Origin of the sequence: Rahnella sp. PD4 (genome assembly GCF_049199325.1) — a bacterium.
In the GTDB taxonomy this organism is placed as follows: Bacteria; Pseudomonadota; Gammaproteobacteria; order Enterobacterales; family Enterobacteriaceae; genus Rahnella; species Rahnella perminowiae.
Window position 1 is genome coordinate 57672 of the sequence record NZ_JBLZQF010000008.1, and the last position, 115343, is coordinate 173014.

Sequence of the window (115343 nt, forward strand, 5' to 3'; positions counted from 1 at the left end):
TACCCGATTTTCGATGGCAGCGTTAGCCGCAACGGTTTCCAGACAGCCGAAATTACCGCAATGACAACGTTCGCCCAGCGGGTCGATCTGTATATGGCCAATTTCACCGACGTTGCCGTTACTGCCGAGAAAAATCTGGCCGTTAACGATGATTCCGGCACCGGTACCGCGATGTAAACGAACCAAAATAGAGTCCTGGCAGTCGCGGGTAGCACCAAAGTAATGTTCGGCAAGTGCCAGACTGCGGATATCGTGGCCAACAAAGCTGGTAACTTTAAACCGGGCCTCCAGCGCATCGACTAATTTCCACGCGCCCACGCTGATATGTGGCATATAGCGCACGATGCCTTTATTCGGATCGACCAGCCCCGGAAGGATGACGGAAATGGCAATCAGTTCGCGAATTTTGCGCTGATTAAATTCGATGAATTGCGCAATCGCCTCGAACAGGGCATTTTCGAGGGTTTCCTGAGTCCGTTCGGGCAGGGCGTAATGTTGTTCGGCCAGAGATTTGGCGCTGAGATCATAGAGTGTAATCGTCGCATCATGACGACCAAGACGCACTGCGACGGTATGGAAAGGGCGGGTTTCGGTGATGATAGAAATCGCGCGCCGACCCCCGGTGGAAGCCTGCTGGTCAACTTCTTTAATCAGCCCGCGCTCAAGTAATTGTCGGGTGATTTTGGTGACACTGGCGGGCGCTAACTGACTCATGTCAGCAATCTGAATGCGCGAAATGGGACCTTGTTGGTCAATCAGGCGGTAAACCGCCGCGCCGTTTAACTGCTTCACCAGATCAACGTTGCCGATTTGTGCCTGCTGTCCGCCAGTTGTCATCAATGCTTTTATCCGCTCAATTAAACTTCGTCACCATTAACGATAGTTTTTGTGATTTTAAAATCATGAGTGAACGCGGTGAGGTTGGCGACTTTACCTGCTTCGATGCTGCCCAGTTGATCGGCAACACCAATAGCGCGTGCCGGATAAAGCGTTGCCATACGCAGCGTTTCATCCAGAGCAATCCCGACATGTTCGACGCTGTTTTGCACCGCTTCAATCATTGTCAGGGCCGAGCCGCTCAGTGTTCCGTTTTCGTCCACACAGAGTCCGTCACGGTAGTATATTGTTTTACCGGCAAAAATGAACTCATCAATATTCGCGCCAGCAGGGGCAGTTGCGTCGGTGACCAGCACCAGCTTCTCACCTTTGAGCTTTTTCGCGTTGCGGATATTCGCCCAGTCGACATGCAGACCGTCAGCGATCACGCCGGTATACACTTCCGGCGTATCAAAAATTGCACCAATAAGACCAGGCTGACGACCTGTGATAGCAGGCATTGCATTATAAAGGTGCGTAGCAAAGCTGATACCTGCGGCAAAACCGGCACGTGCTTCAGCATAGGTTGAATTTGAATGACCTGCGGAAATGACGATTCCTGCTTCATGCAGCTGGCGGATATATTTTGCATCAACCTGTTCAGGTGCGAGCGTCAGTTGGGTAATTACATCCGCATTGGCGCACAGGAAATCAATCATTGCGCTGTCTGGCAGCCGGATAAAGGCCGGATTATGCGTGCCTTTTTTCAGCGGGCTGAGGTACGGTCCTTCCAGATGCAGGCCCAATGCCTGATTTGGATACTTTTCCAGATAGGTGCGCATGACGCTAATGCCGTGTTTCATGTAGTCATCGCTACAGGTGATGAGCGTCGGCAAGAAACTGGTACATCCGGATTTTTCATTGGCTTTCTGCATGATTTCTAACGTTTCTACTGAAATCGCTTCCAGTGAATCGTTGAACTGCACACCGCCACAACCATTAAGTTGCAGATCGATAAATCCGGGGGCAAGAATGGCACCATCCAGACTGCGGGTTTCCACATTCGCCGGCAATTCACTCACCGGGCAGACACGTTCGATTTTGCCATCGGCAATCACTACCGCGTGGTTATCCAGAACGTCATGACCGGTATAGACCCGGCCCTCAATCAATGCGTACATCATGCCCCCATTCCCCTAAATCCTTTGAGCCGCAGCGGCGTTGGCTGCCTTCACTCACTCCGGTCACTTACTTGAGTAAGCTCCCGGAGATTCGTTCAGTTGCCGTCTTGCTGCAACTCCAATGCTTTCGGGGACTCAATTAATTAAAGGTTTTTCATATTTTCCGCTTCTAACTCGCGGAAATATTTAACAGTTTTGACTTTCAGTTCCATGGTGGAAGGTTCATCACACACCATAACGGCTTTTGCGTGCAATTGCAGGCAACTGATGGTCCACATGTGGTTGATATTACCTTCAACAGCCGCTTCCAGTGCCTGCGCTTTAGCATGACCAGTGACCAGAATCATCACTTCTTCCGCATCCAGCAGTGTGCCAACACCCACGGTCAGGGCGTATTTTGGCACCTGAGAGACATCATTGTCGAAGAAACGTGAGTTCGCGATACGGGTTTCATGCGTCAGGGTTTTGATACGGGTACGGGAAGCCAGAGAAGAAGCCGGTTCGTTGAATGCGATATGCCCGTCGTTGCCCACGCCACCCATAAACAGGTTAATTTTGCCGTAAGACTTAATTTTCGCTTCGTACTGGCGGCATTCTTCGTTGACGTCGGGTGCGTTACCATTCAGAAGATTGATGTTTTCGCGTGGAATATCAACGTGGTCAAAGAAGTTTTTGTACATAAACGTATGGTAGCTCTCAGGGTGTTCCTGCGGCAGGCCGACATATTCGTCCATGTTGAAAGTCACTACATGCTTAAAGCTAACCTGGCCTGCTTTATGCATAGCGATTAAATGCTTGTAAGCTTCGAGCGGGGTACCCCCGGTTGGTAAGCCTAATACAAAAGGACGGTCTGCAGTGGGTTTAAACGCGTTGATGCGTTCAACGATATGACGTGCAGCCCATTTGCCAACTTCAGTGGGGGTGTTTAACGGAATAAGTCTCATCAGATACCTCGAGTTTCAGAATATTGAATATACTGTTGATATCCTTTGTCCTTGGCGTAGCAGGGGGTATTGACTGCTCTCTGTCTGCAACGTCAATGACTCGGATATAGGTAGTCAAAGCAAAAACTAAGTTCGTCGGTTCAAAGGCGGTTTTGTTAAGCGTAAACCACCGCAACGGTTTATGAGTGGCACAATGCCGTCTGGATTTTTTTAATGATAAAATAAGTTTGGTGTCTTGACCAGTAAAATGGCATGTTATCACCTCTTTTTGGTGACGATTCTCACAAAAAGAGAGGTTTTAATTTGCGATACGAAATAATCTTTTTACACTCGCATTGCTGTTAGTTATAAGTGCAGTTGGTTAAATCGGAACGGTAAATGTAAAGGTAGTAACCATACTAATTAAACTACTTAGGTGATTCGCCTGACGGCGGATAGGGGGAAATGTGAATATTCTTGGATTCTTTCAGCGTTTAGGCAGAGCGCTACAGCTGCCGATAGCCGTACTGCCAGTCGCTGCTTTATTGCTGCGTTTCGGTCAGCCTGATCTTCTTAATATGCCTTTCATCGCGCAAGCCGGTGGCGGGATTTTCGATAACCTCGCATTAATTTTTGCTATTGGTGTGGCATCCAGCTGGTCTAAAGACAATGCCGGGGCAGCAGCATTAGCAGGTGGTATTGGTTACTTCATCCTGACTAAAGCGATGATCACCATCAACCCTGCGGTAAACATGGGCGTGCTGGCCGGTATTATCACCGGTCTGGTGGGCGGTATGGTTTACAACCGCTGGTCTGATATCAAACTGCCTGACTTCCTGAGTTTCTTCGGTGGGAAACGCTTCGTTCCTATCGCAACCGGCTTCTTCTGTCTGATTCTGGCCGCTATCTTCGGTTACGTCTGGCCTCCGGTGCAGGATGCAATCCGTGCGGGTGGGGAGTGGATCGTAGGTGCTGGTGCATTCGGTGCAGGTATCTTTGGTTTCGTAAACCGTTTGCTGATCCCAACCGGTCTGCATCAGGTTCTGAACACCATCGCATGGTTCCAGATTGGTGACTTCACTAACGCTGCGGGTACTGTATTCCACGGTGACATCAACCGCTTCTACGCGGGTGACGGCACTGCAGGGATGTTCATGTCCGGCTTCTTCCCAATCATGATGTTCGGTCTGCCAGGCGCAGCATGTGCCATGTACTTCGCTGCACCGAAAGAGCGTCGTTCGTTGGTTGGCGGTATGCTGGTTTCAGTCGCGGTGACCGCATTCCTGACCGGTGTGACCGAGCCATTAGAATTCCTGTTCATGTTCCTGGCTCCGCTACTGTATTTAGTCCACGCTATCCTTACCGGGGTCAGCCTGTACATTGCGACAGCGTTGGGTATCCACGCCGGCTTCTCCTTCTCCGCAGGTGCCATCGACTATGCGTTGATGTACAACCTGCCAGCAGCCAGCAAAAACGTCTGGATGTTGCTGGTGATGGGCGTCGTGTTCTTCGTCATCTACTTTGTTCTGTTTAGCGTAATTATCCGCATGTTCAACCTGAAAACGCCGGGTCGTGAAGACGACGTTGAGCATATCGGTGAGCCGGAAGCGAACAGCAATACAGAAGAAGGTCTGAACCAGCTGGCGCTGAGTTACATCGGTGCGCTGGGCGGTTCTGACAACTTCAAAGGTATTGACGCCTGTATTACCCGTCTGCGTCTGAATGTAAAAGATGCGGGCACCGTTGATGATGCTGCCTGTAAACGTCTGGGTGCGTCAGGAATTGTTCGTCTGAATAAACAAAGCATTCAGGTTATTGTGGGTGCAAAAGCTGAATCTCTGGCTGATGCAATGAAAAAAGTGATGGCTCGCGGGCCAGTCGCCGCAGGTGTTGCAACGGCTGAGCCGGTTGCTGCTGTCAAAACTGCACCTCAGGCCGTGCCAAACAGCGTGAAAACGGTAGTGGAAACTTTAGTATCTCCGGTAACGGGTGATATCTTCGCGCTGGATCAGGTGCCTGATGAAGCCTTTGCCAGCAAAGCCGTAGGTGATGGTGTCGCTATTCGTCCTACCGATAAAATTGTGGTATCGCCAGCCGCGGGCACCGTCGTGAAAATCTTCAATACCAATCATGCTTTCTGCCTGGAAACCACTTCCGGTGCTGAGATCGTGGTGCATATGGGGATTGATACTGTGGCGCTGAACGGACAGGGCTTTACCCGACTGGTCGAGGAAGGCGCAACAGTCACCGCCGGTCAGCCTGTGCTCGAACTGGATCTGGATTATCTGAACGCCAATGCCCGTTCAATGATAAGCCCGGTCGTCGTCAGTAATATTGATGATTATACCGGTGTGGTCTCACTGGCCAGTGGTTCCGTGGTCGCGGGACAGACCAAGCTGTTCGACATCCAGAGCAAATAATTCGCCAGATGGCGTAACAGGTTGACGGAGTGACAGCGGGAAGAGAGCGATCTCTTCCCGCTTTTTTATTGCCTGAGAACAGACGCAGCAGAGATAACCACGATTTTATGCAACTAACGGTTGTTTCCCGACGTGGCTTGTTGGAACATAAGCGGTTATCCGTAGAGTCAATGTTGCGTAGAGGAATTGCACAATGAGTGAGGCTGAAGCCCGCCCAACAAATTTTATCCGTCAGATTATTGATGAAGATCTGGCGACCGGGAAACATAATACCGTTCGCACCCGTTTCCCGCCTGAGCCTAATGGTTATCTGCATATCGGTCATGCGAAATCTATCTGCCTGAATTTCGGCATTGCACAAGACTATCAGGGGCAGTGCAATCTGCGTTTTGACGATACCAATCCGGCAAAAGAAGATATCGAATTCGTTGAGTCGATCAAACACGACGTTCAGTGGTTAGGTTTCGACTGGAGCGGCGATATTCATTACTCCTCGGACTATTTTGATCAACTGCATGCTTACGCGCTGGAACTGATCAACAAAGGTCTGGCGTATGTGGATGAACTGTCTCCTGAGCAGATCCGTGAATACCGCGGTTCACTGACGTCGCCGGGTAAAAACAGCCCGTATCGCGATCGTAGCGTAGAAGAGAATATTGCGCTGTTTGAAAAAATGCGTAACGGTGAGTTCGCTGAAGGCGCTGCCTGTCTGCGTGCTAAAATCGACATGGCCTCGCCATTCTTTGTCATGCGTGATCCGGTTCTGTACCGTATTAAGTTCGCAGAACACCACCAGACCGGTAAAAAATGGTGCATCTATCCGATGTACGATTTTACCCACTGCATTTCCGATGCGCTGGAAGGGATCACCCATTCGCTGTGTACGCTGGAATTCCAGGATAACCGTCGTCTCTACGACTGGGTTCTGGATAATATTTCTATTCCCTGCCACCCGCGTCAGTACGAATTCTCCCGTCTGAATCTAGAATATTCCATCATGTCCAAGCGTAAGCTGAACCTGTTGGTAACGGAGAAGATTGTTGAAGGCTGGGACGATCCGCGTATGCCGACGGTGTCGGGCCTGCGTCGCCGGGGTTACACCGCTGCTTCAATCCGTGAATTCTGCCGTCGTATCGGTGTGACCAAGCAGGATAACAACGTTGAAATGATGGCGCTGGAATCCTGTATCCGTGACGATCTGAACGAGAATGCACCGCGCGCTATGGCAGTGATCAATCCGGTTAAAGTGATCATTGAAAACTTTACGGGTGATGCTGTGCAGTGGGTGAAGATGCCGAACCATCCGAACAAACCGGAAATGGGCAGCCGCGAAGTACCGTTTACCCGTGAGATTTACATCGATCAGGCCGATTTCCGTGAAGAAGCCAATAAACAGTACAAGCGTCTGGTGTTGGGCAAAGAAGTGCGTCTGCGTAATGCCTATGTGATCAAAGCAGAACGTATCGAGAAAGACGCAGAAGGGAATATCACCACGATTTTCTGCTCTTACGATATCGACACCCTCAGTAAAGATCCTGCCGATGGCCGCAAGGTGAAAGGTGTGATCCACTGGGTTTCGGCTTCAGAAGGTAAACCGGCTGAGTTCCGCTTGTATGACCGTCTGTTCAATGTTGCCAACCCGGGGCAGGCAGAAGATTTCCTGACCACAATCAACCCGGAGTCTCTGGTGATTGCGCACGGTTTTGTTGAACCGTCGCTGGTGTCTGCTCAGGCTGAAATCAGCCTGCAGTTCGAGCGTGAAGGTTATTTCTGCGCTGACAGTCGCTACTCCGGCGCGGAACATCTGGTATTTAACCGTACCGTGGGCCTGCGTGATACATGGGAAAGTAAACCGGTCGCATAAAAGTCATCGCGATAAGGGTTTAAAAACGCAGCTCAGGCTGCGTTTTTTTATGTCCGGGTTTTATTTTGCTACTGCAAAAAATTGGTTTTCGTCGCGAATTAATGTGTTCCCGATGTATGATTTTTAAACGCTCATTTCCAGTGCTTTCCGTGGCTGAAACGTTTTAACCTTTCCTCAGTAAAACTTAGTGACTTGTTTATTCTCTCTTTTTAAATAATCTGTCGGTCTGATCCTGCCTTAAGACATATAGTTACATTTTTTCATTTTTATGTGCACTTTGTCATACTTCGATGATCAATGATTAATTACCCATTGATAATTCGCGTCGCGAAAAATACTCTTAATGTTGATTTAACCGGTTACGTCTCTGACGGCCGATTTTGATACCCGTTTGGGTTTTTGCACGAAATTTTTAGTCAAAATGAGGAATCTCTATGCACAAGCACCTTAACAGGGGCAGGGGATCGGCTTACCTGAAACCTGCCATGTATTCTCTCGCCGGCACTTTACTGAGTGGCGGAATGATGTTTTCACACGAGGCCAGCGCGGCCGGTTTTATCGATGATTCCACACTGACCGGTGGCGTGTATTACTGGCAGCGTGAACGTGACCGCAAAGATTTGAACAAAACCAAAGAAGAAACCCGTCCGGATGGCTCAAAAGTCACCGTCAATAATTCCGACTACAACAAATACGCGACTAACCTTTCACACTCCACTGCTAACCTGAATCTCGATTTTTCCTCTGGTTATGCCTGGGACATGTTTGGTATCGACGTTGCGGCCTTCACCGCCATTGAATTAGCCGAAGCCAGTGACAGCACTCATCCAAACGAAATTGCATTCTCTTCTAAAAACCACGCTTATGACGAGGATTACTCAGGTGATAAAGGCGGGGTCAGTCTCTACAAAGCGGCCGGTAAATTTAAATATGGCGGATTCTGGGGACATGCGGGCTATATTCAGCCCACAGGGCAGACGTTGATCGCACCGCACTGGAGCTTCATGCCGGGGACTTATCGCGGTGCGGAAGCCGGGTATAAACATGATTTCGGTGATGCGGGTGAACTGAGTTTCTCCTATATGTGGGCCGACGAATATAAATCGCCCTGGCATCTGGAAATGGATGATTTCCGCCAGAATGATAAGAAAACCGGCGTTTCTTATATTCACTCCCTCGGTGCGAAATATGACTTTAAAAATGACTTCGTGCTGGAAGGCGCGTTTGGTCAGGCTGAAAGTTATGTCGATCAGTACTTTGGCAAAGCCTCGTACAAAATAGATTTGCTGGGCAATCCGCTGACTACCAGCTATCAGTTCTATGGGGCAGAAGATCGTATCAGTGACAAAAATGATCCAAACAGTTTGTATGATGGTCTGGCCTGGTTGCAGGCGTTAACTTTCGGCTATACCACGGGTCAGTTCAACTGGCGTCTGGAAGGGACGATGGTGAAAGCGGAAGGGAACCAGGGTTACTTCCTGCAACGTATGACGCCGACGTATTCCTCTTCAAACGGCCGTCTTGATGTGTGGTGGGACAACCGTTCGGACTTCAACGCTAACGGTGAAAAAGCAGTATATGCAGGCGTGTTGTATGACCTGGCAAAATGGGATTTACCGGGCTTAGCCGTCGGTGGCTCCTATGTTTATGCATGGGATGCCAGGCCGAGCACTAACGCGGCTTACGACCAGAGTCAGCGCCTGAAAGAAAGCGCCTGGAGTCTGGATGCGCTGTACACCATTCAGGAAGGCCGTGCGAAAGGGACATTGTTCAAACTGCATTACACCCAGTATGACAATCATTCGGATATTCCAAGCTGGGGCGGCGGATACGGCAATATTTTCCAGGATGAAAAAGACGTGAAATTCATCGTTATCGCTCCATTCACTATTTTCTGAGGTCGCTATGTCGATGAATAAATTATTGATGACCGTGGTATCCGCTGTTCTGCTGGCGGGTTGTGCGCCGACAGCCGGTCAGGCTGAAATATCCAAAACGCGTGAGGCTTACAGCGCCTGTATTAATACGGCGGAAGGCAATCCGGATAAACTGGCATCCTGTCAGGCGGTGCTGAATGTACTGAAACAGGAAAAAGCCCACCAAAAATTTGCGGAACAGGAAACGGTTCGCGTGGTGGATTACCAGCAGTGTCTTACGGCACGCAAAACCGGTAATGGTCAGGCGTATGCCGCAGATTGCGGAAAGATATGGCAGGAAATCCGGGCCAATAACGCTCCGAAACCGTAAAACGAATCGCAGAAATCAAACCCCGGCGTGCCGGGGTTTTTTTAGGGTTGCTGAAATCCAGACATAAAAAAACCGCTTTTCAGCGGTTAATGAATTCACAGCCTGTCGGCAACGGGGTTGCCACATGCCATATTAGTGCGCAGGTTTATCGTTGTGCAAAGACTCATCTTCGCGGCAATCACCTGCTTCACAATGACCATAGAGATACAGACTATGGTTGGTCAGTTTGATGCCGTGTTTCTTAGCAATCTCACGCTGACGGCCTTCAATATACTCATCACGAAATTCGATTACACGTCCGCAATCCAGGCAGATGAGGTGATCGTGGTGATGCTGCTGAGTCAGTTCGAATACGGACTTGCCGCCTTCGAAATTATGACGGGTAACGATACCGGCGTCGTCGAACTGGTTCAGAACGCGGTAAACCGTTGCCAGGCCAATTTCTTCACCCATATCAATTAATTGCTTGTAAAGATCTTCCGCACTAACGTGATGACCTTCCGGCGCTTGCAGCACTTCCAGGATTTTGAGGCGCGGAAGCGTGACTTTTAAGCCAGCTTTCTTCAGTGCGGTGTTGTTGTCAGTCATGCGGATTCAGTCCTGTTACTATGTGCTAATCAAGTTGAGGCATGCAGCCTGTGGCATCGGCGGCACAAATTATTCGTTTAGTCTCTTCGTTTACGCAAGTGTGCCAATTGTCGTCAACGATAGCCTGTTAATAAAGATCACAATTTGCCGGTCACATTGGTAATGCAACGACTTGATCGATAGAAAAAACAGAGGAACTCAGTGTACCTTGATACGACCGAAAGTTACAATTTTGTAGCAGTTAAATTGTTAATTTCAGTAATAGTTTGGCCCTTCAATTGTAGAATAAATCCTCAGGGCCAACAGGGTTTTTAGCCAATAATTTCAGAAAGGCTGAGTTCTTCTGTGATCTGTTTCACCCAGGCATCAACACGTTCACTGGTCAGTTCCGGCTGGCGATCTTCGTCAATTGCCAGTCCTATGAAATGCTTATCATCAGCCAGGCCTTTAGAGGCTTCAAAGTGATACCCTTCGGTAGGCCAGTGTCCGACAATCACTGCGCCGCGTGGCTCAATGATATCGCGCACGGTGCCCAGTGCATCGCAAAAATATTCGGCATAGTCTTCCTGGTCACCACAGCCAAACAGTGCAACCAGCTTACCTTCGAAATCTATCTCTTCCAGCGTTGGGAAAAAGTCGTCCCAGTCACACTGCGCTTCACCGTAATACCAGGTTGGAATACCGATAAGCAAAATATCGAATTTTTCCAGATCCTCTTTGCTGCTCTTCGCAATGTCATGCACCTCTGCAACATCTTTACCCAACTGTTTCTGGATCATTTTTGCGATGTTTTCGGTGTTACCTGTATCGGATCCAAAGAAGATACCTACAACGGCCATAAGATTACCTAACCTCTTGTTCTCAATGAAGTGCTCTGCAACGCAGGCAATAATAATGCAGATGATAGCAAACTCGTGCGGCGGAGAATATGCTTCTGCTCGCCTTCTTAGCTGGGGAATAAGTTTATCGGGCAATATTTTTAAGTGTTATCGCCTTTGTGTGCTTTCACGCAGGGTGCGTTAACCTCAGGCTGAATAAGGTCAAACGCAAATTGAAGAAATAAGTCGTCACAATACTAAATTTCGAGAATATTCCGCCGATAGATGATGCGAGAGCAATCTCAACATAATAAAGAAATCGATGCCCGGAGAGGTGTTCAAACATGTCCTGGGGCACTTGCCTGCTGGTTACCTGTCTTGATTCTCCGCATCCCCCTCAATCCTCAGGCCAGAAACAGTCATGTTTCGAGAGAGGCATATCGTGCAGTTTTTAAAAAATATTACCATCAGGGCCGCTTTGTTAACAATTCTTGGCATTTTTTGTGTCATGTGGGCGGGTGTTTCCCTATACACCGTTACCTCCCTTGACACACTGACCCAAAATACCAAAAACAGTACCGAGCTGGTCAATAATATGGCGCTGATCAATAAAGGAAATGATCAGTATTTCCGTACCGTAACTCGCCTTACGCGTGCCGTCGCACAGCTTCAGGCCGATCCGTCAAAAGGTCCGGAAATTTTTGATACCGCCAAACAATCCCTCACCGGGCTGACCCAGGCACTGGCTAATTTTAAAACGGCGCCGCATCCGGGGCTGGAAGATGTTGCCGTGCAGGAACTGATCACCAATTGGGAAAATCTGATTACCCAGGGCGTCACGCCAATGTTCGACGCAGCCTTCAGTAAGAACACGGAGTTATATAACCAGTTAGCCAACACTACCGTACCTGCACTGAGCCGCAGTTTTGGTGTCTCGATGGACAAAGTCGGCGGTCAGATCGCGGTAGATTTTGATGCATCGCAACGGCAGTCTGCCCATCTGACCTCATTCAGCAAAGTGATTCTGCTGACGGCCTTTGGTATCGGGCTGGTGATCTTATTACTGACTGACCGTTATCTGGTCATGGCGCTGGTGAAACCCTTGGATAAAATCCGTGATCACTTCGCGGTGATAGCAAGCGGCGATCTGACACTTTATCTGGATGAGTTCGGTAAAAACTGCGCCGGTAAGCTGATTCCGTTACTGAACCTGATGCAGTCTAGCCTGGTGAATACCGTTCAGACCATCCGCAACTGCACCAATCACATCTATCAGGGCGCGTCAGAAATTTCAGCCGGAAACAACGATTTATCTTCCCGTACGGAAGAGCAGGCATCTGCACTGGAAGAAACCGCTGCCAGCATGGAAGAACTGACTGCGACGGTTAAGCACAATGCTGATAACGCTCATCATGCCAGCCAGCTGGTTATGGAAGCTTCTACCACTGCGCAGAAAGGTGGCAACATCGTGGCGGATGTGGTCAGCACCATGAAAGATATCTCCGGCAGTTCGAAGAAAATTGCTGAAATCACTTCCGTGATTAACAGCATCGCTTTCCAGACCAACATTCTGGCGCTGAATGCCGCAGTAGAAGCAGCACGTGCAGGCGAGCAGGGGCGTGGTTTTGCAGTGGTTGCCAGCGAGGTGCGCAGCCTGGCACAACGCAGTGCGCAGGCTGCAAAAGAAATCGAACAGCTCATCAGCGAATCGGTTTCCCGCGTCGACAGCGGCTCGAAACTTGTTGAAAACGCCGGTCAGACGATGAATGAAGTGGTGCGCTCAATTACGCATGTCACCGACATCATGGCGGAAATTGCGTCTGCGTCTGACGAACAAAGTAAAGGAATCAGCCAGGTAGCGGTAGCGGTCACAGAAATGGACAGCGTTACACAACAGAACGCCGCACTGGTAGAACAGGCGTCACAGGCCGCAGTATCGCTGGAAGAACAGGCTTCGTTGCTCAACAACGCCGTCGCAACGTTCAAGCTGAAAGACAGCGTCACGAATGTGGGTTCACGTCCGGCGAAGTCGATTTCAGCACCCTTGTTGCGTCCTGATACCGGCAGGCTTTCGGCAAAAAGTGCTGAAAACTGGGAAACGTTCTGAGTGGGAAGACGTAAATTAGCGTGGAATAATTAAGAAAAACAAACGGGTAGCCTTATCGGGTTACCCGCTTTTCAATCAACCTTCATGACCGTTAAGATGCGACAGCAGCATCTCTTCAATCAATTCGCTACGACTGATATTGCGTTCTTCTGCCAGCTTATTGAGCATGTCAACAGCATCGGCATTCATTTTCAGCTCCACACGACGCAGGCCGCTCGCTTTATCGCGGCGTAACTGGTTGCGCTTATTGATCCTGAGCTGTTCATCACGGGATAGCGGATTTGTTTTTGGACGCCCCGGACGACGGTCATCTGCGAACAGATCAATCGTCGTGCGATCCAGTTGTTCTTTTGCCATAGGTAGAGGTACAACCAGGGAAGTTTTTACATCGGGAAACGGCAAGCCGTTCCTGACGAGCGTTTCACACATTTCGGGCTAAGAAACCCTGACCCAATTCACCCCCCGCGACTCACTGTGAGTAAAACGGGGCGGCAAAATTATAGCGCGCAATCATACACTGGCGCCCCAGGGGTTCACAACGCCTGATTGCCCTGATTTCATGATAACTTCTTAAGTTGTGCAGACTTTTTGCACAATTTATCCCCAGGATGTTAAACCTCAGGCCACATCGATGAAACGGTGCACAGCGCGCAGTACCGCATCGGGTCTTTCCGCATGCACCCAGTGACCGGCTCCCGCCACCACATGCGCTTTGGCCTGTGGAAACTGGCGGGCAATCGCGTCGCGATATTCATCCTGCACATACGGCGATAAGCTCCCGCGGATAAACAGCGCCGGATGATCCCATGCTGGCACATCTTCCCAGCCGGTAATGGTTTCGTATTCACTGAGCAGCACGGGCACGTTGAAGCACCATTCGCCCTGGCGGAAGGATTTAAGCAAAAACTGGATCACGCCGTCTTCCTTTATATACTGGCGCATACAGTCGCTGGCAGACGTGCGGTCACGGAGTCTTGCGTCGGTCACAGCGTTAATGGCCGCGAAAATCTCATCATGACGACGGACGTGATAATCCACGGGGGCGACATCAATGGCGATCAACTTTTCGATACGATCGGGGATCCGTGCCGTCAGCGCCATCGCGGCTTTGCCGCCCATCGAATGGCCGATAACGATGATTTTTTGGAAACCAACAGCATCCAGCGTTTCTTCTAAATCTTGTGCCATGGCGGCGTAAGACATTTCATCAGAACGTCCGGACTGGCCATGATTACGCAAATCCACCTGTAACACGTTATGCTGTTGTCTCAGGTCACGGGCCAGAATACCCAGATTATCCAGGGTGCCGAACAATCCGTGGATAAGCAAAACCGGCAGTGCAGTGCTGCCAGTCACTTCAGATTCCTGCAGGCGATAATGTAATTTCATAGAGAAGTTCATACAGATAAACAATCTCATTAGGTTATCATGACTTGCGGATAATTTTTTAAAACAGAAAGTGTCTGCCAGATGCCTGAGCGGGATTTGACTACCAGGAACAGAACGGGCCGGAGCCTGCATGCAGCAAAATCGGGAAGTTGTCTGGATTTTACTTTGCAGCGCAATTCCCCTGTTTGTTACTGCGTAGAAATTTGTATAATCCTTTTGAATGAATTAAGTAGAAGAACAGTACTGGATAAAGATGAAAACTATTGAGGTTGACGAAGAACTCTACCGCTACATTGCCAGCCACACGCAGGCAATCGGTGAAAGTGCGTCTGATATTTTACGCCGTATGTTGAAGTTTACTGCCGGTCAGACCGCTCCTGACGCGCCAGCGACGACTTCTGTTATTGCCGGAACTGTTGCGCAGGAAAAACCTGCTGTCGCAGCGGCACCGACGTCGCGTGATAAAGTCCGCGCCGTCCGTGAACTGCTGTTGTCCGACGAATACGCAGAACAGACTAAAGCGGTTAATCGTTTTATGCTGATCCTCTCGACCTTGTATACCCTGAACCCTAAAGAATTTGCGACAGCGACCGACTCTCTGACCGGGCGCACGCGGACTTATTTTGCCGGTGACCAGCAAACCTTGCTGCAAAACGGCATACATACCAAACCTAAACACGTTCCCGGAACGCCGTATTGGGTTATTACGAATACCAACACAGGTCGCAAACGCAGCATGATCGAACACATCATGCAGCTCATGCAGTTCCCGGCGGAACTGACTGATAAAGTATGCGGCACCCTCTAATTTCAGCGTAAGGGAGAAGCGCCAGTGGCTAATCACCCCCGTGCAGGGCAACCTGCTCAGCAAAGCGATTTGATCAATGTGGCGCAGTTAACGTCACAGTATTACGTTCTGCAACCGGATCCGGCAAACACAGCACATGCTGTGAAATTTGGTACGTCCGGCCATCGCGGTAGTGCGTTGCGTCACAGCTTTAATGAAGCGCACATCCTGGCAATTGCTCAGGCGATTGCCGAAGTGCGTAAAGAGCAGGGTACCACCGGCCCGTGCTACGTGGGTAAAGACACCCATGCGTTGTCCGAACCGGCGTTTATCTCTGTGCTGGAAGTGCTGACCGCCAATGGCGTGGATGTCATTGTTCAGGAAGATAACGGGTTCACGCCGACCCCAGCGGTGTCGCACGCCATTCTGACGCATAACCGTCACGGCGGCGCGCTGGCGGATGGCATCGTCATCACGCCTTCGCACAACCCACCGGAAGATGGCGGCATCAAATATAACCCGACCAACGGGGGGCCGGCAGATACTAATCTGACTTCCGTGATTGAGAAACGTGCTAACGCATTGCTGGCCGCAAAACTGGCAGGCGTGAAACGTCAGTCTCTGGATCTGGCGTGGAAAAGTGGCCATCTGCAAGCGAAAGATCTGGTTCAGCCGTTTATCGAAGGGCTGACCGATATCGTTGATATGGCTGCGATTCAGAAAGCGGGTCTGAAACTGGGTGTCGATCCGCTTGGCGGTTCCGGTATCGAATACTGGAAGCGTATCGCGGAACATTACCAACTGGATCTGACGCTGGTTAACGATGAAGTCGATCAGACTTTCCGTTTTATGCATCTCGACCATGACGGCGTGATCCGTATGGACTGCTCGTCTGAATCTGCAATGGCCGGTCTGCTGGCGCTGCGTGATAAATTCGATCTGGCCTTTGCCAATGACCCGGATTATGACCGCCACGGTATTGTGACGCCTGCCGGTCTGATGAACCCGAACCATTATCTGGCGGTGGCGATTCAGTATCTGTTCCAGCATCGTCCGCAATGGGGCAAAGAGGTTGCCGTCGGTAAAACGCTGGTATCGAGTGCGATGATCGACCGCGTGGTAGAAGATTTGGGCCGTAAACTGGTGGAAGTGCCGGTTGGGTTCAAATGGTTTGTTGATGGTCTGTTTGACGGCAGCTTCGGATTTGGTGGCGAAGAAAGTGCCGGGGCTTCTTTCCTGCGTTTCGACGGCACACCCTGGTCGACCGACAAAGATGGGATCATCATGTGCCTGCTGGCCGCAGAAATTACTGCTGTTACCGGCAAGAACCCGCAGGAACATTACAACGAACTGGCTGCGCGCTTTGGTGCACCAAGCTACAACCGTATTCAGGCACCTGCGACGCACGCGCAGAAAGCCGCACTGTCTAAACTCTCTCCTGAACAGGTGAAAGCTGACACACTGGCCGGTGACCCGATCACTGCCCGTCTGACCAACGCACCGGGTAACGGCGCGTCTATCGGTGGTCTGAAAGTGATGACCAAAAATGGCTGGTTCGCGGCGCGTCCGTCCGGTACGGAAGAAGCTTACAAGATCTATTGTGAAAGCTTCCTCGGTGCTGAACATCGTGAGCAAATCGAGAAAGAAGCGGTAGAAATCGTCAGTAAAGTGCTTGCTGACGCGAAATAAGCCGTTTTCTTTATCTCATCAAAGGCGCTGATTATTCAGCGCTTTTTTTTTGCCCGTTTTTTGCCGGAAGTTCAGACATAAAAAGATATATCTAAATTCGCTTCCCGGTCTTGCCAGTTTCTGAAAACCGATCTAGTTTAGATATATCGAAATGATTCGATATATCTAAATAGGACATGCACTATGTTTAGTAAAATGTTTGAGGGTCGCCATCGCGGCCACGGTAGTCGTGAAGAAGGGCATCGCGGCCATTGCCGTCATGAATCAGAATACAGCGATCACAGCGAGCGTCACATGTTACGTCGTGACGGTCGCCATCGTGGTGAAGAAGGGCGTGAACATCGCGGGCGTGGTGAAGGCCGCCGTGGTGAACGCGGTGCACACCGTCTGTTTGAACATGGCGATTTACGCCGCGTACTGCTGGCGCTGGTGGCGAAGAAACCGAGCCACGGTTACGAACTGATCAAAGCGATTGAAGAAGCCTCTTCCGGTCTTTACGTGCCAAGCCCGGGCGTGATTTACCCGACGCTGACACTGCTGGAAGAGCAGGACTTCCTTGAGCCTGTCGCCACGGGCAACGGCCGGAAAAGCTACCAGATAACGGAAGCCGGTAAAGCGGAACTGGCACAGCATCAGGCGACGGTTGATATGATTTTTGCCCGTCTGGCGGGGGCGCAGCGTCCGCGTGAAAACAACCTGGCAGAAGGCATTCATGAATCGATGCACCGCCTGCGTCACGCGCTGCGTTCTAACATGATGCGGGCGGATTTAACGCCGGAACAGGTGGTGCGTGTGAGTGCGATTTTGCAGCAAGCCGCTGAAAGTCTGGAAGCCGAATTTGGTGAGGCCAAACCGGAGACTGACCAGCCTAAGGCATGAAGCGATAGCCCACGCCGGTTTCGGTCAGTAAATGACGTGGCCGGGTGGCATCGGCCTCCAGTTTCTGCCGCAAATGTCCCATGTAGATGCGCAGATAATGGCTGTGTTCAACATAATTCGGGCCCCAGACGTGGCTCAGTAACTGACGCTGAGTGATGACTTTACCGCTGTTGGCCAGCAGTTCGGCCAGCAGGCGAAACTCAATCGGTGTCAGATGACAATCTTCACCGTTACGCTGTACGCGCCGGTTGATCAAATCCACCGTCACATCTGCAAACGTCACCAGCGGACTTTCCTGTGCGCTGCCGGTATGGCGGCGCAGGGCCACACGAACCCGCGCCAGCAGTTCACCTACGCCAAACGGCTTGGTAAGAAAATCATCGGCACCGGCATCCAGCGCCGCTATCTTGTCTTCCTCGCGGGTGCGCGCCGACAAGACGATAATCGGGATAGCGCTCCAGTGGCGCAAATCGCGAATATACGTCAGGCCGTCACCGTCCGGTAAACCGAGATCGAGAATAATCAGATCCGGTTTACGGGTTCCGGCTTCAATCAGCCCGCGTTGCAGCGTTTCACTCTCAAACACCCGCAAGCCTTCCGCCTCCAGTGCTGTACGCACAAAGCGGCGGATCTCTTTTTCGTCTTCAACAATTAAAATATTTACCGGGGATGCGCTCACGATACCTCGTCGATGTCTTTTTCCATGTCACCTTCCATCTCCGGCAACGCCTCGAGCGGCAGCCTGAAACGAAAACGCGCACCGCCGTTCGGGCCATTTTCCGCCCAGATCCGTCCGTCGTGCACCTCAATAATGGCACGACAAATCGCTAATCCCAACCCCACGCCCGGAATAGCGGATTCTTTATTACCGCGGGCGAATTTTTCAAAAATAGTGTGCTCAGCGCCAGCCGGAATACCGGGACCGTTATCCCAGACTTCCATCTCCAGCCACTCCTCCAGCGGCGTGGCTTTAATGCCAATTGTCGCACCGGTTCCGGCATATTTATGGGCGTTTTCGAGCAGATTGATCAGCACCCGTTCGATCAGGCTGGCGTCGCAGTTAACCAGGACCATTTCCTGGGGTAAATCGATTTTAATATTGTCGTGCGCCAGCACCGGTTCGAGCATCCGCAATGCGCTGCCGGTGATTTCTTCCACCGACTGCCATTCTTTACGCAGATTAAATCCACCGGACTGAATACGCGCCATATCCAGCAGGTTGTTGACCAGCCGGGTAGTGCTTAGCACCTGCTGACGGATCTGGCTGGCCTGCGGTGCATGCTTTGAGCCTTCTGCGGCAAGATCCAGCGTGAGGATTTCCGCCTGGCCGAAAAGCACCGTCAGCGGTGTACGTAAATCGTGTGAAAGCGCAGAAAGCAATGAGTTACGCAGTTGTTCGCGTTCGGTTTCCAGCCGCGCCGTTTCTGCGCTGGCGGCCAGATGCAGACGTTCCAGTGCATTGGCGATCAGCACGGTAAAGGTCTGTAACAGACGCTGTTGTTCCGGTACTAACAGTTGACGGATATTCGGCGGTTCGACCGCCAGCAGGCCACGCGATTCACCGGATGCAACCAGCGGCAGAAGCTGGTAGGGCACGCCGGGCAGGGTATCCGTGCCCGCACCGGCTGGCAGTTTCTTGTCGAAACTCCAGCGGGCGATAGCATCATCTACCACAATCGAAGTCATTTCGCCGGCCGGCTGCGTCAGTTCGCCGTTCTCCTGTGGCAGCAAAATGGCGGTTTTGGCGTTCAGACTGGAAGAAATAAAGTGGCGGCTGGTCTGCGCGATGGCTTCCGGCGTCAGCGACTGACTGAGTCCTTTGGACATTTCATACAAATGCTGCGCACGTTTTTCACGGTGACGCGCGATACGTGCCTGATAACGGACGCCTGCGGTCAGATTCCCGATCAGAATGCCGACAATCAGCATTACGCCGAAGGTCACCAGGTATTGCGCGTCAGTCACCGCCAGCGAGCCGCGCGGTTGTACGAAAAACAGATCAAAGCTGACGACATTGATTACCGCCGCCAGCACCGACGGCCAGCGGCCATAAAACAGGGCAACAATCACCACGCCGAGCAGATACACCATCACCAGATTGGCCTGATCGAAAGTCGGCACCAGCCATTGCGACATCATGGTGATCACCGCGCACAGCGCCACGGCAAGAGCGCAGCCCCATAACTGGCGGCTGAAGCGATCGGCGAAAGTGCGTAAGTCCTGCTCTTTACGCAGAGGTGTTACCGGCGCGTCTTCCAGGCCGACGACGATTAAATCAAGATCGGGGGCGATTTCCGCCAGCTTGTCGGCAAAGCTGGCGCTAAATTTCCAGCGCTTTTCCCGCCGCCGGCCGGTCATGATTTTGCCCAGACGATGTTCACGGGCGTAACGCAAAATCGCCTGTTCTTCCTGCGGATCGGAGAGCGTGGCAGTTTCTGCCCCCAGTTCCTGCGCCAGTTTCAGGGAATGCAGAATGGCGCGGCGCTGGCCTTCAGGTAAACGGTGCAGGCGCGGGGTTTCAACATATACGGCGTGCCAGACACAGCCGAGGCGCGCTGCGAGGCGCGAGGCGACGCGGATTAATTTCTCATTCCCCCCGCTGTGACCGATACACAGCAACAGTGCATCACGGGTATGCCAGACACGACTGACACCCTGATCATCGCGGTATTCGCGCATCTGGTCGTCAACCCGGTCAGCAGTACGACGCAGGGAAAGCTCCCGCAGGGCAATCAGATTGCCTTTACGAAAAAAGTGTTCTATGGCGCGTTCGGCCTGACCGGGGATATAAACTTTACCTTCTTTGAGACGCTGACGCAGGGAGTCAGGCGGTAAATCTACCAGCACCACTTCGCTGGCATCATCAAACAAACGGTCGGGAACCGTTTCACGAATAATGATACCGGTGACGCCGCTGACCACATCGTTCAGGCTTTCCAGATGCTGAACGTTCACGGTGGTAAACACATCGATACCGGCATCAAGCAACTCTTCGACATCCTGCCAGCGTTTCGGATGGCGCGATCCGGCGGCGTTACTGTGCGCCAGTTCGTCCATCAGGATCAGGGCAGGGCGGCGGGCCAGGGCGGCATCAAGGTCAAACTCCTGAACCTGACGTCCGCGATGATGAATACGTTTCGGCGGTAACAGAGAAAGCCCCGGCAGCAGCGCCTGCGTTTCCTGCCGTCCGTGAGTTTCCACTACGCCAACCAGCACGTCGAGGCCGGTGGCGCGCAGGCGCTGCGCTTCCTGCAACATGGCAAAAGTTTTCCCGACGCCCGCACAGGCGCCGAAAAAGACTTTCAGTTGCCCGCGTGGCTTCTCATTGGCGAGCGCCAGCAGGCTGTCGGGATCGGGTCTTTCGTCTGTCATATCATCCTGTCAGGTTGGTTGATAAGTTAGTTTGCTTTCAGTTCATCCAGCGCTAAGTTCAGTCCGAGCACGTTCACGACGTCCGGGCCGAGGTAACCAATCAGTGGTGAGGAGGTATTATCATCAATCAATTTATTCACTTGCGCCAGTGGCAGCCCGCGCGCGGTGGCAATCCGCGGAGCCTGCCACTGTGCCGCTTCCACCGAAATCTGCGGATCCAGCCCGCTGGCGCTGGCGGTGACCAGATCCACCGGCACGGCCGCCGGACTTTGCGGATTGGCTTTTCGCAGCATCGCCACGCGGTCTTTCACTGCCTGATCCAGCGCCGGGTTACTGGCAGCCAGATTGCTCCCTCCCGACGCCATCGGGTTATACGGTGAATCAGAGGTAACTGACGGGCGGCCCCAAAAGTAATCATTGCGGGTAAAATTTTGCCCGATGAGTTCTGAGCCAATCACTTTATTGCCGCCGTCTTTTATCAGCGAACCCGTTGCCTGCTGGCGGAATACCAGCTCTGAAACGCCGGTGGTCAGCAGCGGATACGCCACGCCGGTTATCAGCGTCAGCAGAACCGTCATCACCAGAGCCGGGCGTACATAGTTCATTCTTCTTACGGACATAATGGTCTTCCTCAAAAATCAGCTCAGATGTAAAACGGTCAGGATCACGTCGATCAGCTTGATACCGGCGAACGGCACCAGCAGACCCCCGGCACCATAAATCCACAGGTTACGGCGCAGCAGCGCGGCGGCACTCATGGCTTTATAGCTCACACCTTTCAGCGCCAGTGGTATCAGAAACACAATCACCAGCGCGTTGAAAATAACCGCCGACATAATGGCTGAAGACGGTGATGTCAGGTGCATGACGTTCAGCGCGTTCAGTTGCGGATAAGTGGCTGCAAACGCTGCCGGGATAATGGCGAAATATTTCGCCACGTCGTTGGCGATACTAAAGGTAGTCAGTGAGCCGCGCGTCATCAGCATCTGTTTACCGATATGCACCACTTCAATCAGCTTGGTCGGGTTGGAATCGAGATCGACCATGTTCCCGGCTTCTTTCGCTGCCTGCGTCCCTGAGTTCATCGCCACTGCGACATCGGCCTGCGCCAGCGCGGGCGCATCGTTGGTGCCGTCGCCGGTCATCGCCACCAAACGGCCTTCTGACTGATACTGACGGATCAATGCGAGTTTGGCTTCCGGCGTCGCTTCTGCCAGAAAATCATCCACACCCGCTTCGGCGGCGATGGCCGCAGCAGTCAGGCGGTTATCCCCGGTGATCATCACCGTTTTGATGCCCATTTTGCGCAGCTCGGCAAAGCGCTCCTTGATGCCGCCTTTAACGATATCTTTCAGCTCAACCACGCCCAGCACTTTTGCGCCTTCGGCGACCACCAGCGGCGTGCCGCCTTTACGCGCCACATTCTCCACCAGACCATCGACGGCTTTCGGGAAGGTACCGCCATTAGATTGCACATGACGACGGATCGCATCCACCGCGCCTTTACGGATGCTGCGTTCACCCACGTTGACGCCGCTCATGCGGGTTTGCGCGGAGAAGGGCACGAAGGTCGCATTCAGTGAATGAATATCGCGTTCGCGCAGGTTAAAGCGTTGCTTCGCCAGCACCACGATGCTGCGACCTTCCGGCGTTTCATCGGCCAGAGAGGATAACTGCGCGGCATCGGCCAGTTCCTGTTCCGTTACCTGCGGCGCGGGCAGAAACTGCGATGCCTGACGGTTACCGAGCGTGATGGTGCCGGTTTTATCCAGCAGCAACACATCTACGTCACCGGCGGCTTCCACCGCACGGCCGCTGGTCGCGATAACGTTAGCTTCCAGCATGCGGCTCATGCCCGCCACGCCGATAGCCGACAGCAACCCCCCGATAGTGGTCGGGATCAGACACACCAGCAGCGCGACCAGCACGGTCACGGTGACCGGGATACCTGCATGGCTTACGCTGACGCTAAACAGCGAGAACGGATAGAGTGTCGCGGTAGCCAGCACGAACACCAGCGTCAGTGCCACCAGCAAAATGGTCAGCGCCACTTCGTTTGGCGTCTTGCGGCGTTTCGCCCCTTCGACCATTGCAATCATCCGGTCAAGGAAAGTATCTCCGGGGTTAGCCGAACATTCGACCACCAGCCAGTCTGACAAAACGCGCGTCCCGCCGGTCACTGAGGAGAAGTCCCCGCCGGATTCGCGGATCACCGGCGCAGATTCGCCGGTAATGGCACTCTCATCCACTGACGCACCGCCGATCAGCACTTCCCCGTCGCACGGCACGGTATCGCCTGCTTCGATCAACACATAATCGCCTTTGCGCAGGGTATCGGCGGCAACCTTAATTACCGGTGATTCAGGACGCGGTTCGTAGATTTTTTTCGCCCAGCTGGTTTTCTGCACGCCTTTCAGACTCTGCGCCTGCGCCTTGCTGCGGCCTTCAGCCAATGCTTCGGCGAAGTTGGCAAACAGCACGGTGAACCACAACCACAGGGATACGCTGCCGGTAAAAGCCGCACTGCCGTCGGTGCGGTGCATCAGAATCGCCAGCCAGATAAGCGTGGTCAGAATGCTGCCCAGATACACCACGAACATCACCGGATTACGCCACTGAACGCGGGGATCGAGCTTTTTCACCGAATCCAGCAGGGCAGTACGGATCAGACGGGGTTCAAATAACGCACGTTGTTTACGACTCATCTTTTTAGTCTCTATATTCATCAGTTCAACGAGTTACGCAGCATTACTGTGCTGACCAGACTTGCAAATGTTCTGCCACCGGTCCCAGCGCCAGCGCCGGAATAAAGGTCAGTGCGCCGACTAACAACACGGTGCCGACCAGCAGACCGATAAACAGCGGGCCAGACGTTGGCAGGGTGCCATTGCCGGCCTGCTGGCGTTTTTTCATCACCAGCGAACCGGCAATCGCCAGCACCGGAATGATGACGCCGAAGCGGCCAAAGAACATGCAGAAAGCCAGCAACAGGTTGTAGAACGGTGTATTGACGCTCAGCCCGGCAAACGCACTACCGTTGTTATTGGCGGCGGAAGACACCGCATACAGCACTTCGCTGAAACCATGCGCGCCGGGGTTTAAAATCCCGGCGCGGCCGGCGTCGGTGACCAGCGCCAGTGCGGTGCCGAGCAGCACCAGCGTGGGTGTCACCAGGATCGCCAGTGCGGTCATCTTCATGTCGTAAACGTCGATCTTCTTACCGAGATATTCCGGTGTACGGCCAATCATCAGTCCCGCAATAAACACCGTCAGCAGCACAAACAGCAGCATGCCGTACAGACCGGAACCCACGCCGCCGAACACCACTTCACCAATCTGCATCAGCCACATCGGTACCATGCCACCGAGTGCGGTAAAGGAATCGTGCATGGCGTTAACCGCACCGCACGAGGCCGCCGTGGTGACGACGGCGTACAGCGCGGAGGCCAGAATGCCGAAGCGGCTTTCCTTTCCTTCCATATTAAAATTGCTGCCTGCACCCAATGCAGTGAAATGCGGATTGCCTTTGAGTTCGGCGTACATCACCACCACTACCGACACCACAAAGATCACCGACATCGCCCAGACCAGTGCGTGGCCCTGACGGTTGTCGCCAACCACGCGGCCAAAAGCGAAGCACAATGCACAAGGGATAATGAAAATCGCCAGCATCTGCACCATATTGGTCAGTGCGGTCGGGTTCTCAAACGGATGGGCTGAGTTGGCACCGAAGAAGCCGCCGCCGTTGGTGCCGAGCATTTTGATCGCTTCCTGAGACGCCACCGGGCCCATCGGTAAGGTCTGTTGCAGGCCTTCCAGCGTGGTGATGTGCTGATACGCTTCGAAGTTTTGCAGTACCCCCTGACTGACGAAAAACAGTGCCAGCAGGAAAGCCACTGGCAGCAACAGATACAGCGTGATGCGCCATAAATCCGTCCACGCATTACCAATGGTCTGTGCTGAAGGGCGTGCAAAAGCACGGATCAGCGCAAATGCCACGGCGATACCGGTCGCTGCGGAGAGGAAGTTTTGCACCGTCAGCCCGACCATCTGGCTGAGATAGCTCAGTGTGCTTTCGCCGCTGTAAGCCTGCCAGTTGGTGTTGGTCACGAAACTCACTGCGGTGTTAAAGGCCAGATCCCATGACAGCCCGCCAAAATGCTGTGGGTTCATCGGCAATACACCCTGTGCCATCAGCATCGTCATCAGCACAACAATGCCCAGGATGTTAAATACCATGATCGCCAGTGCGTACTGCCACCAGTTCATTTCAGCATTACTGCTGCCAGACGTGCGTAAAACACCGTTTTCTATGCGCTGAATAAATGCGCCGGGCTGTCCTTCAATCAGTTGAGCAATAAAGTTACCCAGTGGTTTTGCCAGCAGCAAAAGCACCAGCATAAAACTGGCAATCAGTAAGAATCCGGTTGCGGCCATTTAAAAATCCTCCGCATTCAGCAGGGCATAAACCAGATAGCCGAGCAGCAGAAGAACCAGTAATGCGCCGCAGATTACGCCAACAGTCACAATCCACCTCCACAGGTGTGTTTTTATGTTGTGGCGAGAATAAGGAAAGGCGGGAAAAGATCCTGAAAAGAAAGAGCTGAACAGTGTAAAAAAAGTATAAAAATGCGCAAAAATGAAACCTAAAAGAAACTTGAGTTGCGTATTTATTTAACCATTCTGTAACTAAATTACGGTGATAGGGTAAAATTGGCGAAAATTTACACGTAAAAGTGGTCAGATGAGTAGTAAAATTTCATCAATTGCGGTATATTTTTCGCAACTTACAGTGTTCGAAAACTTCCACATTTCACAGGAGCAACGCGATGAATGATTACACGCCATACACGATGACCCGCATACTGGCCCGCCGCGCTTTTGTTATTGCCGCCGGAGTTCTGGCCCTGCCGGTCATGCTGTTCCGCGCTGACCGCGCCCGTTTTTACAGCTATTTACACCGCGTCTGGATGAAAACCAGCGATAAGCCGGTGTGGCTGAGTCATGCCGAGATGGCGACACAAGACTTTTATTAATTTAGCTCCCTCCCCTGCGAAGGGGAGGTGCCAAAAGAAACCCCGTTCCTCCAGCGGGGTTTTTTATTGCCCGCCGATAAACCTGTACAAGATTATTTTTATGTATAAGTTGTGCTAAGATTATACGTAAGGGTGATGAATCAATGCCGCCTCTCTTTTCTTCTTTCAATGCAAGGTGCCGACAATGACGAAAACAATTCCGATTGGTATCAGTGCATGCCTGCTGGGTGAAAATGTCCGCTTTGATGGCGGGCATAAACGTCTGGCGTTTGCCGTAGAGCAACTGGCGCCTTATGTGCGCTTCGAACCTATCTGCCCGGAAATGGCGATCGGCCTGCCAACGCCCCGCCCGGCGTTGCGTCTGGTTAAAATGGACGACAGCATCGTGATGCGTTTCAGTAACGACGAGACCGTTGACGTCACCGAAAAAATGCAGCATTACGCCGAAAAACGTGTGGCACCGCTGACCGGCTTGTGCGGTTATATCGTCTGCGCGAAATCCCCGAGCTGCGGGATGGAGCGGGTCCGGGTATACAGCGCCAACGGTAAAGATGCCAAAAAATGCGGCGTCGGGCTGTATACCGCCGAGCTGATGAAACAGCATCCGTGGCTGCCGGTGGAAGAAGACGGCCGGTTAAACGATCCCGTACTGCGGGAGAATTTTGTTGAGCGCGTTTTTGCGCTGTTTGAACTGAATCAGCTTCGCGAAGGTGGCCTGACACGCGGCAAACTGATGGCCTTCCACAGTCGTTATAAACTCATTTTACTGGCCCATTCTCAGCCCGAATATCGTGAGCTGGGGCGCTTTGTGGCTGCGATGGCTGAATGGGATTCCCTTGAGGACTATTTCACCGAATACCGGCTACGGCTGATGAATCTGATGAGCCACAAAGCTACGCGCCGTAATCACACCAATGTGCTGATGCACGTACAGGGATATTTCCGTAAACAGCTGAGTCCGGCACAACGACAAGAACTTGCCGGGCTTATTGATCGTTACCGTCAGGGAATGCAGCCGTTGCTGGCGCCGATTACCTTGCTGAAACATTATATGTCTGAATACCCGGATGCCTACCTGGCTGACCAGCGTTATTTCGAGCCTTATCCGGAAGCCTTAAAGCTTCGATATGGACATTAAAAGGAAAATTATGACCACGCATTTAGTCTGGTTTCGTAATGATTTGCGGGTAACCGACAATCGCGCGTTGCATGCCGCCTGTGAAGATCCGCAGGCGCGTATTATTGCCGTATTTATAGCCACACCGGAGCAGTGGAAACGACATGAAATGGCGCCGCGACAGGCAATGTTTATTTATCAGCACCTTCAGGTGTTACAACATGCGCTGGCTGAACGTGGTATTCCCCTGCATTACCACCAGTGTGACGATTTTGCCGACAGCGTGGCGTGGCTGAAAGATTTCTGCAAAGCCGAAAAGGTGGAATCGCTGTTTTATAATAAACAGTATGAAATCAATGAGCGCCAGCGGGATGTCGCGCTGGAGAAGGCGGTCTGCGGGTCGGTAGTGTGCCAGGCCTTCGATGACAGCCTGCTGTTGCCACCCGGCTCCGTGACCACCGGAAACGGGGAGATGTATAAGGTTTACACGCCGTTTCGTCGGGCGTTTTTATCCCGTCTCACTGAATCTGACAGCCGTTCGCTGCCTGCGCCGCAAATCCGTGAGCATACCGGAAAAGTGGTCATCCATCCGCTGATGCCGTTCGATTATCCGCTGGAAGATATCGGCGATGATTTTGCTGTCGGCGAAGAAGCAGCGCGCAACCAGTTGCGCCGTTTTTGCCGGGAGCAGGTGCAGGATTATCTCAGTCAGCGCGATCTGCCGGCCGCCGCTGGCACCAGTTCGTTGTCGCCGTATCTGGCGATTGGTGTGCTGTCGCCGCGCCAGTGCCTGAACCGTCTGCGAACGGAATGTCCGCAGGTGCTGGAGAAAACCGACAGCGGCGCATTTGGCTGGCTGAATGAACTGGTGTGGCGCGAGTTTTATCGTCATCTGATCGTCGCCTGGCCGAAACTTTGCAAACATCAGCCCTTCCTTGAATGGACGGATAACGTGCGGTGGCGTCACGCCCCGGATGATTTACAGGCGTGGAAAGAAGGAAAAACCGGTTATCCCATTGTGGATGCGGCCATGCGGCAACTGAATACGACGGGCTGGATGCATAACCGTCTGCGGATGATTGTCGCCAGTTTTCTGGTGAAGGATTTACTGATCAACTGGCGCGAAGGCGAGCGCTATTTCATGTCGCAACTGCTGGATGGCGATCTGGCGGCTAACAACGGCGGCTGGCAATGGGGCGCTTCTACCGGCACAGATGCTGCGCCGTATTTCCGTATTTTCAATCCGACAACTCAGGGCGAACGTTTTGACAAAGCCGGACGCTTTATCAAAGCCTGGGTGCCGGAACTGTCGGATGTGCCGGAAAGAGACATTCATCAACCGCATCGCTGGGCGGAAAAATACCGGCGCGTGTTAGACTATCCGCTGCCGGTTATTGATCACGCGCAGGCGAGAAAAGACACGCTTGCAGCCTTTGAGGCGGCAAAAAACCGGTCAGACTGACTTTACTCTCTCACCACGACAAGGAGCGATGTGATGAAAAAATACCTGCTGGCGCTGATGCTGGCATGCTGGACGGGTCAGGCGAGTGCGGGGTTTGATGTCGTGGCGCTGGGTGTGAATGGCGGCGTCGAAGAAGGCAATCTCACCTCGTACCTGATCCGCAGTGATGATCAAAAACTCTATCTCGGTCTGGATGCCGGCTCTGTTTTGCCCGGCATTCGCAAGGCGCTGGAGAAAGGCAGTTTTCCACAGGTGACGGCTGAAAATGCTGCACCGCTGACCCCGCAGGGCGCGGTTTTCCGCAACCTGATTGGCGGATACTTTATCAGTCACGGCCATCTCGACCACCTGGCGGGGTTGATCATCAGTTCCCCGGAAGACAGCAAAAAACCGATTTACGGCACAGCGGATACCATTGGCACGCTGCGTCAGCATTACTTCAACGGCCGCGTCTGGCCTAACTTCACCGACTCCGGCAGTGGTTTACGCATCGGCACCTATCGCCTGAACCAGCAGCGCCCGGCGCAACGGTTCTCCCTTGGCCTGACCGGCCTGGACGGCAATATTTACCCACTCAGCCACGGCGGCACACCCTCGGCCATGATTCTGGTGAGCCGTAATAAAGAGTCGTTTGCCTTCTTCGGCGATACCGGCCCGGATGAAGTCGAAAAATCGAAAAATCTCGATACCGTGTGGCGCGTGCTGGGCGATGAGGTGAAAGCTAAACGGCTGAAAGGCATCATCATCGAAACGTCTTATCCGGATGGTGTGCCTGACAGCAAACTGTTCGGACATTTGACGCCGGACTGGTTGCTCAAAGAGCTTGGGCGGTGGCAGGAATATGCCGGAGGCGAAGGGGCGCTGAACGGCATCACGGTGATTATCAGTCACGTCAAACCCAGCCTGAAAGCCGGTGCTGATCCTGAAAAAGAGATCATGGCGCAGCTGGAAAAAGGGAATAATCTGGGCGTGAAGTTTGTGCGGATGGCGCAGGGTGATAAATTAGAGATCAAATAGACCATCCATTAATAACGAGAAACGTCATGAACAACCTCCAGCTTGAAAAGCTGATTAATCAGAAACTGGATATCAGCAATTACAAAGATTACGCACCGAACGGATTGCAGGTCGAAGGACGGCGTGAAGTGCAGCGTGTGGTGACCGGCGTAACGGCGTCGCAGGATCTGCTGGATGCCGCGATTGCTGTCGAAGCCGATGCGGTTCTGGTGCATCACGGTTATTTCTGGAAAGACGAACCGACTGAAATCCGTGGCATGAAACGTAACCGTCTTAAAACATTGCTGGCAACGGATACCAATATGTACGCCTACCATCTGCCGCTGGATGGTCATCCGGAACTGGGGAATAACGCGCAGCTGGCGAAATTGTTCGGTATTAACGTACAGGGCGAAATTGCGGTGCTGTTGCCCTGGGGAGAACTGGAAAAACCGCTGACCGGTGAAGAGTTCCGCCAGCGCATTGAAGTCACGCTGGATCGCAACGTGTTGCACAGTTCACAGAATGCACCGGCCGAAATCCGCCGTGTCGCATGGTGCTCCGGTGGTGGTCAGGGTTACATTCAGAAAGCGGCAGAATATGGCGTCGATGCCTTTATCAGCGGCGAAGTGTCCGAGCAGACCATTCACATTGCCCGCGAAATGGGGCTGCATTTCTACGCCGCAGGCCATCACGCCACCGAACGTTATGGCGTGAAAGCACTGGGCGAATGGTTAGCTGCTGAGCATAATCTTGATGTCATGTTTATCGACATCGATAACCCGGCCTAATTTTTCTTTTCGCTAGTCTCTTCAGAAACGCTGTCTTCCAGCAGGGTAAATGCCCGCTGTAATCCGGTATCCACTTCAGGGTCTGCGCCCTGGGGTGGGTACTTGCTTTCCCCTTCTTCCTCTGTGGCTTCGCTTTCGTCAACCACGGGTTCCACCACATTTTCCGGCGCGGGCATCGTTTCCTGAATCATCTGTTCGTCAAACGCCGGGTTCAGGGCAGGCGAGAGCGGGGAACTGCTCAGACTGTCAGGTATGGCGATGTGCGGAACCGGCGCATCGGTGGCCATTTGCATGGCTTCTTCTTTTCTGGAAGTGCGGCTCAGCGCCACAATACCTACACCACACAGCGCGAAAAAGGCGTAAAGAATGTTGCCGCCCAATGGCTGGATCAGCGCACCGACCGCCAGCGGGCCGATACAGGCACCGACGCCAAAAGCCATCAGCAGACAGGCTGAAAGCGAGACACGACGCTCCGGTTCGATCATGTCATTGGCAAGTGCGACAATCAGCGGGTACAGGGTGAACTGCATCAGGCTGACGACAAAACCAATGGCGAGCAACAGCGGGAATGAAATGTGGCTGAACAACGCCAGCGGCAGGGCGGTAATGGCCAGCAGGATGGCGTTTATGCGCATCAGCATGTTGCGGTTATAGCGGTCGGAAAGCCAGCTGAGCGGGAACTGTGCCAGCAGACCGGCGAAAATCGCCAGCGCCATAAACAGACCGGTTTGTTGAGTGGTCAGCGCTTGCTGACTGGTGTAAATCGGTGCCATCCCGTAAAACGAGCCGACGACCATGCCGATAACCAGTGTAATCGCCAGCACCTTGGGGATCGTGCCGATAAAGAATTTAAGCTCCATCGGTGCCGGAGACATATGGCCGACGTTAGTGCGCGTGGTCAGCGCAATCGGCACAAGGCACAGGGCGAAACACAGGGCAATAACGATAAGCGTACTCACGCCTAAATCGCTGTTGAGCATCAGTACGACCTGACCGAGCGCCATCCCGAGATAAGAGGCCACCATATAAAAGCCGAATACCACACCGCGCTGGTTGGCTTCAGCCTGATCGTTGAGCCAGCTTTCCAGCACCATATATTGCACCATCATGCATAAGCCGATGATCAGACGCAGTACCACCCAGACCGGGATGATGTCAGTCAGGCCATGCCCCAGCACGGCGGCGGTGATGATACCGGAGCAGGAAACGTAGGCACGAATATGACCTACGCGGGCGATCAGGATATGGCCAACCTTGCCGCCGATCACCAGTCCGATGTAGTTAGCCGCGATGATCGCCCCGATCATCGCACCACTGACATGAATGGCGGAAAGACGCAGGGAAATGTAAGTCGTCAGCAGGCCGGAGCCCAATAACATCAGTAATGTCGTGGTATAAAGCGGAAAAAAGAGTGCTAATGGTTTTCTCACAGGCCATCCCTATTGTGTAACGAAGGCGTTATCCAAACGCTAAAAAACAGCAACGTTTCTGAGAGTAGCAGGTGAAGGCGGCGGGCGAAACCTCAGTGTCCCGCACAACGGGGAGATGAGTTGACATCAGTACTCTGTTTCACGCATAACTGATAACAAATCTCACGCTATTGATTCGATGAATAACCCGATGATCCACAACCCTTCTTTAAGGAGTATCTGAGTGCAACGAGCACGATGTTACCTGCTGGGCGAACGCGCGGTAGTGCTGGAACTTGACCCCCCGGTGTCGCTGGCAAGCCAGCAGCGGATCTGGGGACTGACGCAACGTTTACAGGATCGCGCCGTGTATCCGGGCGTGCGTGAAGTCATTCCCGGTATGAATAATCTGACGGTATTACTCACCGAGGCGCAAAGTTCGGCGCTGGATGCAATTGAGCGACTGCAAAACTGGTGGGAAGAAAGCGAAGCCATCGAGCCGGAATCGCGGCTGGTTGAAATTCCTGTGATTTACGGCGGTCTGCAGGGGCCGGATTTAGACAACGTGGCACGCCATACCGGTATGACGCCGGGTCAGGTGGTTGAATGCCATGCGGGTGTTGACTACACCGTTTATTTTCTCGGCTTCCAGCCCGGTTTTCCTTATCTGGGCGGCATGCCATCGAAACTTGCCACGCCACGTCACGGCGAACCGCGTCTGTCGGTGCCTGCGGGCTCGGTTGGCATTGGTGGCAGTCAGACCGGCATTTATCCTCTCTCGACGCCGGGCGGCTGGCAACTGATCGGTCAGACGCCAGTCGCGATGTTTGATCCCCTGCGTGCATCACCGACATTACTGCTGCCGGGTGACAGCGTACGCTTCGTGCCACAGAAGGAGGGCGTATGCTGAAGGTTTTACGCGCCGGGATGTTGACCACGGTGCAGGACTTGGGTCGCAACGGTTACCGCCAGCAGGGCGTGAGTCAGTCAGGTGCGCTGGATGCCCCGGCACTGCGGTCTGCCAATCTGCTGGCCGGCAATGACGAAAATGCGGCGGCGCTGGAAATTACACTCGGCCAGTTCAGTGCTGAATTTTACCGTGAAGGCTGGATAGCGCTGACCGGGGCCGGTTGTCATGCACAGCTTGATGGGAAAGAGGTATGGACCGGCTGGTGTTACAAAGTGAAGCCGGGCCAGATACTGACCCTGAAAATGCCCACCCGTGGCATGCGCAGCTATCTGGCGATTTCCGGCGGCATTGATGTGCCTGAAGTCATGGGATCGCGCAGTACCGATCTGAAAGCCAAATTTGGTGGCTTTCACGGGCGGGCATTGCAAGACGGTGACAGGTTGCCCACCGGCGATTCGTTTGGGCAGCCGAAAAAATCCTGTGGCATTAAACAGCTACTGTTTGGTAACCGTATTCGTGCATTGCCGGGGCCGGAGTATCAGGAGTTCAGCGAGACGTCGCGCGGGGAGTTCTGGCGCGCCGCCTGGCAGCTGAGCCCGCAAAGTAACCGTATGGGATACCGGCTGCACGGTCACACACTGAAACGCGAAACTGACCGTGAAATTCTGTCGCACGGCTTATTGCCGGGCGTAGTTCAGGTGCCGCAGGGCGGCCAGCCGATTGTGCTAATGGCTGATGCGCAGACCACCGGCGGCTATCCGCGTATTGCCTGTGTCATTGAGGCGGATTTGTATAATCTGGCGCAAATCCGGCTGGGCGAACCGGTGCATTTCGTCAAATGCACACCGGAAGAGGCGCAGAAAGCCTTACGTGAGCAATCGCTCTTTATCGAACAGATTAAACGGGGGCTGCATGGTCATTGATCTTAATGCCGATCTAGGCGAAGGCTGTGCACATGATGAGGCACTGTTACAACTCGTCAGTTCGGCCAATATTGCCTGCGGATTTCATGCCGGAGATGCGCAGACCATGCGTCAATCCGTACGCCATGCGCTGAAATACGGTGTGGCAATTGGTGCGCACCCGGGTTTTGCGGATCGCGAAAATTTTGGCCGCACTGCCATGAACGTGCCTGCCGAAATCCTGTATGCCCAGGTGGTGTATCAGTTGGGTGCACTGGCTGCCATCACCCGTGCCGAAGGCGGACATATGGTGCATGTGAAGCCGCACGGCATGTTGTACAACCAGGCAGCAACCGACCCCGTACTCGCGGATGTTATCGCCCGGGCGGTGCATGCGGTAGATCCGGCATTGCGTCTGGTCGGGCTGGCGGGTAGCGAATTAATTCATGCCGGTGAACGCCTGGGATTGCAAACCCGTCAGGAAGTATTCGCTGACCGGCGTTATCAGAGCAACGGTACGCTGGTGCCACGCAGTCAGCCGGATGCAATGATCGAAAGCGATGAACTGGCGCTGGACCAGACGCTGTCGATGGTACAGCAACAGAAAGTGCTCAGCCGTGAAGGCGTCTGGGTGCCGGTTAAAGCTGACACTGTTTGTCTGCATGGTGATGGTGAACATGCACTGACGTTTGCCCGGCGGCTGAGGAATGCGTTTGTTGAACAGGATATTCAGATCAGCGCAGGCTGATTTTGGCAGAATCTGAGGAGCATCTATGCGTAAAGTTTTAGTCACCGGTTTCGAGCCCTTTGGCGGCGAGCGCGTTAATCCGTCATGGGAAGTGGTCAGGCAACTGGGCGACCTGGAATTGTCGGGTGCGCAGATTGTGGTGCGTCAGTTGCCGTGCGTGTTCGGCAAAGCCATTGATGCACTCAATGCGGCCATTGATGAAGTGCTGCCTGAAATGGTGATCTGCGTCGGGCAGGCCGGTGGCCGGAGTGATTTCAGTATCGAACGCGTAGCGATCAATGTCGATGATGCGCGTATTGCCGATAACGAGGGTAACCAGCCGGTGGATGAAACCATCGTCAGCGCGGGCCCGGCAGCGTATTTTTCTACCCTGCCGATCAAGACGATTGTCAACGGATTGCGCGAGTCAGGGATCCCGGCATCGGTGTCGCAAACCGCCGGTACTTACGTCTGCAATCATGTGATGTACGGCCTGTTACATCGTCTGGCGCAGCCTGCCTGCAAAGTGGTGAAGGGCGGTTTTATCCATATTCCTTATCTGCCGGAACAGGCCGCACATCATCCGGGTACGCCAAGTATGTCAGTACATACTGTTCTGAACGCCCTTGAGCTGACTATCGCCATTGCGCTGCATACGGAGCAGGATTTGAAAATTGCCGGGGGTGCAACTCACTGATGCCTGAAGGTCCTGAAATCCGCCGCGCAGCTGATGTGCTGGCTGCTGCGGTAGTGAATAAGCCCCTGACCGATGTCTGGTTTGCGTTTCCGGCACTCAAACCCTACCAGTCAGCGCTCAGGGGCACGAAAATCACGTCAATTGAAACACGCGGAAAAGCACTGCTGACGCACTTTTCCAACGGTCTGACTCTTTATAGTCACAATCAGCTTTACGGGGTCTGGCGGGTAGTGAAGGCCGGCGAAGTCGCCAGGGAAACCAAACGCTCGCTGCGGGTCATGCTGGAAACCACGGAGGCGGCGATCCTGCTGTACAGTGCATCCGAAATCAGTATTTACGATACGGCGGAGATCGAAAATCATCCGTTCCTGCAACGTATCGGCCCGGATGTGCTGGATGAGCGTCTGACTGTCGAGCAGGTACGTGAGCGGTTATTGTCCCCTAAATTTTGCAACCGTCAGTTAGGCGGAATGTTGCTGGATCAGGCCTTTCTGGCGGGATTGGGCAATTATCTGCGGGCGGAAATTCTCTGGCTGGCGAAACTGCTGCCGGATCATAAACCCAAAGAGCTGAACGAAACGGAACTGCAGGCGCTGGCCGATGCCTGTTTATCTGTTGCGCGTTTATCGTATGCCACGCGCGGCACGATGGATGAAAATGTGCATCACGGTGCGCTGTTTCGTTTCAAGGTGTTTGGCCGGACAGGCTTACCCTGCGAACGTTGCGGCGATCCGATTATGAAAACCAGCGTGTCATCGCGACCGTTCTTCTGGTGTCCGGTGTGTCAGGTCTGACAGATAAAAAAGAAAAGGGCACCGGAGTGCCCTTAGGATGGGTATCAGGGTCAGAAATTCACTTTAATACCCAGATTGCCGCTGTAGCCTTTCAGGTCAGAATCAAAACCTTTCTGGTAGCGAACATCGGTGTAAATCGTGGTGTTTTCATTGAGTTTGCCCGCAACACCTGCACCTGTCTGCCACCAGCTGTCACTGAATTCCGCTTTAAGTCGCTTATCCGCGATTTGTACATCCGGTTCATCGCCGATAGTGGTGACGACATCCAGCGTCAGATAAGGCGTCCAGGTCGGATTATCCAGCAACAACCGCACACCGCCTCGTGCTTGTGCATTGCTGGTTGATACGCCAGAGACGTTGCTGACGCCATCACTGAAATCTTCAAGGTTCAGATACTGATAAATAACCTGCGCCTGTGGTTCAATTTTCAGATTTTCATGCAAGACAAAGGGCTTGCCAGCTTCTATTGATAATGCGATGCCATAACCGTCCTGATCGGCATCATGCGTGCTGTCGTAACTGTTTTTATACCAACTGCCCATGCCTACTGTATCAATGTATCCGCCATCCTGCGCTTTCAGTGTGTAGTAACCGCCCAGGCTGTAGATGTCGCTGTCAAGACTGCCGGTTTGCACGGAAAGCATTGAGTTGTTGCTGCGCAGGCTGTCTTCTGCATCAGTATTTTGGCGTCCGAGTGTCACGAGAATACCGGCGCTGCGTTCGGTGTTTTCTTGGTCTTTGTCCCACATCAGATCCATACCCAACTGCGCGTACGAGGTATCGGTGTCATAGCTATAGCGGCCTGCGTCATTCTCGGTATGAGTACCGACAATCCGGCCCCATGCGCCGTCTTTATGCAGTACATCACCGCCGGTACGCTGGTGATAAGTCCCAATGACATCAAAACCGTACTGCATATTCAGTACTGGTGCCGCAATATACCCGGGGACTTCCTCGCGCCATGGCAGGATGTCATCGGATGGTGTCGGGGTTGGGGCCACATCCGGATTATCATTAGTGTTATCATCTGGCGTCGGATCTGGAATAGGATCAGGGTCTGGGATTGGCGTTGAACAATCATAACTAGCGCAGTTACTCAGGTACCAATTTTCCCCTTCTCCGGTGTTGATATCACCTTTACGCAGGCCATAGTTGAACGCACCGGCTGACACAGAATTCCCCAGTGCAAAGGCATCTGTTCCTTGTGTGTTAGTTCCGTGCACGGTAATTACTTCAATCCCATTGTCTGGTGTGTTATTCCCGCCACCGCCGGTGTTCGTGACATAAAGGATATTTTTTCCTGTAATATCGCCTGTGACGTGGATCTGGTCGGTTAGTGAATTGCTGTCATCAAGGTAAGTATTAATGCGATAAACTCCGTCACCGGTCATATCGCCGTTCACTGTAAGTTCAGAATAATCATCACCGTTGTGAGTGAAGGACGTAGTACCGTGGGAATTCATTTGCGAAATTTCGGAGTCACCGGTCACGGTCCATATGCTGCTTGCATCAATATTGACATTGTTGGCGCTGGCGGTTGTGCCTTGCCAGTTAGAGCCGCTGTTAAGATATACATCCACAACACTGCCGGTATCGGCAATGATTTCGCCTTCCAGGTGAGAGTTACTGGCAGATAGATTCACCTGGCTTTGCGCGGTAACGCCCGTATTAGTATCGATGAAACTTCGTGCTCTCAACAAAACACCGTTTCCGCTTTGCACGGTTGAGTTGTTATTCACATTAATCTGAGTATTGGCCCCTTCTGCAAGTATGCCCTCGCGGGTAGCGCTGCTGACAAGGCTGTTATCCAGTGTCACAATGGCCTGATGATCTGCATCAAAACCCTGTGTATAAATGCCATTTGCTAATGCACCCGTAGCCGATAACACGCTGTTACTGATGGTAATCTGGCTGTTGGCATAGGAACGGACAGCGGAAGCACTGTTGCCGGTCGAAATTCCCTTAACCTTATTTGCATCCAGGGTAGAGTCTTTCATGGCAACCAGCTGATTACTCTGTGCCCCGGTAGTTGTTATCTCAGCGGTATCAAGGTTCATTATCCCCGCGTGGTCAGCGACGGCAGCGGCTGAACTGCTACCTTCTGTGTTAATCACCACATTTTTAGCGGTCAGTGTGGCCGGGGATAATCCTGCATTTGTCGCTTCATTGGCGGCGACATACAGGGCATACGACTTATCTCCGAGCGTAGTGATGCTGACATTATTTAATTCTGCTTCGCCGCGAGCATCGACCGCATAGGAATGCATGCCATTGGTCGTGAGTGAAAGATCATTGGCCGTTAGCTTTGCGCTCTGACTTGCGGCAAAAAAACCAGTGTTATTACTGCCAGTCGTCGCGTAGGTCCCGCCGGTCAACGTCACATCGCTATATGTGTTGGTATTCACCATGATGTCATCATTACCGGTCATTCGAACGTTACCGTTTATGATGTCAACAGTAGCTCTTATGTCATCGCTGGAGCCTGATGCATAAATCACATTTTGGGAACCAGCAGAGGTTTGCTCAACCGTGAGGTTTTCAATGACGAGTGAGGAGTCAGACACGGTGAGCGCATGTTTCGCGTTAGTTAATTCTATGTTTATATTACTCAGGCTCGCCGATGCGCCCGACTGGATATTAATCCCCCGTGCCTGAGCAGCATCGCTGGTGAGACGTATATTATCACCTGTTAATATTGAACCTTTATCGGAGGCATAAATAACACTGCTGTCATCTTTACCGGAACTGATGTCGGCATTATTAATTTCGGCAGAGGCGCCGGTTGTGATGTTAAATGTTTTACTGGAATCTGTTGTGCTGACGTCAGCGTAATTAAGTATTAACTTACTTTCATCAATAATATTAAATGCATAAGCTTCGCTGCCAGTAGTGGAGACTACGGATTGAACGGGAATGGGTGTCGGTATCCCAGGAGCCGTGATTTCCCCATCAACAATGACTTCTGTACCGGCTCCGGTGATGGTGTAAGCATGATCTTCCGCGCCCGTTGTAGCGAAACTCAAGGCGTCAGCAGGCGTTATGCCAGTGGAATATGTTGTTGTTGCAAATGCAACAGATGACGGTAATAAAAGGCTGAAAATGGCACTCGATAATAATGTTCTTTTAAAAGAACGCGATCCGTTCATATATTCGTCCATGTGAAAATATCCTTTATTTAGTAATGGCGCGCTTGTCCAACATGTTTTATTAATTAAACGAGTTAAATATCGAATGCAATACATATTGGGGGTGTGGATTATGGTTATTATTGCCCGATAGATTTTTCCGAATGGTATAGCAACAACTCTGGAGCGTCAAATATTAGTGTTAATAATTAGAAATATTTATTTAGGCTTAATATATAATTAAGTTATCTGGGGGTAAGTAATTAAATAAATAAGTCACCTGATTAACCGGTGGCTTTGACACGGCCCTCTAAAAGAAGGTCAAAGCTTTAACCTTCCAGCCCCGCTGAAACTGTTGCTCTGCTTCTTCTTTTACAATTTATGCCCTTTGATTTGCTGGTGACAAACCGGGGCAGTATTTAGCATGGGAACTGTATGGGCAAAGCTCCCCAGGTACGATCACCCCTCCAAAGGAGAGAGTGATTAAGGATGACGTAAAAAAGCCGATGAGTTATTCATCGGCTTTATATATTGAGGGGGATTATTATATATTTACTTTTTCAGCTGAGAATGGAAATCGCGTTTGTCATAGCCGGTATAAAGCTGGCGCGGACGGGCGATTTTGACGCCTTCCTGATGCATTTCGCTCCAGTGAGCAATCCAGCCGACAGTACGTGCCATCGCGAAGATCACGGTGAACATGGAAGACGGAATACCCATCGCTTTCAGGATGATGCCGGAGTAGAAATCGACGTTCGGGTACAGTTTCTTCTCGATGAAGTAAGGGTCGTTCAGCGCGATATGCTCAAGCTCCATCGCCACTTCCAGCAGGTTGTCTTTTAGATCCAGCTCTTTCAGGACTTCATGACAGGTTTCACGCATCACGGTCGCGCGCGGGTCATAGTTTTTATAAACACGGTGACCAAAGCCCATCAGGCGGAAGGAATCATTTTTATCTTTCGCGCGTTTCACGAATTCAGGAATGTGATCAACGCTGCTGATTTCTTCCAGCATTTTCAGTGCAGCTTCATTCGCGCCGCCGTGGGCCGGTCCCCACAGGGATGCGATACCCGCAGCAATACAGGCAAACGGGTTAGCGCCAGAAGAACCGGCGGTACGCACGGTGGAGGTCGAAGCATTTTGCTCGTGGTCAGCGTGCAGGATCAGGATACGATCCATGGCGCGTTCCAGAATCGGGTTCACTTTGTATTCTTCACACGGGGTGGAGAACATCATGTGCAGGAAGTTACCGGCATAAGACAGGTCGTTGCGCGGATACACAAACGGCTGGCCGATAGAATATTTGTAACACATGGCGGCAACGGTCGGCATTTTGGACAGCAGACGGTAAGCAGCGATTTCACGGTGACGTTCGTTTTCTACATCGATCGAGTCGTGATAAAACGCTGCCAGTGCGCCGGTGACACCACACAGAACAGCCATCGGGTGAGAGTCACGACGGAAGCCGTGGAACAGACGGGTGATTTGCTCATGCACCATCGTGTGACGGGTAACATTGGTTTTGAATTCATCATACTGTTTCTGAGTCGGCACTTCGCCGTTCAGCAGCAGGTAGCTCACTTCAAGGAAAGTGGACTCTTGTGCCAGCTGGTCAATCGGGAAACCACGGTGCAGCAGAACGCCTTCGTCACCATCGATATAGGTGATTTTGGACTCGCAGGATGCAGTAGAGGTGAAGCCGGGGTCATAAGTGAAAAGACCTTTGGAACCGAGGGTGCGGATATCCACTTCATCCTGGCCCAGTGTGCCGGACAGCACATTAAGTTCAATCGGGTCGTGACCTTGTAGGGTAAGTGTCGCTTTCTTATCAGCCATTTACAGTCTCCTTAGCGCCTTATTTTTAAAAATCAGTAACAACAGAAATGCCTGGAAGCGACGCCTTGTAAGGTCATTATTATTGTCAGCCTTAGCTCTGCGATCGAATGGGAAGGGAACGTAGAGCTGAGTCGAAGTGCAGTCTCAGACTGCTCTGTGACAAACAAGCGGCGTTTCATCGTTGTTAACGATTCGGTAAATCATTACTGTTCTGTCACTCAGTACCGGTGAAGAGTATGAGGATTTACACAATCACCACTTTTGCATAACTTGAGCCATCAGGGAAGACCCCGACTTGCGATTGTGTGATCCGCTGATTCTTCAGAAACTTTCACTATTTTGGTGCGTGAAGGCGAAGCCGGTATGTGCTCAGAATCACAGTCCTATTGGAATAGTTCTTTTGTAATAGAAATGTTGATCAAATGTCAAACCAGATAATTTATTTTGTGTCTTTTATGAAAAGTGAGAGATAACTCACTGTTTCGCAGAAATGTGAATAAAGCATTTGTAGGGCAATTGTAATAAGAATGTGATCAACCTATACTCCTACAAGGTCTCCGGACAATCCGAAGTAGGAGCACCCAGCATCATTTTCTTCGCCCTTCACGTTACGGCTACGAAAATACTTTATCGCGCCTTTTAAGCACACTGGATGTCGTCCTTTGAGCGCGAAAAATGATGAGCTTTTAGCTCAGCTTTCCAAAGTTATTGGTGTTGTGGGAAGGCGGCAAGCAAGCGAATCCTTATGAGCTGACACAGGTTAGTGATTAGGATGAGCGCGCAGCCAACGCACCCACAGCGACAAGAACAAAGGAAAGGGTGCTGTCTGACATACTGCTCCGGACCGGAGGGAAAATAATAAGAGCTGTGTGGGCAAAACCGTGAAAAAACAAAGACCTGTCAATCTGGATCTGCAAACGATCCGATTTCCTGTTACTGCGATAGCGTCCATCTTACACCGAGTCTCTGGCGTAATTACCTTCGTCGCCGTCGGTATCCTCCTCTGGCTGTTAGGCCTGTCTCTCTCTTCTCCTGAAGGGTTTGCACATGCTGCCGCCATCATGAATAGCTTGTTCGTAAAATTCATCTTTTGGGGAATACTCACTGCGCTGGCCTATCACGTTTGCGGTGGCGTCCGCCATTTGCTGATGGATTTTGGCTATATCGAAGAGAGTTTGGCTGCCGGTACCCGTTCTGCCCAGGTGGCAATCGGTCTGACCGTCGTGCTGTCAATTCTGGCTGGAGTCCTCGTATGGTAAGCAACGTTTCTGCGTTAGGGCGTAATGGTGTGCACGACTGGCTGTTACTGCGTGCTTCCGCAATTATCCTCACCTTGTACATCCTCTATATTCTGGGCTTTGTGGTTCTGGCTCAGGAACTGACATTTGATGTCTGGCATGGCTTCTTCTCTTCCTCCATCACCAAAGTATTCACACTGCTGGCGCTGCTCTCAATTCTGATACACGCGTGGATCGGCATGTGGCAGGTGTTAACGGACTATGTGAAATCGCTGGCTGTCCGACTGGTGCTGCAACTGGCTATTGTCGTGGTGTTAGTGGTTTACCTACTTTACGGAACAATTGTTGTTTGGGGAGCGTAGTAAATGAATCTGCCAGTCAGAGAGTTTGATGCTGTCGTTATCGGTGCGGGTGGCGCTGGTATGCGTGCGGCGTTACAAATTTCGCAAATGGGGCTGTCTTGTGCCCTGATTTCAAAAGTCTTCCCGACCCGCTCCCATACGGTGTCAGCGCAGGGCGGTATTACCGTTGCGCTGGGTAACACCCATGAGGATGACTGGGAATGGCATATGTATGACACCGTAAAAGGTTCCGACTATATCGGTGACCAGGACGCCATTGAATATATGTGTAAAACCGGGCCGGAAGCGATTCTGGAACTCGAACACATGGGGCTGCCTTTCTCCCGTCTGGACGATGGCCGTATTTATCAGCGTCCGTTTGGCGGGCAGTCGAAGAACTTCGGCGGCGAACAGGCGGCACGTACCGCCGCCGCAGCCGACCGTACCGGTCACGCCTTGTTGCATACGCTGTATCAGCAAAACCTGAAAAATGGCACCACAATTTTCTCAGAATGGTATTCGCTGGATTTAGTGAAAAACCAGGACGGCGCGATCGTCGGCTGTACCGCAATCTGTATTGAAACCGGTGAAGTGGTGTACTTCAAAGCCAAAGCGACCGTGCTGGCGACCGGTGGTGCAGGCCGTATTTACCAGTCCACCACCAACGCCCACATTAATACCGGCGACGGTGTCGGCATGGCGCTGCGTGCAGGTGTTCCGGTGCAGGATATGGAAATGTGGCAGTTCCACCCGACCGGTATCGCCGGCGCAGGCGTTCTGGTAACAGAAGGCTGTCGTGGTGAAGGCGGTTATCTGCTTAATAAAGACGGCGAGCGTTTCATGGAACGTTATGCGCCGAATGCCAAAGACCTGGCGGGTCGTGACGTGGTGGCGCGTTCCATCATGATCGAAATCCGCGAAGGCCGCGGCTGTGAAGGTCCGTGGGGCCCGCACGCCAAACTGAAACTCGACCATCTGGGTAAAGACGTTCTGGAATCCCGCCTGCCCGGCATCCTCGAACTGTCGCGTACCTTCGCACACGTCGATCCGGTGAAAGAGCCGATCCCGGTTATCCCGACCTGCCATTACATGATGGGCGGTATTCCGACCAAGGTGACCGGTCAGGCATTGCGTGTTAACGCACAGGGTCAGGACGAAGTGATCCCGGGTCTGTTCGCCGTGGGCGAGATTGCCTGCGTATCGGTACATGGCGCTAACCGCCTTGGCGGCAACTCGCTGCTGGACCTGGTGGTGTTTGGCCGTGCAGCGGGCATGCATTTGCAGGAATCTATTGCAGAGCAGGGTGACAGCCGTGATGCCTCTCAGGATGACATTGATGTCTCTCTGGAACGTCTGAACCGCTGGAATAACACCCGTTCAGGTGAAGATCCGGTGGCTATCCGTAAAGATCTGCAAGCGTGCATGCAGAACAACTTCTCGGTCTTCCGTGAAGGTGATGCGATGGCGAAAGGGCTGGAAGAACTGAAAGTGATCCGCGAGCGTCTGAAATCTGCCCGTCTGGATGATACGTCCTCAGAATTCAATACCCAGCGCGTTGAGTGCCTGGAACTGGATAATCTGATGGAAACCGCGTTCTCCACTGCCGTCTCTGCAAACTACCGCACCGAAAGCCGTGGCGCACACAGCCGTTTCGACTTCCCTGAGCGTGATGATGCGAACTGGTTGTGCCACACGCTGTATCAGCCGGAAACAGAAAGCATGACCCGCCGTGAGGTGAACATGCAGCCTAAGCTTCGCGCAGCGTTCCCGCCGAAAGCGCGTACATACTAGGGCAGAGCGGAGACAGATTATGAAAATTGAATTTTCGATTTATCGCTATAACCCGGACGTCGATGACGTGCCGTACATGAAAGATTATGTGCTGGAAGCCAAAGAAGGGCGCGACATGATGTTGCTCGACGCGCTGATTTTGCTGAAAGAGCAGGATCCGACGCTGGCTTTCCGCCGCTCATGCCGTGAAGGGGTTTGCGGGTCAGATGGCGTCAACATGAACGGTAAAAACGGTCTGGCGTGTATCACACCCGTCTCGACGCTGCGTAACGGCAACAAGAAAATTGTTATCCGTCCGTTACCAGGGTTACCGGTTGTCCGTGACCTTGTAGTAGACATGGGGCAATTCTATAAGCAGTATGAGAAGATTAAGCCTTACTTGTTGAATGATGGGAAAAATCCTCCGGCGCGTGAACATTTACAGATGCCGGATGATCGTGAAAAGCTGGACGGATTATACGAGTGTATTCTCTGCGCCTGCTGTTCGACGTCCTGTCCGTCTTTCTGGTGGAATCCGGACAAGTTTGTCGGCCCGGCGGGCCTTCTGGCCGCTTACCGTTTCCTGATCGACAGCCGCGATACCGAGACACAATCGCGCCTCGACGATCTGAACGATGCTTTCAGCGTATTCCGCTGCCACAGCATCATGAACTGTGTGAGTGTATGTCCGAAGGGGCTGAATCCGACCAAGGCTATCGGTCATATCAAATCGATGCTGCTACAACGCGGTGCCTGAGAAGATATGCCACGCCACAGCGGGAACTCAGGTTCCCGCTGTTATTTAGCCCAGGTGCGTTGCGCTTTCTTTAGTTACAAATGTTGCAACTGAGGCGTTGATAGCAAATAAGTAAATTTTTAATAACAAAATAGCAACAAGTGCAACAAAGTTGCGCCTTACAGGAGTAAGATAGCCGGGTCAAAATCAGGGTGTTAGAAAACATCTGAAAAGGCAGCACTAAAAAGCAGGGCAACTTCAAAAATCAGTCACGCGCATGGCGGATTTCTGAAGGTTCCTTGAAGAGCCAAATGCTCAACCAACGAACTGTTTTAGTAAGGAAAACCGTTTTACCGCGGTGTATCACGGTCAATATTATTAACCACGGCGAAAACTAAAGCTTCAAAGCTTAAGGGATCACGATGCAGAACGGCGCAATGAAGGCCTGGCTGGATTCCTCCTATCTGGCGGGTGCGAACCAGTCTTACATAGAACAACTCTATGAAGACTACTTAACCGATCCTGGTTCCGTTGACGATAGCTGGCGTTCGATTTTTAAACAGCTACCAACAGTGGGTGTGAAACCAGAGCAACTCCATTCTCAAACACGGGACTACTTCCGCCGCCTGGCGAAAGACGCGTCACGTTACAACTCCTCCATCAGCGATCCGCAAACGGATGCCAAGCAAGTCAAGGTGCTGCAGTTAATCAACGCCTTCCGCTTCCGTGGTCATCAGAACGCGAACCTTGATCCTCTTGGTCTGTGGAAACTGGACGACGTGCCCGATCTGGATCCGGCGTTCCACCATCTGACTGAAGCTGATTTCCAGGAAACCTTCAACGTCGGTTCTTTTGCCATTGGCAAGGAAACCATGCAGCTCGGCGAGCTGTATAAAGCCCTGAAGCAAACCTATTGCGGTTCCATTGGTGCAGAATATATGCACATCACCAACACCGAAGAGAAACGCTGGATCCAACAGCGTATCGAATCCGTGGCCGGTCGTGCGAGCTTCACCAATGATGAAAAGAAAACGTTCCTGAAAGAGCTGACCGCAGCAGAAGGTCTGGAGCGTTATCTGGGCGCGAAATTCCCGGGTGCAAAACGCTTTTCACTCGAAGGTGGCGATGCACTGGTGCCGATGCTTAAAGACATGATCCGTCATGCCGGCAAAAACGGAACCCGTGAAGTGGTGCTGGGTATGGCGCACCGTGGCCGTCTGAACGTACTGATCAACGTGCTGGGCAAAAAGCCGCAGGATTTGTTCGACGAATTCTCCGGCAAGCATAAAGAACATCTGGGTACCGGTGATGTGAAATACCACATGGGCTATTCGTCTGATGTGGAAACCGAAGGCGGTATGGTGCATCTGGCGCTGGCGTTTAACCCGTCGCACCTCGAAATCGTCAGCCCGGTGGTTATCGGTTCTGTTCGTGCCCGTCGTGATCGTCTGGACGAAGCGCGCAGCAACATGGTTCTGCCAATCACCATTCACGGTGATGCGGCGATTACCGGTCAGGGTGTGGTTCAGGAAACCCTGAACATGTCGCTGGCACGTGGTTATGAAGTGGGCGGCACCGTACGTATCGTCATCAATAACCAGGTGGGTTTCACCACCTCGAATCCGAAAGATGCGCGTTCTACCGATTACTGTACCGATATTGCGAAAATGGTGCAGGCACCGATTTTCCACGTCAATGCCGATGACCCTGAAGCGGTGGCTTTCGTAACCCGCCTGGCATTGGATTTCCGTAACACCTTTAAACGTGACGTCATGATCGATCTGGTTTGCTACCGTCGCCACGGCCATAACGAGGCCGACGAACCTAGCGCAACCCAGCCGCTGATGTACAACAAGATTAAGAAACACCCGACGCCACGCAAAATCTACGCTGATGTCCTGACTGAGCAAAACGTGGCCAGCCTCGAAGATGCCACGGAAATGGTCAACCTGTATCGTGATGCGCTGGATGCTGGTGAATGCGTAGTGGAAGAGTGGCGTCAGAATGACATGCACACTTTCACCTGGTCACCGTATCTGAACCATGAGTGGGATGAAGCTTACCCGAACAAGGTTGAGCTGAAACGTCTGCAGGAGCTGGCGCGTCGTGTCAGTCATGTGCCGGATGCGATTGAAATGCAGTCACGCGTGGCCAAGATTTATGCTGACCGTAACGAGATGGCAGAGGGCAATAAGAAATTCGACTGGGGTGGTGCAGAAAACCTGGCCTACGCGACGCTGGTCGATGAAGGTATTCCGATTCGTCTTTCCGGTGAAGATACCGGTCGCGGCACCTTCTTCCACCGCCATGCTGTGGTCCATAACCAGAAAAACGGTTCCGTGTACGTGCCGCTGGCTAATATTCATAACAGCCAGGGCGAGTTCAACGTCTGGGATTCCGTGCTTTCCGAAGAAGCGGTGCTGGCATTTGAATACGGTTATGCCACGGCTGAACCGCGCACCCTGACTATCTGGGAAGCGCAGTTCGGTGATTTCGCCAACGGTGCGCAGGTGGTTATTGACCAGTTCATCAGTTCCGGCGAGCAGAAATGGGGCCGCATGTGTGGTCTGGTGATGTTGTTGCCACACGGCTACGAAGGGCAGGGACCGGAGCACTCCTCCGCGCGCCTGGAACGTTATCTGCAACTTTGCGCTGAGCAAAATATGCAGGTCTGTATCCCGTCTACCCCGGCGCAGGTTTACCACATGATCCGTCGTCAGGCACTGCGCGGTATGCGCCGTCCGCTGATCGTGATGTCACCGAAGTCACTGTTGCGCCATCCTCTTGCGGTTTCTACGCTTGATGAGTTGGCTAACGGCAGCTTCCTGCCTGCGATTGGCGAAGTCGACGAACTGGATCCAAAACAGGTCAAGCGCGTGGTGATGTGCTCCGGTAAGGTTTATTACGACCTGCTGGAACAACGTCGCAAAAACGAGCAAACCGATGTGGCGATCGTCCGCATCGAGCAGCTTTACCCGTTCCCGCACAAGGCAATTCAGGAAGTGCTTGAGAAATTCTCACACGTTCATGATTTCGTCTGGTGCCAGGAAGAGCCATTGAACCAGGGCGCGTGGTATTGCAGCCAGCACAATTTCCGTGAAGTGATTCCTTTCGGGGCTTCTTTACGTTACGCAGGACGCCCGGCCTCTGCCTCTCCGGCAGTGGGCTACATGTCCGTTCACCAGAAGCAACAGCAAGATCTGGTTAACGATGCGCTGAACGTTAAATAACCGCGTTGGCGTCAGTTAACTATATGGAACATAAGAAGGATTGATAATGAGTAGCGTAGATATTCTGGTCCCTGACCTTCCTGAATCCGTTGCGGATGCGACGGTTGCCACCTGGCACAAAAAGCCGGGCGACAGTGTTGAGCGTGACGATGTACTGGTAGAAATTGAAACCGATAAAGTGGTTCTGGAAGTGCCGGCAAGTGAAGCCGGTATTCTGGACAGCATTATCGAAGACGAAGGTGCGACGGTCATTTCCCGTCAGATCCTGGCGCGTATTCGTCCGGGTAACAGCAGCGGCAAGCCAAGCACTGAGAAAAGCTCCGATAAAGAAGCGACTCCTGCGGCACGCCACACAGCAGCACTGGAAGAAGAGAACAACGACGCACTCAGCCCGGCTATCCGTCGTCTGATTGCTGAACATTCTCTGGATGCCAGCGCCATCAAAGGCAGCGGTGTCGGTGGTCGTCTGACCCGTGAAGATATTGAACAGCACCTGGCGAAGGCCAAGGATGCGAAGCCAGCCGCGGCACCTGCAGCGGCACCGGCTGCCACCAGCGCCGCACCGGCTCTGGGTTCACGTAGCGAAAAACGGGTACCGATGACCCGTCTGCGTAAACGTGTTGCTGAGCGTCTGCTTGAAGCCAAAAACAGCACGGCGATGCTGACCACCTTCAACGAAATCAATATGAAGCCCATCATGGATCTGCGTAAGCAGTACGGTGATGGTTTTGAAAAACGTCACGGTGTACGTCTGGGCTTCATGTCTTTCTATCTGAAAGCTGTGGTTGAAGCGCTGAAACGCTATCCGGAAGTGAATGCTTCTATTGATGGCGATGATGTGGTTTACCACAACTATTTTGATGTCAGCATTGCGGTATCCACGCCACGTGGTCTGGTCACACCGGTTCTGCGTGATGTCGATACGCTGGGCATGGCAGATATCGAGAAGCAAATCAAAGAACTGGCCATCAAAGGCCGTGACGGCAAGCTGAAAGTGGAAGAACTGACCGGCGGTAACTTTACCGTGACCAACGGCGGTGTCTTTGGTTCTCTGATGTCCACGCCGATCATCAACCCGCCGCAGAGCGCCATTCTGGGCATGCATGCCATTAAAGATCGCCCGATGGCAGTGAATGGTCAGGTGGTGATTTTGCCAATGATGTATCTGGCACTGTCATATGATCACCGTCTGGTGGATGGCCGCGAGTCTGTCGGTTTCCTGGTGACCATTAAAGAGATGCTGGAAGATCCGGCTCGTCTGCTGCTGGACGTCTAGTCCCGGCACAGCGAAAGATGAGAGATCGAAAAATCTGCGGCACAGTTCGCTGTGCCCTGATAAGCCTTCCTACTTACCGAATAAGAATGGATAGAACATCATGAATTTACACGAGTATCAGGCGAAACAGCTGTTCCTGCGCTACGGCCTGCCAGCACCAACGGGCTTCGCCTGTTCCACCCCGCGTGAAGCGGAAGAGGCTGCATCGAAAATCGGTGCCGGTCCGTGGGTGGTGAAATGTCAGGTTCATGCCGGTGGCCGCGGTAAAGCGGGCGGCGTGAAAGTGGTTAAAAGCAAAGAAGAAATCCGTGCTTTTGCTGAGCACTGGCTGGGCAAGCGTCTGGTGACTTACCAGACAGACGCCAGCGGTCAGCCGGTTAACCAGATCCTGGTTGAATCCGCCACTGATATTGATAAAGAACTGTATCTTGGCGCGGTAGTGGATCGCAGCTCCCGTCGCGTGGTGTTCATGGCGTCTACCGAAGGCGGCGTGGAAATCGAGAAAGTGGCGGAAGAAACCCCGCACCTGATCCACAAAGTGGCGCTTGATCCGCTGGCAGGTCCGCAGCCGTATCAGGGCCGCGAGCTGGCTTTCAAACTGGGTCTGAGCGGTAAGCAGGTTCAGCAGTTCACCAAGATCTTCATGGGGCTGGCGAACATTTTCCTTGAGCGCGATCTGGCGCTGATCGAAATCAACCCGCTGGTGGTGACTACCGCAGGTGACCTGATCTGCCTCGATGGCAAACTGGGTGCCGACGGCAACGCCTTGTTCCGTCAGCCGGAATTGCGTGAAATGCGTGATTACAGTCAGGAAGATGCCCGTGAGTCTCAGGCTGCGCAGTGGGAACTGAACTACGTTGCGCTCGACGGCAATATCGGTTGTATGGTGAACGGTGCCGGTCTGGCAATGGGCACCATGGATATCGTGAAACTGCACGGCGGCGAACCGGCTAACTTCCTCGATGTCGGCGGTGGCGCAACCAAAGAACGCGTGACCGAAGCCTTCAAAATCATCCTGTCCGATGAAAAAGTCAAAGCCGTCTTCGTAAACATCTTCGGCGGTATCGTACGTTGCGACCTGATCGCCGACGGTATCATCGGTGCGGTGGAAGAAGTGGGCGTCAGCGTGCCGGTTGTGGTGCGTCTTGAAGGTAACAATGCCGAGCTGGGTGCCAAAAAACTGGCAGACAGCGGTTTGAACATCATTGCAGCGACCAGCCTGACGAATGCGGCTCAACAAGTTGTCGCGGCAGTGGAGGGGAAATAATGTCGATTTTAATCAACAAGAACACCAAAGTTATCTGCCAGGGTTTCACCGGTAGCCAGGGGACTTTCCACTCCGAACAAGCCATCGCATACGGTACAAAAATGGTTGGCGGTGTAACACCGGGCAAAGGTGGCACCGAACATCTGGGTCTGCCTGTGTTCAACACCGTGCGTGAAGCGGTAGAAACCACCGGCGCAACGGCATCTGTGATTTATGTTCCGGCGCCGTTCTGCAAAGACTCCATTCTGGAAGCGCTGGATGCTGGCATTAAACTGATTATCTGTATCACTGAAGGCATTCCGACCCTGGATATGTTGGTGGTTAAAGTGAAACTGGATCAGAGCGATGCGGTGATGATCGGGCCAAACTGTCCGGGGGTGATCACGCCGGGTGAATGCAAAATCGGCATCATGCCGGGCCACATTCATCTGCCAGGTAAAGTGGGTATTGTTTCCCGCTCAGGCACGCTGACGTATGAAGCCGTTAAACAGACCACGGATTACGGTTACGGCCAGTCTACCTGTGTCGGTATCGGCGGTGACCCGATCCCTGGCTCTAACTTCATCGATATCCTGAAGTTGTTCCAGGAAGATCCGCAGACTGAAGTGATCGTCATGATCGGCGAAATCGGCGGTAACGCCGAAGAAGAAGCCGCAGCGTACATCAAAGCACACGTGACTAAACCGGTTGTGGGTTACATCGCAGGGGTTACTGCGCCTAAGGGCAAACGTATGGGCCATGCTGGCGCCATCATTGCCGGTGGTAAAGGCACTGCTGATGAGAAATTTGCAGCGCTGGAAGCCGCAGGTGTTAAAACCGTTCGCAGCCTGGCCGATATCGGCGAAGCCGTGAAATCACTGCTTCCGCAATAAGTATTACCCACCCGTATTGGTAAACCGCCGGTACGGGTTAAGTCAATTTTTATAAAAAAGATTCGACATGTTGGCCGCCTTCGGGTGGCCTTTTTTTATTTTAAGCTAAATAATTAACATTCGCCGAATTAAGCTATATTCATTAACACAGCACGATAAGTTCATGGGTAATAAAAGGTTAATAATTGGATTTTAGAAGGTAGCAAATTAGATATTTTCAACAACCATAAAAGCACAATTAATTAACATTGAAACCATCATTAAATCTCATTGAAACCAAAAGTTAACATTTTGAAATATTTTTTTAGAAATTGATGGGGAGCTTATAGAAATAAACAAGGAGATAGGCTTAAATTGCGGCAGATCAATTACAGGGTTTTCCACTGTTTTGTTCTTAAATTGACCTGTACACGGAAATCCGCTTAAGGTCACTAAAAAACCTATTTAATGTGTGGGATTACTGGCGTAACATAATGGTCCTGTAACATCCGTTTTTTGTATGATTATTTTTCCCCGTGATTTTGCCCGTTCATCAGCCTGTTCCAGGCCCGCTGCTCGTGCTTTTTCCGGACTCAGAATGTCTGGTCGATGGCTTTACTCAACCGGGTACTGACATTTTTTCTACATACATTTAAATATTGGTAGTCATGAGGCGTTCCGGCACACGGTTCGTCAAAGATCACAATTTGTGGTCTTCCTCCGAGGAGCAAGGGGTCAAGATGTTTGATATCGTTGAACTGTCGCGTTTACAGTTTGCTTTAACAGCCATGTATCATTTCCTATTTGTCCCATTAACGCTAGGTATGGCGTTTTTGTTGGCAATTATGGAAACGGTTTATGTCCTTTCCGGCAAACAAATCTATAAAGATATGACCAAATTCTGGGGCAAACTCTTTGCAATTAACTTTGCACTGGGCGTTGCCACCGGTTTAACCATGGAATTCCAGTTCGGGACTAACTGGTCATATTTCTCACATTACGTGGGTGATATCTTCGGTGCGCCGCTGGCGATTGAAGGTTTAATGGCATTTTTCCTGGAATCCACTTTAGTGGGCCTGTTCTTCTTCGGATGGGACCGTCTTACTAAAGTTCAGCATATGACTGTGACCTGGTTTGTTGCCCTTGGCTCAAACTTGTCAGCCTTGTGGATCCTGGTGGCGAATGGCTGGATGCAAAACCCGATTGCATCGACTTTCAACTACGAAACCATGCGTATGGAAATGGTCAGCTTCTCCGAGCTGGTGCTGAACCCGGTTGCGCAGGTTAAATTCGTTCACACCGTAGCGTCTGGTTATGTGACTGGCGCGATGTTCATTCTGGCTATCAGCTCTTACTACCTGTTGAAAGGTCGCGATGTCGGTTTCGCGAAGCGTTCATTTGCTATCGCAGCAAGCTTCGGTCTGGCTGCCGTGCTTTCCGTTATCGTACTGGGTGATGAATCCGGTTATGAAATGGGTGACGTACAAAAAACGAAACTGGCTGCTATCGAAGCAGAGTGGGATACCCAACCTGCACCGGCAAGTTTCACGCTGTTCGGCATGCCGAATCAGGACAAAATGGAAAATGAATATTCTGTTCAGATCCCTTACCTGCTCGGCCTGATTGCCACACGTTCTGTTGATACGCCGGTCACCGGTCTGAAAGACCTGATGGCGCAACACGAAGTGCGTATCCGTAACGGTATGAAAGCCTACACCCTACTGGAAGAACTGCGTTCGGGCAACACTGACCCGAAAGTGCGCAGCGATTTCGAAAGCACCAAGCAGGATCTGGGCTACGGTATGTTGCTCAAACGCTATACCGACAACCCGGCGGCGGCGACTGACGCACAGATTCAGAAAGCGACCAAAGATTCTATCCCGCGCGTTCTGCCACTGTATTTTGCATTCCGTATCATGGTTGCCTGCGGCATCCTGATGTTCGTACTGATTGCGCTGTCCTTCTATACCGTCTTACGTGGCAAAATTGGCCAGAAACGCTGGTTACACCGCGCGGTATTCATCGGCCTGCCGTTGCCGTGGATTGCTGTCGAGGCAGGCTGGTTCGTGGCTGAATATGGCCGCCAGCCTTGGGCGATTGGTGAAGTCTTACCCACTGCGATCGCACATTCTTCACTGACTGTGGGTGATGTACTGACCTCGATGATCCTTATCTGCGGTCTCTACACCCTGTTCCTGGTCGCTGAAATGTTCCTGATGTTCAAATATGCGCGCCTCGGGCCAAGCAGCCTGAAAACCGGCCGTTATCATTATGAACAACCTTCAGCGCCACTTGAGCAAGCTCGGTAATAGGGAGTCCACTTATGTTTGATTATGAAGTTTTACGGTTCATCTGGTGGGTGCTGATTGGCGTGCTGTTTATCGGCTTCGCAGTGACCGATGGATTTGACATGGGCGTTGGTATCCTGGTGCGCATTATCGGTAAAACCGATACGGACCGCCGTGTGATGATCAATGCCATTGCCCCGCACTGGGACGGTAACCAGGTCTGGCTGATCACCGCCGGTGGTGCACTGTTCGCGGCCTGGCCTATGGTGTATGCAGCCGCATTCTCCGGCTTTTATGCGGCGATGGTACTTGTGCTGTGTGCCTTGTTCTTCCGTCCGCTGGGCTTTGACTATCGTTCGAAACTGGAAAGCGCACGCTGGCGTGGCATGTGGGACTGGGGCATTTTCATCGGCAGCTTCGTGCCGGCTCTGGTCTTTGGTGTAGCCTTCGGTAACCTTCTGTTAGGCGTACCATTCCATATCGACGGCGACCTGCGTCTGTTCTACACCGGTAATCTGCTGGGCTTGCTGAACCCGTACGGCATTCTGGCCGGTCTGGTCAGCCTGACCATGCTGATCACTCAGGGGGCCACCTATCTGCAAATGCGTACTGTGGGTGAACTGCACCTGCGTACCCGTGCCGCGTCGCAGATTTCTGCGCTGGTGATGATGGTGTGCTTCCTGCTGGCAGGCATCTGGTTAGTGAAAGGGATTGATGGTTTCACCGTGACATCCGTTATGGATCACGCAGGTCCGTCTAACCCGCTGCGCAAAACCGTGTCTCATGAAGCGGGTGCATGGCTGGCTAACTTCAACAAGACACCCGGTTTGTGGGCGATTCCTGCATTGGGTGTGATTTTGCCGTTGCTGACCATTTTGTTCTCACGCATGAATAAAGCGGCGCTGGCATTCATCAGTAACTCACTGACTATCGCCTGTGTAATCCTGACTGCGGGTATCACTATGTTCCCGTTCGTGATGCCGTCAATTACTGAGCCGAATGCCAGCCTGACCATGTGGGATGCCACATCCACACTGTTGACGCTCAGAGTGATGACCGTTGTCGCGTGCATCTTTGTGCCAATCATCCTGATTTACACCTCATGGGCGTATTACAAGATGTTCGGGCGCCTCGATAAACATTACATCGAGAACAACAAGCATTCGTTGTATTAAGGAGAACACCATGTGGTATTTTGCCTGGATCCTCGGCACCTTACTGGCTTGCTCATTCGGTATCATTACCGCGCTGGCGTTTGAACACAGCGAAGCCAATAAAGCGGCTAAAGAAGAGAAGTAATAATGAGTGTGATCGCGGATAAACTTTACGCTGTCACAGACAAGGGCCCGTTAAGGGCCCTTTCGCTTGTGATGTCACTGGTGCTGGCCGGCTGCGTTTTTTGGAAACCCGGTATGTTTGCCTCGTCAACCAGTCAGCTGGAAGTCTGGCACGGGGTCATTTTGATATGGGCCGTTTGCAGTGGTGTTATCCATGGCCTGGGTTTTCGCCCGCATAAATCAATCTGGAAAGCTTTCTTCTCGCCATTGCTGGCGATGATTGCGTTAGCTGCAGGACTTTATTACTTTTTCAGTTGATTTTTTGCGTAAAAAAAAGACAAATTTACAGTAATTTTCTTATGGGCCGCTCTGGCCCATAATTATTTTCATTCCATCAATCCTACCCATTCCCAACCCCAATTCTCTTGCGTATAGTAGTGCCGTCAAATTGCATTACGGGATGTACAGTGAGTAATTCGTTGTTCCGATGGCCGGTTCGTGTCTACTTTGAGGACACAGACGCGGGAGGTGTGGTCTACCATGCCCGATACGTCGCCTTTTATGAAAGGGCTCGCACAGAGATGTTGCGCCAACGCAATTTTCACCAGCAGCAGTTGCTGGGTGAACACGTCGCTTTTGCTGTCCGCCGCATGACGGTCGAATACTTTGCACCAGCTCGCCTAGATGACCTGCTGGATGTCCAGAGTGAGATTACGTCCATTCGCGGAGCTTCTCTTACTTTTGCACAACGAATTCTTGATTCGCATGGAAACCTTCTGAGTTCTGCAGAAGTGTTGATCGCATGCATTGATCCACACCAAATGAAGCCCCGAGCGCTTCCTAAGTCTATTGTCGCGGAGTTTAAGCAGTGACTGACATGAACATTCTTGATTTATTTTTGAAGGCCAGCATCCTGGTTAAGCTGATTATGCTTGTCCTGGTGTGCTTCTCTATCGCGTCCTGGGCGATCATCATTCAACGCACCAAGGTGCTGAATGCCGCCACCCGCGAAGCAGAAGCGTTCGAAGATAAATTCTGGTCCGGTATTGAGCTTTCCCGTCTGTATCAGGAAAGCCAGGGCCGCCGCGAAACCCTGAGCGGGGCAGAGCAAATCTTCCATTCCGGTTTTAAAGAGTTCGCGCGTCTTCATCGTGCCAACAGCCATGCGCCGGAAGCCGTGATTGAAGGTTCTTCACGTGCGATGCGTATTTCTTTTAACCGTGAACTCGAATCACTGGAAACACATATTCCGTTCCTGGGCACCGTGGGTTCTATCAGCCCGTATATCGGTCTGTTCGGTACCGTCTGGGGGATCATGCACGCCTTTATCGGTTTAGGTTCTGTGAAACAGGCAACCTTGCAAATGGTCGCCCCGGGTATCGCAGAAGCACTGATCGCCACTGCGATTGGTCTGTTTGCCGCTATCCCTGCTGTTATGGCGTACAACCGCCTGAACCAGCGTGTGAACAAGCTTGAGCAAAACTACGATAACTTCATGGAAGAATTCACGGCTATCCTGCACCGTCAGGCTTTCTCTCGCGAAACCAGCAGTAACTAAAGGGGGAGAGTATGGCTCGTTCACGAGGTCGTCGTAACCGCCGCGAAGGTAAGTCGGAGATCAACATCGTTCCGTTGCTGGACGTATTGCTGGTTCTGTTGCTGATTTTTATGGCAACAGCACCCATCATTACCCAGAGTGTGGAAGTCGATTTGCCTGACGCAACGGATTCTAAAACGGTGTCCAGCGATGATAATCCGCCCGTGATTGTTGAAGTCTCCGGCGTGGGTCAGTACACCATTGTGGTGGATCATCAGCGTATGGAACAATTGCCTGAACAACAGGTTATCGCAGAAGCGACCAGCCGTATTCAGGCCAATCCGAAGACGGTATTCCTGATCGGCGGTGCAAAAGACGTGCCTTATGATGAAATCATCAAGGCGCTGAATATGCTGCATCAGGCTGGCGTGAAATCTGTCGGATTGATGACACAACCTATCTGAGGATAGGTAATTTGTAACACTTATTTGAAACCCGGCATTCTCTGGCTTGTTAAAAGTATGACAGGCAATACAGGAACCCGGGTTTTTAGTAATCCTGTCTTGGGAAATCTATTTTGGTAAAGGCAACTGCAACTGAACAAAACGATAAGCTCAAACGCGCCGTTATTGTTTCGGTCGTTCTGCATATCATCATTATAGCCCTGTTGATTTGGGGATCGCTGGACGAAGATACCAGCATGAGTGGCGGCGGTGGGGGTAGCGATATCTCTGCCGTAATGGTTGATCCCAGTGCCGTGGTCGATCAGTACAATCGTCAGCAACAGCAACAGGCTGATTCCCAACGCGCTGCCGCCGCGCGTCAGAAAAAATCAGAACAACAGGCTGAAGAGCTGCAACAGAAACAGGCCGCAGAACAGCAACGCCTGAAAGAACTTGAGAAAGAGCGTCTGCAAGCGCAGGAAAGTGCGAAGCAGCAGGCTCAGGAACAGGCCCAGCAGCAAAAGCAGGCTGAACAAGCTGCCGAGCAGGCGAAAGAACAGCAAAAACAGGCTGAAGCTGCCGCAGCACAGGCGAAGGCTGAAGCGGCAAAAGCAGCCGCTCAGGCGAAAGCAGATGCCGCGAAAGAAGCGGCTAAAGCACAAGCTGACGCGCAGAAAAAAGCGGCTGCGGATGCTAAAAAACAAGCAGAGGCTGAAGCCGCCGCCGCGGCTGCCGCTGCGAAGAAACAAGCCGAAGCGGATGCTAAGAAAGAAGCGGCCGCAGAAGCCAAAAAACAGGCTGCTGCTGAAGCGAAGGCTCAGGCCGCTGCCGATGCTAAAGCACAAGCTGAGGCTGATGCCAAAGCCGCCGCCGATGCAAAAGCTGCTGCTGCCGCAGAGAAAAAAGCGGAAGCTGCCGCGGCTGCCAAGAAAGCTGCAGCCGATAAAAAAGCTGCCGCTGCCGCCGCTGCCAAAGAAGCCGCTGATGCGAATAACTTATTTGATGGCCTGGCCGACTCTAAAAATGCGCCGAAAGGGGCAACCGGGGGCGGTGCTTCTGCTCCTGCAGGGAAGGGAACTCAGAAAAAGGCGGGCGCATCCGGGGCGGATATTGCGAACTATGGTAGCCAGATTAAAGCTGCCATCGAGAGCAGATTCTATGACGCATCATCTTATGCAGGCAAAACCTGTTCGTTGCGCGTTAAAATGAATCCGGATGGCTCGCTGATCAGTGTGTCGGCTGAAGGTGGAGATCCTGCACTGTGTCAGGCTGCGCTTGCCGCAGCACGACAGGCGAAGTTCCCAAAACCGCCTTCTGAAGCAGTCTATGAAGTGTTTAAAAATGCTCCGATAGATTTTAAACCGTAGAAAGAAGAAAATAATTCCTTTTCAGATTTTTACGATAGATTGCAGGGTGTAATTCTAGTTTTGTGTGCGTTGGTTTGTTAAAATTCTGCTAAATTATCGCGGGCAGATACGTCCAGATAAGGGAGATACAATGAAGCAGGCATTTCGAGTAGCGTTCGGCCTTTTGATGATGTGGGCATCTGTGGTTCATGCAGAAGTTCGCATTGAAATTACCCAAGGGGTAGATACAGCTCGTCCGATTGGCGTTGTGCCATTCAAATGGGCTGGCCCGGGTACACCACCTGAAGATGTGGGTGGTATTGTTGCTGCTGACTTACGTAACAGCGGCAAATTTAATCCTATTGATGCATCACGTATGCCTCAGCAGCCAACCTCCGCCGCAGAAGTTACACCTGCTGCCTGGACCGCGCTGGGTATTGATGCTGTTGTTATCGGTCAGGTTCAGCCTGCCGCCGATGGCAGCTATGTGGTGTCTTACCAACTGGTGGATACCTCTGGCGCACCGGGTACCGTGCTGGCACAAAACCAGTACAAAGTGACCAAACAATGGCTGCGTTATTCCGCGCATACCGCCAGCGACGAAGTATTTGAAAAGCTGACCGGCATTAAAGGTGCATTCCGTACCCGTATTGCTTACATCGTGCAGACCAACGGCGGTAAATTCCCGTATGAGCTGCGTGTAGCCGATTACGACGGTTATAACCAGTTCGTGGTTCACCGTTCACCAGAGCCACTGATGTCTCCTGCCTGGTCTCCTGACGGCAGCAAACTGGCTTACGTGACATTTGAAAGCGGTCGTTCAGCATTGGTGGTACAGACGCTGGCAAACGGTGCAATCAAACAGATTGCTTCTTTCCCTCGTCACAACGGCGCACCTGCTTTCTCGCCTGATGGCAGTAAACTGGCCTTTGCGCTGTCTAAAGACGGCAGCCTGAATCTGTATGTAATGAATCTGTCTTCTGGTCAGATTAGCCAGGTGACAAACGGACGTAGCAACAATACTGAACCAACCTGGTTCCCGGACAGCCAGAATCTGGCGTTCACGTCGGATCAGGGCGGTCGTCCGCAGGTTTATAAAGTGAACATTAATGGCGGTGCGCCTCAGCGTCTGACCTGGGAAGGCTCGCAGAATCAGGACTCTGACGTCAGTACAGATGGCAAGTTCCTGGTTATGGTGAGCAGCGCCAGCGGTACACAGCACATCGCTAAACTGGATCTGGCAACGGGAGCCGTTCAAACATTGACGGACACGTTCCTGGATGAAACGCCTAGCCTCGCACCAAATGGCACCATGGTAATTTACAGCTCCTCTCAGGGACTGGGTTCCGTATTGCAGTTGGTATCGACTGATGGGCGCTTCAAAGCGCGTCTTCCGGCAACTGATGGACAGGTCAAATTTCCTGCCTGGTCGCCGTATCTGTAATGCATAGAATACTATGTATGGCAAAAAATTATAAAAGGATCGAATAGATGCAACTGAACAAAGTGCTGAAAGGGCTGATGCTGGCGTTGCCTGTACTGGCAGTAGCTGCTTGTAGTTCTCACAAGAACGCAGACAACGACCAATCTAATGGTATGGGTCTGAACTCTGGCGCAGGCACTGAAAACGCTAACATGTCTTCAGAAGAGCAAGCTCGTCTGCAGATGCAAGAACTGCAGAAAAACAACATCGTTTACTTTGGCCTGGACAAATACGATGTGTCTTCTGAATTCGCTCAGATGTTGGACGCGCACGCAGCTTTCCTGCGTAGCAACCCGTCTTACAAAGTGACTGTAGAAGGTCATGCTGACGAACGTGGTACGCCAGAGTACAACATCGCCCTGGGCGAACGTCGTGCTACTGCTGTTAAAATGTACCTGCAAGGCAAAGGCGTTTCTGCTGACCAAATCTCTATCGTTTCTTACGGTAAAGAAAAACCAGCTGTACTGGGCCATGACGAAGCGGCATACGCTAAAAACCGTCGTGCCGTACTGGTATACTAAGAGAATAGTATGAGCAGTAACTTCAGAACTCACCTGTTGAGTCTGTCGTTACTGGTTGGCGTAGCGGTCCCATGGGCCGCTACTGCCCAAGCGCCAATCAGTAATGTCGGCTCAGGCTCGATTGAAGATCGGGTCACCTCTCTGGAGCGTATTTCTAACGCTCACAGCCAGCTATTAACTCAACTCCAGCAACAACTTTCTGATACCCAACGTGATATGGATACTCTTCGTGGTCAAATCCAGGAGAATCAATATCAGCTGAGTCAGCTTGGTGATCGCCAGAAGCAGATTTTTAATCAACTCGACAGCTTAAGCCAGGGTTCTGCCGGGGCCGCCAGCACGGGTGCTGCTGCAGCCACAGGTGACGCTGCAGGGTCTTCTGCCACAACACCTGACGCGGGTGCTGCACAAGCTCCTGCAAGTACCGGTGACGTGAACAGCGATTACAATGCTGCGGTTTCACTGGCGCTGGAAAAGAAACAATATGATGAAGCCATTGCGGCTTTTCAGAGTTTCGTAAAAAAATATCCTGATTCAACTTATCAGCCAAACGCCAATTACTGGCTCGGTCAGTTGTATTACAACAAGGGTAAAAAAGACGATGCTGCTTATTATTTTGCAGTTGTGGTCAAAAACTATCCTAAGTCTCCAAAAAGTTCTGACGCAATGTTCAAGGTTGGGGTCATCATGCAGGAGAAAGGTCAGGCTGATAAAGCCAAAGCCGTCTTCGCACAGGTCGTGAAACAGTACCCAAATACCGATGCGGCAAAACAAGCTCAAAAACGCTTATCTGCAAAGTAGTGACTCGTTCAGGCCCGGAAAATGTACATATCGTGCATTTTCTGGGCTTGAGTGTGTGAAACACCATCAGTTAGCACTCTTTCTGAAAATTAAAGTTGCACTGAAAAGTTAAATAAGTAATATATGCCGCCGTTGCCCAGACAACTCCAAACGGCTAACGCTGTCAGAGATTTAGGCAATTTGCAGCAGGTTTAGATGGGCCGTTAGCTCAGTTGGTAGAGCAGTTGACTTTTAATCAATTGGTCGCTGGTTCGAATCCAGCACGGCCCACCACTGTTAAAGTGGAAAATGCAATAAAGCAGTGCAGGATGAGAACCACTGGTTCGAGCCGAGCGAAGCGAGACGACAACGCGTAAGCGTTGCCCGCAGGGCGAGGTGAAACCGAGTCAATCCAGCACGGCCCACCACTGTTAAAGTGGAAAATGCAATAAAGCAGTGCAGGACGACAACGCGCAGGCGTTGCCCGTATGGCGAGGTGAAACCGAGTCAATCCAGCACGGCCAGGTCATCTAAACAAACTGTAGTGCCTTGCACACCAACTGCAAGACACGCTGGCTGTAAGAAGTATTCAGGAAGGGCCGTTAGCTCAGTTGGTAGAGCAGTTGACTTTTAATCAATTGGTCGCTGGTTCGAATCCAGCACGGCCCACCACTTTTAAAGTGGAAAATGTAGTGAAGCAGTGCAGGACGACAACGCGCAGGCGTTGCCCGCAGGGCGAGGTGAAACCGAGTCAATCCAGCACGGCCCACCACTTTTAGGTGGAACCTACTGAATATTTTGAAAGCCAGAAGTAAGTAGTAAAAAGCATTTAGATGGGCCGTTAGCTCAGTTGGTAGAGCAGTTGACTTTTAATCAATTGGTCGCTGGTTCGAATCCAGCACGGCCCACCACTGTTAAAGTGAAAAATGCAATAAAGCAGTGCAGGATGAGAACCACTGGTTCGAGCCGAGCGAAGCGAGACGACAACGCGTAAGCGTTGCCCGCAGGGCGAGGTGAAACCGGGTCAATCCAGCACGGCCCACCACTTTTTGTGAAGTCATCTACATTGCAGAATTCAGAGAAAAGCGCCTTTTGGCGCTTTTTTCGCATCTGACCCTCAAAACTTCCTCCTGGCAGATAAATTTTTTCTGCTGACTTTACTTAAAATCTCTCTGATTTTAAGTGCAGTAAACATTTTAAGCCCTGCGTCTATTATATGGACGACTTTCCCTATTTTTTGCGGTATTTTGTTTAGCATACAAAACTAATGATTCCGGGATGGGATCATGGTGGCTTTTGGCTATCCGGGCAAATTGTCTGACTGAATGAGATGACGAGTATGAGCGAAACATTGGATCTGAATGCGGCGGTTTATCCTTTCCCACCGAAACCCGCCGTGCTGACCGCAGATGAAAAGACCTTCTACAAAGAGAAGATCAGAAAACTGCTCAGGGAACGTGATGCGGTGATGGTGGCGCATTATTACACTGATCCTGAAATTCAGGCGCTTGCCGAAGAAACCGGCGGCATTGTCGCCGACTCTCTGGAAATGGCGCGCTTTGGCAGCCAGCATCCAGCTTCCACGTTGCTCGTCGCCGGTGTACGCTTCATGGGAGAAACGGCTAAAATCCTCAGCCCGGAAAAAACTGTGCTGATGCCAACACTCAATGCTGAATGTTCTTTGGATCTGGGCTGTCCTGAACAGGCTTTCTCAGATTTCTGCGACCAGCACCCCGACCGCACAGTAGTGGTCTACGCTAATACCTCAGCAGCAGTAAAAGCCAGAGCAGACTGGGTTGTTACCTCAAGCATTGCGGTTGAGCTGATTGAACATCTTGACAGTCTGGGCGAAAAAATAATCTGGGCACCGGACCGTCACCTCGGAAATTACGTCCGTAAGCAGACGGGGGCAGATGTATTGTGCTGGCAGGGCGCCTGTATCGTCCATGACGAGTTTAAAACGCAGGCCCTGACCCGAATGAAAGGTCTATACCCGAACGCCGCTGTTCTGGTGCACCCTGAGTCTCCTCAGGCGATCGTTGATATGGCTGATGCGGTCGGTTCTACCAGTCAGCTCATTCTGGCGGCAAAAACATTGCCCCAGCAGCAACTTATCGTCGCCACGGACCGCGGTATTTTTTACAAAATGCAACAGGCGTGCCCGGACAAAGAATTGTTTGAGGCGCCGACGGCAGGTGAGGGTGCAAGTTGTCGTACCTGCGCGCATTGCCCGTGGATGGCGATGAACGGTCTGAAAGCGATTGCCCAGGGGCTGGAACACGGTGGCACGGAACATGCTATCGAGATAGACGAGGCGCTGCGTGTAAAATCTCTGATCCCGCTCAACCGCATGCTGGATTTTGCCGCCCAACTGAGATTAAGAACACAGGCTAAAGCGTTGTAAGCATTTTCATGGCTGATAATGATTTATGAGCATCAATAAAAGGAAAGGATGAGATGATGGATTTTTTCAGTACCAGTAACATTCTGGTTCATATTCCGCTTGGAAAGGGGGGATATGACCTGTCGTGGATTGAAGCTGTAGGCACCATTTTTGGGTTGCTCTGCATCTGGTACGCCAGTAAAGAAAAGCTGATCAACTATCCTTTCGGTCTGATCAACGTCACGTTGTTTGCGATCATCTTCTTCCAGATCCAGCTTTACGCCAGCCTGTTGCTGCAAATCTTCTTCTTTGCCGCCAATATCTACGGCTGGTATGCCTGGAGCCGCCAGACAGCGGACCAGGAAGCACAATTGCAGATCCGCTGGTTGCCACGTGGCAAAGCGCTGATATGGGGCGTTGTATGTGTCGCAGGCATTCTGCTGATGACCTTTAACATCGACCGCGTTTTTGCCGCCCTGACGCTGTTGGCGGTAAACCTGATGCAGGCGCTGGGGCTCAATGTGCAGGTGCCTGAACTGCAACCTGATGCCTTCCCGTTCTGGGATTCATCAATGATGGTGCTGTCGATTGTGGCAATGTTGCTGATGACCCGAAAGTATGTTGAAAACTGGCTGCTGTGGGTCATCATTGATGTCATCAGCGTCGCGATTTTTGCTTATCAGGGCGTTTATGCGATGGCACTCGAATATGTGCTTCTGACCTTGATTGCGCTGAACGGTTCGTGGCTGTGGATCAAAAGTGCAAAGCAAAACGGTTCACGGCCTTTGCAACCGGCCTGATTTCATCTTCCTGGAAAAACGCCTCTATCACAGAGGCGTTTTATTCTCGGGTTCTTCTCTGAGGATCAGTGATGATGATGTGCATGGCTATGGCCATGATGATCATGCCCGGCACGGGTTAACGGCATTTCATTCATCTCACAATCCGGAGTTTCACACTGGCCATATTCCATTTGTATCGTGGCATGGCCGATGCGGCATTTCTCCAGCAAATGATGCTGAATGCGGTAAAGCAGTGCGTCGTGATCGTGCGGTGGAACCACGTGTACATGCACGGTCATCAGCCGCTGTTCACCAATTTGCCAGACGTGAACGTGATGCACGTTGCGCACTTCCGGGATACTCAGTGACAAATCCCGTCGCAGTTTATCGATATCGATCTCTTCCGGTGTGCCTTCCAGTAATTCATGAAAACTTTCCCGCAGCAACCGCCAGGCATTATTTAACACCAGGCAGGAAACCAGCACTGATAAAAGCGGATCCACAGGCGTCCAGCCGGTATACATGATGATGAGCGCCGCAGCGACCGCTCCAATCGATCCCAGCAAGTCACCCAAAACGTGCAGCGCGGCGGCACGCACATTGATGTTGGCCTTTTCCTGCCCCTGATGCAGCAGCCAGAAGGCCAGAATATTGGCGAACAGACCAGCAATGGCGATCACCAGCATAGTGGTGCCCATTACGGGCTGCGGATTAAAGAACCGGGCGATGGCTTCCCAGACAATCAGAACGACAATCACCAGCAGCGCAGCGGCATTCACGAAGGCCGCCATGGTGGTCAGGCGCAAATAGCCAAAAGTATGACGGCTGTTAGGCTTGCGTTTCGCAAAACGTACGGCAAGCAAGGCAACAAGTAACGCGGCTGCGTCAGTCAGCATGTGCCCGGCATCGGCCAGAAGCGCCAGAGAGCCAGAGACCAGCCCGCCAATCACTTCGGCTACCATAAAAATTACAGTAACAAGGAAAGCCAGCAACAAACGGCGGCTATTTTTATCCTGTGGCAACAGGGAAGAAGGCATAGTTATATTCACAAAAATGATGAACCGAGACAATCACAATAGCGTAAACCTAAGGTGTTGCAAGAAGGGGAATTCAGGGAAGCAGGAGGAAGCAAAGTCCCTCCTGTATGAGCAGGTGAGCAAACGTGACGGAATTAGTTACCGGTTGCTTTTGAAGAAGGTGTATCCGGGGTCTGATTCGGACAACGTCCATCTTTGCACATCGTTTTCTTATGCTCTTTATCTTTACTCATGTGATGGGTGGTGCCATCCGTTTGAGTAGTCGTTTCATTCACGGGTTTATTGGTCGTGTTAATCTGATCATTGTTCACGCTTTTTGGCGCAATTTTCTGTACCGAACCCGGCGAGCCGGACTGATTAGCCTGACCATTGTTGTCGCTTGCCGAGGACTCGCCGGCAGCGTAAGCAGCACCGGTGGTCAGTGCCATGGTTGTGGTCAGTAACATGATTGCGAGCTTTTTCATAATGTCATCTCCATTTTTTCGAGAAAGGTCCGTAGTCGTTTTTCATGTGTCTGGTAAAAGCCTAGCTAAAGAAATTATGTCCTAAATCAAAATGAGACTAATCGTAAGTGTAAAAGCAGGTTTACACCGGGATTCAATACGGCTAGATTGAACGCGGTCAGCGTTTCGCTTTGTCTCTTATGAACACCCGAATGGAACAGTTATGAATTATCAAAACGACGATTTACGCATTAAAGAAATCAAAGAACTTTTACCTCCGGTTGCCCTGCTCGAAAAATTTCCTGCCACTGACAAAGCGGCCAAAACAGTTTCTCAGGCCCGTAATGCGATCCATAAGATACTGAAAGGAAACGATGACCGTTTGCTGGTCGTCATTGGCCCTTGCTCGATCAATGATCCGAAAGCCGCGAAAGAATACGCCACCCGCCTGCTGACAATGCGTGAAGAATTGCAAGGCGAACTGGAAGTGGTGATGCGTGTTTATTTCGAAAAACCACGTACTACAGTGGGCTGGAAAGGGCTGATTAACGACCCGCATATGAATAACAGCTATCAGATTAACGAGGGTTTGCGCATTGCCCGCAAACTGTTACTGGATATTAACGACACGGGTTTACCGGCCGCTGGCGAATTCCTGGATATGATCACGCCACAATATCTGGCGGATTTGATGAGCTGGGGGGCTATCGGCGCACGTACCACTGAATCTCAGGTTCACCGCGAGTTATCTTCCGGTTTATCCTGCCCGGTCGGTTTCAAAAACGGCACAGATGGCACCATTAAAGTGGCGATCGACGCCATCAATGCGGCTGGCGCACCGCACTGTTTCCTGTCTGTCACCAAATGGGGTCATTCGGCTATTGTTAATACCAGCGGGAATAATGACTGCCATATCATTCTGCGCGGCGGCAAAAAACCAAACTACAGCGCCCAGGATGTGCAGGAAGTGAAAGAAGGCCTGAAAAAAGGCGGCCTGCCAGCGGGTATCATGATCGACTTCAGCCACGCTAACAGCAGTAAGCAATTCAAAAAACAAATGGAAGTGTGTGAAGACGTCTGTGGTCAGATTGCCGGCGGTGAGCAGTCGGTGATGGGCGTGATGGTAGAAAGCCATCTGGTGGAAGGGAATCAGAGCCTCGACAGCGGCGAGCCTCTGGTTTATGGTCAGAGCGTGACCGATGCCTGTATAGGCTGGGAAGACACCGAAGTGCTGCTGCGCAGCCTGGCGGGCGCGGTCAAAGCTCGCCGCGGTTAATGTCACCTGCTGGAATACTTGTCTGAGCCCTGCTTTTAGCGGGGCTTTTTATTGCCTGAATATCCCCTACAATTCGCAGCGCATCTCCATACAACGCAAATCAGCATCCGCCATCTCAGAGCGGTAGAGGCTCTCTTTTACCAGACTGAATCCGTTCCTCTTATAAAATTCAAACGCATTCGGCGTAGAAGCCAGCGTAAGTGCTGTGAAACCGCGTGATTTCGCTTCTGCTTTTATGGCAGCAAGAATTTGCGTAGCGAGGCCTTTCCCTTCAAATTCTGGCAATGTAAAAATTGCTTCAACACTGCCATTTTTCAGATCAAGGAATCCTGTTGCCGCCGGTGTGCTCAGCCCCTGTGTCTGTGCGACAAAAAAAGGATTATCAATAATGGCTTTGCGGTATCCGGCAGGCATCTCATCGGGTGTCCATGCCATCACAATCTGTGCATCATAAGCGTTTTTACACCCGTGACGGATTGCCTGATTACGTATGTTCCACAGCGCTTCTGCTTCATCGGGTGTTGCACGTCTGACTGGCATAAATATTTTTCCTTGCGGGTCGGGGATACAAAAAAGGCACGCTTTCGCATGCCTTATCAATCATCGTGCTTCACGCAGAAAACGCGAAATTACTTCGCTTTACCCTGGTTTGCTACGGCCGCGGCTTTCGCTGCGATCTCGTCGGCATTACCCAGATAGTAACGTTTGATTGGTTTGTAGTTTTCGTCGAATTCGTAAACCAGCGGAACACCGGTAGGGATGTTCAGTTCCAGAATTTCGTCTTCGCTCAGGTTATCGAGATATTTAACCAGTGCACGCAGGGAGTTACCGTGTGCGGCGATGATGACGCGCTCTCCGCTGGCGATACGTGGTTTGATGACCTCAGTCCAGTAAGGGATGACGCGTTCGATGGTCAGCGCCAGGCTCTCTGTGGTTGGCAGTTCCGCCTCAGTCAGTTTAGCGTAACGCGGATCGTGGCCCGGGAAACGTTCATCAGCGCGATCCAGTTCTGGTGGCGTGACAGCAAAACCACGACGCCATTGTTTAACTTGCTCGTCACCGTATTTCTGTGCAGTTTCTGCTTTATCCAGGCCTTGCAATGCGCCGTAATGGCGTTCGTTCAATTTCCAGGATTTCTCAACCGGCAGCCATGGCTGGTTCAGTTCGTCCAAAACGCTCCACAGCGTGTGGATGGCACGTTTCAGCACAGAGGTGTAAGCAAAATCGAATTGGAAGCCTTCGTCTTTAAGCAACTGACCTGCAGCTTTTGCTTCAGTGCGACCCTTATCGGACAGTTCAACATCATGCCAACCGGTAAAACGGTTTTCTTTGTTCCACTCACTTTCACCGTGTCTTACCAGCACCAGCTTGGTTACAGCCATAGCTAAACTCCTCAGTTAACTGAATTTTCAATGATAACGGTTATCATTATAGAGGCTTGGCCTCCCCGACAGCAATCTGAAACTTCCTCAGGAAGTCTCTGCGGGACGCCGTTTGTATTAAACATAACGAATTTGCTGCGGCGATGTAAAACAAAACGCGCGTACGGTCTCCCGGACAGCGCGTTTTGTGTAAAAAGTCAGCGATCAGCTGGCTTTTTTCAGGCAGGTACTCATGAAAGTCTTACGTGCATCGCCTTTAAGTTCTTTTTTGGCGGCGTCTGCGTTACAGGTTTTCATTTTCTCCTGCTGAGGCGTCATTTTTGCCATAGCCGGTTTGGTTTCCGCTTTGAGGCACTGACTCATGAATTTTTTGCGGTCATCGCCTTTGAGTGACTGGGTAGTGGCCTGCTGATTACAGTCGGTCATCTTTTGGCGTTGCTCAGTCTGAGCAGGGGAAGGAACTTTAACAGGATCAGCCGCAATAGCGGAACCCGCCGCGCACAGCGTTGCCAGCAGGGATAACACAACAGGTAAACGCATATCGAACTCCTTATTAATCGTCCTTTCGGCAGGACACTCTCTAAGCGTAGATGGGGGAAGAGCCTTTAGCTTAAAATGTGCTGATACAGATGCGCCGTGAGTCACAAATTCGCAGAAGCAGGAAGGAATGAAGACAGGGCCGGGCGACCCTGTCGTGAGACATTACAGTGCAAAGAACTGATACGTCGTCGAAGATTTGTAGATCTGACCTGGTTTAACCCAACAGCTCGGCTGCGGCCAGGTGGCATGATTCGGGCTGTCCGGCAGGAACTCACTTTCCAGCGCGACACCGCTGTAGCTGGCGTATTCGCCGCCGCTACGGTTAGGGGTTCCGCCCAGGAAATTGCCGCTGTAAAGCTGCACTGCTGGCGCAGACGTAAACATCGTCATTTTGACTTTGCCATCAGCAGACCACAAATGCGCCGCCGGATTGCTGCCGGTATTGCAGGTGCGGTTAAGCAGATAAGCGTGGTCATACCCTTTCACGCGTTGCTGGTCACGGTCGGCGAGGAAATCTTTCGCCAGCGTTTTGGCGGCATTAAAATTCATGCCGGTGTTTTCAACCGGGACCGGATCCGCACAAGGAATGCCATCGCTGTCGACCGGCAGGAAGCGATCAGCAAACAGCTGCAGCTTGTGCTGACGCGCATCAGTCCCTTCACCGTCGAGGTTGAAATAGGCATGATTGGTCAGATTGACCGGACACAGTTTGTCAACCGTCGCTTCGTAACGGATTTCCAGCCGGTTATCGTCGGTCAGCTGGTAATACACTTTCGCTGTCATGTTGCCCGGATAACCCTGATCGCCGTCGACAGAAAACAGTTGAAACGTCAGCTTCTGCGCGGTCTGTTCCAGAATGATCCAGCGACGCGCATGGAAGCCTTCCGGCCCGCCGTGCAACTGGTGAACACCCTGATTGGCGACTACCAGATGCGCTTTGCCGTCAATTTCAAACTGCGAGCGGGCGATACGGTTAGCGTAACGTCCGACGGTCGCGCCCAGATACGCGCTCTGGTTCATGTATTCCTGCGGCGACTGGCAACCGAGCAGCAGTTCACGCGTGGAGCCATCCGTCAGCGGCAGGGTGAAGGATAACCAGGTCGCGCCCCAGTCCATGAACGTTGCGGTGGCACCCGCTGCATTCTGTAGCGTAACCTGTTCAAACGGCTGGCCATCGGGCGCCAGCTGTGTGTTTTCAGGTTTTAGCATATGCCTGCTCCTTGTGAAGCGGTGCAAACATAGAAGGTCTCTTTCAGACCGCTGTGCGCATGATATTGCTGTTCAACGGCATGACGGACTTTTTCCACCATGTCCTCAGGAACCAGCGCCACAATACAACCGCCGAAACCGCCGCCGGTCATACGCACACCACCTTTATCGCCAATCACTTCTTTGACGATTTCCACCAGCTTATCGATTTGCGGCACGGTGATTTCAAAGTCATCGCGCATTGAGGCGTGAGATTCCGCCATCAGTTCGCCCATACGTTTCAGGTCGCCGCTGGCCAGTGCATCAGCCGCTGCCAGTGTACGGTCGTTTTCGGTAATCACATGACGCGCACGGCGGGCCACGACCGGATCCAGCTCATCCTGAATGGAGAAGAACAGGGCAGGGTCAACATCACGCAGCGCTTTCACACCGAAGAAACGTGCCGCCACTTCGCATTGCTCGCGACGGGCGTTGTATTCACTGTCAACCAGGCCGCGTTTCACGTTGGAGTTAATAATCACCACCGCCGCGTTTTCCGGCATAGACACCGCACGGGTATCCAGTGAACGGCAGTCAATCAGCAGGGAATGATTTTCCTTGCCGAGTGCAGAAATCAGCTGATCCATAATGCCGCAGTTACAGCCGACAAACTGGTTCTCCGCTTCCTGACCGTTCAGTGCCAGTGCTACGCCGTCCAGCGGCAAGTCATATAATGACTTCAGTGCCTGGCCGACCGCGACTTCCAGCGAAGCTGAAGAGCTCAGGCCCGCGCCCTGTGGCACGTTGCCGCTGATCACCATATCCGCACCGGAGAAATCTTTGTTACGCAACATCAGATGCTTGATCACGCCACGCACGTAATTGGCCCAGGGGTGTGCATCGGTGTGCACAATCGGTTCGTCGAGTGAGAAGCTGTCTTCGTCGTTATCGTAATCGGCAGCGATCACACGGATCGTACGGTCATTGCGCTGCGCGCAGGCGATCACTGTTTCATAATCGATCGCGCACGGCAGCACGAAGCCATCGTTGTAATCGGTATGTTCGCCAATCAGATTCACGCGCCCCGGCGCTTTGATGGTAATGGTCGCAGGGTAGCCAAATTTATCGGCAAAGATTTCCAGGGTTTTGGTCTTCAGTTTCATTCTTTTTCTCCGGCCTCACGATAATGAACATCACTCACCGCCCGCAGACGCTCTGCGGCTTGTTCCGCTGTCAGGTCGCGTTGGGTTTCAGCCAGCATTTCGTAGCCGACCATAAATTTGCGCACCGTGGCTGAACGCAGCAACGGCGGATAGAAATGCGCGTGCAGTTGCCAGTGTTCGTTGTCGCCTTCGGTAAATGGCGCACCGTGCCAGCCCATCGAATACGGGAAAGAGCACCGGAACAAATTGTCGTAGCGGCTGGTCAGCTTTTTCAGCGCCAGAGCCAGATCGCTGCATTGTGCATTATTAAGCTCAGTAATGCGTTTGACGTGGACTTTCGGCAGCAACAAGGTTTCGAACGGCCATGCGGCCCAATAAGGCACTACTGCCAGCCAGTGTTCGGTTTCAACCACCGTACGGCTGCCGTCGGCCAGTTCGCGCTGCACGTAATCGACCAGCATCGGCGAACCTTGTTGTTCCAGATAGGCACGTTGCAGGCGGTCTTCACGTTCGGCTTCGTTAGGCAGGAAGCTGTTGGCCCAGATCTGGCCGTGCGGATGCGGGTTAGAGCACCCCATTGCCGCGCCTTTGTTTTCGAAAACCTGCACCCACGGATACGTTTTTGCCAGATCCGCACTTTGTTCCTGCCAGGTTCTGACGATCTCCGTCAACGCTTCAACTGAGAGTTGCGGCAGAGTTTTACTGTGATCCGGCGAGAAACAGATCACCCGGCTGGTACCGCGTGCGCTCTGAACGCGCATCAGCGGATCGTCGCTTTCCGGCGCAAAAGGCGTATCCGGCATCAGCGCGGCATAATCATTGGTGAACACAAACGTGCCGGTGTATTTCGGATTCACATCGCCTGTCACGCGGGTATTGCCCGGACAGAGAAAACAGTCCGGGTCATGCGCAGGCAGTGTTTCCTGAGAAACGGCTTCCTGCTGACCCTGCCACGGACGCTTGGCACGATGCGGGCTGACTAAAATCCACTGATCGGTCAGTGGATTGTAGCGACGATGCGGGTGATAAATCGGGTTAAACGTGGTCATAAACTTTCCTCAGTCCTCCTTAATCCGGATAGCCTTGCGGGTTTTTCGACTGCCATAGCCAGGTATCGTTGGCCATGTCTTCGAGCGTGCGGGTGACTTTCCAGTTCAGCTCTTTCGCTGCTTTGGTCGGATCTGCCCAATACGCCGGTAAGTCGCCATCACGACGTGGTGCAAACTTGTAATTCACCGGTTTGCCGCAGGCTTTGCTGAAGGCGTTAACCACATCCAGCACACTGTGACCGAAGCCGGCGCCCAGGTTATAAACATGTACGCCCGCTTTGTTGTGCAGCGTTTTCATCGCGGCCAGATGTCCGTCTGCCAGGTCGACAACATGAATGTAATCACGTACGCCGGTGCCGTCCGGTGTCGGATAATCGTTGCCGAAAATGGCGACGGACTCACGACGACCTACTGCCACCTGCGCGATAAATGGCATCAGATTATTCGGTACACCTTGTGGATCTTCCCCCATCAGGCCAGACGGATGAGCGCCGACCGGGTTGAAGTAACGCAGCAGCGTGATGCTCCATTCAGGCTCAGCACGCTGCACATCTTCCAGAATTTGCTCGACCATCAGTTTGCTGCGGCCGTACGGACTGGAAGGATTACCGGTCGGAAAATCTTCGACATACGGCGTTTTTGGCTGATCGCCATACACGGTGGCGGAAGAACTGAATATCAGGTTTTTTACGCCGGCGGCACGCATGGCTTCAACCAGCACCAACGTACCGGTGACGTTGTTGTCGTAATACGCCAGCGGTTTTGCCACGGATTCGCCCACGGCTTTCCAGCCGGCGAAATGAATAACGGAATGAACAGGATTTTCACTGAAAATTTTATCGAGAAGGGCGCGGTCGCGAATATCACCTTCGTAGAACAGCGGCGTTTTGCCGGTCAGGGTATGGATACGTTCCAGTACACTCACTTTGCTGTTGTGAAGATTATCAAGAATGATGGGTGTAAAGCCTGCATCAATCAATTGCACGCAAGTATGACTGCCGATGTAACCGCTACCACCTGTGACTAAGACGTACATAATAGCTCCCCGATGATTATCTGGATGCAACGATATCACGCTGCAAGGCTGAAAAAGGTGATCCATCCCCAATAAAATGGAATCGCTTACACAAACAGTTTACCACCTTTCAACGTGACTCAACAGGTGCGGCGTGCGGTACGCAAAGCCTTCGGCAACCGGTGATAAGCCAGAAAGGATGGGTTGTGTAATCGATTACACTAAAATTTATCCGGGGGGTGAATCAGCTTTTCGGACTCATTTTCAGACTCCAGCCGGGGGAAATGCCGACATTTTGTCCACTAACCAGCGGCGGAGTGTCACGATATCTTCGCGCAGTGCTTTCTCTTTGGTGGTCACCAGATAATAGTTTGCGCCGGGCAGGTATTGAGGGAACGGGGTGGTCAGGATGCCTTTTTCAATGAAGTCATGCGCCAGCAAACTGCTGACAATCGCCGCACCCTGACCAGCAATCGCCGCCTGAATAGCATGGGTTTCATCCGTAAAACGCAGGCCACTGTCGGTGTTTAATTGCGCCGGACCGAAGTGTTTTTGCCAGTTCTCCCAGTCGGGAGAGGGGTGAGGAATATGACGATTTTCCACATGAAACAACGTTACTGTCGTCAGATCCTCCATCGTTTTCAACGCCAGCGCAGGACTGGCAACCAGCACAAAAGTGTCGTGATAAAGCAGCCTCGAATCAAGATTCTCACCGGCGGATTCGCTGTAACGGATCGCCACATCCACGGTATTACGGGTTAAATCCACCAGCTCAATGCCGGTATGTAAGCGTAAATCCATCTCGGGCGCAGCGGCTTTTAAATCCGCCAGCCGCGGTACCAGCCAGTGTGTCAGGAAATTGGATGTCGTGGTCAGTGTCAGCGCCGCAGGCAACGCGGCGTGATGAATTTCTTCGACGGCTGCCTGTAATCCGGCAAATGCCTGCTGCGTGGCGTGGCGCAGGATTTGCCCCGCGGCGGTAAGCCTGACCTCACGGGCGCTGCGCTCAAACACTGCCGTGCCCAATGACTCTTCAAGCACACGGATCTGATGGCTGATAGCAGTGGCTGTCACGCCGATATCTTCTGCCGCGCGTTTGAAACTCTTCTGCTGCGCCACCGCATCAAATGCTTTGAGCGAACCGAGAGGCGGTAAACGGATCTTCTTCATGATGAGTTATTTTCATCCATGGCTGAAATCTATGACGTTGAATCATCTAAATTAGGCGGTGTAAGCTCTTTTATCAACATGATATGGATGAATAAGATTCATCTTTTATACTGCGGAATGCTGATAAAGGAACTGTTATGAACGCCAAAAAATCACCTGCGCGGTGGTTGTCACCAGCATCGGGCATATTGTTTGTGCTGCACCTGGTGCTGACGCTGCTGAATGTCGGCTTTAACGGGCTGGATACACCGCTGTCCCACGCGCTGGCGGGAGCCGCCGCACTGTTTTTTGTGTTGTTTATCATCAGCGAGCGTTACCACCCTCAACCCCTGATGCCGCGTCATTTGCGGGCTTCGTTGCCCCTGCAAATAAGTTTTTGGACCGGTATTTTCGTTACGGCAGTCACCTGTGCTGCGTGGTTCCTGCTGGCGGTGACGATGTATCAGATTTACGGATTCGGCGGGCCGGGCATTATTCTCTGCTTTGCTACCTTATTGCTGATGATGGTGTCGGGCAAAGCGTTCGGCGAAAAACTCGGGCGGAATGCCACCTCTGCCAGCCTCTTGCTGTGGGGTTTTATGATTGCGGCGTGCGGGCTGGGGGTGATGGCAATAATGCCTGCTTTCGGGCTGGTGCTGCTGCCGGGTATGTTACTGACCGGATTCGGCGCGGGCATAGCCCGTCAGGCCGCCGCAACAGAAAGGGATCAGCTCACCGGTGATGAATATCATTATGCATCCCGTCTGGGAGGTTGGGTTCGGGTAAGCAGCGCCCTGGTGATGCTGGCACTGCTCACACTGCTGCTGAAAAATAATCCCGGCCGGCAGGGCATTGAAAACGGGTATTCATTGCTGGCGGCACTGGCGCTGGCGGGCGTAGTGACTGCACTGATGATCCCCGCAAAGAGGAAGCGAAATAACGTTACAGTATGTCAATCTGATAACGGTAGATTTCACCGTCAGGAATAAAGCTCAGACGATGGGTAATGCATTGCGGCGCATCTTCCGCATGATGCGAAACAAACAGCAACTGAGTTTCACCTTCGCCGATCAGGATATCGACAAAGCGGCGCACCAGCTGACGGTTGATCGGATCCAGCCCCTGTAACGGTTCATCAAGAATTAACAGCGCCGGATGCTTGACCAGTGCGCGGGCAATCAGCGCCAGACGCTGTTGTCCCCAGGATAAACTGTGGAACGGGGTATCACCGGCATCACCTTCCAGCCCGAGCAATTCCAGCCATTGGGAGGTGAGTAATTTCTGCCGGTCGGATACCGCCTGATAAATACCGATCGAATCGAAGAAGCCGGAAGTAATAACATTGCGCACGCTGGTGCTGACGCGGTAATCCAGATGCAGGCTGCTGCTGACATAGCCAATATGACGCTTGATGTCCCAGATGGTTTCACCGCTGCCGCGACGGCGGCCGAACAGCGTCAGGTCATTGCTGTAGCCCTGTGCGTGATCGCCGGTGATAAGGCTCAGTAAGGTGGATTTTCCTGCACCGTTCTGGCCGGTGATCTGCCAGTGCTGGCCGTGATCCACCTGCCAGCTCAGATGGTGCAAAATCGGCTGGTCGTTGTACTGCACTACGCCGTCACGCAGCACGATTAACGGACTGCCGGCAGGCGGGCTGATACGTGCGGTGGGATCTTCTGCTTCCGGCACGGCCATACCGTTCAGGCTTTCACTGTGTGCCAGTTGGGCAACCAGCGCATCAGCCATCACCTGTTCTCGCGGCCCTACAGAGGCCAGCGTGCAGTCAGCCAGCACGCCGACATTTTTCACAAACGCAGGAATGTCGTCAAAGCGGTTAAGCACCAGCACCATCGTCTGGCCTTCGCCGGATAAGGTTTCCAGCAACTGTGCCAGCTGGGCGCGGGCGTTGACGTCGAGGCCGTCGAACGGCTCATCCAGCACCAGCAAATCGGGTTTTTGCATCAGCACCTGACACAGCAGGGTTTTGCGCGTTTCGCCGGTCGATAAATATTTGAAGCGACGGTCAAGCAATTTCTCAATACCAAACTGTTCGGCAAGGGCCGCACAGCGGGCCGGATCACGCACTTCATCCTGAATAATTTCAGCAGTAGTGCGGCCGGTATCGTCTTCACCTTCACTCAGTAAATCAGTGTTGTTACGCTGCCATTCATCGGCGACCAGTTTTTGTAATTGCTCGAATGAAAGGCGAACGATATGCGGGAAACTGTTTTTCCGGGTGCCTTTCAGCAGGGTTAAATCGCCTGCCAGCGCACGTGCCAGTGCGGATTTTCCGCTGCCATTGGAGCCGACAAACGCCCAACTGTCTGTCTGACGAACAGTGAGATCAGAAAGTGTGAGGGTCCGGGTATCGCTGAGGCGGAAAACGCCTTGCGAGATATGCAACGACGACATATTTAATCTCTCATTTTCAAATGATTATAAAACAAGGGATAAGCGCTGCATCTTCGCAAGTCAATTGACAAATCTGCAAAATGAAAACGCTGATTTTGCAAGATCCTGATTAACTTATTTTTTTAGCATAAGGTGGCAAGGATTACTTTGTCGTCATCAAATTGTGCGAAAACGCTCTGGCCGGTTTTCAGTGTCAGTTTGTCGGCTTCGGCATTTGGCACTGTCGCACATAATATTTCACTGCCCTGGAGCTTCATCAGCACTTCGCTGCTGTTTTCACCGCGCTGGATGTGGGTGATATCGCCCTGCAAGGCGTTATGCGGGTGATCAGCCTGCATGCTCAGCGTGATCCATGGCGCTTTGATCAGCACCAGGACTTCTTTACCGGGCGTTAACGCCAGACGGTCGGCGCTTTGTTCAGTGACCGCTGCGCGGATCCTTGTTTTGCCATCAGCCAGCAGGACATCAATATGCTGCTGAACGATGCTGTACCCGCGCTCAATGACATTGCCGAAGAACTGGTTGCGCGCACTGGTTTGCAGGGAGAAACGTGAAATAGCCGCCAGCAAACTGTCGAGAGGGAGCGAATCTTCTTTCAGCACGTCGAAGGCTTTTTGCTGAATTTGTGCCAGTAATTCATAAAGCTGGATCAGACGCTCGCCGTATGCCGTCAGCACCGCGCCACCCCCACCTTTGCCGCCGGTGCTGCGATCGACCAGCGTCTGATCGGCAAGCTGATTCATTTCATTGATGGCATCCCAGGCACTTTTGTAACTGATGTTCGCGAGCCTGGCCCCCTGACTGATTGAACCGGTCTGGCGCACCTGCCGCAGTAATTCAATGCGGCGCGGATCGGCAAACAAACGTTGCTGAAGTTTAAGGGTTAAGAGAATTTCGGCTTGCATCGCAGCTTCCTTGTGAGAATGAGGGCTTATTGTCGCCGCTAAACCAGCAGGCAGGCAAGTTGGCGAAATGCTAAAGTAATTACCGTCCCGTGCTGTTATTATCCGCAACAGTTTGATTTTTCGTTTTTGGCTTCATGTACGAAGTCCAACATCGCCTCAGGGCGATTCAGCCAGTTAAGTGAGGCTATCATGTTAGAATTATTAGAAAGTTTGATTTTCGCTGCCGTCATGGTACCGGTTTTCATCGCTGTGATCCTGGGCCTGATCTGGGGGCTTGGCGAAGTATTCAATATCATCTCCCACGTGGGTCACTCTAAAGAATCCCGTGAGAAGCCTCATTACTGATTAATGAGCTTTTTTCCGGAACCCGGCCATCGCGCCGGGTTTTCTTTTTATCGTTCAGATCAAAAAACCATAGGTTATCCGCCCCTTGCTCCTAAAAATGCATGACATCGTTTCCTGCTGCGTTATATTAAGGATTACATAACGAAACATTTTTTCACAAAGGCGAAGGAAAACGATGACATATCAATGGGGCAAAGTATTCACCGCGACCGTTCTGGTAGCAGGACTTGGTGTTCAGGCTCAGGCAGCAGAGAAAATCACTGTGTTTGCCGCCGCATCACTGACCAACGCATTGCAGGATATTGCAACGCAGTATCAGAAAGAAAAAGGCGTGCAGGTTGTCTCATCTTTCGCCTCATCTTCCACACTGGCCCGTCAGATAGAGCAAGGCGCTCCGGCAGATATGTTTATTTCTGCCGATCAGCAGTGGATGGATTATGCCATCAGCAAACAGCAAATGGTGGATAACACCCGTTATACGTTGCTGGGTAACGAGCTGGTGCTGATTTCGGCGGCCGGCAGCAAAATCAACAAAGTCGACATCTCAGAGAAAACTGAATGGACCAAACTGTTGGGCGACAGCCGCCTGGCGGTGGGGGACCCGGATCATGTCCCGGCCGGGATTTATGCCAAAGAAGCGCTGCAAAAACTGGGAGCCTGGACCACGGTGGAACCTAAACTGGCGCGCGCCAGCGACGTCCGTGCGGCCATGGCGCTGGTAGAACGTGAAGAGGCACCGGTGGGCATTGTGTATGGTTCTGACGCAGTGGCCAGTAAGAAAGTCAAAGTGGTCGGTGTTTTCCCGGCATCGAGCCATAAGCCAGTTGAGTATCCGATGGCCATTGTTAAGGGGCACGAAAATGCGACAGTCAGCGGTTTTTATGATTATCTGAAAACGCCGGCAGCGGCTGAAATCTTCAAAAAATACGGTTTCACGCCTCGCGGCTGAGTTCATCGCTGTTGCTGAAAACAGATAAGGCCCTCCCGCACTGCGCAGGCTTTATCTTTTCCTCTCTGTTTCTTTCCCCGTGTGTGATTCTCTATACTTTGATGGGTATTAAAGCCTTCGACATTTTTGCCGATATTTCATCTCTGCGACACATAAATTCAGGATTAAGAAACCGACATGATGTTGAGTGAATATGAGTGGCAGGCGGTACTTCTCAGTCTGAAAGTATCGAGCCTGGCCGTTGTTTGCAGTCTGCCGCTTGGTATTCTGATGGCGTGGATTCTGGCCCGTGGCCGTTTCCCCGGTAAATCCCTGCTCGACAGCATTATTCATTTGCCCCTGGTATTACCGCCGGTGGTGATTGGTTATCTGTTGCTGGTGGTGATGGGGCGTCGTGGTTTTATTGGCCAGCGACTGTACGAATGGTTTGGTTTCAGCTTCAGTTTTAGCTGGCACGGTGCGGTGCTGGCCTCAGCGGTGGTAGCATTTCCGTTGATGGTGCGTGCGATCCGCCAGTCGCTGGAGGCCGTTGACCCTAAACTTGAACTTGCTGCCCGCACGCTCGGCGCGTCACCGTGGCGGGTGTTTTTCACCCTCACACTGCCGCTTTCCACACCAGGTGTCATTGTCGGCATAGTGCTGGCGTTTGCACGTTCGCTGGGCGAATTTGGCGCAACCATCACCTTCGTTTCGAATATTCCGGGTGAGACCCGTACCATTCCTCTGGCAATGTATACCCTGATTGAAACACCGGGTGCGGAAGGGGCTGCCGCGCGGCTGTGTGTGTTGGCGATCCTGCTGTCTCTGGCTGCACTGCTGATTTCTGACTGGCTGGCAAAACGCAGCCGTATCCGGCTGGGAGGCTGACATGCTTGAACTCGATTTCAGCCAGACGCTGGGTAGCCTGAAATTACAGGTGACGCAGACCTTACCGGCGCAGGGAATAACGGCCATTTTCGGCTTGTCAGGTGCGGGGAAAACCTCGCTCATTAATGCCATCGGTGGCCTCACCCGGCCTGACAGTGGCCGCATAACGTTGAACGGTCGCGTTTTATCCGACCGGCAAAACAACATTTTCCTGCCGCCCGAAAAACGTCGCATCGGCTATGTTTTTCAGGATGCGCGCCTGTTTCCGCATTACCGCGTGAAAGGTAATCTGCAATATGGCATGGCGCCGTCGATGCGCGGACAATTCGATAATATCGTGCGTTTGCTCGGCATCGCGCCTTTGCTGGATCGCTTCCCGCTTACGCTGTCCGGCGGTGAGAAACAGCGCGTGGCAATCGGCCGGGCACTGCTGACAGCACCGGAAATTTTGCTGATGGATGAGCCGCTGGCCGCGCTCGATATTCCGCGTAAACGCGAACTGATGCCTTACCTGGAGCGTCTGGCGCAGGAAATCAGCATTCCGATTTTGTATGTGACGCACAGTCTGGATGAGATTTTACGTCTGGCAGAAAAAGTGCTGGTACTCGACAGCGGTAAGGTGCTGGCCATGGGAACGTTGGAAGAGGTGTGGGCAAGCAATGTGATGCGTCCGTGGTTGCCCAAAGAAGAGCAAAGCAGTGTGCTGAATGTCAGCGTGCTTGAACATCATCCGCGCTATGAAATGACGGCGCTGGCGGTTGGCGATCAGCGTTTATGGATCAGTAAAGTCGAAGAAGTACCCGGCACGGCGCTGCGTATACGCGTGAATGCCACGGACGTTTCTCTGGTATTGCAACCGACGGCGAACAACAGCAGTATCCGCAACATTCTGCCGGCAAAAGTGCTGGAATGTCTGGATCTGGGAAATCAGGTGGAGGTCAAACTGGCGATGGCCGATCATATCATCTGGGCGCGGATCACGCCGTGGGCGCGCGACGAACTGATGATCCGCGCAGGACAATGGCTGTATGCGCAGATCAAGAGCGTGTCAGTTAATCGTTAAGCGTACTGCGCCTTACTTTTCTGACGGATTAAAAGCGGCATAAAGCACCAGAACCTGTTCGGCAAACGCGTCATCGAGAATATAAAAGTAACATTCCGGCACGTTAAGCACGCGGGCAAAATGACACATGGTGTCAAAGTTCGGGCTGTACGTGCCGTTTTCATATTGCGATACACGCGAACGCGCCGTGCTCTCATCTATTCCGGCCAAAACACCCAATTTTTCCTGCGTAAGCCTGGCTTTTGCCCGCGCGGATTTCAGTCGATGTGGGATCATTATCAATAACCATAGAAACCGTATTGACGTTATGTTTAGCATCACTTAACATTATTGTTGTTTAGAGTTACTGGACATTGTTATGTGTCAGTGTAATTCACAATTCAGTTAGCTGAACTAACAACAAAGGAAGAAGGATGAAAAATGGAAAATGACTGGCATCCGGCGGATATTATTGCCGCATTACGTAAGAAAAGAACCTCACTGGCGGCGCTCTCAAGGCAAGCCGGTTTAGGTTCGTCGACACTGGCCAATGCACTGGCGCGTCCGTGGCCGAAAGGGGAAATGATCATCGCTCAGGCTCTGGATATACCTCCTTCGGTGATCTGGCCCAGCCGGTATTATGACGAAAACAGGCGATTAATCCCCCGTACCGTCCGGCCGGTCAGGAATAAGACGTTGGAAACTGACGGATAAGCCTGCAAAAAACACCTTCCTCTGTAGCAGAGGAAGGTGCACCGGTAACGGTTAATTCAGCACTTTGTTGCGGATAACCTCAGCGATTCCCGGTGTTTCGTGGTCACCAATCACCAGCGCCGCACGTTCTTTGATAGCATCATCTGCATTGCCCATCGCCACGCCAAGACCGACATTTTCCAGCATGCTCAGGTCGTTGTAGTTATCACCGAACGCCACCACATCCTGCATGGTCATGCCCTGAGATTCGACCCATTCCTGCAAGCGGCGGCCTTTGCTGTTGCCTCCTTTTGCAACATCAACCTGATCATGCCATGACCATTCACAGGCCAGACCCAGCTCATTTTCTACCTGTGCGGCAAAGGTGTGCAGGGTATCGAGATCCTGATGCGATGTGGCAAATTTCCAGACTGACTGTGCGTTGTCAGCGGCTTCGCGCAGGCTGTTAACCTGAATAATGTTCGGACGCTGATGTTCCGGCAGGGTTTGCCCCCAGGCAATGGAACGGCTGACGTGGCCGCTCGGCTGCTGATACAGCATGGCGTCATCAACATATAACAGACCGTGGATGCCGTGATATTCCAGCAAGTCGATCACTTTTTTGGCTTTGACCGGATCCAGCGGATCGGAGGTTAAAACCTTACGTGCCTGATAATCATATAAATACGTGCCGTTACAGCAGATAGCAGGTGTATCGAGCTGCAATGCCTGATAAAAGGGATGGATGGCCACATGATGGCGTCCGGTCACGACGACGACTTTGACCCCTTGTGCACGGGCATCTGCCAGCGCGGCAAGGGATTCAGGAAGGATACGTTTTTGGCGGTCCAGCAGCGTCCCGTCGAGGTCGAGCGCAATAATGCGATAAGTCATGAGCAGTCCATCGTAAGTGAGGGGGAATCGGGGAAATTATCGCCATGTTACCTTTTTTAGCCTGCTAATTAAACTGCGTATCCGGCACCAAAGGGGTCGCCGTATCGTGGTAACCTGAGCTACGCTTTAATACCCGGCATATTTCAAGTTGCAGATACGTTGGCTGCGCTTGTCTTCCTGCAACTCGAACTATTTTGGGTATTACAACTATTTGATTCTTAATAAGGAGATGTGATGAAGCAAGTCGTCTACGTTGCCAGCCCTGAGAGCCAGCAAATCCACGCTTTTCGTCTGGCAGACAAGGGTGAACTGAGCCTGCTACAAACGGTGGAAGTTCCGGGACAGGTTCAGCCGATGGTGATTCATCCTGACGGCCATCGTCTGTATGTTGGCGTGCGCCCTGAGTTTGGTGTGCTGACCTACCGCATTGACCATGAAGGTAAACTGGAAGAAGCTGCGATGGCCCCATTGCCGGGCAGTCCGACGCATCTGGGGATCGACCTTCAGGGACGTTTTGTGTTCTCCGCGTCCTACAGTTTTAATAATGTCAGCATTCATCCGCTGGATGAAAAAGGGCTCGCGCTTGCGCCTGTACAGGTGCTGGAAAATATCCAGGCTCCGCACTCCGCCAATATCGACCCGACCAATCAGGTACTGATGATCCCTGCGCTGAAAGAAGATCGCATCCGCCAGTTCGACTTCAGTGCCAACGGCGAAGCGACGCCGCACGCCGCGCCGGAGCTGAAAACTGCAGCGGGTGCGGGCCCGCGTCATATGGCATTCCACCCGAATCATCATTTTGCCTACTGTGTAAATGAACTGAACAGCAGCGTGGACGTGTACCAGAAAGACGTCACCAGCGGCGAATACCGTCAGGTGCAGACGCTGGGGATTATGCCCGCTGATTTCACCGGCACCTGCTGGGCTGCTGATTTGCACATCACGCCGGATGGCAAATTCCTCTACGCCTCAGACCGGACTGCCAGCCTGATTTCTGTGCTGACGGTGTCAGAAGATGGCAGCGTGCTTGAGCTGGTCGGGCATCACACTACCCAGACACAGCCTCGCGGTTTCAATATCGATCACACTGGCCGGTATGTGATTACCGCAGGACAGAAATCGGACGCGATTGAAGTGGCGAAAATCGATCCACAAAACGGTCAGCTGACCACCCTGAAAACTTACCCTGTGGGCAAAGGCCCGATGTGGGTAAGCATTCTGGAAATTAATTAATCACAATAGGTTACTTGTTAGTTTTGTTAATGTTATATTTTTAACTGACCAATAATACCGCCGTGAAATAATGATCAAGCTCCTGTAATAAGGGGCTTTTTTATTGCCTGTGCCAGACGTGCTATTGATTAGAAATATTTTAATGTCTCTATAAATGTTGAACAGCGCTGGTCGATAACTCTCCCGTTATTCACTCATTTTGCGGTGGCGCTGCCACTTAAGAATCAGTCCTTTTTGGTTATCAGGGAGAAGTAAATGAATGTACTTTCAGGGATCACTGGCCGGGTTCTCCATGCCACAATCGCTAACAAGCTCGGTGCAGGATTTGCGCTGGTATTGCTTCTGGGCTCCTTTATTGCTGTGTCCGGTATCTACCATCTGACCAGCATCAATCAACGCGCTGAAAAAGCGACTTTGCTCAAAACCGTTAACGATCTGCTGAGCGATGCCAAATTTACCCGGCTTTCCTATATGGCCAGCAAAGACCCTAAATTTGTTGAAGAAAACCGCCAGGCGCTGGATAAACTGGAAACCCGCCTGGGAGAAGTGGCGGCGTATGCCTGGGAGCCGGAAGATCAGCGCCTGGTAGAGACTATGCCGGCAAATATTCAACGCTACCGTGAAAGCTGGCAGCAGACGCTGAATCCTCCGGCAGGCAGTGATCCAAAACACATCACCGCCCGTTTGGCTGAAGCCGGGCTGGCACTGACCTCCGCGTCTAACACGCTGCTCGATCATGAGATGAACAGTCTTCACCAGGAAGTATCGCGCACCATTTCCGAAATGCTGGTGATCATTGTGGCAGCCATAGTCACGGGTGTGCTGATTTCATGGCGCATGACCCGGCAGCTGACGCTCCCGTTGCGTCACACGCTGCAAATTGCACAACGTATCGCTGCCGGTGATCTTTCGACGCACACCACCAGCCACAGCTTTGACGAAGTGGGGCAACTGAGCCGCGCAATTGAAACCATGAACCAGAATCTGCACGGCATCATCGGTGATATCCGTGAGGGCGTAACGCAGGTGACCCGTGCCTCGGGTGAAATTGCCGCAGGCAACATCGACCTGTCAGCCCGTACCGAAGAGCAGGCTGCGGCGCTTGGGCAAACAGCGGCCAGCATGGAACAACTGACCTCAACGGTGAAACAGAACGCCGACAATGCCGCGCAGGCCAGTCAGCTGGCTTCCGATGCTGCCAGCACGGCGGCGCGGGGCGGTAAACTGGTGGCGGATGTCGTGGGTGTGATGAAAGAGATCACTGTCAGTTCGAAGCAGATTTCGGAAATTACCACTGTCATCAACAGCATCGCTTTCCAGACTAATATTCTGGCGCTTAACGCTGCGGTTGAAGCGGCGCGGGCAGGGGAACAGGGCCGTGGTTTTGCGGTGGTCGCCAGCGAAGTGCGCAGTCTGGCGCAGCGCAGCGGGCAGGCGGCGAAAGAGATTGAAGGGCTGATCGATAAATCGGTGATTAATGTCAATAACGGTTCGCAGCTGGTGGCGAAAGCCGGTGACACCATGGAAGAAATCGTCGGCTCGGTGCGTCATGTGACGCAAATCATTCATGAGATTGCGTCGGCGTCTGACGAGCAAAGTCGCGGCATCAGTCAGATTGCGCTGGCCGTGGCGGAGATGGATACCGTGACTCAGCAAAACTCGGCACTGGTTCAGCAGTCAGCCAGTGCAGCGGCTTCGCTCGATGAGCAGGCGGTGAATCTGGAACGCACCGTGTCAGTATTCCGCCTCGGTAATGAAACCCGCTAAAAGACGGGCAGAAGAAGGCTGAACGAAAAAAAACCGCCGGAGGCCCACCCCGGCGGTTTTTTCATGGCATCAGACTGAATTACTTCGCAGGCTGAGTCAGTACATTGTTGTACTGCCACAGGCGGTTGAAGTTAGTGTCATTCACGTTGCGCTGCTGTTTTTCATCTTTCGGCACATTGCCAACAAACGGATGCCCGGAGAAGACGGAAGCGCCCCACGGATTCATCTGGTCATAGCTGTTGTCGAAGCTGCTGTCACGGATCACCAGCTGGCTGCTTGCGCCCTCAGCATCCCATGCACGGCCCATTTTGGCTTTCGCTGCCTGCTCGAAGCCACGGTCACCGGTCAGGTTGCTGTCGATCACCAGGAAGCCGTAAGGCGCGGCGGCTGGCGTGTTTGGCGCGAAGATGGACGCCTGTTTCACGCCACGGCTGCTGACAGTGTGGAACTCAACGTGATCGAATACTGCATTAGCGCGGCCAAATACGTAATCCACATCACCGACGATCAGGCTGTTATGCACGTAAGCACGGCTGTAACGGCTGTTGTCAGTCTGGTTGTGGATGTTGGCGGTATTGACCATAAAGGTATTCTGGCGGCCAATCAGACGCACGTTATCCAGAATCACATTGTCACCATCGGTACGCAGCGCAACGGCAGAATGATCACCGGCATCCACGGTATCGAGCAGGGCGTTACCAATAGTCAGGTTCTGTATCTGAACACCGTTGCTTTGTGACCAGACGGTCGCGGTACAGCCAGTGCCGATGGTTTCAGTGGTCAGGGTGGCACAGTTCCGGAACATATAGTACGCGCGATCGCCCGGCAGGAACTGGCCGTTAGGGCTGACGGTTGAACGGTATGTTGCCGGAGTGGCGGACGCTTCGAGACCCTGTGCGAGGGTAACATCAGAAGCGCTATTGCCCGCACCGAATAAGGTCACTGGCGGTGCACCAGCCGGGATGTAAACCGCACCGTTATACGTGCCTGGCAGAATTTTAATGAAGATACGTTCGCCGTGGTTACGCACAGCCAGTGCCGCGTTTACCGCCATCTGAACGTTGGAGTATTGCGCGCCATCTGTGCCTAACTGCGGGCCCACCACGAAACTGGTTTTCACACCGTCAGTGCTTGCCAGTTTAGGGAACCAGCCCTGTTGCTGAACCTGCAAAGAAGGGCCGCCAAAGGCGAGATAATTTTTCGTGGTAAAATTGGCCGCTTCGTCCGCTGATAACACGGGCAGTGACGCGGTGCCCGGAGCAACCTGGCTGGATAAGCCTTGATGGCTGCTGCTACATGCCGCCAGGATAAGACTGGCAGACAATACAGCGCACGCGCGCGACAGGGTGGAAATTTTCACTGTGACTGACTCCTTGATGAAGAAGATTATTCTTTTTTTCAATGTTGCAGCAAACGCCGCAATAAAAAAACGGTGGCCAGTAAAAACTGACCACCTTTTCTGCGTCTTTTATACCACAGGAATCAGCTGTATATCACTGTCAGTGATGCTTTGCCGAGAGTATGGAAGTGCACGTTGAAGCCGAGATATGCGCCGCTGGCATTCTCATCGACTTCCAGCGTTTCTGTATCGATGGCGTAGACGGTGAAATGATAGTGATGGTGTTCGCCCTGCGGAGGGGCTGCGCCGCCATAACCGGCCTTACCAAAGTCAGTGCGGGTTTGTACCGCACCTGTGGGTAAACCGCCTTTGCCGGAGCCTGCACCTTGTGGCAATTCGGTCACGTCAGCCGGAATATTGGCGACGCCCCAATGCCACCAGCCGGAACCCGTCGGGGCATCCGGATCATAGCAGGTGATAACAAAACTTTTGGTGCCCTCAGGCGCGCCGGACCAGGTCAGATGCGGCGACAGGTTGTCACCGTTGTAGCCCATGCCGTTAAAAACCTGCGTTTCCGGCATTTTTTCGCCATCGCGCAGATCATTACTGGTCAGTGTAAATGCCATAAAACCCTCTTCAGATGATGAAATAGTCACGGTCAGATTACTTGCCGGCCCCGCCGCCGCCCAGCAATTTCAGCAATGCCTGTGCGACCGCTCTGGAAGAGGCCGGATTCTGCCCGGTGATCAGGTTTCCGTCGGTAATGGAATAAGGTCGCCAGTCTGCCGCCTTACTGTAGTCACCGCCATGTTTTTTCAGCTCGTCCTCGACCAAAAAAGGCACGATATCGGTCAGCCCGACCGCGTCTTCTTCGCTGTTACTAAAGCCCGTCACGCGCTTGTCTTTCAGCAGCGGCGTGCCGTCCTCCACCAGTACATTGCGCAAAACCCCCGGTGCGTGGCAGACCGCAGAGACCGGTTTGCCCGCAGCCCAGAATGCCTGGATCAGCGCGATGGAGTGCGGGTCTTCAGCCAGATCCCACAACGGGCCGTGACCGCCCGGATAAAAAATGGCATCGAAGTCATCAGCGTTAACATCAGCAAGTTTGTGCGTGTTTGCCAGCACCTTCTGTGCATCTTTATCATTACGGAAACGTTCGGTGGTTTCGGTCTGCGCATCCGGCTCATCGCTTTTCGGATCGAGCGGTGGCTGTCCGCCTTTCGGCGAAGCCAGCGTCAGTTCGGCACCGGCATCCAGAAATTCGTAATAAGGCGCAGTAAATTCTTCCAGCCAGAAACCGGTTTTCTTACCGGTTTCACCGAGTTTATCGTGTGATGTCAATACCATCAGTAATTTCATGTAACCTCCTGTGGACGTTGCCGGCTGACGTTAAGAATAAATCAGTCCTGACCGACACGGACGACCAGTTTGCCAAAGTTTTTACCCTCAAGCAGACCAAAGAACGCCTGCGGAGCATTCTCTAATCCTTCCACGATATCTTCACGGAATTTGACTTTCCCCTGTTCAAACCATTCACTCATCTGTTTTGCAAATTCCGGATAGCGATGGCCGTAATCATCAAAAATAATAAAGCCTTGCATACGCATGCGTTTCTTCAGGATGGTGCCGGTCAGCAAGGAAAGGCGGTCCTGACCATCTTTCAGACCGGTTGCATTATATTGAGAAACCAGCCCGCACAGCGGGATACGTGCTTTGGTATTGAGCAGCGGCAACACGGCATCAAACACCGCGCCACCGACATTTTCAAAATACACATCAATGCCTTCCGGGCAGGCCGCTTTCAGACGTTTATCCAGATCCGGCGCGCGGTGATCCAGGCATTCATCGAAACCGAAATGCTCAACCGCATAGCGGCATTTTTCTTCGCCACCGGCAATCCCGATTACACGGCAGCCTTTGATCTTACCAATCTGTCCGACCAGCGAACCGACAGGCCCCGTCGCGGCAGCCACGACCAGCGTTTCGCCCGGTTTGGGTTCACCGATATCCAGCAGGCCCATAAAAGCGGTAAAACCCGGCATGCCCAATACACCCAGTGCGAGGGACGGTTGTTTGAGTGCTGCCCCTTCCAGTTTCTTGACGTCCTGGCCATCGGCAACGGAATAATCCTGCCAGCCGGTTCTGCCGACCACTAAATCGCCGGGTCTGAAATCCGGGTTTTTCGATTCCACCACGCGGGAAACTGCACCACCGGTCATCACCTCACCGATTTGCACCGGTGCGGCGTAGGAAGGCGCGTCGCTCATGCGTCCGCGCATGTACGGATCAAGTGACAACCAGACGGTGCGCAGCAATAACTGGCCGTCTTTGGCTTGCGGTAACGGGGCTTTTTCCAGACGAAAGTTATCATCGACAGGTTTACCGTGAGGACGTGAAGCCAGCACGATGCGGCGGTTTTCAGATTGTGACTGAGGCATATCAGTTCCTTCCTTTTTTCTTATAAGGGGATTCAAAGTCAACGTAATTGGGAATAAGTATAGGACGCTAAACAGTCATCGGACGAAGCGGTTTATGCCATGTTGGAATAAATCCTGGGGTTTTTCCCTGAAATAAGAGTAAACCTGAAAACGCAACAGTTCACTGCCGTACAGGCTGCTTAGAAAGCTTTCTGCGTGTTTCTAACTCAAGACTAGAAATCATTGCCACAAGCCGGTGCGTTTGGCGAAGAAGTCATTGGGAATTCTGAGTATTCTCCCCTGCGAAGGGGAGGGTAGGGGTGGAGTATTAATATCAAAATCAAAATGTTGAAGTATGCTTTGGCCGGGTGTCAGCCCTTAAAACCTCCACCCGATTTCCCCTTTCGCAGGGGGAGGAGCAAAGCTCATTAGCACAAGCTTCTTTATTTTACGCTCACATCAATATCACCAAAGTATTTCTTCGAAAGCGCTTTAACCACGCCGTCTGCCTGCACCTTAGCGATGGCTGCATCAAGTTTCTCTTTCAGCGCGGTATCGCCTTTACGCAGGCCGAACGCGATGCCGCTGCCGAGGATCTTGTCATCACGTACGGCGTCGCCGACAAAGCCATAATCTTTACCGTCCGGACGCGACAGGAAACCGCTCTGACCGGCCGGCGCCAGTACTAACGTGCCATCAAGGCGGCCGGATGACAGATCCAGATACACCTGGTTCTGATCCTGATAAGAAACGATATCCACGCCTTTCGGTGCCCAGTGCGCCTGCGCATAACTTTCCTGAATCGAACCCTGCAATACGCCGATATGCTTGCCTTTCAGTGACTCAGTTGTCGGCAGCAGGCCGGAATCTTTTTTGGCGATCAGTTTTGTCGGTACGCGGTAAATGACTTGTGTGAAATCAATCGCCTGACGACGTTTTTCCGTGACGTTCATCGCCGAGTTAATCGCATCAAATTTACGGGCCTGCAATGCTGCAATCAGGCCGTCGAACGAGGTGTCGTACCAGTCGCACTTTACGCGGGCCGCTGCGCAAACGGCGTTGCCCAGATCAATATCAAAACCCTGTAATTCACCGGTTGCGCTTTTCGATTCAAACGGTGGATATTGTGCTTCCAGGCCGAACTTCAGTGTGGAACCGTCAGCCAGTGCGGAGAAAGACGCCACGGCGCAACCTAACAGCAATGCGATTTTCAATTTTTTCATTATTCACAATTCCCCTGCGTTATTCAGATAAATACCCGGTCTCAGACGCGACACAGGCGGCGTGCGCCTTCGTACAACGTGTCGTTATCTTTGGCGAAACTCAGGCGGATAAGCCCGGTAGGTTTGTTATTGCTGTAAAACGCTGACAGCGGAATGGTCGCAATCTGATAATCACGTATCAGGCTCAGCACAAATTCATCGTCCGTCAGCGGACTGAAATGACTAAAGCGCGCCAGCATAAAGAAACTGCCACGGCTTGGCAGTAATTCAAAGCGGGATTCGCTGAGGGCTTCGGCCAGCAGGTCGCGCTTTTGCTGATAAAAACCGGCCAGTTCCAGATAACTTTGCGGGTCAGCCAGCGCGTCGGCAAAGGCCACCTGCATCGGTGTGTCGGCGGAGAACACCATAAACTGATGGACTTTGCGGATTTCATCCATCAGCTCTGCCGGTGCCAGACAATACCCCACCCGCCAGCCCGTGACGTGATAGGTTTTGCCAAAAGACGACACAATCACGCTGCGTTCAGCCAGTTGCGGATGACAGGCCATGCTTTCGTGGCGCTCGCCGTCAAACACCACATGCTCATACACTTCATCGGACAAAATCACGATATCGGTATTTTTAGTCAGCGCTGTCAGGCGTTCGATATCGACATCCGTAAAAATAGCACCGGTCGGGTTGTGCGGGCTGTTAATGATGATCATCCGGGTGCGGCTGTTGATCGCGTTTGCGACCTGATCCCAGTCGATGCTGAAATCGTCCATCGACAGGCCGATAGCCACCGGCTTTGCCCCCTGTAAACGGACGATCGGTGCGTAGCTGTCAAACGACGGTTCGAAATAAATCACTTCATCGCCCGGATGTACCAGAGCGCTGATGGCGGAATACAGTCCTTCGCTGGCGCTGGCAATGACCGTCACTTCGCTGTCGGCATCATATTTGCAGCCGTAAAGCGCTTCGGCTTTGGCGGACAGCGCATGGCGTAATGCCGCCACGCCGCTCATAGGCGCGTACTGGTTATGACCTTCGCGCATGGCTTTAGCGACGCTGTCGATTAATGCGGGCTGGCATGAGAAATTCGGTGCACCCTGCGACAGGTTCAGTGCGTTATGTTCGGCGCTGAGCTGGCCGATAACGGTAAAAATAGTGGTGCCGACGTCAGGTAATTTTGACCGGGGCGACATGGCGCTTTTCATAGCATTTCCCCAAAAAACAGGCCGTGTGGCCATGACAAGGTAAAAAAAGGTGTTGAATGATTAAGCAACAGTTCCCCTGTGCCGACAATGGAAAGTTTGTCATACTCGTCATGATCTGAAGTCATGGCTATGCGATGTGCCTAACGGGGTAACTGTGAGTTTTTCTCCTGAATTGCCGTATCTGAATTTACCTTCGCTCAATGTGTTGAAAACCTTTGCTGTGGTGGCGCAGACGCTCAATCTGACGCATGCGGCATCGTTGTTGCATATTACACAAGGCGCGGTCAGCCGCCAGATTACCGGGCTTGAGGCCACGCTGGGTTATCCGTTGTTTTTACGTCAGGCCCGCGGGCTGACGCTGACTCCGCGCGGGGCACAGCTGTTGCCGCCGGTACAACAGGCACTGGCGCTGATGGGCGAAGCCCTGAAACGTGTCGGTTCGCACCCGGATACGTTACGCATTAAATGCCCGACCTGTTCCATGCGCTGGTTGCTGCCGCGGGTGATTCAGTTGCAAAACGACAGGCCCGATATGCAGATCGAGCTGACGGCTTCCATTGCCCACGGCGTGGATTTCAGCAACGAGCATTTTGATGCCGCCGTGGTGTTCGGGCGTCAGCCGGAATCACAGCGCCGCGCGCATCATCTGTTTGACGAAGTGCTGACGCCGGTGTGTACCCCGGATTTCCTGCCGCGTCATGAAGGGAAAACGGAAGTGGCGGATCTGGCCGATAAAACGTTGCTTCACCCGACGCGGGATCGTCGCGACTGGTTGTTGTGGCTGCGTGAGGAAGGCGTGCAGGGGCTGCCTTCGGCGAAATCGCAGCATTTTGATACGCTGGATCTGGCGATCAACTCGGCATTACAGGGCTATGGTGTTGCCATAGGTGATCTGACATTAATTGAAGATGATTTGCAGGCGGGAAGGGTGATTGCGCCGTTCCCGCTGTGTGTGGCAAGCGGGGCATCGTATACGCTGTTGTATCCGGAAAACCCGACACCCGCGCTGAAAGTCGCCATTGATTTTCTTAATGAAGAAGCGCGGCTCAGCCGGGAAAAACTGAGCGCGCTGTTGTCCACCTCGCACCGGTTAGTCAGTACAGGTTAATCAGTACAGTGTGGTCAGGGCGCTGGCGATGGCACCGGTCAGTTTGCTCAGTTCTTCAGGTGAAATGATGTACGGTGGCATCAGATAAATCAGTTTACCGAACGGACGTATCCACACGCCCTGCCCGACGAAATGCTTCTGCAACCGCGCCATGTCTACCGGCTGGCGCATTTCCACCACACCTATTGCTCCGAGCACCCGTACGTCAGCAACGCCCGGATGCTCTGCCAGTGGCCGCAACCCGGCATTCAGCTGCTTTTCAATGTTCAGTACCTGTGCCTGCCAGCGGTTTTCCGCCAGTAAATGCAGACTGGCGTTGGCGACCGCGCAGGCCAGCGGATTACCCATAAAGGTCGGGCCATGCATGAAACATCCGGCCTCGCCGTCGCTGATCACCTGCGCCACATGGCGGGTGGTAAGCGTGGCGGAGAGTGTCATATAGCCGCCGGTCAGCGCTTTACCGAGGCAGAGAATATCCGGTGAAATCCCGGCGTGATCGCAGGCAAACAGCTTACCGGTGCGGCCAAAACCGGTGGCAATTTCATCAGCAATCAGCAACACGCCGTATTCATCGCATAACTTACGTACGCGGTTGAGATACAGCGGGTGATAAATCCGCATTCCGCCCGCGCCCTGAACCACCGGTTCTAAAATGACTGCCGCAATTTTGGGGTGATTCTCGTCCAGCATGTTGGCAAACGGCGCGATATCCGCCTCATTCCATTCACCGTCAAAACGGCTCTGCGGCGCATCGGCAAAAAGATGCTGTGGCAGATAACCCTGATACAAACTGTGCATCGAATTTTGCGGATCACAGACCGACATCGCGCCAAAGGTGTCGCCGTGATAACCATTGCGCAGGGTCAGCAAGGTCTGCCGTTTTTCGCCGCGCGCCTGCCAGTATTGCATCGCCATTTTCAGCGCCACTTCAACGGCCACCGAACCGGAATCTGCCAGAAATACACATTCAAGACCCGCAGGCGTCATCTCTACCAGACGACGGGATAACGCAATCGCCGGCGGGTGAGTCATCCCGCCAAACATGACATGTGACATTTTTCCGATTTGTGCGATGGCCGCCTGATTGAGCTGCGGATGGTTGTAGCCGTGGATCGCTGCCCACCATGACGACATACCGTCCACCAGCTGGCGGCCATCAGCCAGTTGTAACATCACGCCGGATGCGGATTCGACCGGATACGCGGGCAGCGGTTTGGTCATAGACGTATACGGGTGCCAGATGTGGCGCTGGTCGAATTCAATATCGGCGGGTGTCATAAACGAGTCCTGCTGAGGGTAAGTTGTAAACCAAAAAATAATTTTAACGTTGACGGTAAACCAAAACAAATTAAAAATGGTTTACGGATTATGAAAACATCAAGCCCAAAATCATTCTGATTGCATCTAGGCAGCCTGAAGGATGAAGGGGTAACAGATTATTATTTGGAGAAGTCATCAATGACTACCCGCACCCACTGGACGCTGGAAAAAACCCAGGCCCTGTTCGATAAGCCATTCCTTGAGCTGATGTTCGAGGCGCAGCAAATCCACCGTCAGCATTTCGATCCGCGTCAGGTTCAGGTCAGTACCTTGCTGTCGATCAAAACCGGTGCCTGTCCGGAAGACTGTAAATATTGCCCGCAGAGTTCCCGTTACAAAACCGGGCTGGAGTCTGAACGTCTGATGCAAGTCGAGCAGGTGCTCGAATCTGCCCGTCAGGCGAAAGCCGCCGGTTCGACCCGGTTCTGCATGGGCGCGGCGTGGAAAAACCCGCATGACCGCGACATGCCCTACCTTGAACAAATGGTGCAGGGTGTGAAAGAGATGGGCATGGAAACCTGCATGACCCTCGGCACGCTGAACACCACGCAGGCACAGCGTCTGGCGCACGCCGGGCTGGATTTCTACAACCATAACCTTGATACCTCACCGGAATTTTACGGCAGCATCATTACCACCCGCAGCTATCAGGAACGTCTGGACACACTGGCGGAAGTGCGCGGCGCGGGCATTAAAGTGTGCTCCGGCGGGATTGTCGGTTTGGGCGAAACCGTGAAAGATCGCGCCGGTTTACTGATGCAACTGGCGAACCTGCCGGTGCCACCGGAAAGCGTGCCGATCAATATGCTGGTGAAAGTGAAAGGCACGCCGCTGGCTGATAACGACGATGTGGATCCGTTTGATTTCATCCGCACCATCGCGGTGGCGCGCATCATGATGCCGCAGTCTTATGTGCGTTTGTCCGCCGGTCGTGAGCAGATGAGCGAGCAGACCCAGGCAATGTGCTTTATGGCCGGTGCCAACTCCATCTTCTACGGCTGTAAACTGCTGACCACGCCAAACCCGGCGGAAGACAAAGACTTAATTCTGTTCGGCAAATTGGGGCTTAACCCGCAGGCATTCGAAACAGAAATGGGCGATAACCAGCAGCAGGCCGCGCTGGCTGAACAGCTGGTTCATGCGGATACCGACCAGTTTTACAACGCCGCCGTATAACCGATGAGCTGGCAAACGCGGATTAACGAAGCGGTAGCCGCACGTAAACAGGCAGCGGCATTTCGCGTACGGCAGCCAAACCGGGGCGGCAGCGCACGCTTCCTGACGCAGGGCGAACGGCGTTATCTGAACTTTTCAGGTAACGATTACCTGGGCCTGAGTCAGGACGCAGACGTGATTGCCGCGTGGCAGCAGGGCGCGCAGAGATATGGTGTCGGCAGCGGCGGTTCCGGCCACGTCACCGGTTACAGCGATGCGCATGCAGAGTTTGAGCAACAGCTGGCCGGCTGGCAGGGATATCCGCGTGCGTTGCTGTTTATCTCCGGTTTTGCGGCAAATCAGGCGGTTCTCGCGGCGCTGATGCAAAGCGATGATCGCGTGCTGGCTGACAAACTCAGCCATGCGTCTTTGCTGGAAGCCGCAGCGCATGCGCCTTCGCTGTTGCGCCGTTTTCATCACAATCAGCCGGATTCCCTGCAACGCCTGTTAGAAAAACCGGTAACCGGTGAAACGCTGGTGGTGACCGAAGGCGTATTCAGCATGGACGGCGACATGGCACCGCTGGCTGATCTGCAGCATTTATGCCAGGCACACGGCAGTTGGCTGATGGTCGATGACGCACACGGCGTGGGTGTTACCGGTGAACAAGGGCGGGGCAGTTGCTGGCAGCAGGGCATCAGGCCGGAACTGCTGGTGGTTACCTTCGGAAAAGCTTTCGGCTGCAGCGGCGCGGCGGTGCTGTGTGATGATGCTACTGCCGATTATTTGTTGCAGTTCGCCCGCCATCTGATTTACAGCACATCGATGCCGGCAGCGCAGGTGTGTGCGTTACAGGCGTCACTGGCACGAGTCCGGCAGGATGACGGCTTGCGTGATAAACTGGCGGCCAATATTGCGCGTTTTCGCGCGGGTGCCGCCGGTTTGCCCTATCAGCTCACCGGTTCGCAAACGGCGATCCAGCCGGTGATTGTGGGTGAAAATCAGCCCGCGCTGGATCTGGCTTCGGCGCTTCGCGGGCGCGGATTATGGGTCAGTGCCATCCGTCCACCGACGGTGCCACCGGGCAGTGCGCGGCTGCGCATTACCCTGACGGCGGCGCATGAGCCGGAAGATATCGATTTTTTGCTGGAGTCCCTTTATGGGTGCAGTCACTGAATTAGTGAACAAACAAGCAGTGGCCGATGCGTTCAGTCGCGCCGCCATCAGCTATGAAAACGCCGCACAGTTGCAGCGTGATGTGGGTGAGGAATTACTGGCGCTGGCTGCGCCGTATCTGAAAGACGCCGGCAAGATTGTCGTCGATGCGGGTTGCGGTACCGGCCACTTCAGCCGGTACTGGCGGGCGCAGGGCAAGAGTGTTCTTGCGCTGGATCTCTCCGAAGGTATGTTGAACCGTGCGCGTGAACTGGATTCAGCCGATGAATATATCCCTGGGGACATCGAACGTCTGCCGTTTGCCGACAATTCTGTCGACATCTGCTTTAGCAATCTGGCCGTGCAGTGGTGCAACGCACTGCCGCGCGCGCTGGAAGAAATGCACCGGGTCACCCGCAACGGCGGGCTGGTACTGTTTTCTACCCTGGCAGAAGGTTCGCTCAATGAACTGGCTGCGGCGTGGATGAAGGTCGATGGCCGGCGTCACGTGAATCAGTTCCTGACACCGGACAAAATCGCTGAAGCCTGTGCGCCGTATCGTCATGAAGTGACGTTCAGCGATCACGTTGCCCGATTTCCTGATGTCATGTCACTGCTTCGTTCGCTGAAAGGCATCGGCGCGACGCACATCAAGAACGGCCGGCTCGGCGGCCTGGGTGGCAGGGAACGTCTGCAATTACTGGACAAACACTATGCCCGCCGCGACGGCATCCTGCCGCTCAACTACCGGCTGGTCTACGGCATTTTGCAGGTCGAAGAACTGATCCCTCGCTGATCGGCTCCTCCCCTTCGCTGGGGAGGGAGCCAACCAACACCAGACTTTTATTAAAATAAATGATGAAAAAATACTTTATTACCGGCACCGACACTGAAGTCGGTAAAACCGTGGCGACCACTGCTTTTTTACAGGCTGCTGCATGCGCCGGACACACAACCGCCGGTTATAAACCGGTGGCATCAGGCAGTGAAATGACCGGGGAAGGGCCTCGCAACAGTGATGCGCTGGCCTTGCAGGCTTACAGCACTGTCGGGCTGCGTTATGACGAAGTGAACCCGTGCACGTTTATCGAACCGACGTCACCTCATATCGTCAGCGAACTGGAAAACCGGCCGATTGATCCACAGGTGTTATCAGACGGGTTGCGTCATCTCGAACCGCTGGCGGACTGGGTGGTGGTGGAAGGCGCGGGCGGCTGGTACACGCCGCTGACGGCAGATTACACGTTTGCCGACTGGGCGGTGGCCGAACAATTGCCGGTAGTGTTAGTGGTAGGCATGCGGCTCGGTTGTATTAACCATGCCGTGCTGACGGCGCAGGCCATTGTACAAAGCGGCTTGCCTCTGGCAGGCTGGATAGCCAATGACATTCAGGAAACGGGGAAGCATCATCAGGCTTACAGAGAGACACTCACGCGTATGCTGCCTGCGCCCCTGTTGGGCGAGATCCCGTACCTGACTCAGGGTTTGGACGTGAATTTAGGCCAATATCTGGATCTGGACCGCCTCACCCGCTGAGACATCAGACGGTCAGATAATTTTTGACTAACGTATCGTCAAGCTGCGCCAGCGTGCCTTGCGCGATGTTTCGTCCGTCATCGACCAGACAGAAACGGTCCGCGACGCTGCGGATGAACGGCAATTTATGGCCGACCAGCAACAATGTCAGACCAAGATCACGGTTCAGGCGGTGAATAATATTACCCATATTCGCCGCCATTGATGCGCTGGTATGCTCGGTGGGTTCATCCAGAATCAGTAATTCAGGCTCCTGAACCAGTGCACGGCTGATTGCCAGTTGCTGCTGCTGGCTTTCATCAAGTTCACCGGCTTTGCGCGCTCCCATTTCCTTTAGTGTCGGAAAAAGGTCATACACTTCTTCCGGCACACGACGGGTCTTATTCCGGCTGGCCATCATAGCAATTTGCAGGTTTTCATCGACGCTCATCTGGGAGAAAATCTGCCGTCCTTGTGGCACGTAACCGATACCCATTTGCGCACGGCTTTCGACCGGCAAATTCAGCAGACTTTGCGGTTCTTCATCACGTGATTGCCAGGAAATTGCACCGCTTTTCACCGGAAGATGCCCCATGATGCAGTTCACCAGCGTGGTTTTTCCTACGCCATTTCGCCCGATCAGGCAGGTACATTGACCGCGGTACAGTTCGAGATTGATATCCCACAGAATATGTTTTTGCCCATAATACTGATTAACTGATTTTACACTTAACATCAGATCTCCCTCCCGCACGGAGCCTTCCGCTGAACTTCACTTTGACGGCCACTGTCATATTTCTGACATTTATGTTCCGCTATTGATGCCCCTGACAGAATTTAATCCCGTTTGTTGACGGACAATCTGACAGCATCAATGACAGATAAATATCCCTTAACCAGTCATAAATGGGGCTAAGAGAGGTTTCCCTACGTTAAAAATGATTCTGTACCCCAGAAAACAGGGAGATCTTCATTTTTTACGCCGGGGTGAAAAAAGCAGTTCTGGCTGCCTTAACCTTTTCATGCACAGACGTTGCAACTCTCAGGCCAAGTTTGTAAAAACGGCAGGGAAAAGGGGCGTTGCATGGGTGTTACCAGCCAGGCCCCTTACAATTTAGGATTATTCATTAGCGTTTCTGAGGTTTTGAGTTTTCCCCCGCAGGGTGCGGCATCAAGGGAACTGCACTTTGCCAGTGCTGCCCTTACTGCTTTTGGTGCAACCTCATGGACAAACATGAGCAAAAAATCCTGTCGGGATGCACTTTTGGTTTTTGCAAGAAACATCAGCCTGACTCTCTAGGCAAAATAGGCATAAATAAGGAGATAAAAAAGATAAAAAATAACTAAAAAAGACCTCTCAGACCGGCAGGAGGCAAAATCCTGTTTTTTACCAACTCCCGCAGCGCGGGGCGTGCTGAGACTTATCCACTATTCCTGTGGATAACCTTGTGTATGAGAGTAAGAAAAGTTGCTACAGACGAGTCAGCATGCGGGTTCCGCTCAGTTTGCCCGTATTCGCAGCTTTTTAGTGATAATCTTTTTAATCAATGAGTTACCTAAAAGCAATACAGTCGTAATTCGTTCGTCATAGTTGTGTCAATCTTCGTCAGCCTGTGGTCAGAAAGCGGAAGGGGAAAGAATTTTGGGAAAAAATGTCACCTGATGGTGAGAGATCTCATCTTTCATATCCTAAAAAAGTGCAGCAGCGCCAGCAGGTTAAACGCAAACATTCTTTATCGGTTGGAAGCTGGTTTTATATACAGTATTATAGCGAAGGTAAAATCAGGGCTGGCAAAAATCGCGAAGTCTTTCATACTATTTTTCCGCAAACTGTTCACCCGTACAGCGCGCACGGCCCTATGCGTTCCCATTTCAGTCAGGTAGCCCGTCATGAGTAAAGTGTTCAAACTACATTCCGAATTTAAACCGTCCGGCGATCAGCCAGAGGCGATACGCCGTCTGGAAGAAGGGCTGGAGAACGGGCTGGCGCACCAGACATTGCTCGGGGTCACCGGTTCGGGCAAAACCTTTACCGTGGCGAATGTGATTGCGGATCTGAACCGTCCGACGATGGTACTGGCCCCCAACAAAACGCTGGCCGCGCAGTTATACGGTGAGATGAAAGAATTCTTCCCGGAAAACGCCGTCGAATATTTCGTCTCTTACTATGACTATTATCAGCCAGAGGCGTATGTCCCAAGTTCAGATACTTTTATCGAAAAAGACGCCTCGGTGAACGAACACATCGAGCAGATGCGCCTTTCTGCCACCAAAGCTCTGCTCGAACGACGTGATGTCATTGTGGTGGCTTCTGTTTCAGCGATATACGGTCTGGGCGATCCGGATTTGTACCTGAAAATGATGCTTCATCTGACCAAAGGGATGATTATCGATCAGCGTTCGATCCTGCGTCGTCTGGCAGAGCTGCAATATGCACGCAACGATCAGGCTTTCCAGCGCAGTACTTTCCGCGTGCGTGGCGAAGTGATTGATGTGTTCCCGGCTGAATCGGATGATCTGGCGTTGCGCATTGAGCTGTTTGATCAGGAAGTTGAACGTCTTTCGCTGTTTGATCCGCTGACCGGCCAGGTGCAACATGAAGTGCCGCGTTTTACCATTTACCCTAAAACGCACTACGTAACGCCGCGCGAACGTATTGTACAGGCGATGGAAGAAATCAAGGTCGAACTGGCGGATCGCCGCAAGGTGCTGCTTGCCAATAACAAACTGCTGGAAGAGCAACGTATCAGCCAGCGTACGCAGTTTGATCTCGAAATGATGAATGAGTTGGGTTATTGCTCCGGTATTGAAAACTACTCACGTTATCTGTCCGGCCGCGGGCCGGGCGAGCCGCCACCGACGTTGTTTGATTATCTTCCGGCTGACGGCCTGCTGATTGTCGATGAATCGCACGTCACCATTCCGCAAATCGGCGGTATGTACAAAGGCGACCGCTCTCGTAAAGAAACGCTGGTGGAATATGGTTTCCGTCTGCCTTCCGCGCTGGATAACCGCCCGATGCGTTTTGAGGAATTCGAAGCGCTGGCACCCCAAAGTATTTATGTCTCAGCCACGCCGGGGAAATACGAGCTGGAGAAGTCCGGTGACGATGTGGTCGATCAGGTGGTGCGTCCGACCGGTCTGCTGGATCCGATCATTGAAGTACGGCCGGTGACCACACAGGTGGATGACCTGTTATCGGAGATCCGTAAACGTGTCGCGATTAACGAGCGTGTGCTGGTCACCACGCTGACCAAACGTATGGCCGAGGATTTGACGGAGTATCTGGAAGAACACGGCGAGAAGGTGCGTTACCTGCACTCTGACATCGATACCGTTGAGCGTGTGGAAATTATCCGCGATTTGCGTCTGGGGGAATTTGACGTGCTGGTGGGGATCAACTTGCTGCGCGAAGGGCTGGATATGCCGGAAGTGTCGCTGGTGGCCATTCTGGATGCGGATAAAGAAGGCTTCCTGCGTTCTGAACGTTCACTCATCCAGACCATCGGCCGTGCAGCGCGTAACCTCAACGGTAAAGCGATTCTCTACGGTGATAAAATTACCCACTCGATGGCCCGTGCCATTGAAGAAACCGAACGTCGTCGCGCCAAACAGGAAGCGTATAACCTCGAAAACGGCATCACGCCGATGGGGCTGAATAAGAAGATCTCCGACATCCTGCAACTCGGTCAACCGAAGACCAAAAAGAACAAAGACAAACGCGATGCCGAAGCGGCGCAGACCTTCAAATCGCTTACGCCAAAAGCGCTGGAGCAGCGCATTAAAGAGCTGGAAAGCAAAATGTATGCGCACGCGCAAAATCTGGAGTTCGAAGAAGCGGCTAACACCCGTGACGAGCTGCATGCATTGCGCGAGCAGTTTATTGCGATTTCGTAAAGCGGTCCCCAAATAAGTCGGGTGATTGAACGCAGCCAACCCACAGGCAATGTGAAGTATGTCGGGGATAAAAGTGATAGACTGCGCGGCCTGTAAATCATCACCCTGACATTTTAAAATGACGAGCGAGCCAATGACGGATACACCACAAAACCCTGGCGCAGCGAAAGATCCGCTGCACGGCGTCACGCTGGAAAAACTGCTGACAACACTGGTGGATAACTTTGGCTGGCCTGCGCTGGCCTCACAGGTCAATATCAATTGCTTCAAAAGTGACCCGAGTGTGAAATCCAGCCTGAAGTTCCTGCGCCGCACACCCTGGGCGCGTAAGGAAGTGGAAACCTTATATCTGGATTTTATCGAAGGCCATCTGCGCCCGGATTTGACCCGCAGCAAGCGCCGCACCCCCTTGTTTGCACAGGTGCCGCAAAAAACCAAAGTCAGTACCGCCGCACCTGCAGCCGACAGCCCCTGGAATAATCATCCGCTGGTGAAAAAGTAATTCAACGTGTTCTTGTGAGGAGAAAACTCGTGTCAGAGCAACGTGTTCTTATTGTGGTAGATATGCAAAACGGGGTATTTGCTTCGCCGCGTTATGACCGCAGCGGACGGGTCGAACAGATTAATCAACTGATAGCCCGGGCAGGGCGCGTCATCTTCATTCAACACGCTGAAGGCGAAATGACGGAAGGGAGTGAATACTGGCAGGTATTGCCGGAGCTACATCTGCCGGAAGACGCACTTTCCGTGACTAAAACCGCCTGCGATTCTTTCTACCGCACCTCCCTCGATCATGTTCTGCAGGGACAACTGAACGTAACCGGTTTTACTATCTGCGGTTGTGCGACGGACTATTGTGTAGATACCACCATCAAGGTTGCTGCCAGCAAAGGTTATGCCGTGACGGTCGCGTCGGATGCGCATACCACCGGCGATCGTACATATGTTTCAGCGCAGCAACTGATCGGGCAACATAATGAAGTCTGGCGTGAATTATCCGTGCCGGGGAATCCGGTAACGGTAAAAACGACGGCGGAAATTCTGGCCGACTGGTCATAAACTCCGTTTTCTGAACCCAAAAAAGGCCGCTAAAGCGGCCTTTCGTGTTTGTGATTTCCGGAATCAGATCATTTTTTGCAGCGTCTCTTCAATCGCCATCCGCAACATGTCGCGGTCATGACGATAGGGCACATCACTGGCTTCGAGCGGGCTTTGAATAATCAGATGTTCAGCGGCGCTGCTGCCGATGTTGACTTTAGGCCCGACAATGGCGGCATCGGCGCGGCGGCCGATACGCTTCTCGATCATATCCAGTTTGTCATCCAGCGTCAGCGAGGCGGCGGCGACACTCAGTTCTTTCCCCAGATTTCCGATATACACGATATGCGCCCGGCTGCGGCGCAGCGCGGCTGTCATATCATTCATCAGTAATAATGGCATCAGGCTGGTAAAGAAACTGCCCGGCCCGATCAGGATCAGATTGGCTTCGGCGATTGCCTGTAACGCTTCCCGGGTAGCGGGCACCTGGGGTTCCAGCAGCAATTCACGCGGTATTTGTGCCAGTTTATCGACGTTCACTTCGCCGTGGACATGTTCACCATTGGCATCAATCGCGGCCAGATCGGCGGGTTGTTCTGACATCGGGATCAATTCTGCGTCAACTTTCAGCAGGCTGCGCACCAGATTGATCGCCTCAAGCGGGCGTACGGTGAGGTGATCCAGCGCACGCAGCATCAGATTGCCAAGATTATGGCCATCCAGTTCGCCCTGGCCGCTGAAACGGTATTCGAACATCGCCGATGCCAGGCTCGGTTCGGTGATCAACTGATTCAGGCAATTGCGCATATCGCCCCAGGCGATGCCGCCAACGGAACGGCGGATACGGCCGGTTGAACCGCCGTTATCTGTGGTGGTGACAATGCCAGTCAGACGCGGGCCTAGCAGCGAAAGTGAAGACATCACCCGGCCCAGCCCGTGCCCTCCGCCTAACGCCACCACCCGGTCGAGGTCAGCTAATGTTCGATTGCGCATGGTTTTCCTTTCAAATGGGGAGCGGCGGGTTTACCTCGTTTTCCAGCGGCGGATTTTACCTAATATTGCAACAAGATGTTACCCCTTCTCGCCACTCTGAGAACATTAAAAACCCGGTGCTTTTGGCATTGAAAATGCTGCCTTTTGTCGTGAAATATCGTTATATATCAAAATACATAACGAAAAACCACCTTGGCGAACGGGACTTTGCGGCGTTAGAATATGCTCCGTTACCCCGTATTCATTATCGCTCCGCTACGGACCGGATGAATCAACTCCTAGCCCTGGTTCCTAAGTTGTTTTTCTGACGTCGTTCCCGCAGAAACAATATGGAGCCCTGGCCGTGACACTATGTCACCAGGGTGCACGGCAGAAATGCCCGCATCTCCCGTATTTGGAAAGGTGTTAAGGTGCTTCAACTTACTGATGCTTTTGCCCGCAAGTTTTATTACTTGCGGCTGTCGATCACTGATGTGTGCAATTTCCGTTGCACCTATTGTCTGCCGGATGGCTATAAGCCGCACGGACACAGCAATAAAAGTTTTCTCTCGCTCGATGAAATCCGTCGGGTCAGCCGTGCGTTCGCCAATCTGGGAACAGAAAAAGTGCGTCTGACCGGTGGAGAACCTTCGCTGCGCCGCGATTTCTGCGAAATCATTGCCGCAGTGCGCGAAAACCCCTCCATTAAAACTCTGGCAGTGACCACCAATGGTTACCGTATGGCGCGTGATATTGCGAAATGGCGCGACGCGGGTCTCACCAATATCAACGTCAGCGTTGACAGTCTCGATGCCCGCCAGTTTCATGCCATCACCGGGCAGGATAAATTCCGCGAGGTTATGGCTGGCATTGATGCTGCTTTTGACGCCGGTTTTAGCAAAGTAAAAGTCAATACCGTGCTGATGCGCGATGTGAATCATGCCAGTCTGAATACCTTCCTCGCGTGGATTAAAACCCGCCCGATCCAGTTACGTTTTATCGAACTGATGGAAACCGGCGACGGGGGTGACCTGTTCCGCAAACACCATATCTCCGGTGAAGTGCTGCGCGAACAGCTGGTGCATCAGGGCTGGCAGTTGCAGCTTCGCTCACGCAGCGACGGCCCCGCGCAGGTATTTAGCCATCCGGATTATCTGGGTGAAATTGGTCTGATCATGCCGTACGAAAAAGATTTCTGCGTCAGTTGCAACCGGCTGCGGGTATCGGCCATCGGCAATCTGCATTTATGTCTTTTCGGCGAGCAGGGTATTCCGCTGCGTGATTTATTAGCCGACGACATGCAGCAGGACGATCTGATGGATCGCATTCAGGGGGGCCTCAGTCGTAAAAAACAGACCCACTTCCTGCATGAAGGCAATACCGGGATCACCCAGAATCTGTCGTTTATCGGCGGCTGAATCCGGTAGTAATCGTTTAAGGAGCAAACTGATGAGCAAAGCCAGTAAAGCGTTTTTGCCGTTATCTGTGGCGATCATGACGGTGTCTGACCGTCGTACTGACGCGGAAGACACGTCCGGGCATTACCTGAAAGAAGCCGTCACCGAAGGCGGCCACCATGTCGTCGCACAGCAAATCGTCAAAGAAAACATTTACAGTATCCGTGCCGTGGTTTCCGCATGGATTGCAGATGAAAAAATCCAGGCGATTCTGATCAACGGAGGCACGGGTTTTAGTGCAGGCAACAATACGCCGGAAGCACTGAAGCCCTTGTTTGACCGTGAAATCGAAGGCTTCGGGGAGCTGTTCCGCATGGTGTCGTTTGAAGATATCGGTACCTCGACTATTCAGTCGCGCGCCATAGGTGGCATTGCCAACCAGACGGTGATTTTCGCCATGCCCGGTTCAACCCGCGCCTGCCAGACCGCCTGGGATAACATCATTGAAGCGCAGCTTGATGCCCGTCAGGGGCCGTGTAATTTCACTCCACATTTGAAGAAATAAGTATGTCTGAACTGACTCATATTAATGCATCCGGCGATGCTCACATGGTGGATGTCTCCGGCAAGGCGGAAACTGTTCGTGAAGCCCGTGCGGAAGCCTTTGTTGAAATGGCTGCCGACACGCTGGCGATGATCATTAACGGCAATCATCACAAAGGTGATGTATTTGCCACGGCGCGTATCGCAGGTATTCAGGCCGCGAAAAAGACCTGGGATCTGATCCCGTTGTGTCATCCGCTGTTGCTGACCAAAGTAGAAGTGACTCTGGAAGCACAACCGGAGCATAACCGCGTGCGTATCGAGTCACGCTGCCGTCTGAGCGGGAAAACCGGGGTGGAAATGGAAGCGCTGACGGCGGCTTCCGTCGCGGCGCTGACTATCTATGACATGTGTAAAGCGGTTCAGAAAGATATGGTGATCGGCCCGATCCGTCTGCTGGAAAAAAGTGGCGGTAAATCAGGCGACTTTAAGGCGGTACTATGATTGATATTTTATTCTTCGCACAGGTGCGCGAACTGACCGGCACCTCCAGCCTGCAACTTCCTGCAGATTTTGCCACGGTGGAAGCGTTACGGGCTGCGCTTACCGGACGGGGAGAACGCTGGGCACTGGCGCTGGAATCAGGAAAATTACTGGTGGCGGTTAACCAGACGCTAACCACGATGGCGCATCCGTTGCGCGCGGGTGATGAAGTGGCGTTCTTCCCGCCGGTGACCGGAGGCTGAGATGGATCAGACGAAAATTGTTGTTGATGCTGCGCCGTTCAGCGTGGGTGATGAATACAACTGGCTGGCGCAATCCGACGCCGACGGTGCTGTTGTCACGTTTACCGGCAAAGTGCGTAACCACAATCTGGGCAGTCATGTCAGTGCCTTAACGCTGGAGCATTATCCGGGCATGACCGAAAAAGCGCTGGCCGAGATTATTGCCGAAGCCCGTAACCGCTGGCCGCTGCAACGCGTGTCGGTTTATCACCGCATCGGGCCGATGTATCCGGGCGATGAAATTGTGTTTGTCGGTGTGACCAGTGCACATCGCGGCATGGCATTCGAAGCCAATGAATTCATTATGGATCACCTGAAAACCCGCGCGCCATTCTGGAAGCGAGAAGCCACGCAAGAGGGGGACCGCTGGGTCGATGCCCGTGACAGCGATAAACAGGCGGCGGCCCGCTGGTAAATAGCATCTCAACCGCACGCAGACCTTCCATGCTTTTCTTCCTATCTGTGATACGCTTTAAAAATCGGGAGGCTGTTTTGGCCTCATTTTTCATCCTCCATGCAAAAGGGTAATCATCATGGATCGATATCCACGCAGTAACGGTTCAATTGTTGAACGCGCGAACACCGGCATTCAGGCGTACATGGCGCAAGTGTATGGCTGGATGTTCTGTGGTTTGCTGCTGACGGCATTTGTGGCCTGGTATGCTTCCGGCTCTGAAAAAATCATGAGCTTTGTTTTCTCAAGCCAGATTACTTTCTTCGGTTTAATTATCGCGCAGCTGGCGCTGGTCTTTGTGATTTCCGGTATGGTGAACCGTCTGAGCGGCACCGTGGCCACCGGTTTGTTCATGCTATATTCCGCACTGACCGGTCTGACACTTTCCAGCATTTTTCTGGTCTACACCGGTGATTCAATTTTCGGAACGTTTATCGTAGCCGCCGGTATGTTTGGCGCGATGAGTGTCTACGGTTATGTGACCAAACGTGACCTGACCGGTATCGGCAGCATGTTATTCATGGCGCTGATTGGTCTGGTGCTGGCCTCACTGGTAAACATGTGGCTGAAAAGCTCCGGCCTTGCGAATATCATTTCGTACGCCGGTGTGCTGATTTTCGTCGGCCTGACCGCGTATGACACGCAGAAGCTGAAAAACATGGGTGCGCAGTTGTCAGAGGATGACCGTGATAACTTCCGTAAATACTCGATTGTTGGCGCGCTGACGCTGTACCTTGATTTCATCAACCTGTTCCTGATGTTGTTGCGGATTTTCGGCAACCGTCGTTAAGGTTTTTGATTTCAAACGATTGAGAGGGACACTGAGAAGTGTCCCTTTTTTATGCCTGCTGGTGAGGCTTTTTACTCCCTCCCCTGCGAAGGGGAGGAGCAAATCAAACCCTGATCCTTCCCGTCGGCACCTGTCGGAAACTCCACCACACCTGCACTGTGTTGAACAACACCAGAATCGCCGTCACGATAAACACCCACCGGAAGCCGAGCAGGGCAGAAGCACTTGAGCCAATCAAGGGGCCCACCACATTCCCGAGATACATAAACGACTGGTTGTAACCGAATATCCGGCCGGTAACCTGATCACTGCTGTATTTCACCAGCAATGCCTGCACTGCGGGCATCAGTGCACCGTCGCCGAAACCGAGCATGAAACGCAGGATCCCCAGTTGAGTAGGCGTATTAATCAGTGACATCAGGCAGAACAGAATGAAGCAAAAAACCAGCGCAGCAATCAAAATGCGGTGCGCGCCAATGCGGTCGCCGAGTTTGCCGAGTTTCGGTGCGGCCATCAGCGCGGAAACGCCCGGTACAGCGGCGATCACACCACTGATAAAGGCGATATTGCTGGTATCCGATGACAGTTCGCGGATAAACAGCGTCAGAATCGGGCTGATGGAGCCGTTCGCCAGTTGGATCATCATGGTAGTGACGAACAGGCTGATAATCAGCCATGGATAAGGCAGCGTGGTGAAGACTGCTTTACCGCTCAGGCGGTTGGCTTTGGTAACCGGCACCACGCGTTCTTTAATTAAAAATAATGTGATGAGGAAGCTGATAAACAGCATGCCGCTGGTGACGAAAAACACCGTGCGCAGGCCGAGATGGTCGGCCATAAAACCGCCGAGCAGCGGGCCGATAATCACGCCGGATACCTGGCCGGTAGACAGCGTACCCAGCGCCCAGCCACTTTTATCACGCGGCACCTGTGAGGCGACCAGCGCCATTGCGTTCGGAATATACCCGGATGTCAGCCCCATCAGTGTGCGCAAAATGAAAAGTTGCCAGACGTTGGTGGCGAACCCCTGCAACATCATGACAATTGCCATACCCAGCGCGGCACGCAGCAACATCAGTTTACGACCTTTGCGGTCTGCCAGGCTGCCCCACAAGGGCGCAACGACGGCGGAAACCAGGAACGTGCCACTGAATACCAGCCCTGACCACAGGCTCAGGGACTCATGAGACGTGACGCCAAGCTGTTCGATGTAAAGCGGTAAAAAAGGCAGGATCTGACTCATCGCCATGCCGGTGAAAAAACAGCCCAGCCAGACGGAGATTAAATTTACTTTCCAGGTTTCCATGTTGCAGCGATGTGGCCTTATGGACAGAGGAGTGAGAGAAAAGAAGCATAGCAATCAAATCTGTGAAGTGGAGCGCAAAAAGTGGGAACCCATTCATCAGCTTTATAATTGATTATCCTGTATCAAAGTTTCGGATTATCGCGGCAGATTATATGGCCTGAATTTGTTACCAGAGTCTGCGGCTGTAACCGTCAGTTACAGCCGCAACGGAGATAACTTCACGCAGCGCGGCGTTTTGTGCTAGTATCGACGCAACTGGCGCACTGCAGTTTGTGCCGAATCCTCGTGGTAATGCCTCATTTGCCTCGTCTGATCATCCACTCTTGAAACTGCACCGAACCCCGTTCGGGTTAGAGTGGACTGGAGCTTTTCCTTATATGTCATTTGATTCCCTCGGCTTAAGTGCCGAAATCTTGCGTGCTGTTGAAGAACAGGGCTATCGCGAACCTACACCTATCCAGCGTCAGGCTATTCCTGTCGTGCTGGAAGGTCGTGACCTGATGGCGAGTGCGCAGACCGGTACCGGTAAAACCGCTGGTTTTACTTTGCCGCTGCTCAATATGCTCAGCCATACCAACGCGCAATTCAAAGGACGTCGCCCGGTTCGTGCGCTGATCCTGACCCCAACCCGTGAGCTTGCGGCGCAGATTGGTGAAAACGTTCAGGCTTACAGCAAATACCTGACCCTGCGTTCGCTGGTGGTATTTGGGGGGGTGAGCATCAACCCGCAGATGATGAAACTGCGCGGTGGTGTAGATGTGCTGATTGCAACGCCGGGTCGTTTGCTGGACCTGGAACATCAGCGTGCTGTTGATTTATCTCAGGTTGAAATTCTGGTGCTGGACGAAGCCGACCGCATGCTGGACATGGGCTTTATTCACGACATCCGTCGCGTGCTGGCGAAACTGCCTGCCAGGCGCCAGAACCTGCTGTTCTCGGCTACCTTCTCTGATGAGATTAAAGGTCTGGCGAGCAAGTTGCTGACCAACCCGGCTTCTGTCGAAGTCGCACGTCGCAACACCGCTTCTGCGCAAATTGAACAAAGCGTTCATTTTGTTGATAAGAAACGTAAAAGAGAATTGCTGTCTCAGATGATCGGTGAAGGCGACTGGAAACAGGTGCTGGTATTCAACCGTACCAAACATGGTGCAAACCATTTGGCTGAGCAACTCAATAAAGATGGCATCACGGCTGCGGCTATTCATGGTAATAAAAGTCAGGGCGCACGTACCCGTGCACTGGCTGATTTTAAAGCCGGTTCTATTCGTGTTCTGGTGGCAACAGACATCGCTGCGCGGGGTCTGGATATTGATATGCTGCCGCACGTGGTCAACTATGAACTGCCAAACGTACCGGAAGATTACGTTCACCGTATTGGCCGTACCGGCCGTGCGGAAGCCACCGGTGAGGCGATTTCTCTGGTATGCGTAGACGAACACAAATTGCTGCGTGATATCGAACGCCTGCTGAAACGTGAAATTCCGCGCATCGCGCTGGAAGGCTACGAGCCAGATCCGAGCATTAAAGCTGAGCCGATCATCAATGGTCGTCAGGGCAACGGTGGCGGCGGTCGTGGCGCGCCTCGTCAGGGGCAGCGTCCGGGCGCACCACGTTCCGGTGCACCGCGTTCAGGCGCTCCGCGTCAGGGCGGCAACGGCCAGCGCAGCGGCACCTCTGAAAATCGTGGTTCAGAAAACCGTGGTTCTGCTGAAAACCGTCCGGCACGTTCGCGTCCTGCGCATGCAGGCCAGCGTCGCACCGGCAATGCAGGCAGCGGCAACAAATAAGTTTCCGGCTGCCCTGCAATCAAACCGCCTTCACCGGCGGTTTTTTTTCGTCTGTAATCTACCTGATGACATAAGCACAACGCCGCGCACCTTGCAAAATATGTTCGGTACGCTCGACGCTGGCGTTCAGCACATCGCTGAAGACATCACGTTCCGCCCGGCAAAATCCCTGACAGGTGGTTGCGGCAGCACAAATCGGGCAGTGATTTTCGACAAACAGATAACTGCCGTCCTCCTGCATTTTCCAGTCCGCCATGTAACCTTCCCGCGTGCGGATAGCCGTCAGCCGTTGTAGCTTTTCTTCCAGAGAATTCGCGCCATTCATTGCCTGCCGGTAATTTTCCAGCGTCTGGTTTTCGCGCGACGTGATCAGCTGATCCAATGCTGAATCGCCCAGTGAAGTGCGGATCAGTTGCAAAAGTTGTACGGTAAGATCCGCGTGGGCATCGGGGAATCGCGCATGGCCGGCGGCGGTCAGTTGCCAGAACTGTGCCGGGCGGCCGACACCTTGCGAAACGGCTCTGGCTTCCACCAGTCCTTCCTTTGCCAGCTTCACAAACTGTTGGCGCATGGCTTCGCCGGTAGTGCCGAGCAGATATCCGGCATCGCTGGCCTGAAGTTCTCCGCGGGTTTTCAGCAGCGTCAGTAATCGCTCTGCGACGCTTTGCCGGACGTCATTTTTATTTTCCAAGCCATTGCTTGACATATAGCCTCGACGGGTTCTAGATTACGTAAAACATATTCCAAGTATTTTCTTGGTTTAATCATATCATAACCACCACATGCTTCAATGCGTGGAAAGCACAAACTAAAGGGATGCAGAGAAAATGTCGGGAAGTCAGAACGGATGGGCGGATTTATTTAGTGCAGAAAACCGGGGCAGCGCCATCACCCTGAGCGCAGGCGTCGCCCTTTATGCGACTAACAGTTACATCGTTATCACGATCCTCCCTTCAGTCGTGCAGGATATCGGCGGGCTGGCGTGGTATGCATGGAATACCACATTGTATGTTGTGTGTTCCATTCTGGGCTCGGCGCTGTCAGCGCGGCTGATGCGGACCGCCGGACCCCGGGGCAGCTATCTGATGGCGACAGGTATTTTTATTGCCGGTGCTGCTATTTGCACGGCCGCGCCGAATATGCCGGTATTACTGCTTGGACGGGCACTGCAGGGCCTCGGTGGCGGATTCTTATTCGCACTGTCCTACGCGATGATCAATCTTTTGTTTAAAGAATCTCTCTGGCCGCGTGCGATGGCACTGATTTCGGCGATGTGGGGCATTGCGACGCTGGTCGGTCCGGCAGTAGGCGGTATTTTTGCTGAACTGCACGCCTGGCGCTGGGCATTTGGTTTGCTGTTGCCGGTCACGTCACTGTTCGGGCTGTGGGTATGGCGGATTTTACCGAAATCCCAGCGCGACAGGCAGCCGGAAGAGCCGTTGCCATTGATGCAACTGGCATTACTGACCGGTGCCGTGTTAGTGGTGTCGGCGGGCAGTTTGTCGTCCTCCGGCCTGATTAACCTGCTCGGTTTTGTGGTTGCCGTGGTGATGATTCTCGTCTTACGTCACCGTGAATTTACGGCGGATGTCAGGCTGCTGCCGCGTAACGCTTTACGTCGTTCCTCGCCGCTCTATGGTCTGTACCTGGTGATGACATTGCTGATTATCGGCCTCGGCTGCGAACTGTTTGTGCCGTATCTGTTGCAACATTTACACGGTCAGACCCCGCTGGCAGCCGGATACATTACTGCCGCCGCAGCCGCAGGCTGGACATTAAGTGAAGTGGCGAGTTCCGGCTGGACCGGACGACGTGCGGACGGCGCGATTATCTGCGGGCCATTGATTCTGGCTGCCGGTCTGCTTTTACTGCTGTTCACCGTGCCGGTCGCGTTTGGGCTGCCGTGGTTGAATATCAGTGGCGTGGTGCTCGGGCTGACGCTGGCCGGTTTTGGGATTGGCCTCGGCTGGCCGCATCTGCTGACCCGCGTACTGCAACAGGCACCGGAAGATGATCGCGAAAAAGCCGGGGCGTCGATAACCGTCGTGCAATCTTTCGCGGCGGCGCTCGGTGCGGCGTTAGCCGGAACGGTGGCTAACTTTGCAGGTGTTGATAAGGGGGATAATGGTGCAGCCAGCGCGGCATTCTGGATGTTCCTGCTGTTTGCGGTGCCTGCGCTTGTGGCGGTGTGGATTGCCTGGCGCTCCGTCAGGGTCAGACGCTTGCAGGGCGGGGCAAAACCGTCATTAAGCAGCGATTTATCTCAGGGGTAATTGCCCGGCGACGGGCCTTGCGGTAATCTTGCGCGTCATTTTTAAGGGGTGAACTGCGATGCGCGTATTACTGGCTCCGATGGAAGGTGTGCTTGATCCTCTGGTCCGTGAACTTCTTACTGAAGTGAACGACTACGATTTGTGCATCACCGAGTTTTTGCGCGTGGTAGATCAGCTGCTTCCCGCCAAATCCTTCTATCGCCTGTGCCCTGAACTACATCACGCCAGCCGCACGCCTTCGGGCACATTAGTGCGCGTACAGTTACTGGGCCAATATCCGCAATGGCTGGCCGAAAACGCTGCCCGTGCGGTGGAACTGGGCTCTTATGGTGTCGATCTCAACTGCGGTTGCCCGTCCAAACTGGTTAACGGCAGCGGCGGCGGTGCGACATTACTCAAAGATCCTGAGCTGATTTACCAGGGTGCCAAAGCCATGCGTGCAGCCGTTCCCGCACATCTGCCGGTCACTGTGAAAGTGCGTCTCGGCTGGGATTCGCTGGAGCGCAGCATTGAAATTGCGGATGCCGTGCAGCAGGCCGGTGCAACGGAACTGACGGTGCACGGACGTACCAAGGAAGACGGCTACAAACCGGAGCGTATTAACTGGGCTGCGATTGGCGAAATCCGTCAGCGTCTGAGTATTCCTGTGATCGCTAACGGTGAAATCTGGGATTACGAAAGCGCTCAGGCCTGCCTGCAAACCACCGGGTGTGATGCGGTGATGCTCGGACGCGGTGCGCTGAATATTCCTAACCTCAGTCGTGTGGTGAAGTACAACGAACCGCGCATGCCGTGGCCGGACGTCATGACGCTGTTACAGAAATACACCCGTCTGGAAAAGCAGGGCGATACCGGTTTGTATCACGTTGCGCGCATCAAACAGTGGCTGAGTTATTTACGTAAAGAGTACGAAGAGGCGACAGAGTTATTTACTGAAGTGCGCGTGCTGAAGACGTCAAAGGAAATTGCCGGACGCATTAACCGGTGATCCCTGCCATGACTTCTCCACGCGGCAACGCTTATAAAGGGAGAAGTATCATGGAAAATAAAGACATTGGCCTGACCCACATCGCTTTTGCCGTCAAAGACCTGGATGCCAGCATCGCGTTCTACCAGCAGTTTGCTGACATGAAAGTGATCCACCGGCGCGGGGAAAAGGGCAGCAACGCCAGACCCGTCGCATGGCTGAGCGACATGACCCGCCATTTTGCTATCGTACTGGCTGAAGACCCGGACAATACCGACACCAGACTTGGCCCTTTCGGCCACCTCGGCGTCGCCTGCGCGACGAAAGAAGCCATGGACGCCAAACTTGCAGAAGCCCGTGCCGCAGGCGTTTTACGTAAGGAGCCCACAGATTCCGGCGCGCCGGTGGGATACTGGGCTTTTCTGGATGATCCGGATGGCAATACGCTTGAACTTTCATACGGGCAGGAAATAAGTTATCTGATCGACAATCAATAATATCCCCCTGTGTATCCCGAAGGGACGCTTTCTGAGTGTCCCTTTATTTTTTTCAGTGCCGCCTTACGCAAGTGTTCACTTACTCGCCATTACAGAGTCTGCGGGTGCTGGTGACAGACTTTGTGACAAATAGAATTGAAAATTGCGGGTGCTAAGACTATTCGCCTCACTTATAATTCCGCCCGCTGTTACGACATATCTTAATGACAACTTTCTAAATACAGAGCAATGCATGTGAAAATCCGTCTTTTGGTTCTGAGCTTATTAGCCTTAAATACAGGCATGTTGTCTGCCCCGGCCGCCATTGCTGCAAAGCATGAACCGGCCGTCGCCACGATTGTTCAAATCGCTTCCGGCAGTGCCATGGTGGTGGATCTGAAAAGCCACGAAGTGATTTATTCCCGAAATCCGGATGAGGTGAGGCCGATT

Annotated in this window: 110 protein-coding genes, 3 tRNA genes, 2 other RNA genes and 1 riboswitch (2 of these 116 cut by a window edge); of the genes, 74 read left to right on the forward strand and 41 right to left on the reverse strand. The window is 52.7% G+C overall.

Annotation, left to right across the window (positions count from 1 at the left end):
* The 3 genes from nagC to nagB form a co-directional block, all read right to left on the reverse strand.
* Window positions 1-837, reverse strand: the 5' portion of a protein-coding gene (gene nagC, locus ACOZIO_RS18660) for a DNA-binding transcriptional regulator NagC (protein WP_129952044.1). It extends 387 nt beyond the left edge of the window; the window shows 837 of its 1224 coding nt (coding positions 1-837); its start codon is at window positions 835-837; its stop codon lies beyond the left edge, outside the window.
* A gap of 20 nt (window positions 838-857) precedes the next feature.
* Window positions 858-1997: an N-acetylglucosamine-6-phosphate deacetylase gene (gene nagA / locus ACOZIO_RS18665; RefSeq protein ID WP_129952150.1), complete on the reverse strand. Its 1140-nt coding sequence runs from the start codon at window positions 1995-1997 to the stop codon at window positions 858-860.
* Between the two features lie 143 nt (window positions 1998-2140).
* Complete coding sequence (gene nagB, locus ACOZIO_RS18670; protein WP_129952043.1) at window positions 2141-2941, reverse strand: glucosamine-6-phosphate deaminase; 801 nt, start codon at window positions 2939-2941, stop codon at window positions 2141-2143.
* A gap of 446 nt (window positions 2942-3387) precedes the next feature.
* Between nagB and nagE the strand changes: the two genes are divergently transcribed.
* From nagE to chiQ, 4 genes are all read left to right on the forward strand, one after another.
* Complete coding sequence (gene nagE, locus ACOZIO_RS18675) at window positions 3388-5340, forward strand: PTS N-acetyl glucosamine transporter subunit IIABC (protein WP_421595576.1); 1953 nt, start codon at window positions 3388-3390, stop codon at window positions 5338-5340.
* 193 nt (window positions 5341-5533) lie between these two features.
* Window positions 5534-7204 (forward strand): glutamine--tRNA ligase, encoded by a 1671-nt coding sequence (glnS, locus tag ACOZIO_RS18680; protein WP_421595577.1) that lies wholly within the window; start codon window positions 5534-5536, stop codon window positions 7202-7204.
* Between the two features lie 485 nt (window positions 7205-7689).
* Window positions 7690-9102, forward strand: coding sequence for a chitoporin ChiP (chiP, locus tag ACOZIO_RS18685; RefSeq protein WP_235173185.1), 1413 nt, complete (start codon window positions 7690-7692; stop codon window positions 9100-9102).
* 13 nt (window positions 9103-9115) lie between these two features.
* The gene (gene chiQ, locus ACOZIO_RS18690) at window positions 9116-9451 is read left to right on the forward strand and encodes a ChiQ/YbfN family lipoprotein (protein WP_165385159.1); all 336 of its coding nucleotides are present in this window, start codon (window positions 9116-9118) and stop codon (window positions 9449-9451) included.
* A gap of 132 nt (window positions 9452-9583) precedes the next feature.
* Here the strand turns inward: chiQ and fur are convergent, their stop codons facing one another.
* Window positions 9584-10039 (reverse strand): ferric iron uptake transcriptional regulator, encoded by a 456-nt coding sequence (gene fur, locus ACOZIO_RS18695; protein WP_015698140.1) that lies wholly within the window; start codon window positions 10037-10039, stop codon window positions 9584-9586.
* A 311-nt stretch (window positions 10040-10350) separates the two neighbouring features.
* Entirely contained in the window at window positions 10351-10878 is a 528-nt protein-coding gene (fldA, locus tag ACOZIO_RS18700; RefSeq protein WP_013576468.1) for a flavodoxin FldA, read from the reverse strand.
* A gap of 421 nt (window positions 10879-11299) precedes the next feature.
* Between fldA and ACOZIO_RS18705 the strand changes: the two genes are divergently transcribed.
* Window positions 11300-12964, forward strand: coding sequence for a methyl-accepting chemotaxis protein (locus tag ACOZIO_RS18705; RefSeq protein ID WP_129952038.1), 1665 nt, complete (start codon window positions 11300-11302; stop codon window positions 12962-12964).
* Between the two features lie 75 nt (window positions 12965-13039).
* On the opposite strand, the gene ybfE is transcribed toward ACOZIO_RS18705, so the two are convergent.
* Together ybfE and ybfF are read right to left on the reverse strand one after the other, a co-directional pair.
* A complete protein-coding gene (gene ybfE, locus ACOZIO_RS18710; RefSeq protein WP_015690259.1) occupies window positions 13040-13321 on the reverse strand; it encodes a LexA regulated protein in 282 nt (93 codons plus the stop codon).
* 261 nt (window positions 13322-13582) lie between these two features.
* Window positions 13583-14365 carry an esterase gene (ybfF, locus tag ACOZIO_RS18715; RefSeq protein ID WP_129990617.1) on the reverse strand — a complete coding sequence of 261 codons (783 nt, stop codon included), beginning with the start codon at window positions 14363-14365 and terminating at the stop codon, window positions 13583-13585.
* A 241-nt stretch (window positions 14366-14606) separates the two neighbouring features.
* Here ybfF and seqA point away from each other — a divergent pair, with 241 nt between their 5' ends.
* The 3 genes from seqA to ACOZIO_RS18730 all read left to right on the forward strand — a co-directional run bounded on the left by seqA (window position 14607) and on the right by ACOZIO_RS18730 (window position 17708).
* Complete coding sequence (gene seqA / locus ACOZIO_RS18720) at window positions 14607-15161, forward strand: replication initiation negative regulator SeqA (protein WP_129952037.1); 555 nt, start codon at window positions 14607-14609, stop codon at window positions 15159-15161.
* A 24-nt stretch (window positions 15162-15185) separates the two neighbouring features.
* Entirely contained in the window at window positions 15186-16829 is a 1644-nt protein-coding gene (gene pgm / locus ACOZIO_RS18725) for a phosphoglucomutase (alpha-D-glucose-1,6-bisphosphate-dependent) (protein ID WP_129990581.1), read from the forward strand.
* A gap of 183 nt (window positions 16830-17012) precedes the next feature.
* Complete coding sequence (locus ACOZIO_RS18730) at window positions 17013-17708, forward strand: PadR family transcriptional regulator (RefSeq protein ID WP_129990580.1); 696 nt, start codon at window positions 17013-17015, stop codon at window positions 17706-17708.
* Here the strand turns inward: ACOZIO_RS18730 and kdpE are convergent.
* The 6 genes from kdpE to ACOZIO_RS18760 are packed head-to-tail and all read right to left on the reverse strand — an operon-like array spanning window position 17698 to window position 25607.
* Window positions 17698-18387 (reverse strand): two-component system response regulator KdpE, encoded by a 690-nt coding sequence (kdpE, locus tag ACOZIO_RS18735; RefSeq protein ID WP_129952034.1) that lies wholly within the window; start codon window positions 18385-18387, stop codon window positions 17698-17700. The genes ACOZIO_RS18730 and kdpE overlap by 11 nt on opposite strands.
* Window positions 18384-21080: a two-component system sensor histidine kinase KdpD gene (gene kdpD / locus ACOZIO_RS18740; protein WP_129952033.1), complete on the reverse strand. Its 2697-nt coding sequence runs from the start codon at window positions 21078-21080 to the stop codon at window positions 18384-18386. Before kdpD ends, kdpE begins: the two co-directional genes overlap by 4 nt.
* Before the next feature lie 26 nt (window positions 21081-21106).
* On the reverse strand, window positions 21107-21700 hold the full coding sequence (kdpC, locus tag ACOZIO_RS18745; RefSeq protein WP_129952032.1) for a potassium-transporting ATPase subunit KdpC: 594 nt from the start codon (window positions 21698-21700) through the stop codon (window positions 21107-21109).
* An 18-nt stretch (window positions 21701-21718) separates the two neighbouring features.
* Window positions 21719-23785 (reverse strand): potassium-transporting ATPase subunit KdpB, encoded by a 2067-nt coding sequence (gene kdpB, locus ACOZIO_RS18750; protein WP_129990578.1) that lies wholly within the window; start codon window positions 23783-23785, stop codon window positions 21719-21721.
* A gap of 43 nt (window positions 23786-23828) precedes the next feature.
* On the reverse strand, window positions 23829-25517 hold the full coding sequence (kdpA, locus tag ACOZIO_RS18755; protein WP_129952030.1) for a potassium-transporting ATPase subunit KdpA: 1689 nt from the start codon (window positions 25515-25517) through the stop codon (window positions 23829-23831).
* Window positions 25518-25607, reverse strand: coding sequence for a K(+)-transporting ATPase subunit F (locus tag ACOZIO_RS18760; protein WP_101075733.1), 90 nt, complete (start codon window positions 25605-25607; stop codon window positions 25518-25520).
* Between the two features lie 302 nt (window positions 25608-25909).
* Between ACOZIO_RS18760 and ACOZIO_RS18765 the strand changes: the two genes are divergently transcribed.
* The 5 genes from ACOZIO_RS18765 to ACOZIO_RS18785 all read left to right on the forward strand — a co-directional run bounded on the left by ACOZIO_RS18765 (window position 25910) and on the right by ACOZIO_RS18785 (window position 30482).
* Window positions 25910-26116, forward strand: coding sequence for a YbfA family protein (locus ACOZIO_RS18765; RefSeq protein ID WP_013576456.1), 207 nt, complete (start codon window positions 25910-25912; stop codon window positions 26114-26116).
* A 184-nt stretch (window positions 26117-26300) separates the two neighbouring features.
* On the forward strand, window positions 26301-27254 hold the full coding sequence (locus ACOZIO_RS18770) for a YbgA family protein (protein ID WP_129990577.1): 954 nt from the start codon (window positions 26301-26303) through the stop codon (window positions 27252-27254).
* A 10-nt stretch (window positions 27255-27264) separates the two neighbouring features.
* The gene (phrB, locus tag ACOZIO_RS18775) at window positions 27265-28695 is read left to right on the forward strand and encodes a deoxyribodipyrimidine photo-lyase (protein WP_129990576.1); all 1431 of its coding nucleotides are present in this window, start codon (window positions 27265-27267) and stop codon (window positions 28693-28695) included.
* A 33-nt stretch (window positions 28696-28728) separates the two neighbouring features.
* Window positions 28729-29712, forward strand: a complete 984-nt coding sequence (locus ACOZIO_RS18780; protein ID WP_129990575.1) for an MBL fold metallo-hydrolase — start codon at window positions 28729-28731, stop codon at window positions 29710-29712.
* Window positions 29713-29738: 26 nt separating this feature from the next.
* Window positions 29739-30482 carry a type 2 GTP cyclohydrolase I gene (locus ACOZIO_RS18785; protein ID WP_129990574.1) on the forward strand — a complete coding sequence of 248 codons (744 nt, stop codon included), beginning with the start codon at window positions 29739-29741 and terminating at the stop codon, window positions 30480-30482.
* Here ACOZIO_RS18785 and ACOZIO_RS18790 read toward each other — a convergent pair.
* Entirely contained in the window at window positions 30479-31912 is a 1434-nt protein-coding gene (locus ACOZIO_RS18790) for an MFS transporter (RefSeq protein WP_421595578.1), read from the reverse strand. The genes ACOZIO_RS18785 and ACOZIO_RS18790 overlap by 4 nt on opposite strands.
* A gap of 223 nt (window positions 31913-32135) precedes the next feature.
* On the opposite strand from ACOZIO_RS18790, the gene pxpB reads away from it, so the two are divergent.
* From pxpB to nei, 5 genes are read left to right on the forward strand one after another with little or no spacing between them, the layout of a single operon-like run.
* Entirely contained in the window at window positions 32136-32801 is a 666-nt protein-coding gene (gene pxpB, locus ACOZIO_RS18795; protein ID WP_129952024.1) for a 5-oxoprolinase subunit PxpB, read from the forward strand.
* A complete protein-coding gene (gene pxpC / locus ACOZIO_RS18800) occupies window positions 32795-33724 on the forward strand; it encodes a 5-oxoprolinase subunit PxpC (protein ID WP_421595579.1) in 930 nt (309 codons plus the stop codon). The genes pxpB and pxpC overlap by 7 nt, the downstream gene beginning before the upstream one ends.
* Window positions 33714-34451, forward strand: coding sequence for a 5-oxoprolinase subunit PxpA (gene pxpA, locus ACOZIO_RS18805; RefSeq protein ID WP_266059405.1), 738 nt, complete (start codon window positions 33714-33716; stop codon window positions 34449-34451). Before pxpC ends, pxpA begins: the two co-directional genes overlap by 11 nt.
* 25 nt (window positions 34452-34476) lie before the next feature.
* Window positions 34477-35127, forward strand: coding sequence for a pyroglutamyl-peptidase I (gene pcp, locus ACOZIO_RS18810; RefSeq protein WP_129952021.1), 651 nt, complete (start codon window positions 34477-34479; stop codon window positions 35125-35127).
* Window positions 35127-35921, forward strand: a complete 795-nt coding sequence (gene nei / locus ACOZIO_RS18815) for an endonuclease VIII (protein WP_129952020.1) — start codon at window positions 35127-35129, stop codon at window positions 35919-35921. Before pcp ends, nei begins: the two co-directional genes overlap by 1 nt.
* A gap of 50 nt (window positions 35922-35971) precedes the next feature.
* Here the strand turns inward: nei and ACOZIO_RS18820 are convergent, their stop codons facing one another.
* Window positions 35972-39163: an autotransporter outer membrane beta-barrel domain-containing protein gene (locus ACOZIO_RS18820; RefSeq protein ID WP_421595580.1), complete on the reverse strand. Its 3192-nt coding sequence runs from the start codon at window positions 39161-39163 to the stop codon at window positions 35972-35974.
* A gap of 435 nt (window positions 39164-39598) precedes the next feature.
* A complete protein-coding gene (locus tag ACOZIO_RS18825; protein WP_129952018.1) occupies window positions 39599-40882 on the reverse strand; it encodes a citrate synthase in 1284 nt (427 codons plus the stop codon).
* 869 nt (window positions 40883-41751) lie between these two features.
* On the opposite strand from ACOZIO_RS18825, the gene sdhC reads away from it, so the two are divergent.
* From sdhC to pnuC, 26 genes are all read left to right on the forward strand, one after another.
* Window positions 41752-42141, forward strand: a complete 390-nt coding sequence (gene sdhC / locus ACOZIO_RS18830) for a succinate dehydrogenase cytochrome b556 subunit (RefSeq protein ID WP_129952017.1) — start codon at window positions 41752-41754, stop codon at window positions 42139-42141.
* On the forward strand, window positions 42135-42482 hold the full coding sequence (sdhD, locus tag ACOZIO_RS18835; protein ID WP_129952016.1) for a succinate dehydrogenase membrane anchor subunit: 348 nt from the start codon (window positions 42135-42137) through the stop codon (window positions 42480-42482). The genes sdhC and sdhD overlap by 7 nt, the downstream gene beginning before the upstream one ends.
* Before the next feature lie 3 nt (window positions 42483-42485).
* On the forward strand, window positions 42486-44252 hold the full coding sequence (gene sdhA / locus ACOZIO_RS18840; protein ID WP_129952015.1) for a succinate dehydrogenase flavoprotein subunit: 1767 nt from the start codon (window positions 42486-42488) through the stop codon (window positions 44250-44252).
* A 19-nt stretch (window positions 44253-44271) separates the two neighbouring features.
* Window positions 44272-44988, forward strand: a complete 717-nt coding sequence (locus ACOZIO_RS18845; RefSeq protein WP_129952014.1) for a succinate dehydrogenase iron-sulfur subunit — start codon at window positions 44272-44274, stop codon at window positions 44986-44988.
* 401 nt (window positions 44989-45389) lie between these two features.
* Entirely contained in the window at window positions 45390-48197 is a 2808-nt protein-coding gene (gene sucA / locus ACOZIO_RS18850; RefSeq protein ID WP_129952013.1) for a 2-oxoglutarate dehydrogenase E1 component, read from the forward strand.
* A gap of 46 nt (window positions 48198-48243) precedes the next feature.
* Window positions 48244-49473, forward strand: a complete 1230-nt coding sequence (gene odhB / locus ACOZIO_RS18855) for a 2-oxoglutarate dehydrogenase complex dihydrolipoyllysine-residue succinyltransferase (RefSeq protein ID WP_015698112.1) — start codon at window positions 48244-48246, stop codon at window positions 49471-49473.
* Window positions 49474-49573: 100 nt separating this feature from the next.
* Window positions 49574-50740: an ADP-forming succinate--CoA ligase subunit beta gene (gene sucC / locus ACOZIO_RS18860; RefSeq protein WP_129952011.1), complete on the forward strand. Its 1167-nt coding sequence runs from the start codon at window positions 49574-49576 to the stop codon at window positions 50738-50740.
* Complete coding sequence (sucD, locus tag ACOZIO_RS18865; RefSeq protein ID WP_013576436.1) at window positions 50740-51612, forward strand: succinate--CoA ligase subunit alpha; 873 nt, start codon at window positions 50740-50742, stop codon at window positions 51610-51612. Before sucC ends, sucD begins: the two co-directional genes overlap by 1 nt.
* 719 nt (window positions 51613-52331) lie before the next feature.
* Window positions 52332-53900, forward strand: a complete 1569-nt coding sequence (cydA, locus tag ACOZIO_RS18870; protein ID WP_129952010.1) for a cytochrome ubiquinol oxidase subunit I — start codon at window positions 52332-52334, stop codon at window positions 53898-53900.
* A gap of 14 nt (window positions 53901-53914) precedes the next feature.
* Window positions 53915-55054, forward strand: coding sequence for a cytochrome d ubiquinol oxidase subunit II (cydB, locus tag ACOZIO_RS18875; protein ID WP_129952009.1), 1140 nt, complete (start codon window positions 53915-53917; stop codon window positions 55052-55054).
* Window positions 55055-55064: 10 nt separating this feature from the next.
* Window positions 55065-55178 (forward strand): cytochrome bd-I oxidase subunit CydX, encoded by a 114-nt coding sequence (gene cydX, locus ACOZIO_RS18880; protein ID WP_013576433.1) that lies wholly within the window; start codon window positions 55065-55067, stop codon window positions 55176-55178.
* A 2-nt stretch (window positions 55179-55180) separates the two neighbouring features.
* The gene (gene ybgE, locus ACOZIO_RS18885) at window positions 55181-55474 is read left to right on the forward strand and encodes a cyd operon protein YbgE (protein WP_129952008.1); all 294 of its coding nucleotides are present in this window, start codon (window positions 55181-55183) and stop codon (window positions 55472-55474) included.
* Between the two features lie 149 nt (window positions 55475-55623).
* Window positions 55624-56028, forward strand: a complete 405-nt coding sequence (ybgC, locus tag ACOZIO_RS18890; RefSeq protein WP_015698108.1) for a tol-pal system-associated acyl-CoA thioesterase — start codon at window positions 55624-55626, stop codon at window positions 56026-56028.
* Window positions 56025-56714, forward strand: a complete 690-nt coding sequence (gene tolQ / locus ACOZIO_RS18895) for a Tol-Pal system protein TolQ (RefSeq protein ID WP_013576430.1) — start codon at window positions 56025-56027, stop codon at window positions 56712-56714. The genes ybgC and tolQ overlap by 4 nt, the downstream gene beginning before the upstream one ends.
* Window positions 56715-56725: 11 nt before the next feature.
* Window positions 56726-57157 carry a colicin uptake protein TolR gene (tolR, locus tag ACOZIO_RS18900; protein ID WP_013576429.1) on the forward strand — a complete coding sequence of 144 codons (432 nt, stop codon included), beginning with the start codon at window positions 56726-56728 and terminating at the stop codon, window positions 57155-57157.
* 113 nt (window positions 57158-57270) lie between these two features.
* Window positions 57271-58503, forward strand: a complete 1233-nt coding sequence (tolA, locus tag ACOZIO_RS18905; protein WP_129952007.1) for a cell envelope integrity protein TolA — start codon at window positions 57271-57273, stop codon at window positions 58501-58503.
* Between the two features lie 130 nt (window positions 58504-58633).
* Window positions 58634-59926: a Tol-Pal system beta propeller repeat protein TolB gene (tolB, locus tag ACOZIO_RS18910; RefSeq protein WP_013576427.1), complete on the forward strand. Its 1293-nt coding sequence runs from the start codon at window positions 58634-58636 to the stop codon at window positions 59924-59926.
* A gap of 47 nt (window positions 59927-59973) precedes the next feature.
* A complete protein-coding gene (pal, locus tag ACOZIO_RS18915; protein ID WP_013576426.1) occupies window positions 59974-60486 on the forward strand; it encodes a peptidoglycan-associated lipoprotein Pal in 513 nt (170 codons plus the stop codon).
* Window positions 60487-60495: 9 nt separating this feature from the next.
* Complete coding sequence (cpoB, locus tag ACOZIO_RS18920; protein WP_129952006.1) at window positions 60496-61287, forward strand: cell division protein CpoB; 792 nt, start codon at window positions 60496-60498, stop codon at window positions 61285-61287.
* A 197-nt stretch (window positions 61288-61484) separates the two neighbouring features.
* Window positions 61485-61560: transfer RNA gene (locus ACOZIO_RS18925), tRNA-Lys, on the forward strand.
* 14 nt (window positions 61561-61574) lie between these two features.
* Window positions 61575-61694, forward strand: a non-coding RNA gene (locus ACOZIO_RS18930) — RtT sRNA.
* A 168-nt stretch (window positions 61695-61862) separates the two neighbouring features.
* Window positions 61863-61938 (forward strand) — tRNA-Lys (locus tag ACOZIO_RS18935).
* A 163-nt stretch (window positions 61939-62101) separates the two neighbouring features.
* Window positions 62102-62177 (forward strand) — tRNA-Lys (locus ACOZIO_RS18940).
* Between the two features lie 14 nt (window positions 62178-62191).
* Window positions 62192-62311: non-coding RNA, RtT sRNA (locus ACOZIO_RS18945), on the forward strand.
* Window positions 62312-62605: 294 nt separating this feature from the next.
* A complete protein-coding gene (nadA, locus tag ACOZIO_RS18950; protein WP_421595581.1) occupies window positions 62606-63670 on the forward strand; it encodes a quinolinate synthase NadA in 1065 nt (354 codons plus the stop codon).
* 56 nt (window positions 63671-63726) lie between these two features.
* A complete protein-coding gene (gene pnuC, locus ACOZIO_RS18955; RefSeq protein ID WP_129952148.1) occupies window positions 63727-64449 on the forward strand; it encodes a nicotinamide riboside transporter PnuC in 723 nt (240 codons plus the stop codon).
* 65 nt (window positions 64450-64514) lie between these two features.
* On the opposite strand, the gene zitB is transcribed toward pnuC, so the two are convergent.
* Both zitB and ACOZIO_RS18965 read right to left on the reverse strand, forming a co-directional pair.
* A complete protein-coding gene (zitB, locus tag ACOZIO_RS18960; RefSeq protein WP_129952004.1) occupies window positions 64515-65468 on the reverse strand; it encodes a CDF family zinc transporter ZitB in 954 nt (317 codons plus the stop codon).
* A gap of 134 nt (window positions 65469-65602) precedes the next feature.
* Window positions 65603-65932, reverse strand: a complete 330-nt coding sequence (locus ACOZIO_RS18965; protein ID WP_129952003.1) for a protein YbgS — start codon at window positions 65930-65932, stop codon at window positions 65603-65605.
* 202 nt (window positions 65933-66134) lie between these two features.
* Between ACOZIO_RS18965 and aroG the strand changes: the two genes are divergently transcribed.
* On the forward strand, window positions 66135-67187 hold the full coding sequence (gene aroG / locus ACOZIO_RS18970; RefSeq protein WP_421595582.1) for a 3-deoxy-7-phosphoheptulonate synthase AroG: 1053 nt from the start codon (window positions 66135-66137) through the stop codon (window positions 67185-67187).
* Window positions 67188-67253: 66 nt separating this feature from the next.
* Here the strand turns inward: aroG and ACOZIO_RS18975 are convergent, their stop codons facing one another.
* The 8 genes from ACOZIO_RS18975 to ACOZIO_RS19010 form a co-directional block, all read right to left on the reverse strand.
* Window positions 67254-67727 (reverse strand): GNAT family N-acetyltransferase, encoded by a 474-nt coding sequence (locus ACOZIO_RS18975; RefSeq protein ID WP_129952001.1) that lies wholly within the window; start codon window positions 67725-67727, stop codon window positions 67254-67256.
* Between the two features lie 89 nt (window positions 67728-67816).
* A complete protein-coding gene (gene gpmA, locus ACOZIO_RS18980) occupies window positions 67817-68569 on the reverse strand; it encodes a 2,3-diphosphoglycerate-dependent phosphoglycerate mutase (RefSeq protein ID WP_129952000.1) in 753 nt (250 codons plus the stop codon).
* Window positions 68570-68773: 204 nt separating this feature from the next.
* Window positions 68774-69109, reverse strand: a complete 336-nt coding sequence (locus ACOZIO_RS18985; protein ID WP_129951999.1) for a PsiF family protein — start codon at window positions 69107-69109, stop codon at window positions 68774-68776.
* A gap of 162 nt (window positions 69110-69271) precedes the next feature.
* Window positions 69272-70318, reverse strand: a complete 1047-nt coding sequence (galM, locus tag ACOZIO_RS18990) for a galactose-1-epimerase (protein ID WP_129951998.1) — start codon at window positions 70316-70318, stop codon at window positions 69272-69274.
* Window positions 70312-71460, reverse strand: coding sequence for a galactokinase (gene galK / locus ACOZIO_RS18995; protein ID WP_129990568.1), 1149 nt, complete (start codon window positions 71458-71460; stop codon window positions 70312-70314). Before galK ends, galM begins: the two co-directional genes overlap by 7 nt.
* The gene (galT, locus tag ACOZIO_RS19000) at window positions 71457-72509 is read right to left on the reverse strand and encodes a galactose-1-phosphate uridylyltransferase (RefSeq protein WP_421595583.1); all 1053 of its coding nucleotides are present in this window, start codon (window positions 72507-72509) and stop codon (window positions 71457-71459) included. Before galT ends, galK begins: the two co-directional genes overlap by 4 nt.
* Before the next feature lie 19 nt (window positions 72510-72528).
* The gene (galE, locus tag ACOZIO_RS19005; RefSeq protein WP_217159312.1) at window positions 72529-73545 is read right to left on the reverse strand and encodes a UDP-glucose 4-epimerase GalE; all 1017 of its coding nucleotides are present in this window, start codon (window positions 73543-73545) and stop codon (window positions 72529-72531) included.
* 243 nt (window positions 73546-73788) lie between these two features.
* Complete coding sequence (locus ACOZIO_RS19010; RefSeq protein ID WP_421595584.1) at window positions 73789-74694, reverse strand: LysR substrate-binding domain-containing protein; 906 nt, start codon at window positions 74692-74694, stop codon at window positions 73789-73791.
* 137 nt (window positions 74695-74831) lie between these two features.
* On the opposite strand from ACOZIO_RS19010, the gene ACOZIO_RS19015 reads away from it, so the two are divergent.
* On the forward strand, window positions 74832-75662 hold the full coding sequence (locus ACOZIO_RS19015; RefSeq protein WP_129990565.1) for a hypothetical protein: 831 nt from the start codon (window positions 74832-74834) through the stop codon (window positions 75660-75662).
* Here the strand turns inward: ACOZIO_RS19015 and modF are convergent.
* Together modF and modE are read right to left on the reverse strand one after the other, a co-directional pair.
* Window positions 75616-77085 (reverse strand): molybdate ABC transporter ATP-binding protein ModF, encoded by a 1470-nt coding sequence (gene modF / locus ACOZIO_RS19020; protein WP_129990564.1) that lies wholly within the window; start codon window positions 77083-77085, stop codon window positions 75616-75618. The genes ACOZIO_RS19015 and modF overlap by 47 nt on opposite strands.
* A gap of 122 nt (window positions 77086-77207) precedes the next feature.
* Window positions 77208-77990: a molybdenum-dependent transcriptional regulator gene (gene modE / locus ACOZIO_RS19025; RefSeq protein ID WP_421595585.1), complete on the reverse strand. Its 783-nt coding sequence runs from the start codon at window positions 77988-77990 to the stop codon at window positions 77208-77210.
* Window positions 77991-78179: 189 nt separating this feature from the next.
* Between modE and ACOZIO_RS19030 the strand changes: the two genes are divergently transcribed.
* The 4 genes from ACOZIO_RS19030 to modC all read left to right on the forward strand — a co-directional run bounded on the left by ACOZIO_RS19030 (window position 78180) and on the right by modC (window position 81214).
* Window positions 78180-78335: an AcrZ family multidrug efflux pump-associated protein gene (locus ACOZIO_RS19030; RefSeq protein WP_129951990.1), complete on the forward strand. Its 156-nt coding sequence runs from the start codon at window positions 78180-78182 to the stop codon at window positions 78333-78335.
* A 175-nt stretch (window positions 78336-78510) separates the two neighbouring features.
* Window positions 78511-79284: a molybdate ABC transporter substrate-binding protein gene (modA, locus tag ACOZIO_RS19035; protein WP_421595586.1), complete on the forward strand. Its 774-nt coding sequence runs from the start codon at window positions 78511-78513 to the stop codon at window positions 79282-79284.
* A gap of 177 nt (window positions 79285-79461) precedes the next feature.
* Entirely contained in the window at window positions 79462-80151 is a 690-nt protein-coding gene (gene modB / locus ACOZIO_RS19040; protein ID WP_129951988.1) for a molybdate ABC transporter permease subunit, read from the forward strand.
* A 1-nt stretch (window position 80152) separates the two neighbouring features.
* On the forward strand, window positions 80153-81214 hold the full coding sequence (gene modC, locus ACOZIO_RS19045; protein ID WP_129951987.1) for a molybdenum ABC transporter ATP-binding protein ModC: 1062 nt from the start codon (window positions 80153-80155) through the stop codon (window positions 81212-81214).
* Between the two features lie 12 nt (window positions 81215-81226).
* Here modC and ACOZIO_RS19050 read toward each other — a convergent pair whose 3' ends face one another.
* The gene (locus ACOZIO_RS19050; RefSeq protein ID WP_217139303.1) at window positions 81227-81490 is read right to left on the reverse strand and encodes a helix-turn-helix transcriptional regulator; all 264 of its coding nucleotides are present in this window, start codon (window positions 81488-81490) and stop codon (window positions 81227-81229) included.
* Window positions 81491-81634: 144 nt separating this feature from the next.
* Between ACOZIO_RS19050 and ACOZIO_RS19055 the strand changes: the two genes are divergently transcribed.
* Window positions 81635-81907 carry a helix-turn-helix domain-containing protein gene (locus ACOZIO_RS19055; protein WP_129951985.1) on the forward strand — a complete coding sequence of 91 codons (273 nt, stop codon included), beginning with the start codon at window positions 81635-81637 and terminating at the stop codon, window positions 81905-81907.
* Window positions 81908-81958: 51 nt separating this feature from the next.
* Here the strand turns inward: ACOZIO_RS19055 and ACOZIO_RS19060 are convergent, their stop codons facing one another.
* Entirely contained in the window at window positions 81959-82780 is an 822-nt protein-coding gene (locus ACOZIO_RS19060; RefSeq protein WP_129951984.1) for a pyridoxal phosphatase, read from the reverse strand.
* A 234-nt stretch (window positions 82781-83014) separates the two neighbouring features.
* Here ACOZIO_RS19060 and pgl point away from each other — a divergent pair, with 234 nt between their 5' ends.
* Window positions 83015-84013, forward strand: a complete 999-nt coding sequence (gene pgl / locus ACOZIO_RS19065) for a 6-phosphogluconolactonase (protein ID WP_129951983.1) — start codon at window positions 83015-83017, stop codon at window positions 84011-84013.
* Window positions 84014-84268: 255 nt separating this feature from the next.
* Window positions 84269-85780 (forward strand): methyl-accepting chemotaxis protein, encoded by a 1512-nt coding sequence (locus ACOZIO_RS19070; RefSeq protein ID WP_421595587.1) that lies wholly within the window; start codon window positions 84269-84271, stop codon window positions 85778-85780.
* Between the two features lie 79 nt (window positions 85781-85859).
* Here the strand turns inward: ACOZIO_RS19070 and ACOZIO_RS19075 are convergent, their stop codons facing one another.
* The 6 genes from ACOZIO_RS19075 to ACOZIO_RS19100 all read right to left on the reverse strand — a co-directional run bounded on the left by ACOZIO_RS19075 (window position 85860) and on the right by ACOZIO_RS19100 (window position 91955).
* Window positions 85860-87140 carry a putative acyl-CoA thioester hydrolase gene (locus ACOZIO_RS19075; protein ID WP_217139300.1) on the reverse strand — a complete coding sequence of 427 codons (1281 nt, stop codon included), beginning with the start codon at window positions 87138-87140 and terminating at the stop codon, window positions 85860-85862.
* A gap of 122 nt (window positions 87141-87262) precedes the next feature.
* Window positions 87263-87745: a kinase inhibitor gene (locus ACOZIO_RS19080; protein WP_421595588.1), complete on the reverse strand. Its 483-nt coding sequence runs from the start codon at window positions 87743-87745 to the stop codon at window positions 87263-87265.
* A 37-nt stretch (window positions 87746-87782) separates the two neighbouring features.
* Complete coding sequence (locus tag ACOZIO_RS19085; protein ID WP_129951979.1) at window positions 87783-88478, reverse strand: type 1 glutamine amidotransferase domain-containing protein; 696 nt, start codon at window positions 88476-88478, stop codon at window positions 87783-87785.
* Between the two features lie 41 nt (window positions 88479-88519).
* A complete protein-coding gene (locus tag ACOZIO_RS19090; protein WP_129990559.1) occupies window positions 88520-89557 on the reverse strand; it encodes an NADP-dependent oxidoreductase in 1038 nt (345 codons plus the stop codon).
* A 422-nt stretch (window positions 89558-89979) separates the two neighbouring features.
* Window positions 89980-90759, reverse strand: coding sequence for an ABC transporter substrate-binding protein (locus tag ACOZIO_RS19095; RefSeq protein ID WP_129990558.1), 780 nt, complete (start codon window positions 90757-90759; stop codon window positions 89980-89982).
* A gap of 41 nt (window positions 90760-90800) precedes the next feature.
* Window positions 90801-91955, reverse strand: coding sequence for a methionine aminotransferase (locus ACOZIO_RS19100; protein ID WP_129990557.1), 1155 nt, complete (start codon window positions 91953-91955; stop codon window positions 90801-90803).
* 154 nt (window positions 91956-92109) lie between these two features.
* On the opposite strand from ACOZIO_RS19100, the gene ACOZIO_RS19105 reads away from it, so the two are divergent.
* Complete coding sequence (locus ACOZIO_RS19105; protein ID WP_217139296.1) at window positions 92110-93063, forward strand: LysR substrate-binding domain-containing protein; 954 nt, start codon at window positions 92110-92112, stop codon at window positions 93061-93063.
* Here the strand turns inward: ACOZIO_RS19105 and bioA are convergent, their stop codons facing one another.
* Complete coding sequence (gene bioA / locus ACOZIO_RS19110) at window positions 93064-94341, reverse strand: adenosylmethionine--8-amino-7-oxononanoate transaminase (protein WP_421595589.1); 1278 nt, start codon at window positions 94339-94341, stop codon at window positions 93064-93066. It abuts the gene before it with no gap.
* A 180-nt stretch (window positions 94342-94521) separates the two neighbouring features.
* Here bioA and bioB point away from each other — a divergent pair, with 180 nt between their 5' ends.
* From bioB to bioD, 4 genes are read left to right on the forward strand one after another with little or no spacing between them, the layout of a single operon-like run.
* Complete coding sequence (bioB, locus tag ACOZIO_RS19115) at window positions 94522-95559, forward strand: biotin synthase BioB (protein WP_129990555.1); 1038 nt, start codon at window positions 94522-94524, stop codon at window positions 95557-95559.
* A 3-nt stretch (window positions 95560-95562) separates the two neighbouring features.
* Window positions 95563-96714 (forward strand): 8-amino-7-oxononanoate synthase, encoded by a 1152-nt coding sequence (gene bioF / locus ACOZIO_RS19120; RefSeq protein WP_129951972.1) that lies wholly within the window; start codon window positions 95563-95565, stop codon window positions 96712-96714.
* Window positions 96698-97489, forward strand: coding sequence for a malonyl-ACP O-methyltransferase BioC (gene bioC / locus ACOZIO_RS19125; RefSeq protein ID WP_217139294.1), 792 nt, complete (start codon window positions 96698-96700; stop codon window positions 97487-97489). Before bioF ends, bioC begins: the two co-directional genes overlap by 17 nt.
* 59 nt (window positions 97490-97548) lie before the next feature.
* A complete protein-coding gene (gene bioD, locus ACOZIO_RS19130) occupies window positions 97549-98229 on the forward strand; it encodes a dethiobiotin synthase (RefSeq protein ID WP_129951970.1) in 681 nt (226 codons plus the stop codon).
* Between the two features lie 4 nt (window positions 98230-98233).
* On the opposite strand, the gene ACOZIO_RS19135 is transcribed toward bioD, so the two are convergent.
* Window positions 98234-98944 carry an ABC transporter ATP-binding protein gene (locus tag ACOZIO_RS19135; protein ID WP_129951969.1) on the reverse strand — a complete coding sequence of 237 codons (711 nt, stop codon included), beginning with the start codon at window positions 98942-98944 and terminating at the stop codon, window positions 98234-98236.
* A 348-nt stretch (window positions 98945-99292) separates the two neighbouring features.
* Here ACOZIO_RS19135 and ACOZIO_RS19140 point away from each other — a divergent pair, with 348 nt between their 5' ends.
* The 4 genes from ACOZIO_RS19140 to ACOZIO_RS19155 all read left to right on the forward strand — a co-directional run bounded on the left by ACOZIO_RS19140 (window position 99293) and on the right by ACOZIO_RS19155 (window position 103164).
* A complete protein-coding gene (locus ACOZIO_RS19140) occupies window positions 99293-99508 on the forward strand; it encodes a hypothetical protein (RefSeq protein ID WP_129951968.1) in 216 nt (71 codons plus the stop codon).
* 590 nt (window positions 99509-100098) lie between these two features.
* Complete coding sequence (gene uvrB / locus ACOZIO_RS19145) at window positions 100099-102105, forward strand: excinuclease ABC subunit UvrB (RefSeq protein WP_129951967.1); 2007 nt, start codon at window positions 100099-100101, stop codon at window positions 102103-102105.
* A 133-nt stretch (window positions 102106-102238) separates the two neighbouring features.
* Window positions 102239-102607 carry a VF530 family DNA-binding protein gene (locus ACOZIO_RS19150; RefSeq protein WP_421595603.1) on the forward strand — a complete coding sequence of 123 codons (369 nt, stop codon included), beginning with the start codon at window positions 102239-102241 and terminating at the stop codon, window positions 102605-102607.
* Between the two features lie 29 nt (window positions 102608-102636).
* Window positions 102637-103164, forward strand: coding sequence for an isochorismatase family protein (locus tag ACOZIO_RS19155; protein ID WP_421595590.1), 528 nt, complete (start codon window positions 102637-102639; stop codon window positions 103162-103164).
* A 63-nt stretch (window positions 103165-103227) separates the two neighbouring features.
* On the opposite strand, the gene ACOZIO_RS19160 is transcribed toward ACOZIO_RS19155, so the two are convergent.
* A complete protein-coding gene (locus ACOZIO_RS19160; RefSeq protein WP_129951965.1) occupies window positions 103228-104136 on the reverse strand; it encodes a gluconeogenesis factor YvcK family protein in 909 nt (302 codons plus the stop codon).
* On the opposite strand from ACOZIO_RS19160, the gene ACOZIO_RS19165 reads away from it, so the two are divergent.
* The 7 genes from ACOZIO_RS19165 (at window position 104121) to ACOZIO_RS19195 (ending at window position 108084) form a co-directional block, all read left to right on the forward strand.
* Window positions 104121-104444: a hypothetical protein gene (locus ACOZIO_RS19165; RefSeq protein ID WP_165385158.1), complete on the forward strand. Its 324-nt coding sequence runs from the start codon at window positions 104121-104123 to the stop codon at window positions 104442-104444. The two genes, ACOZIO_RS19160 and ACOZIO_RS19165, sit on opposite strands and share 16 nt — an antisense overlap.
* A riboswitch (molybdenum cofactor riboswitch) is annotated at window positions 104400-104557 on the forward strand. (Overlaps the previous gene by 45 nt.)
* Complete coding sequence (moaA, locus tag ACOZIO_RS19170) at window positions 104547-105533, forward strand: GTP 3',8-cyclase MoaA (protein ID WP_129951964.1); 987 nt, start codon at window positions 104547-104549, stop codon at window positions 105531-105533. It overlaps the preceding riboswitch by 11 nt.
* A 31-nt stretch (window positions 105534-105564) precedes the next feature.
* On the forward strand, window positions 105565-106077 hold the full coding sequence (moaB, locus tag ACOZIO_RS19175; RefSeq protein ID WP_129951963.1) for a molybdenum cofactor biosynthesis protein B: 513 nt from the start codon (window positions 105565-105567) through the stop codon (window positions 106075-106077).
* A 2-nt stretch (window positions 106078-106079) separates the two neighbouring features.
* Window positions 106080-106559, forward strand: a complete 480-nt coding sequence (gene moaC / locus ACOZIO_RS19180) for a cyclic pyranopterin monophosphate synthase MoaC (RefSeq protein WP_129951962.1) — start codon at window positions 106080-106082, stop codon at window positions 106557-106559.
* Window positions 106556-106801, forward strand: a complete 246-nt coding sequence (gene moaD / locus ACOZIO_RS19185; RefSeq protein ID WP_129951961.1) for a molybdopterin synthase sulfur carrier subunit — start codon at window positions 106556-106558, stop codon at window positions 106799-106801. Before moaC ends, moaD begins: the two co-directional genes overlap by 4 nt.
* A 1-nt stretch (window position 106802) precedes the next feature.
* Window positions 106803-107255, forward strand: coding sequence for a molybdopterin synthase catalytic subunit MoaE (moaE, locus tag ACOZIO_RS19190; protein WP_129951960.1), 453 nt, complete (start codon window positions 106803-106805; stop codon window positions 107253-107255).
* A 118-nt stretch (window positions 107256-107373) separates the two neighbouring features.
* On the forward strand, window positions 107374-108084 hold the full coding sequence (locus ACOZIO_RS19195) for a Bax inhibitor-1/YccA family protein (protein ID WP_129951959.1): 711 nt from the start codon (window positions 107374-107376) through the stop codon (window positions 108082-108084).
* 103 nt (window positions 108085-108187) lie between these two features.
* On the opposite strand, the gene mdtG is transcribed toward ACOZIO_RS19195, so the two are convergent.
* A complete protein-coding gene (mdtG, locus tag ACOZIO_RS19200) occupies window positions 108188-109390 on the reverse strand; it encodes a multidrug efflux MFS transporter MdtG (RefSeq protein ID WP_129951958.1) in 1203 nt (400 codons plus the stop codon).
* A 377-nt stretch (window positions 109391-109767) separates the two neighbouring features.
* Here mdtG and rhlE point away from each other — a divergent pair, with 377 nt between their 5' ends.
* Window positions 109768-111177: an ATP-dependent RNA helicase RhlE gene (gene rhlE / locus ACOZIO_RS19205; RefSeq protein ID WP_129951957.1), complete on the forward strand. Its 1410-nt coding sequence runs from the start codon at window positions 109768-109770 to the stop codon at window positions 111175-111177.
* Between the two features lie 58 nt (window positions 111178-111235).
* On the opposite strand, the gene ACOZIO_RS19210 is transcribed toward rhlE, so the two are convergent.
* On the reverse strand, window positions 111236-111883 hold the full coding sequence (locus ACOZIO_RS19210; protein WP_129951955.1) for a helix-turn-helix transcriptional regulator: 648 nt from the start codon (window positions 111881-111883) through the stop codon (window positions 111236-111238).
* Between the two features lie 121 nt (window positions 111884-112004).
* Between ACOZIO_RS19210 and ACOZIO_RS19215 the strand changes: the two genes are divergently transcribed.
* The 4 genes from ACOZIO_RS19215 to pbpG form a co-directional block, all read left to right on the forward strand.
* Window positions 112005-113450, forward strand: coding sequence for an MFS transporter (locus ACOZIO_RS19215; protein ID WP_129990553.1), 1446 nt, complete (start codon window positions 112005-112007; stop codon window positions 113448-113450).
* Window positions 113451-113508: 58 nt separating this feature from the next.
* On the forward strand, window positions 113509-114438 hold the full coding sequence (dusC, locus tag ACOZIO_RS19220) for a tRNA dihydrouridine(16) synthase DusC (RefSeq protein ID WP_129951951.1): 930 nt from the start codon (window positions 113509-113511) through the stop codon (window positions 114436-114438).
* 50 nt (window positions 114439-114488) lie between these two features.
* Window positions 114489-114914, forward strand: coding sequence for a VOC family protein (locus ACOZIO_RS19225; RefSeq protein ID WP_129951949.1), 426 nt, complete (start codon window positions 114489-114491; stop codon window positions 114912-114914).
* A gap of 228 nt (window positions 114915-115142) precedes the next feature.
* On the forward strand, window positions 115143-115343 hold the start of the coding sequence (gene pbpG, locus ACOZIO_RS19230; protein WP_421595591.1) for a D-alanyl-D-alanine endopeptidase. It continues 738 nt past the right edge of the window; 201 of the gene's 939 nt are visible here — the first part of the coding sequence; it begins with the start codon at window positions 115143-115145; its stop codon lies off the right edge, out of view.

Coding starts and splice junctions, on each gene's coding strand:
- nagA (WP_129952150.1), bottom strand. CDS start 1,997: ATGTACGCATTGATTGAGGGCCGGGTCTATACCGGTCATGACGTTCTG.
- nagB (WP_129952043.1), bottom strand. CDS start 2,941: ATGAGACTTATTCCGTTAAACACCCCCACTGAAGTTGGCAAATGGGCT.
- glnS (WP_421595577.1), top strand. CDS start 5,534: ATGAGTGAGGCTGAAGCCCGCCCAACAAATTTTATCCGTCAGATTATT.
- chiP (WP_235173185.1), top strand. CDS start 7,690: ATGTATTCTCTCGCCGGCACTTTACTGAGTGGCGGAATGATGTTTTCA.
- chiQ (WP_165385159.1), top strand. CDS start 9,116: ATGAATAAATTATTGATGACCGTGGTATCCGCTGTTCTGCTGGCGGGT.
- fur (WP_015698140.1), bottom strand. CDS start 10,039: ATGACTGACAACAACACCGCACTGAAGAAAGCTGGCTTAAAAGTCACG.
- fldA (WP_013576468.1), bottom strand. CDS start 10,878: ATGGCCGTTGTAGGTATCTTCTTTGGATCCGATACAGGTAACACCGAA.
- ybfE (WP_015690259.1), bottom strand. CDS start 13,321: ATGGCAAAAGAACAACTGGATCGCACGACGATTGATCTGTTCGCAGAT.
- ybfF (WP_129990617.1), bottom strand. CDS start 14,365: ATGAACTTCTCTATGAAATTACATTATCGCCTGCAGGAATCTGAAGTG.
- seqA (WP_129952037.1), top strand. CDS start 14,607: ATGAAAACTATTGAGGTTGACGAAGAACTCTACCGCTACATTGCCAGC.
- ACOZIO_RS18730 (WP_129990580.1), top strand. CDS start 17,013: ATGTTTAGTAAAATGTTTGAGGGTCGCCATCGCGGCCACGGTAGTCGT.
- kdpD (WP_129952033.1), bottom strand. CDS start 21,080: ATGACAGACGAAAGACCCGATCCCGACAGCCTGCTGGCGCTCGCCAAT.
- kdpC (WP_129952032.1), bottom strand. CDS start 21,700: ATGTCCGTAAGAAGAATGAACTATGTACGCCCGGCTCTGGTGATGACG.
- kdpB (WP_129990578.1), bottom strand. CDS start 23,785: ATGAGTCGTAAACAACGTGCGTTATTTGAACCCCGTCTGATCCGTACT.
- kdpA (WP_129952030.1), bottom strand. CDS start 25,517: ATGGCCGCAACCGGATTCTTACTGATTGCCAGTTTTATGCTGGTGCTT.
- ACOZIO_RS18765 (WP_013576456.1), top strand. CDS start 25,910: ATGAATGATTACACGCCATACACGATGACCCGCATACTGGCCCGCCGC.
- ACOZIO_RS18770 (WP_129990577.1), top strand. CDS start 26,301: ATGACGAAAACAATTCCGATTGGTATCAGTGCATGCCTGCTGGGTGAA.
- phrB (WP_129990576.1), top strand. CDS start 27,265: ATGACCACGCATTTAGTCTGGTTTCGTAATGATTTGCGGGTAACCGAC.
- ACOZIO_RS18780 (WP_129990575.1), top strand. CDS start 28,729: ATGAAAAAATACCTGCTGGCGCTGATGCTGGCATGCTGGACGGGTCAG.
- ACOZIO_RS18785 (WP_129990574.1), top strand. CDS start 29,739: ATGAACAACCTCCAGCTTGAAAAGCTGATTAATCAGAAACTGGATATC.
- pxpC (WP_421595579.1), top strand. CDS start 32,795: ATGCTGAAGGTTTTACGCGCCGGGATGTTGACCACGGTGCAGGACTTG.
- pxpA (WP_266059405.1), top strand. CDS start 33,714: ATGGTCATTGATCTTAATGCCGATCTAGGCGAAGGCTGTGCACATGAT.
- pcp (WP_129952021.1), top strand. CDS start 34,477: ATGCGTAAAGTTTTAGTCACCGGTTTCGAGCCCTTTGGCGGCGAGCGC.
- nei (WP_129952020.1), top strand. CDS start 35,127: ATGCCTGAAGGTCCTGAAATCCGCCGCGCAGCTGATGTGCTGGCTGCT.
- ACOZIO_RS18820 (WP_421595580.1), bottom strand. CDS start 39,163: ATGTATTGCATTCGATATTTAACTCGTTTAATTAATAAAACATGTTGG.
- ACOZIO_RS18825 (WP_129952018.1), bottom strand. CDS start 40,882: ATGGCTGATAAGAAAGCGACACTTACCCTACAAGGTCACGACCCGATT.
- sdhD (WP_129952016.1), top strand. CDS start 42,135: ATGGTAAGCAACGTTTCTGCGTTAGGGCGTAATGGTGTGCACGACTGG.
- sdhA (WP_129952015.1), top strand. CDS start 42,486: ATGAATCTGCCAGTCAGAGAGTTTGATGCTGTCGTTATCGGTGCGGGT.
- ACOZIO_RS18845 (WP_129952014.1), top strand. CDS start 44,272: ATGAAAATTGAATTTTCGATTTATCGCTATAACCCGGACGTCGATGAC.
- sucA (WP_129952013.1), top strand. CDS start 45,390: ATGCAGAACGGCGCAATGAAGGCCTGGCTGGATTCCTCCTATCTGGCG.
- odhB (WP_015698112.1), top strand. CDS start 48,244: ATGAGTAGCGTAGATATTCTGGTCCCTGACCTTCCTGAATCCGTTGCG.
- sucC (WP_129952011.1), top strand. CDS start 49,574: ATGAATTTACACGAGTATCAGGCGAAACAGCTGTTCCTGCGCTACGGC.
- sucD (WP_013576436.1), top strand. CDS start 50,740: ATGTCGATTTTAATCAACAAGAACACCAAAGTTATCTGCCAGGGTTTC.
- cydA (WP_129952010.1), top strand. CDS start 52,332: ATGTTTGATATCGTTGAACTGTCGCGTTTACAGTTTGCTTTAACAGCC.
- cydB (WP_129952009.1), top strand. CDS start 53,915: ATGTTTGATTATGAAGTTTTACGGTTCATCTGGTGGGTGCTGATTGGC.
- cydX (WP_013576433.1), top strand. CDS start 55,065: ATGTGGTATTTTGCCTGGATCCTCGGCACCTTACTGGCTTGCTCATTC.
- ybgE (WP_129952008.1), top strand. CDS start 55,181: ATGAGTGTGATCGCGGATAAACTTTACGCTGTCACAGACAAGGGCCCG.
- tolR (WP_013576429.1), top strand. CDS start 56,726: ATGGCTCGTTCACGAGGTCGTCGTAACCGCCGCGAAGGTAAGTCGGAG.
- tolB (WP_013576427.1), top strand. CDS start 58,634: ATGAAGCAGGCATTTCGAGTAGCGTTCGGCCTTTTGATGATGTGGGCA.
- pal (WP_013576426.1), top strand. CDS start 59,974: ATGCAACTGAACAAAGTGCTGAAAGGGCTGATGCTGGCGTTGCCTGTA.
- cpoB (WP_129952006.1), top strand. CDS start 60,496: ATGAGCAGTAACTTCAGAACTCACCTGTTGAGTCTGTCGTTACTGGTT.
- nadA (WP_421595581.1), top strand. CDS start 62,606: ATGAGCGAAACATTGGATCTGAATGCGGCGGTTTATCCTTTCCCACCG.
- pnuC (WP_129952148.1), top strand. CDS start 63,727: ATGGATTTTTTCAGTACCAGTAACATTCTGGTTCATATTCCGCTTGGA.
- zitB (WP_129952004.1), bottom strand. CDS start 65,468: ATGCCTTCTTCCCTGTTGCCACAGGATAAAAATAGCCGCCGTTTGTTG.
- ACOZIO_RS18965 (WP_129952003.1), bottom strand. CDS start 65,932: ATGAAAAAGCTCGCAATCATGTTACTGACCACAACCATGGCACTGACC.
- aroG (WP_421595582.1), top strand. CDS start 66,135: ATGAATTATCAAAACGACGATTTACGCATTAAAGAAATCAAAGAACTT.
- ACOZIO_RS18975 (WP_129952001.1), bottom strand. CDS start 67,727: ATGCCAGTCAGACGTGCAACACCCGATGAAGCAGAAGCGCTGTGGAAC.
- gpmA (WP_129952000.1), bottom strand. CDS start 68,569: ATGGCTGTAACCAAGCTGGTGCTGGTAAGACACGGTGAAAGTGAGTGG.
- ACOZIO_RS18985 (WP_129951999.1), bottom strand. CDS start 69,109: ATGCGTTTACCTGTTGTGTTATCCCTGCTGGCAACGCTGTGCGCGGCG.
- galM (WP_129951998.1), bottom strand. CDS start 70,318: ATGCTAAAACCTGAAAACACACAGCTGGCGCCCGATGGCCAGCCGTTT.
- galK (WP_129990568.1), bottom strand. CDS start 71,460: ATGAAACTGAAGACCAAAACCCTGGAAATCTTTGCCGATAAATTTGGC.
- galT (WP_421595583.1), bottom strand. CDS start 72,509: ATGACCACGTTTAACCCGATTTATCACCCGCATCGTCGCTACAATCCA.
- galE (WP_217159312.1), bottom strand. CDS start 73,545: ATGTACGTCTTAGTCACAGGTGGTAGCGGTTACATCGGCAGTCATACT.
- ACOZIO_RS19010 (WP_421595584.1), bottom strand. CDS start 74,694: ATGAAGAAGATCCGTTTACCGCCTCTCGGTTCGCTCAAAGCATTTGAT.
- ACOZIO_RS19015 (WP_129990565.1), top strand. CDS start 74,832: ATGAACGCCAAAAAATCACCTGCGCGGTGGTTGTCACCAGCATCGGGC.
- modF (WP_129990564.1), bottom strand. CDS start 77,085: ATGTCGTCGTTGCATATCTCGCAAGGCGTTTTCCGCCTCAGCGATACC.
- modE (WP_421595585.1), bottom strand. CDS start 77,990: ATGCAAGCCGAAATTCTCTTAACCCTTAAACTTCAGCAACGTTTGTTT.
- ACOZIO_RS19030 (WP_129951990.1), top strand. CDS start 78,180: ATGTTAGAATTATTAGAAAGTTTGATTTTCGCTGCCGTCATGGTACCG.
- modA (WP_421595586.1), top strand. CDS start 78,511: ATGACATATCAATGGGGCAAAGTATTCACCGCGACCGTTCTGGTAGCA.
- modB (WP_129951988.1), top strand. CDS start 79,462: ATGATGTTGAGTGAATATGAGTGGCAGGCGGTACTTCTCAGTCTGAAA.
- modC (WP_129951987.1), top strand. CDS start 80,153: ATGCTTGAACTCGATTTCAGCCAGACGCTGGGTAGCCTGAAATTACAG.
- ACOZIO_RS19050 (WP_217139303.1), bottom strand. CDS start 81,490: ATGATCCCACATCGACTGAAATCCGCGCGGGCAAAAGCCAGGCTTACG.
- ACOZIO_RS19055 (WP_129951985.1), top strand. CDS start 81,635: ATGGAAAATGACTGGCATCCGGCGGATATTATTGCCGCATTACGTAAG.
- ACOZIO_RS19060 (WP_129951984.1), bottom strand. CDS start 82,780: ATGACTTATCGCATTATTGCGCTCGACCTCGACGGGACGCTGCTGGAC.
- pgl (WP_129951983.1), top strand. CDS start 83,015: ATGAAGCAAGTCGTCTACGTTGCCAGCCCTGAGAGCCAGCAAATCCAC.
- ACOZIO_RS19070 (WP_421595587.1), top strand. CDS start 84,269: ATGAATGTACTTTCAGGGATCACTGGCCGGGTTCTCCATGCCACAATC.
- ACOZIO_RS19080 (WP_421595588.1), bottom strand. CDS start 87,745: ATGGCATTTACACTGACCAGTAATGATCTGCGCGATGGCGAAAAAATG.
- ACOZIO_RS19085 (WP_129951979.1), bottom strand. CDS start 88,478: ATGAAATTACTGATGGTATTGACATCACACGATAAACTCGGTGAAACC.
- ACOZIO_RS19090 (WP_129990559.1), bottom strand. CDS start 89,557: ATGCCTCAGTCACAATCTGAAAACCGCCGCATCGTGCTGGCTTCACGT.
- ACOZIO_RS19095 (WP_129990558.1), bottom strand. CDS start 90,759: ATGAAAAAATTGAAAATCGCATTGCTGTTAGGTTGCGCCGTGGCGTCT.
- ACOZIO_RS19100 (WP_129990557.1), bottom strand. CDS start 91,955: ATGAAAAGCGCCATGTCGCCCCGGTCAAAATTACCTGACGTCGGCACC.
- bioA (WP_421595589.1), bottom strand. CDS start 94,341: ATGACACCCGCCGATATTGAATTCGACCAGCGCCACATCTGGCACCCG.
- bioB (WP_129990555.1), top strand. CDS start 94,522: ATGACTACCCGCACCCACTGGACGCTGGAAAAAACCCAGGCCCTGTTC.
- bioF (WP_129951972.1), top strand. CDS start 95,563: ATGAGCTGGCAAACGCGGATTAACGAAGCGGTAGCCGCACGTAAACAG.
- bioC (WP_217139294.1), top strand. CDS start 96,698: ATGGGTGCAGTCACTGAATTAGTGAACAAACAAGCAGTGGCCGATGCG.
- bioD (WP_129951970.1), top strand. CDS start 97,549: ATGATGAAAAAATACTTTATTACCGGCACCGACACTGAAGTCGGTAAA.
- ACOZIO_RS19135 (WP_129951969.1), bottom strand. CDS start 98,944: ATGTTAAGTGTAAAATCAGTTAATCAGTATTATGGGCAAAAACATATT.
- ACOZIO_RS19140 (WP_129951968.1), top strand. CDS start 99,293: ATGGGTGTTACCAGCCAGGCCCCTTACAATTTAGGATTATTCATTAGC.
- uvrB (WP_129951967.1), top strand. CDS start 100,099: ATGAGTAAAGTGTTCAAACTACATTCCGAATTTAAACCGTCCGGCGAT.
- ACOZIO_RS19150 (WP_421595603.1), top strand. CDS start 102,239: ATGACGGATACACCACAAAACCCTGGCGCAGCGAAAGATCCGCTGCAC.
- ACOZIO_RS19165 (WP_165385158.1), top strand. CDS start 104,121: ATGTTCGATTGCGCATGGTTTTCCTTTCAAATGGGGAGCGGCGGGTTT.
- ACOZIO_RS19160 (WP_129951965.1), bottom strand. CDS start 104,136: ATGCGCAATCGAACATTAGCTGACCTCGACCGGGTGGTGGCGTTAGGC.
- moaB (WP_129951963.1), top strand. CDS start 105,565: ATGAGCAAAGCCAGTAAAGCGTTTTTGCCGTTATCTGTGGCGATCATG.
- moaC (WP_129951962.1), top strand. CDS start 106,080: ATGTCTGAACTGACTCATATTAATGCATCCGGCGATGCTCACATGGTG.
- moaD (WP_129951961.1), top strand. CDS start 106,556: ATGATTGATATTTTATTCTTCGCACAGGTGCGCGAACTGACCGGCACC.
- moaE (WP_129951960.1), top strand. CDS start 106,803: ATGGATCAGACGAAAATTGTTGTTGATGCTGCGCCGTTCAGCGTGGGT.
- ACOZIO_RS19195 (WP_129951959.1), top strand. CDS start 107,374: ATGGATCGATATCCACGCAGTAACGGTTCAATTGTTGAACGCGCGAAC.
- mdtG (WP_129951958.1), bottom strand. CDS start 109,390: ATGGAAACCTGGAAAGTAAATTTAATCTCCGTCTGGCTGGGCTGTTTT.
- rhlE (WP_129951957.1), top strand. CDS start 109,768: ATGTCATTTGATTCCCTCGGCTTAAGTGCCGAAATCTTGCGTGCTGTT.
- ACOZIO_RS19210 (WP_129951955.1), bottom strand. CDS start 111,883: ATGTCAAGCAATGGCTTGGAAAATAAAAATGACGTCCGGCAAAGCGTC.
- ACOZIO_RS19215 (WP_129990553.1), top strand. CDS start 112,005: ATGTCGGGAAGTCAGAACGGATGGGCGGATTTATTTAGTGCAGAAAAC.
- dusC (WP_129951951.1), top strand. CDS start 113,509: ATGCGCGTATTACTGGCTCCGATGGAAGGTGTGCTTGATCCTCTGGTC.
- ACOZIO_RS19225 (WP_129951949.1), top strand. CDS start 114,489: ATGGAAAATAAAGACATTGGCCTGACCCACATCGCTTTTGCCGTCAAA.